This is a genomic window from Phyllobacterium sp. CCNWLW109 (genome assembly GCF_037203905.1).
Classification (GTDB): Bacteria; Pseudomonadota; Alphaproteobacteria; order Rhizobiales; family Rhizobiaceae; genus Phyllobacterium; species Phyllobacterium ifriqiyense.
In genome coordinates, this window is sequence record NZ_JBBCBK010000002.1 from 687,607 (window position 1) to 798,845 (window position 111,239).

General features: G+C 53.1%; 120 protein-coding genes (1 of these 120 running past the window's edge). 61 read left to right on the forward strand and 59 right to left on the reverse strand.

Annotation, left to right across the window (positions count from 1 at the left end; genetic code table 11):
- Positions 1-430: 430 nt before the first annotated feature.
- From V9K92_RS08565 to V9K92_RS08575, 3 genes are all read left to right on the forward strand, one after another.
- Entirely contained in the window at positions 431-1,504 is a 1,074-nt protein-coding gene (locus tag V9K92_RS08565) for a porin (protein WP_337353781.1), read from the forward strand.
- A 156-nt stretch (positions 1,505-1,660) separates the two neighbouring features.
- A complete protein-coding gene (locus tag V9K92_RS08570) occupies positions 1,661-2,323 on the forward strand; it encodes a BON domain-containing protein (protein WP_115051865.1) in 663 nt (220 codons plus the stop codon).
- Positions 2,324-2,482: 159 nt separating this feature from the next.
- Positions 2,483-3,091 (forward strand): hypothetical protein, encoded by a 609-nt coding sequence (locus tag V9K92_RS08575; RefSeq protein WP_307283799.1) that lies wholly within the window; start codon positions 2,483-2,485, stop codon positions 3,089-3,091.
- Between the two features lie 153 nt (positions 3,092-3,244).
- On the opposite strand, the gene V9K92_RS08580 is transcribed toward V9K92_RS08575, so the two are convergent.
- Both V9K92_RS08580 and V9K92_RS08585 read right to left on the reverse strand, forming a co-directional pair.
- A complete protein-coding gene (locus V9K92_RS08580) occupies positions 3,245-4,135 on the reverse strand; it encodes an alpha/beta fold hydrolase (RefSeq protein WP_337353782.1) in 891 nt (296 codons plus the stop codon).
- A gap of 181 nt (positions 4,136-4,316) precedes the next feature.
- Complete coding sequence (locus tag V9K92_RS08585; RefSeq protein WP_336440972.1) at positions 4,317-6,410, reverse strand: lytic transglycosylase domain-containing protein; 2,094 nt, start codon at positions 6,408-6,410, stop codon at positions 4,317-4,319.
- A 553-nt stretch (positions 6,411-6,963) separates the two neighbouring features.
- Between V9K92_RS08585 and dapA the strand changes: the two genes are divergently transcribed.
- Together dapA and smpB are read left to right on the forward strand one after the other, a co-directional pair.
- A complete protein-coding gene (gene dapA, locus V9K92_RS08590) occupies positions 6,964-7,845 on the forward strand; it encodes a 4-hydroxy-tetrahydrodipicolinate synthase (RefSeq protein WP_115051861.1) in 882 nt (293 codons plus the stop codon).
- Positions 7,846-7,869: 24 nt separating this feature from the next.
- Positions 7,870-8,358, forward strand: coding sequence for an SsrA-binding protein SmpB (gene smpB / locus V9K92_RS08595; protein ID WP_115051860.1), 489 nt, complete (start codon positions 7,870-7,872; stop codon positions 8,356-8,358).
- Between the two features lie 12 nt (positions 8,359-8,370).
- Here the strand turns inward: smpB and V9K92_RS08600 are convergent, their stop codons facing one another.
- Both V9K92_RS08600 and V9K92_RS08605 read right to left on the reverse strand, forming a co-directional pair.
- Positions 8,371-9,024 carry a uracil-DNA glycosylase gene (locus tag V9K92_RS08600; RefSeq protein ID WP_337353944.1) on the reverse strand — a complete coding sequence of 218 codons (654 nt, stop codon included), beginning with the start codon at positions 9,022-9,024 and terminating at the stop codon, positions 8,371-8,373.
- Positions 9,025-9,090: 66 nt separating this feature from the next.
- A complete protein-coding gene (locus V9K92_RS08605; RefSeq protein ID WP_115051859.1) occupies positions 9,091-9,666 on the reverse strand; it encodes a LabA-like NYN domain-containing protein in 576 nt (191 codons plus the stop codon).
- A gap of 291 nt (positions 9,667-9,957) precedes the next feature.
- On the opposite strand from V9K92_RS08605, the gene rpoZ reads away from it, so the two are divergent.
- The 20 genes from rpoZ to panB all read left to right on the forward strand — a co-directional run bounded on the left by rpoZ (position 9,958) and on the right by panB (position 27,625).
- A complete protein-coding gene (gene rpoZ / locus V9K92_RS08610; protein WP_115051858.1) occupies positions 9,958-10,356 on the forward strand; it encodes a DNA-directed RNA polymerase subunit omega in 399 nt (132 codons plus the stop codon).
- Positions 10,357-10,514: 158 nt separating this feature from the next.
- Positions 10,515-12,719, forward strand: coding sequence for a RelA/SpoT family protein (locus V9K92_RS08615; protein ID WP_307283817.1), 2,205 nt, complete (start codon positions 10,515-10,517; stop codon positions 12,717-12,719).
- Positions 12,720-12,756: 37 nt separating this feature from the next.
- Positions 12,757-13,335 carry an orotate phosphoribosyltransferase gene (gene pyrE / locus V9K92_RS08620; protein ID WP_115051856.1) on the forward strand — a complete coding sequence of 193 codons (579 nt, stop codon included), beginning with the start codon at positions 12,757-12,759 and terminating at the stop codon, positions 13,333-13,335.
- Between the two features lie 61 nt (positions 13,336-13,396).
- Positions 13,397-13,954 (forward strand): DUF2062 domain-containing protein, encoded by a 558-nt coding sequence (locus V9K92_RS08625; RefSeq protein ID WP_307283822.1) that lies wholly within the window; start codon positions 13,397-13,399, stop codon positions 13,952-13,954.
- The gene (gene acpS / locus V9K92_RS08630) at positions 13,951-14,355 is read left to right on the forward strand and encodes a holo-ACP synthase (protein WP_115051854.1); all 405 of its coding nucleotides are present in this window, start codon (positions 13,951-13,953) and stop codon (positions 14,353-14,355) included. The genes V9K92_RS08625 and acpS overlap by 4 nt, the downstream gene beginning before the upstream one ends.
- 78 nt (positions 14,356-14,433) lie before the next feature.
- Complete coding sequence (lepB, locus tag V9K92_RS08635; protein WP_115051853.1) at positions 14,434-15,216, forward strand: signal peptidase I; 783 nt, start codon at positions 14,434-14,436, stop codon at positions 15,214-15,216.
- Between the two features lie 7 nt (positions 15,217-15,223).
- Positions 15,224-15,940, forward strand: a complete 717-nt coding sequence (gene rnc, locus V9K92_RS08640; RefSeq protein WP_337353783.1) for a ribonuclease III — start codon at positions 15,224-15,226, stop codon at positions 15,938-15,940.
- Positions 15,933-16,871, forward strand: a complete 939-nt coding sequence (gene era, locus V9K92_RS08645) for a GTPase Era (RefSeq protein WP_115051851.1) — start codon at positions 15,933-15,935, stop codon at positions 16,869-16,871. The genes rnc and era overlap by 8 nt, the downstream gene beginning before the upstream one ends.
- A gap of 18 nt (positions 16,872-16,889) precedes the next feature.
- Complete coding sequence (gene recO, locus V9K92_RS08650; RefSeq protein WP_115051850.1) at positions 16,890-17,672, forward strand: DNA repair protein RecO; 783 nt, start codon at positions 16,890-16,892, stop codon at positions 17,670-17,672.
- A 4-nt stretch (positions 17,673-17,676) separates the two neighbouring features.
- Positions 17,677-18,180 carry a PaaI family thioesterase gene (locus V9K92_RS08655; RefSeq protein ID WP_336440975.1) on the forward strand — a complete coding sequence of 168 codons (504 nt, stop codon included), beginning with the start codon at positions 17,677-17,679 and terminating at the stop codon, positions 18,178-18,180.
- 183 nt (positions 18,181-18,363) lie between these two features.
- Positions 18,364-19,767 carry a PTS galactitol transporter subunit IIC gene (locus tag V9K92_RS08660; RefSeq protein WP_115051848.1) on the forward strand — a complete coding sequence of 468 codons (1,404 nt, stop codon included), beginning with the start codon at positions 18,364-18,366 and terminating at the stop codon, positions 19,765-19,767.
- Between the two features lie 23 nt (positions 19,768-19,790).
- Complete coding sequence (locus V9K92_RS08665) at positions 19,791-20,252, forward strand: PTS sugar transporter subunit IIA (protein ID WP_307283839.1); 462 nt, start codon at positions 19,791-19,793, stop codon at positions 20,250-20,252.
- Positions 20,253-20,280: 28 nt separating this feature from the next.
- Positions 20,281-20,568 (forward strand): PTS sugar transporter subunit IIB, encoded by a 288-nt coding sequence (locus V9K92_RS08670; protein WP_115051846.1) that lies wholly within the window; start codon positions 20,281-20,283, stop codon positions 20,566-20,568.
- Positions 20,569-20,686: 118 nt separating this feature from the next.
- On the forward strand, positions 20,687-21,865 hold the full coding sequence (locus V9K92_RS08675) for a glycoside hydrolase family 5 protein (RefSeq protein WP_337353784.1): 1,179 nt from the start codon (positions 20,687-20,689) through the stop codon (positions 21,863-21,865).
- Between the two features lie 108 nt (positions 21,866-21,973).
- Positions 21,974-22,195: a hypothetical protein gene (locus tag V9K92_RS08680; RefSeq protein ID WP_162802417.1), complete on the forward strand. Its 222-nt coding sequence runs from the start codon at positions 21,974-21,976 to the stop codon at positions 22,193-22,195.
- A gap of 225 nt (positions 22,196-22,420) precedes the next feature.
- Positions 22,421-23,500, forward strand: coding sequence for a quinolinate synthase NadA (gene nadA / locus V9K92_RS08685; protein ID WP_337353785.1), 1,080 nt, complete (start codon positions 22,421-22,423; stop codon positions 23,498-23,500).
- Positions 23,501-23,517: 17 nt separating this feature from the next.
- Entirely contained in the window at positions 23,518-25,077 is a 1,560-nt protein-coding gene (locus V9K92_RS08690; RefSeq protein ID WP_337353786.1) for an L-aspartate oxidase, read from the forward strand.
- Positions 25,077-25,946, forward strand: a complete 870-nt coding sequence (gene nadC, locus V9K92_RS08695) for a carboxylating nicotinate-nucleotide diphosphorylase (RefSeq protein WP_115051843.1) — start codon at positions 25,077-25,079, stop codon at positions 25,944-25,946. The genes V9K92_RS08690 and nadC overlap by 1 nt, the downstream gene beginning before the upstream one ends.
- Positions 25,943-26,788, forward strand: a complete 846-nt coding sequence (gene panC, locus V9K92_RS08700; protein ID WP_115051842.1) for a pantoate--beta-alanine ligase — start codon at positions 25,943-25,945, stop codon at positions 26,786-26,788. Before nadC ends, panC begins: the two co-directional genes overlap by 4 nt.
- 21 nt (positions 26,789-26,809) lie before the next feature.
- The gene (panB, locus tag V9K92_RS08705) at positions 26,810-27,625 is read left to right on the forward strand and encodes a 3-methyl-2-oxobutanoate hydroxymethyltransferase (RefSeq protein ID WP_115051841.1); all 816 of its coding nucleotides are present in this window, start codon (positions 26,810-26,812) and stop codon (positions 27,623-27,625) included.
- 5 nt (positions 27,626-27,630) lie between these two features.
- Here the strand turns inward: panB and V9K92_RS08710 are convergent, their stop codons facing one another.
- The 5 genes from V9K92_RS08710 to purC form a co-directional block, all read right to left on the reverse strand.
- Positions 27,631-28,047, reverse strand: coding sequence for a hypothetical protein (locus V9K92_RS08710; RefSeq protein ID WP_115051840.1), 417 nt, complete (start codon positions 28,045-28,047; stop codon positions 27,631-27,633).
- Positions 28,048-28,119: 72 nt separating this feature from the next.
- Positions 28,120-28,779 (reverse strand): glutathione S-transferase family protein, encoded by a 660-nt coding sequence (locus V9K92_RS08715; protein WP_336440982.1) that lies wholly within the window; start codon positions 28,777-28,779, stop codon positions 28,120-28,122.
- Positions 28,780-28,857: 78 nt separating this feature from the next.
- Positions 28,858-29,526 carry a phosphoribosylformylglycinamidine synthase subunit PurQ gene (purQ, locus tag V9K92_RS08720; RefSeq protein WP_115051838.1) on the reverse strand — a complete coding sequence of 223 codons (669 nt, stop codon included), beginning with the start codon at positions 29,524-29,526 and terminating at the stop codon, positions 28,858-28,860.
- Positions 29,526-29,765, reverse strand: a complete 240-nt coding sequence (purS, locus tag V9K92_RS08725; protein ID WP_115051837.1) for a phosphoribosylformylglycinamidine synthase subunit PurS — start codon at positions 29,763-29,765, stop codon at positions 29,526-29,528. Before purS ends, purQ begins: the two co-directional genes overlap by 1 nt.
- 21 nt (positions 29,766-29,786) lie before the next feature.
- A complete protein-coding gene (gene purC / locus V9K92_RS08730) occupies positions 29,787-30,551 on the reverse strand; it encodes a phosphoribosylaminoimidazolesuccinocarboxamide synthase (protein ID WP_307283868.1) in 765 nt (254 codons plus the stop codon).
- A 292-nt stretch (positions 30,552-30,843) separates the two neighbouring features.
- Between purC and V9K92_RS08735 the strand changes: the two genes are divergently transcribed.
- The 3 genes from V9K92_RS08735 to V9K92_RS08745 all read left to right on the forward strand — a co-directional run bounded on the left by V9K92_RS08735 (position 30,844) and on the right by V9K92_RS08745 (position 32,545).
- Entirely contained in the window at positions 30,844-31,164 is a 321-nt protein-coding gene (locus V9K92_RS08735) for a DUF1476 domain-containing protein (protein WP_115051835.1), read from the forward strand.
- 158 nt (positions 31,165-31,322) lie between these two features.
- On the forward strand, positions 31,323-32,087 hold the full coding sequence (locus V9K92_RS08740) for an aldolase/citrate lyase family protein (RefSeq protein ID WP_115051834.1): 765 nt from the start codon (positions 31,323-31,325) through the stop codon (positions 32,085-32,087).
- Positions 32,088-32,095: 8 nt separating this feature from the next.
- The gene (locus V9K92_RS08745; RefSeq protein WP_337353787.1) at positions 32,096-32,545 is read left to right on the forward strand and encodes a thiol-disulfide oxidoreductase DCC family protein; all 450 of its coding nucleotides are present in this window, start codon (positions 32,096-32,098) and stop codon (positions 32,543-32,545) included.
- A gap of 23 nt (positions 32,546-32,568) precedes the next feature.
- Here V9K92_RS08745 and V9K92_RS08750 read toward each other — a convergent pair whose 3' ends face one another.
- Positions 32,569-33,117: an alpha/beta hydrolase gene (locus V9K92_RS08750; protein WP_115051832.1), complete on the reverse strand. Its 549-nt coding sequence runs from the start codon at positions 33,115-33,117 to the stop codon at positions 32,569-32,571.
- Positions 33,118-33,303: 186 nt separating this feature from the next.
- Between V9K92_RS08750 and V9K92_RS08755 the strand changes: the two genes are divergently transcribed.
- The gene (locus V9K92_RS08755) at positions 33,304-34,188 is read left to right on the forward strand and encodes a VOC family protein (protein ID WP_435530185.1); all 885 of its coding nucleotides are present in this window, start codon (positions 33,304-33,306) and stop codon (positions 34,186-34,188) included.
- Here the strand turns inward: V9K92_RS08755 and V9K92_RS08760 are convergent.
- The 5 genes from V9K92_RS08760 to ygfZ are packed head-to-tail and all read right to left on the reverse strand — an operon-like array spanning position 34,185 to position 37,682.
- A complete protein-coding gene (locus V9K92_RS08760; RefSeq protein ID WP_337353789.1) occupies positions 34,185-34,691 on the reverse strand; it encodes a cupin domain-containing protein in 507 nt (168 codons plus the stop codon). The genes V9K92_RS08755 and V9K92_RS08760 overlap by 4 nt on opposite strands.
- 9 nt (positions 34,692-34,700) lie before the next feature.
- Positions 34,701-35,660: an NUDIX hydrolase gene (locus tag V9K92_RS08765; protein ID WP_336440987.1), complete on the reverse strand. Its 960-nt coding sequence runs from the start codon at positions 35,658-35,660 to the stop codon at positions 34,701-34,703.
- Entirely contained in the window at positions 35,657-36,178 is a 522-nt protein-coding gene (locus V9K92_RS08770) for a tyrosine phosphatase family protein (protein WP_337353790.1), read from the reverse strand. Before V9K92_RS08770 ends, V9K92_RS08765 begins: the two co-directional genes overlap by 4 nt.
- Positions 36,179-36,181: 3 nt before the next feature.
- A complete protein-coding gene (locus V9K92_RS08775; protein ID WP_115051827.1) occupies positions 36,182-36,820 on the reverse strand; it encodes an HD family hydrolase in 639 nt (212 codons plus the stop codon).
- 13 nt (positions 36,821-36,833) lie between these two features.
- On the reverse strand, positions 36,834-37,682 hold the full coding sequence (ygfZ, locus tag V9K92_RS08780) for a CAF17-like 4Fe-4S cluster assembly/insertion protein YgfZ (RefSeq protein WP_337353791.1): 849 nt from the start codon (positions 37,680-37,682) through the stop codon (positions 36,834-36,836).
- 74 nt (positions 37,683-37,756) lie between these two features.
- On the opposite strand from ygfZ, the gene V9K92_RS08785 reads away from it, so the two are divergent.
- Positions 37,757-39,091, forward strand: a complete 1,335-nt coding sequence (locus V9K92_RS08785) for a dihydroorotase (RefSeq protein WP_337353792.1) — start codon at positions 37,757-37,759, stop codon at positions 39,089-39,091.
- Here the strand turns inward: V9K92_RS08785 and V9K92_RS08790 are convergent.
- From V9K92_RS08790 to V9K92_RS08820, 7 genes are all read right to left on the reverse strand, one after another.
- A complete protein-coding gene (locus V9K92_RS08790; RefSeq protein WP_337353793.1) occupies positions 39,079-39,867 on the reverse strand; it encodes a PhzF family phenazine biosynthesis protein in 789 nt (262 codons plus the stop codon). The two genes, V9K92_RS08785 and V9K92_RS08790, sit on opposite strands and share 13 nt — an antisense overlap.
- Before the next feature lie 30 nt (positions 39,868-39,897).
- Positions 39,898-40,788 (reverse strand): sigma-70 family RNA polymerase sigma factor, encoded by an 891-nt coding sequence (locus V9K92_RS08795; protein WP_337353794.1) that lies wholly within the window; start codon positions 40,786-40,788, stop codon positions 39,898-39,900.
- Entirely contained in the window at positions 40,775-41,230 is a 456-nt protein-coding gene (locus V9K92_RS08800; RefSeq protein ID WP_337353945.1) for a carboxymuconolactone decarboxylase family protein, read from the reverse strand. The genes V9K92_RS08795 and V9K92_RS08800 overlap by 14 nt, the downstream gene beginning before the upstream one ends.
- A 90-nt stretch (positions 41,231-41,320) precedes the next feature.
- Positions 41,321-42,115 (reverse strand): hypothetical protein, encoded by a 795-nt coding sequence (locus V9K92_RS08805; protein WP_307283906.1) that lies wholly within the window; start codon positions 42,113-42,115, stop codon positions 41,321-41,323.
- A 20-nt stretch (positions 42,116-42,135) separates the two neighbouring features.
- Positions 42,136-42,393 carry a hypothetical protein gene (locus tag V9K92_RS08810; RefSeq protein ID WP_115051821.1) on the reverse strand — a complete coding sequence of 86 codons (258 nt, stop codon included), beginning with the start codon at positions 42,391-42,393 and terminating at the stop codon, positions 42,136-42,138.
- 102 nt (positions 42,394-42,495) lie between these two features.
- Positions 42,496-42,831 (reverse strand): TIGR02301 family protein, encoded by a 336-nt coding sequence (locus tag V9K92_RS08815; RefSeq protein WP_337353946.1) that lies wholly within the window; start codon positions 42,829-42,831, stop codon positions 42,496-42,498.
- Positions 42,832-42,943: 112 nt separating this feature from the next.
- The gene (locus V9K92_RS08820) at positions 42,944-43,375 is read right to left on the reverse strand and encodes an NUDIX hydrolase (RefSeq protein WP_337353947.1); all 432 of its coding nucleotides are present in this window, start codon (positions 43,373-43,375) and stop codon (positions 42,944-42,946) included.
- Between the two features lie 98 nt (positions 43,376-43,473).
- On the opposite strand from V9K92_RS08820, the gene V9K92_RS08825 reads away from it, so the two are divergent.
- Positions 43,474-44,238 (forward strand): SOS response-associated peptidase, encoded by a 765-nt coding sequence (locus tag V9K92_RS08825; RefSeq protein WP_337353795.1) that lies wholly within the window; start codon positions 43,474-43,476, stop codon positions 44,236-44,238.
- Between the two features lie 29 nt (positions 44,239-44,267).
- Positions 44,268-44,882 (forward strand): LysE/ArgO family amino acid transporter, encoded by a 615-nt coding sequence (locus V9K92_RS08830; RefSeq protein ID WP_115051819.1) that lies wholly within the window; start codon positions 44,268-44,270, stop codon positions 44,880-44,882.
- Here V9K92_RS08830 and V9K92_RS08835 read toward each other — a convergent pair.
- A complete protein-coding gene (locus V9K92_RS08835) occupies positions 44,859-45,026 on the reverse strand; it encodes a hypothetical protein (protein ID WP_162802416.1) in 168 nt (55 codons plus the stop codon). The genes V9K92_RS08830 and V9K92_RS08835 overlap by 24 nt on opposite strands.
- A gap of 381 nt (positions 45,027-45,407) precedes the next feature.
- Between V9K92_RS08835 and cysS the strand changes: the two genes are divergently transcribed.
- The 4 genes from cysS (at position 45,408) to rarD (ending at position 50,014) form a co-directional block, all read left to right on the forward strand.
- Positions 45,408-46,862 (forward strand): cysteine--tRNA ligase, encoded by a 1,455-nt coding sequence (gene cysS / locus V9K92_RS08840; protein WP_337353796.1) that lies wholly within the window; start codon positions 45,408-45,410, stop codon positions 46,860-46,862.
- Positions 46,859-47,353 carry a GFA family protein gene (locus V9K92_RS08845; protein ID WP_115051817.1) on the forward strand — a complete coding sequence of 165 codons (495 nt, stop codon included), beginning with the start codon at positions 46,859-46,861 and terminating at the stop codon, positions 47,351-47,353. Before cysS ends, V9K92_RS08845 begins: the two co-directional genes overlap by 4 nt.
- The gene (gene cimA, locus V9K92_RS08850) at positions 47,326-48,963 is read left to right on the forward strand and encodes a citramalate synthase (RefSeq protein ID WP_337353797.1); all 1,638 of its coding nucleotides are present in this window, start codon (positions 47,326-47,328) and stop codon (positions 48,961-48,963) included. The genes V9K92_RS08845 and cimA overlap by 28 nt, the downstream gene beginning before the upstream one ends.
- Positions 48,964-49,063: 100 nt before the next feature.
- Entirely contained in the window at positions 49,064-50,014 is a 951-nt protein-coding gene (gene rarD, locus V9K92_RS08855) for an EamA family transporter RarD (protein WP_337353798.1), read from the forward strand.
- On the opposite strand, the gene V9K92_RS08860 is transcribed toward rarD, so the two are convergent.
- Complete coding sequence (locus V9K92_RS08860) at positions 50,011-50,901, reverse strand: CorA family divalent cation transporter (protein ID WP_337353799.1); 891 nt, start codon at positions 50,899-50,901, stop codon at positions 50,011-50,013. The two genes, rarD and V9K92_RS08860, sit on opposite strands and share 4 nt — an antisense overlap.
- Before the next feature lie 120 nt (positions 50,902-51,021).
- On the reverse strand, positions 51,022-51,627 hold the full coding sequence (locus V9K92_RS08865) for a TIGR00730 family Rossman fold protein (protein ID WP_115051813.1): 606 nt from the start codon (positions 51,625-51,627) through the stop codon (positions 51,022-51,024).
- A 162-nt stretch (positions 51,628-51,789) separates the two neighbouring features.
- Here V9K92_RS08865 and V9K92_RS08870 point away from each other — a divergent pair, with 162 nt between their 5' ends.
- From V9K92_RS08870 to pssA, 5 genes are all read left to right on the forward strand, one after another.
- A complete protein-coding gene (locus V9K92_RS08870; protein ID WP_337353800.1) occupies positions 51,790-53,022 on the forward strand; it encodes a LysM peptidoglycan-binding domain-containing protein in 1,233 nt (410 codons plus the stop codon).
- A gap of 89 nt (positions 53,023-53,111) precedes the next feature.
- On the forward strand, positions 53,112-53,471 hold the full coding sequence (locus tag V9K92_RS08875) for an ArsR/SmtB family transcription factor (RefSeq protein WP_115051811.1): 360 nt from the start codon (positions 53,112-53,114) through the stop codon (positions 53,469-53,471).
- 71 nt (positions 53,472-53,542) lie between these two features.
- The gene (locus V9K92_RS08880; RefSeq protein WP_370878861.1) at positions 53,543-55,360 is read left to right on the forward strand and encodes an ABCB family ABC transporter ATP-binding protein/permease; all 1,818 of its coding nucleotides are present in this window, start codon (positions 53,543-53,545) and stop codon (positions 55,358-55,360) included.
- A 125-nt stretch (positions 55,361-55,485) separates the two neighbouring features.
- Positions 55,486-56,184, forward strand: a complete 699-nt coding sequence (locus V9K92_RS08885; RefSeq protein WP_336440999.1) for a phosphatidylserine decarboxylase — start codon at positions 55,486-55,488, stop codon at positions 56,182-56,184.
- Between the two features lie 3 nt (positions 56,185-56,187).
- Positions 56,188-57,036, forward strand: a complete 849-nt coding sequence (gene pssA / locus V9K92_RS08890) for a CDP-diacylglycerol--serine O-phosphatidyltransferase (RefSeq protein WP_115051808.1) — start codon at positions 56,188-56,190, stop codon at positions 57,034-57,036.
- Between the two features lie 18 nt (positions 57,037-57,054).
- On the opposite strand, the gene V9K92_RS08895 is transcribed toward pssA, so the two are convergent.
- Both V9K92_RS08895 and V9K92_RS08900 read right to left on the reverse strand, forming a co-directional pair.
- Positions 57,055-58,101, reverse strand: coding sequence for an alpha/beta hydrolase family protein (locus V9K92_RS08895; RefSeq protein WP_337353801.1), 1,047 nt, complete (start codon positions 58,099-58,101; stop codon positions 57,055-57,057).
- Positions 58,102-58,144: 43 nt separating this feature from the next.
- Positions 58,145-58,852: a hypothetical protein gene (locus V9K92_RS08900; protein WP_336441001.1), complete on the reverse strand. Its 708-nt coding sequence runs from the start codon at positions 58,850-58,852 to the stop codon at positions 58,145-58,147.
- Positions 58,853-58,969: 117 nt separating this feature from the next.
- On the opposite strand from V9K92_RS08900, the gene V9K92_RS08905 reads away from it, so the two are divergent.
- Positions 58,970-60,055, forward strand: coding sequence for a helix-turn-helix domain-containing protein (locus V9K92_RS08905; protein ID WP_337353802.1), 1,086 nt, complete (start codon positions 58,970-58,972; stop codon positions 60,053-60,055).
- Here V9K92_RS08905 and V9K92_RS08910 read toward each other — a convergent pair.
- The 12 genes from V9K92_RS08910 to V9K92_RS08965 form a co-directional block, all read right to left on the reverse strand.
- The gene (locus V9K92_RS08910; protein WP_115051805.1) at positions 60,052-60,804 is read right to left on the reverse strand and encodes an SDR family NAD(P)-dependent oxidoreductase; all 753 of its coding nucleotides are present in this window, start codon (positions 60,802-60,804) and stop codon (positions 60,052-60,054) included. The genes V9K92_RS08905 and V9K92_RS08910 overlap by 4 nt on opposite strands.
- 9 nt (positions 60,805-60,813) lie before the next feature.
- Positions 60,814-62,307, reverse strand: a complete 1,494-nt coding sequence (gene purF / locus V9K92_RS08915) for an amidophosphoribosyltransferase (RefSeq protein ID WP_115051804.1) — start codon at positions 62,305-62,307, stop codon at positions 60,814-60,816.
- 132 nt (positions 62,308-62,439) lie between these two features.
- Positions 62,440-63,039: a CvpA family protein gene (locus V9K92_RS08920; RefSeq protein WP_115051803.1), complete on the reverse strand. Its 600-nt coding sequence runs from the start codon at positions 63,037-63,039 to the stop codon at positions 62,440-62,442.
- A 35-nt stretch (positions 63,040-63,074) separates the two neighbouring features.
- On the reverse strand, positions 63,075-64,475 hold the full coding sequence (gene radA / locus V9K92_RS08925; protein WP_307283959.1) for a DNA repair protein RadA: 1,401 nt from the start codon (positions 64,473-64,475) through the stop codon (positions 63,075-63,077).
- Positions 64,475-65,632: an alanine racemase gene (alr, locus tag V9K92_RS08930; protein WP_337353803.1), complete on the reverse strand. Its 1,158-nt coding sequence runs from the start codon at positions 65,630-65,632 to the stop codon at positions 64,475-64,477. The genes radA and alr overlap by 1 nt, the downstream gene beginning before the upstream one ends.
- A gap of 14 nt (positions 65,633-65,646) precedes the next feature.
- Entirely contained in the window at positions 65,647-67,140 is a 1,494-nt protein-coding gene (locus V9K92_RS08935) for a replicative DNA helicase (protein WP_115051800.1), read from the reverse strand.
- Positions 67,141-67,431: 291 nt separating this feature from the next.
- Positions 67,432-68,712 carry a cyclopropane-fatty-acyl-phospholipid synthase family protein gene (locus V9K92_RS08940; protein ID WP_337353804.1) on the reverse strand — a complete coding sequence of 427 codons (1,281 nt, stop codon included), beginning with the start codon at positions 68,710-68,712 and terminating at the stop codon, positions 67,432-67,434.
- A 191-nt stretch (positions 68,713-68,903) separates the two neighbouring features.
- Complete coding sequence (rplI, locus tag V9K92_RS08945) at positions 68,904-69,473, reverse strand: 50S ribosomal protein L9 (RefSeq protein ID WP_115051798.1); 570 nt, start codon at positions 69,471-69,473, stop codon at positions 68,904-68,906.
- Between the two features lie 28 nt (positions 69,474-69,501).
- On the reverse strand, positions 69,502-70,473 hold the full coding sequence (locus V9K92_RS08950; RefSeq protein WP_337353805.1) for a DUF2232 domain-containing protein: 972 nt from the start codon (positions 70,471-70,473) through the stop codon (positions 69,502-69,504).
- Between the two features lie 153 nt (positions 70,474-70,626).
- A complete protein-coding gene (gene rpsR, locus V9K92_RS08955) occupies positions 70,627-70,875 on the reverse strand; it encodes a 30S ribosomal protein S18 (protein ID WP_008128538.1) in 249 nt (82 codons plus the stop codon).
- Positions 70,875-71,300, reverse strand: coding sequence for a 30S ribosomal protein S6 (gene rpsF / locus V9K92_RS08960; RefSeq protein WP_106664746.1), 426 nt, complete (start codon positions 71,298-71,300; stop codon positions 70,875-70,877). Before rpsF ends, rpsR begins: the two co-directional genes overlap by 1 nt.
- Positions 71,301-71,579: 279 nt before the next feature.
- On the reverse strand, positions 71,580-72,320 hold the full coding sequence (locus V9K92_RS08965; protein WP_337353806.1) for a glycosyl transferase family 90: 741 nt from the start codon (positions 72,318-72,320) through the stop codon (positions 71,580-71,582).
- 516 nt (positions 72,321-72,836) lie between these two features.
- On the opposite strand from V9K92_RS08965, the gene fabD reads away from it, so the two are divergent.
- The 7 genes from fabD to gmk all read left to right on the forward strand — a co-directional run bounded on the left by fabD (position 72,837) and on the right by gmk (position 79,383).
- Complete coding sequence (gene fabD / locus V9K92_RS08970; RefSeq protein WP_115052187.1) at positions 72,837-73,781, forward strand: ACP S-malonyltransferase; 945 nt, start codon at positions 72,837-72,839, stop codon at positions 73,779-73,781.
- A 26-nt stretch (positions 73,782-73,807) separates the two neighbouring features.
- Complete coding sequence (fabG, locus tag V9K92_RS08975; protein ID WP_115051795.1) at positions 73,808-74,545, forward strand: 3-oxoacyl-[acyl-carrier-protein] reductase; 738 nt, start codon at positions 73,808-73,810, stop codon at positions 74,543-74,545.
- A gap of 278 nt (positions 74,546-74,823) precedes the next feature.
- Positions 74,824-75,060: an acyl carrier protein gene (locus V9K92_RS08980; RefSeq protein ID WP_008128530.1), complete on the forward strand. Its 237-nt coding sequence runs from the start codon at positions 74,824-74,826 to the stop codon at positions 75,058-75,060.
- A gap of 108 nt (positions 75,061-75,168) precedes the next feature.
- On the forward strand, positions 75,169-76,431 hold the full coding sequence (gene fabF / locus V9K92_RS08985) for a beta-ketoacyl-ACP synthase II (protein ID WP_307284011.1): 1,263 nt from the start codon (positions 75,169-75,171) through the stop codon (positions 76,429-76,431).
- A gap of 143 nt (positions 76,432-76,574) precedes the next feature.
- On the forward strand, positions 76,575-77,810 hold the full coding sequence (mltG, locus tag V9K92_RS08990; RefSeq protein WP_370878862.1) for an endolytic transglycosylase MltG: 1,236 nt from the start codon (positions 76,575-76,577) through the stop codon (positions 77,808-77,810).
- Between the two features lie 32 nt (positions 77,811-77,842).
- On the forward strand, positions 77,843-78,733 hold the full coding sequence (locus V9K92_RS08995; protein WP_336441919.1) for a YicC/YloC family endoribonuclease: 891 nt from the start codon (positions 77,843-77,845) through the stop codon (positions 78,731-78,733).
- 32 nt (positions 78,734-78,765) lie between these two features.
- Positions 78,766-79,383, forward strand: coding sequence for a guanylate kinase (gene gmk / locus V9K92_RS09000; RefSeq protein WP_307286473.1), 618 nt, complete (start codon positions 78,766-78,768; stop codon positions 79,381-79,383).
- Here gmk and rsmA read toward each other — a convergent pair.
- The 6 genes from rsmA to lptF form a co-directional block, all read right to left on the reverse strand.
- Complete coding sequence (rsmA, locus tag V9K92_RS09005; RefSeq protein WP_115051791.1) at positions 79,380-80,201, reverse strand: 16S rRNA (adenine(1518)-N(6)/adenine(1519)-N(6))-dimethyltransferase RsmA; 822 nt, start codon at positions 80,199-80,201, stop codon at positions 79,380-79,382. The genes gmk and rsmA overlap by 4 nt on opposite strands.
- A complete protein-coding gene (gene pdxA, locus V9K92_RS09010; protein WP_337353807.1) occupies positions 80,198-81,214 on the reverse strand; it encodes a 4-hydroxythreonine-4-phosphate dehydrogenase PdxA in 1,017 nt (338 codons plus the stop codon). Before pdxA ends, rsmA begins: the two co-directional genes overlap by 4 nt.
- A 75-nt stretch (positions 81,215-81,289) precedes the next feature.
- Positions 81,290-82,219, reverse strand: a complete 930-nt coding sequence (locus V9K92_RS09015; protein WP_337353808.1) for a peptidylprolyl isomerase — start codon at positions 82,217-82,219, stop codon at positions 81,290-81,292.
- 135 nt (positions 82,220-82,354) lie between these two features.
- A complete protein-coding gene (locus tag V9K92_RS09020; protein WP_337353809.1) occupies positions 82,355-84,721 on the reverse strand; it encodes an LPS-assembly protein LptD in 2,367 nt (788 codons plus the stop codon).
- Between the two features lies 1 nt (position 84,722).
- On the reverse strand, positions 84,723-85,811 hold the full coding sequence (gene lptG / locus V9K92_RS09025; protein WP_337353810.1) for an LPS export ABC transporter permease LptG: 1,089 nt from the start codon (positions 85,809-85,811) through the stop codon (positions 84,723-84,725).
- A complete protein-coding gene (lptF, locus tag V9K92_RS09030; RefSeq protein ID WP_115051786.1) occupies positions 85,808-87,013 on the reverse strand; it encodes an LPS export ABC transporter permease LptF in 1,206 nt (401 codons plus the stop codon). The genes lptG and lptF overlap by 4 nt, the downstream gene beginning before the upstream one ends.
- 270 nt (positions 87,014-87,283) lie before the next feature.
- Here lptF and V9K92_RS09035 point away from each other — a divergent pair, with 270 nt between their 5' ends.
- The 5 genes from V9K92_RS09035 (at position 87,284) to V9K92_RS09055 (ending at position 91,145) form a co-directional block, all read left to right on the forward strand.
- Positions 87,284-88,774 (forward strand): leucyl aminopeptidase, encoded by a 1,491-nt coding sequence (locus V9K92_RS09035; protein ID WP_336441915.1) that lies wholly within the window; start codon positions 87,284-87,286, stop codon positions 88,772-88,774.
- A 2-nt stretch (positions 88,775-88,776) separates the two neighbouring features.
- Entirely contained in the window at positions 88,777-89,403 is a 627-nt protein-coding gene (locus V9K92_RS09040; protein WP_337353948.1) for a glutathione S-transferase family protein, read from the forward strand.
- 13 nt (positions 89,404-89,416) lie between these two features.
- Complete coding sequence (locus V9K92_RS09045; protein WP_115051783.1) at positions 89,417-89,866, forward strand: DNA polymerase III subunit chi; 450 nt, start codon at positions 89,417-89,419, stop codon at positions 89,864-89,866.
- A 137-nt stretch (positions 89,867-90,003) separates the two neighbouring features.
- Positions 90,004-90,597 carry a hypothetical protein gene (locus tag V9K92_RS09050; protein ID WP_337353811.1) on the forward strand — a complete coding sequence of 198 codons (594 nt, stop codon included), beginning with the start codon at positions 90,004-90,006 and terminating at the stop codon, positions 90,595-90,597.
- Entirely contained in the window at positions 90,594-91,145 is a 552-nt protein-coding gene (locus V9K92_RS09055) for a GNAT family N-acetyltransferase (RefSeq protein WP_337353812.1), read from the forward strand. The genes V9K92_RS09050 and V9K92_RS09055 overlap by 4 nt, the downstream gene beginning before the upstream one ends.
- Here the strand turns inward: V9K92_RS09055 and V9K92_RS09060 are convergent.
- Positions 91,124-91,759, reverse strand: a complete 636-nt coding sequence (locus V9K92_RS09060) for a helix-turn-helix transcriptional regulator (RefSeq protein WP_337353813.1) — start codon at positions 91,757-91,759, stop codon at positions 91,124-91,126. The two genes, V9K92_RS09055 and V9K92_RS09060, sit on opposite strands and share 22 nt — an antisense overlap.
- 117 nt (positions 91,760-91,876) lie before the next feature.
- Between V9K92_RS09060 and V9K92_RS09065 the strand changes: the two genes are divergently transcribed.
- Positions 91,877-93,307: an MFS transporter gene (locus V9K92_RS09065; RefSeq protein ID WP_337353814.1), complete on the forward strand. Its 1,431-nt coding sequence runs from the start codon at positions 91,877-91,879 to the stop codon at positions 93,305-93,307.
- A gap of 100 nt (positions 93,308-93,407) precedes the next feature.
- Here the strand turns inward: V9K92_RS09065 and V9K92_RS09070 are convergent, their stop codons facing one another.
- Positions 93,408-95,303 carry an ABC-F family ATP-binding cassette domain-containing protein gene (locus tag V9K92_RS09070; protein WP_115051778.1) on the reverse strand — a complete coding sequence of 632 codons (1,896 nt, stop codon included), beginning with the start codon at positions 95,301-95,303 and terminating at the stop codon, positions 93,408-93,410.
- Positions 95,304-95,556: 253 nt separating this feature from the next.
- Positions 95,557-96,069 carry a DinB family protein gene (locus tag V9K92_RS09075; protein WP_337353815.1) on the reverse strand — a complete coding sequence of 171 codons (513 nt, stop codon included), beginning with the start codon at positions 96,067-96,069 and terminating at the stop codon, positions 95,557-95,559.
- Between the two features lie 65 nt (positions 96,070-96,134).
- On the opposite strand from V9K92_RS09075, the gene V9K92_RS09080 reads away from it, so the two are divergent.
- Positions 96,135-96,827, forward strand: a complete 693-nt coding sequence (locus V9K92_RS09080; protein WP_337353816.1) for a glutathione S-transferase family protein — start codon at positions 96,135-96,137, stop codon at positions 96,825-96,827.
- Positions 96,828-96,944: 117 nt separating this feature from the next.
- Positions 96,945-97,367: a nucleoside-diphosphate kinase gene (ndk, locus tag V9K92_RS09085; RefSeq protein WP_115051775.1), complete on the forward strand. Its 423-nt coding sequence runs from the start codon at positions 96,945-96,947 to the stop codon at positions 97,365-97,367.
- 131 nt (positions 97,368-97,498) lie between these two features.
- Here ndk and V9K92_RS09090 read toward each other — a convergent pair whose 3' ends face one another.
- From V9K92_RS09090 to V9K92_RS09110, 5 genes are all read right to left on the reverse strand, one after another.
- Positions 97,499-97,969: a molybdenum cofactor biosynthesis protein MoaE gene (locus V9K92_RS09090; protein WP_337353817.1), complete on the reverse strand. Its 471-nt coding sequence runs from the start codon at positions 97,967-97,969 to the stop codon at positions 97,499-97,501.
- Position 97,970: 1 nt separating this feature from the next.
- Positions 97,971-98,225 carry a molybdopterin converting factor subunit 1 gene (gene moaD / locus V9K92_RS09095; RefSeq protein WP_115051773.1) on the reverse strand — a complete coding sequence of 85 codons (255 nt, stop codon included), beginning with the start codon at positions 98,223-98,225 and terminating at the stop codon, positions 97,971-97,973.
- Positions 98,226-98,228: 3 nt separating this feature from the next.
- Positions 98,229-98,813 carry a CDP-diacylglycerol--glycerol-3-phosphate 3-phosphatidyltransferase gene (gene pgsA, locus V9K92_RS09100; protein WP_115051772.1) on the reverse strand — a complete coding sequence of 195 codons (585 nt, stop codon included), beginning with the start codon at positions 98,811-98,813 and terminating at the stop codon, positions 98,229-98,231.
- Between the two features lie 126 nt (positions 98,814-98,939).
- Complete coding sequence (gene uvrC / locus V9K92_RS09105; protein ID WP_337353818.1) at positions 98,940-101,018, reverse strand: excinuclease ABC subunit UvrC; 2,079 nt, start codon at positions 101,016-101,018, stop codon at positions 98,940-98,942.
- Complete coding sequence (locus V9K92_RS09110; protein ID WP_115051770.1) at positions 101,015-101,797, reverse strand: SDR family oxidoreductase; 783 nt, start codon at positions 101,795-101,797, stop codon at positions 101,015-101,017. The genes uvrC and V9K92_RS09110 overlap by 4 nt, the downstream gene beginning before the upstream one ends.
- Before the next feature lie 474 nt (positions 101,798-102,271).
- On the opposite strand from V9K92_RS09110, the gene V9K92_RS09115 reads away from it, so the two are divergent.
- Complete coding sequence (locus V9K92_RS09115; RefSeq protein WP_115051769.1) at positions 102,272-102,916, forward strand: outer membrane beta-barrel protein; 645 nt, start codon at positions 102,272-102,274, stop codon at positions 102,914-102,916.
- A gap of 73 nt (positions 102,917-102,989) precedes the next feature.
- Here V9K92_RS09115 and V9K92_RS09120 read toward each other — a convergent pair whose 3' ends face one another.
- The 4 genes from V9K92_RS09120 to V9K92_RS09135 form a co-directional block, all read right to left on the reverse strand.
- On the reverse strand, positions 102,990-103,586 hold the full coding sequence (locus V9K92_RS09120; protein ID WP_307284076.1) for a glutathione S-transferase: 597 nt from the start codon (positions 103,584-103,586) through the stop codon (positions 102,990-102,992).
- 157 nt (positions 103,587-103,743) lie between these two features.
- Complete coding sequence (locus V9K92_RS09125) at positions 103,744-104,490, reverse strand: ribonuclease T2 family protein (RefSeq protein ID WP_337353819.1); 747 nt, start codon at positions 104,488-104,490, stop codon at positions 103,744-103,746.
- 13 nt (positions 104,491-104,503) lie between these two features.
- Positions 104,504-104,950, reverse strand: coding sequence for a hypothetical protein (locus V9K92_RS09130; RefSeq protein ID WP_307286481.1), 447 nt, complete (start codon positions 104,948-104,950; stop codon positions 104,504-104,506).
- Positions 104,951-105,008: 58 nt separating this feature from the next.
- A complete protein-coding gene (locus V9K92_RS09135; RefSeq protein WP_337353820.1) occupies positions 105,009-105,869 on the reverse strand; it encodes a 23S rRNA (adenine(2030)-N(6))-methyltransferase RlmJ in 861 nt (286 codons plus the stop codon).
- A 143-nt stretch (positions 105,870-106,012) separates the two neighbouring features.
- On the opposite strand from V9K92_RS09135, the gene V9K92_RS09140 reads away from it, so the two are divergent.
- Together V9K92_RS09140 and V9K92_RS09145 are read left to right on the forward strand one after the other, a co-directional pair.
- A complete protein-coding gene (locus V9K92_RS09140; RefSeq protein WP_337353821.1) occupies positions 106,013-106,855 on the forward strand; it encodes an EamA family transporter in 843 nt (280 codons plus the stop codon).
- A gap of 93 nt (positions 106,856-106,948) precedes the next feature.
- Complete coding sequence (locus V9K92_RS09145) at positions 106,949-109,057, forward strand: molybdopterin oxidoreductase family protein (RefSeq protein WP_337353822.1); 2,109 nt, start codon at positions 106,949-106,951, stop codon at positions 109,055-109,057.
- A 25-nt stretch (positions 109,058-109,082) separates the two neighbouring features.
- Here the strand turns inward: V9K92_RS09145 and purN are convergent, their stop codons facing one another.
- The gene (gene purN / locus V9K92_RS09150) at positions 109,083-109,694 is read right to left on the reverse strand and encodes a phosphoribosylglycinamide formyltransferase (protein WP_337353823.1); all 612 of its coding nucleotides are present in this window, start codon (positions 109,692-109,694) and stop codon (positions 109,083-109,085) included.
- A gap of 11 nt (positions 109,695-109,705) precedes the next feature.
- Entirely contained in the window at positions 109,706-110,782 is a 1,077-nt protein-coding gene (gene purM / locus V9K92_RS09155; protein ID WP_336441903.1) for a phosphoribosylformylglycinamidine cyclo-ligase, read from the reverse strand.
- Between the two features lie 152 nt (positions 110,783-110,934).
- Here purM and V9K92_RS09160 point away from each other — a divergent pair, with 152 nt between their 5' ends.
- Positions 110,935-111,239: the 5' end (the start) of an AI-2E family transporter gene (locus tag V9K92_RS09160; protein ID WP_440806483.1), read on the forward strand. The gene runs 901 nt beyond the window's last position; 305 of the gene's 1,206 nt are visible here — the first part of the coding sequence; it begins with the start codon at positions 110,935-110,937; the stop codon falls past the right edge of the window.

Genomic DNA, 111,239 nt, shown 5'->3' on the forward strand with positions numbered 1-111,239 from the left:
AGACGCCTCAAAGAATGATTCGCAGCCCTCAAGTGGCGACCGGCGGATTTGCCGGTTAAAGGCTTGATTCGATTCAGTGACTCGCCTTGCACGGCCCAGTAATGGCTGATTCCGTGTTCAAATGCCGTTCCAATATCGGCAGGAACATGCGGAATTTATTAAAATTCGGGTTACCTATATTAATGAGTGGTAAAGATATTGAAGATGGAACGGCGATTTCGTGGCTTTTGTGCAACAGCCCCCGGTCATAGAGCCTGCACAAGGCCCGCCGATGGACATTCGTGGTTGAAACGCGAGCGCTGGCGAGTATGGTCTGTCGAGAGGAAGGGCGTTACAGCATTTCTTCTTGCACTTAGGGGATGGGGACAGGTTGTCCTTCAGCCAAATTGGAATGCCCAGACCCATTTTTAACTTTGACTGGAGGTCAGAAATGAACATTAAGAGCCTACTTCTCGGCTCCGCTGCAGCCCTCGTTGCAGTATCAGGCGCACGCGCTGCAGACGCAGTTGTTGTCGCTGAACCAGAGCCTGTCGAATATGTTCGCGTTTGCGACACATACGGCGCTGGCTTCTTCTACATCCCAGGCACCGAAACCTGCTTGAAGATCAGCGGTTACGTTCGTTACGACGCAGTTGCTGGCGACGATCCATACAACGGCGTTGAGCTGGACACATGGGCAAAGCAGGCACGTGCTACTGTCCGTTTCGACGCTCGTAGCGAAACTGAACTCGGCACATTGCGTTCGTTCATCGAAACACGTTTCGATCACAAGGCATACGGCGGCCGTGACAACGAAGACATCGGTTCTTACTACAGCAACGGTGGCTACATTTCACACGCTTACATCGAACTCGGTGGTTTCCGCGTTGGTGTTTCCGACTCGCAGTATGATACATGGACCGGTTCAGCTGGTAACGTAATCTCCGATGACGTTATTGCTTATGCTGGCGGCCGTACAAACCAGATCAGCTACACCTTTGCTGGTGGCAATGGTTTCTCTGCAATGGTCGGTTTGGAACAGGGTGACTCTTCTCACCTGATCGAAGACTACATGCCACACGTTGTTGCTGGTGTGAAGTTTGAGCAGGCTTGGGGCGGTATCTCCGCTGTTGCAGCTTACGACTCAGTTGTTGAAGAATTCGCTGGTAAGGTTCGTTTGGACGTTAAGTTCACAGACACAGTATCCGCTTTCGTAATGGGTGGTTACCAGTCTAACGAAGACGATCTGGATGTAGTTTCCGAAGGCGGTAACTACTACGGTTCGTGGAACGGCGACTACGCAATCTGGGGCGGTCTGTCTGCTAAGGTTTCCGAGAAGGCAACTGTCAATGCACAGGTTGCTTACGAAGAAGCTGGCACATTCGCTGCTGCTTTGAACGTGAACTACGAAATCGTACCAGGCTTCGTAATCACTCCAGAAGTAAACTACGCTTCGTTTGACGAAAGCCGTGGTTCAGGCGACGACGCTTTCACAGGTATCGTACGTTTCCAGCGTAACTTCTAATCCTTCACTGGATTGGTTGATTGAAACCCGGCAGCGCAAGCTGTCGGGTTTTTCTTTGTTTGCAGGTCCTGATTCTCTGGGCTCTGCATGTTGATATCGCTGTCCACATCAGGCAGAACATTGGTTCAATGTGCTGGATAAAGGACAAGGTTTGAAATGCGCGCCCTGAAGAACTGGTTTTGGCCAGGTATTATTACCGTCGCGCTTCTGACTGTTCTGGCTGGATGGTTTCTTGCAGGCCCGATTGACGCCCGCATAACAGAAGCTGCCAACACAGCACTTTCAGCGCAAAATGACTGGGCCAGTGCCGAAGTGGATGGCCGCGATCTTATCTTGAAAGGTGTGGCACCATCGGAGGAAGCTCTGGCCGACGCCATAAAGATCACCAATGAGATTCCCGGTGTCCGAATTGTCGATAATCAGACGACCCTTTTGTCTCTGGCCGAGCCTTTTTCCTTTGTCATCACCAAATCGGATGATGGAATTCTGCTTTCGGGCAATGTTCCTTATGGAGATACAAGGGCAAAAATCCTCAGCGCAGCAGAACTTGCCATGCCCGGTATTGAGATTCTTGATGAGATGGCCGTGGCGCGGGGCGCTCCGCCAGCGTTCTTTGAACTTGTGCAATTTGCCTTGGGACAGGCTGCACAATTGATCAATGGTGAAGTGGAAATCTCGGGAAAAACCTATACGATCAGAGGCACTCCGGCCAGTTCTGCCGATTATGCTGCTATAAATGATGCGTTGAAAAAACCGCTTCCGGGGGATGCGGCTTTAAATGAGATCAAATTGGTCCCACCCGTCGGTCAAGGTGGCTGACAACTGAATCCGGGGCGAGGGGGTTTTGTAAATGTGGTACATGATTTCGCAGCTCTGGTTCTTCCTGCTTGTCGCTGTTCTCGTGGGATTCTATGTCGGCTGGTCCACTCATGAGGGTGAAATAAGTTGAGCAGGCTTGAGGGCAGGAGATAGTCGGCGATGATGAGTTTTATCCTTCAATCATTATTCCTTATCGCCGCAGCTTTTGTTGTTGGCGCGGTTTTAGGTAATGTTTTCAGGAGGTTGTCGCCGCGAAAACCCTCAGTCGCCGAAAGCTCCACCCGCGCTGCCGATGCGCGGCTTGCATCTCAATCCACTCTGGTGGCGGTCAATGATGATGTAAAAAAATCAGCTATTGAGGCTGCCTCGATGATACCTCCGGCAGAGCCGGTTCCCCCGAGACCGGTCAAGACAGCGCAAAAATCGCCGCGGAAGGCAGAGCCCAAGGTTATAACGCGCCACCCCAATCAGAATGATGATCATCGCCCGACTCTTCTTAAGAGCGCGCGTCGTGGCAAACCTGACAAACTGAGTGAGATTGACGGAATTGGTGCCAGCATCGAAGCCAAACTTTTCGCCCTTGGTATTTTCCATTATGACCAGATCGCCGCATGGACTGTCGAACAAGCTAATTGGGTCAGTACGGAAATCGGCTTTGCGGGTAGGGCACTGCGTGAAAATTGGGTCAAACAGGCGGCTGCTTTGGTGAAAAAGACGCCTGAAAAAGCGGCAAAAAAAACCTTGCGTGGTTCGACAAGCTCACCATGAGGATGTTTCGCTGATTGCAGAATGGTACTGCCGAGAGCCAACCTTTCTCATGGTGAGCCCTCCTGAGCTAGTTGAAGGGCGAACCACGCACAGCGCGAATGCCACTTCGTAACAAGAAACTGTAAACATGCACAATACATGATGCTGTTTGGTTCAATCAGCACGCAGATCCACACCGGCCAAAAACGCAGCAATCAATTGAGGCAGTTGCCCCGTTTCCAGAAATGGCGCATGGCCCTGTCCGCCAACATTGATGAACTGCAAAGCCGGGTGACGGCGCATCATATCATCAACGGTTTCCTGTGCCAGAAGTGTCGTGTTCTCCCCCCGGATTACCAGCAATGGCAAGTCTTTCATGAGTTCAAACTGCGCCCAGAGATCGGGAAGTTTGACGCTGAAGTCAATTCCTTCCAGTGTTTTCAATAGGTTGGGATCATAGTCCGAACGGATTTTTCCATTGTCGTCGCGATAGATGGCTCGGGCGAAACGGTCCCAGTCGGCGTCGCCAAGCGCGGGAAAAGCCTTGCCATGAACTGCTTTTTGCAGCGCTGTTGCATGCTGCCAATCGGCGGGATTCTTGGATTTGGATAGGTAATCGCTGATCTGCCGCAGGCCATCAGACACAATTTCAGGTCCGATATCGTTGAAAATGACACCCTTCAAGACTTGCGGCGCCACAGCAGCAAGCACGTGAATGATGAAGCCTCCACGCGATGTACCAAGAAAAATCGCTTGATCTATATTGAGCGCTTTCAGTCCGGCAAGAATATCGCCGGCTTCAACGCGGATATTGTAGTTTTGCCACTCATGGTCGTAGGCTGATTGCCCGCGACCGCGATAATCGAAAGTCACGACCTTGCGCGGTGTCGCCGGGTGATTGGCAAGTATCAACGCCAATTCGTGAAAATCGCGGCTGTTGCGCGTCAGACCGGGTAAACAAATGAGCGGGAGATTTTCGGTTTCGGAGGCCGGTTGATAGACCCGGCCATAAAGCGTCAACTTGTCAGGTGCGTCGTAAAAGACCTCGGTGAAAGTTTCGCTCACGATAATCGCCCCATTTAAAGCCCCTCCCTGAGTAGCAGCCTGCTAAAGCTGTAAGAAGATCTAAAAGCTGATGCCGGTTATCTCTCCCTTGCGGGAGAGAAAGCGATTTCAAGATCTTAGCTTTTGCTAAGTGCTAGAAATCGCAAGAGAGGGGGTTTGCAATCTTCAAGCTCAACAAAACTCAGCCGCGACGACCCGCTGTCAGGTCGCTTTCGATCTGCGCCTTGCCAGTAAGCCGCGCCTTATAGACCTGATAGTTTTCCATTACCCGCTGCACGTAGTTACGGGTTTCGGTATAGGGGATCCGCTCAATCCAATCGACAACCTCGTCCACCGATTTGCCACGGGGATCGCCATATTTGGCTTTCCATTCATTGGCGCGGGTGGGACCTGCATTGTAACCGGCAAAGGTAAGCACATACGAGCCATCAAACTTGGCAATTTGCTCGCCAAGAAATTTTGCTCCCAGCGTCGCATTATAAGCGGCATCCGTGGTCAGGCGGGCTTGCGAATAGCTCATCCCGGCGCGGGTTGCCACGCCCTTTGCTGTTCCGGGCAACAGCTGCAATAGCCCGCGTGCCCCGGCGCTCGATACGGCGCCTGGATTGAATTCGCTTTCCTGTCGCGCAATGGCATAGGCCAATGCGGTGCCCGAACCGGAGATATTGGCATTGCCGGGGATCGCTCCGATGGGGTGCGAAAGCGCACCAACATCAATCCCGCGTTGCGCAGCGGCCTTGCCTACACGCAAGGCGACAAAATGGTTGTTCTTGCGTTCGGCCATCACGGCGAGAAGCGCCAGCTCGCCCGGACTGTCGATTTCCTGTGCAAGGCTGGTGTAAAGCAATGCAGCCCTGCTGTCATAACCGGTTTGCTCCAGCCGTTGTATGGCGCGCACGGCTTCGCGCTCTGCAAAGCGATTGCGGTCGGCATCGGTCGGCTTGGGGTAGGGCAGTTGCAGGCCATTTTGTCCAAGCTTGGCGGCAGCCAGCTGTCCATAGAATGTCGTGCCATAGCGGGAGGCGCGTGCGTAATAATCGCGTGCGCTGCCTGCGCTTCCTTCTTCGGCTGCACGGCCGAGCCAATAATAGGCGCGCGAAGCAGACATTGGTCGCGAGGAGATCTCGGCAATCCGTGCGAAATGGCGCTGTGCTGTTTTAGGATCGCGCAGCGCGCGCAGCGCATACCATCCCGCATGAAATTCAGCGTCGGCAGCAGCTGTTGGCGTTTCAGCGCTATGCATGGCGGCTACGCGATAGGCGCGCTTGGCATCACCAATATCCAGCAACTCACGCGAGAGGACGCGGCGCTCGGTCCACCATGCATCGGGATCAACCAGCGAGGCTGCGTCGCGCGGCGCTGTGTTGATCACGTCTGCCGCTTCCTTATATTTCTCGGCGCGCCGCAAATATTGCGCTTTGGCGAAAATATAGGCCGCATTAGATTTCCACGAGTCATCGACCGCTGCCAGTTTTTTTGCGGCATCGGGAGACTTTTGCAACACAGCAGCAAAGCCCTGATAGAGCGAGGAAGCATTGGCAAGCTTGGCAACACGTCCGGCCGATTTGACCTTGCCCTCATAAAGCATGGTCAGCATGCGTGTCAGATGATCCGTGCGCGATATGACCTGCGAGAACTCTTTTAAGATCATCGCTTCCTGATTGTCATCCAGCTTCTTGTCGCGCCAGAATGGCCCAAGCACGGCTTGAGCCGCACGGGCATTGCCGTTGGCGACATGGGCGCGTGCAAGAATAATCACGCCTTCGACAGTTTGAGGCGCGGTATTGCCGAAAGCCTTGATGACAACGGATGGAGCCGGATTTTCCTTATAAAGTGCGCGCTCGGAATTATTGCGGAAGGTTGCCATGCCCGGCCAGCCCGGGAGCTCGGCAGCAGCATTGGCAATTTCGGAAGAGGGCAGACCCGGTGCATTTGACAGCCCGATGGCCCATGTCAAAATGTGGCGGTCCAGAGCCTGCGCAGGCAATCCATTGCGTATGCCGACAGCGCGCTGCACATCGCCTGAAGCGATGGCATCAAGTCCGCTTTTCAGGCTCCCTGCTATAGCCGATGGCTTTGAAGGTTGAGCTATTCCAGACGTTGTGACCGGATCTGGATGCGTCATCGCCTGCATGGCGGGATTGGCACGGGTTTGACTGGGCGCAAAGGGGCGCAAGGTCGGGGTTGGAACAGCATTTTGAGCATAAGCCGTCGTTACCGCCAGAGTGCAGGCGGAGCCGAAAAGAACGAGACGCAAAACAGAAGTTCTCAGCATACAGACTACCGGTTATTTAAAGGTTGGATCCATGGCCCCTGATCCAGAGACCTGTAAATCAGATAATAATGGCGGACGTATGAAGGGGATATTAACGAAAGGTTATCTGCAAAGCTTGCATTTGAACAGGCGTAGAGAATGGCCCGCCTGGCATGTGCTGCCTGATGAAAGACGCGCGTTCATTCACACAAGAGTGAACGGAATTAAAACAAAAAAGCGTCAGCTTACATATGAGCGATCATTTAATTGAACGCTCGTTCTATTAATTTGATCCGTTTTTGAGTGTGAAACAGGCCAAAAGCCCCTACAAATCCGTGTTTTGACAGGGCTTGAACTGTTTTTCAAAAATAACTGCGCAAAAATAACAAAAAACTCTGGAAAAAACCCCGAATTGTCCCGAAAAATATCAATCCACGCGTGCAAAATAGTTGCGCGAGGTTGATCATTTACATAACGCAAATGAACTTGTGCCATAAGGCTCGTCCGACTATGGTGCGCCACCTTCTTTCCGGTAGCGGAAAGGGGACAATGTTTATTATTCTGGAGTTTCCCCATGCTGAAAGGCTCAATCACCGCACTCGTCACGCCATTTCTCGATGATGGTGCGTTTGACGAAAAAGCCTTTCGCAGCTTCGTTTCCTGGCAGATAGACGAGGGCACGAATGGTCTGGTTCCAGTCGGAACCACAGGTGAATCTCCCACGCTTTCCCATGCCGAACATAAGCGTGTTGTCGAGGTCTGCATTGAGGAGGCCGCTGGAAAAGTTCCTGTTATTGCGGGCGCTGGGTCAAACAATACCCGTGAAGCCATTGAATTGGCTCAGTTTTCGGAAAAGGCCGGTGCTGACGCAATTCTGGTTGTTACCCCATATTACAACAAGCCCAGTCAGCGCGGCCTCTATGCTCACTACAAGGCAATCGCCGAATCCGTATCGTTGCCGATCATCATCTATAATATTCCGGGCCGTTCCATTATCGACATGACGCCAGAAACCATGGGTCAGTTGACCAATGATTTCAAGAATATAGCCGGGGTCAAGGATGCCACTGGCAAGATTGAGCGTGTTTCTGAGCAGCGTATTACCTGCGGCAAGGATTTCATCCAGCTATCGGGTGAAGATGCGACGGCTTTGGGCTTCAATGCTCATGGTGGCGTCGGCTGCATCTCTGTAACTTCTAATGTTGCGCCGCGCCTTTGCGCTGAATTTCAGGCGGCGACGCTTAGCGGTGACTACGCCAAGGCTTTGGAAATACAGGATAAATTGATGCCTTTGCACAAGGCTCTCTTTATTGAGCCTAACCCAAGCGGTCCCAAATATGCTCTGTCCAAGCTTGGAAAGATGCAAAATGCTCTTCGTTCGCCAATGGTTCAGATTGAGGCTGCAACTGCTGCCCGTCTCGATCAGGCCATGCGGCATGCAGGGCTGGTTAATTAAGGTACGGAATCCCATATAAATTGCATGAATAAGCCAAAATCCGCCTCAAAACCCATCACGGTTCGCAAAATAATTGCTGAAAACCGTAAAGCGCGCTTCAATTTCGAGATTCTCGACACGCTGGAGGCTGGCATTGTTCTGGCTGGCACGGAGGTTAAATCCCTTCGCAACAACCAGTCCAACATCGCCGAAAGCTATGCTAGCTTTGAGAATGGGGAATTCTGGCTCATCAACTCCTACATTCCAGAATATCTGCAGGCGAACCGCTTCAATCATCAACCACGACGCCATCGTAAGCTATTGATTAGCAAGCGTGAAATGTCGCGGCTCGGCCAATCTGTGGATCGCGAAGGGATGACAATCGTTCCCCTAAAGCTCTATTTCAATGATCAGGGTAGAGCGAAATTGGAGCTTGCCGTCGCCCGCGGCAAAAAGCTGCATGACAAGCGTGAGACGGAGAAACAACGCGACTGGAATCGTGAAAAGTCCCGGCTCCTGCGTGATCGTGGCTAGGTTTGTTCTGAATTACTCAGGAATATCATCAAGATAGCGTCTGACATCGGCAAAGACGCTCTTGAACATTTCGGTTGTTAGCCGCCCCGTATTGGTATTGTAGCGCGAGCAATGGTAGCTCGAAAAAATACGAACATTCTCGATGTCGTTTTGACCGCCATGGCTGAAAGGAAACTTGGCCACGGGCCGCCCAAATGCACGGATCGTGGATTGGTGCGCAATGGTGCCAAGTGTAACAATCGCTCTTAGATTGGTGAATTGTTCTATGGTTGGCGTCAAAAACCTGCGGCAATTGCTGATTTCGCCGCCAACAGGCTTGTTTTCCGGCGGCACACATCGAACGGCATTGGTGATGGAGGCATTGACAAGTTCGAGCCCATCATCGGGACGCGCTGCAAAAGTCCCACGGGAGAAGCCAAATTCGGACAATGTGCCATACAGTAAATCGCCGGCATAATCGCCGGTAAATGGCCGTCCTGTGCGGTTGGCGCCGCGCACCCCGGGCGCCAGACCAACAATCAGAAGCTTTACGGAATCAATCCCGCCGACGGGTAAGAATGTCGGCACAGGCGCATTGTGCCAGCTCGGTTCCTTTATGCGCCACTCGGCGATAAAGTCATGTAAACGCTGGCAAATCGGGCAATCGGGGGAGGGTTCAACACTCATAACCGCTAAAAAGCATAATGCCGCACGGATTTCCATGCGGCATTTTCATGACTGTGTTGATAAGGCTTAATACTCGACTTGCTCTTCTTCAACGCGCTGACGTGGCGCACGCTCAGAAGCTTCGCGGCCAATCTCATTGCGCAAGGAAGTCAGGTCGATGAAGTGATCCGCTTGACGGCGCAATTCATCAGAGATCATCGGCGGCTGTGTGGAAAGTGTTGAAACAACGCTTACCTTGCGGCCTTTACGCTGTAGCGCTTCAACAAGAGAGCGGAAATCACCGTCGCCGGAGAAGATAACAAAGTGATCTACCGTATCAGTAAGCTGCATAGCATCGACAGCAAGTTCGATGTCCATATTACCCTTGATCTTACGGCGGCCAGCAGAGTCAGTAAATTCTTTAGCAGGCTTTGTTACAACCTTGTATCCGTTGTAGTCCAGCCAGTCTATCAATGGGCGAATTGAAGAGTATTCTTGATCTTCAACCAACGCGGTGTAATAATAAGCCCGAAGTAAGTATCCGCGCTTTTGAAAAGCTGTGAGCAACTTGCGGTAATCAATATCAAATCCCAGTACCTTGGAGGCTGCGTAGAGATTTGCACCGTCAATGAACAAGACGATCTTTTCTCTGGGGTCAAACATAATAAGGTTCCATTTCGAAAATCTGAGCGTCAATTTCAAATGAGCTTGTTTTGTAAAGTAGCCCGATCTGATCTTATACGAAAGTCTAATATATTAAGTACGTCGAGTTCGCAGAAAAGCCAATACCCCTGCTTGCAATTTTGTACACATAACTAGACAGAAGTGCTCAAACTCCGTTTAGTATCAAATTCTCACAATTAATCTTCGATGCGCTTTTGCTTGTTTTTTAGCGGCAACCGCGTTATGTCGGCATTAATCCGCTAATTCGTTTAAAAATGAAAGGGGCAGTCCATGGCCCGTGTCACTGTTGAAGATTGCGTTGACAAGGTAGAGAACCGCTTTGAACTGGTTCTGCTTGCCAGCCATCGCGCCCGCCTGATTTCGCAAGGCGCTGCGATCACTATTGATCGCGACAACGATAAAAATCCGGTTGTTGCTCTGCGCGAAATCGCAGATGAGACACTTTCTCCAGGCGACCTCAAGGAAGATCTTATTCATTCCTTGCAGAAGCATGTTGAAGTTGACGAGCCGGAAGCTGCTGCATCTGCACCGGTTGCCGCCATTGAAGGTCAGGTTGCCGAGACTGCATCTGCTGACGAAGACAATGTTTCATTCGACTCAATGTCGGAAGAAGAATTGCTGGCAGGCATCGAGGGCCTCGTAGCCCCGGAAAAAAGCGACGATTACTAATCAAATATCGCGCAAAAGCGCGATAATCAGCCAGTTTCGGCTTTTGATGCGTCGCAGCTTCTGCGGCGCATTATTTTTGCGTCTTGGTAATGTAATTACCATATAGGTTGCATACTGTTCGGTATGTATTTGAATTCCCGTGTGTGAGGTGCCCGTCCATGATGCGTCAGTATGAGCTTGTCGAGCGTGTCCAGCGTTACAAGCCTGACGTCAACGAGGCGCTGCTTAATAAAGCCTATGTCTATGCCATGCAGAAACATGGGCACCAGAAACGCGCGTCGGGAGATCCCTATTTTTCTCATCCACTCGAAGTCGCCGCTATCCTCACGGACATGCATCTGGACGAGGCGACCATCGCGATTGCACTTCTTCACGACACTATTGAAGACACTTCGGCGACCCGCCAAGAGATTGATACATTATTCGGACCGGATATCGGGAAGCTCGTTGAGGGGCTGACAAAGCTTAAAAAGCTTGATCTTGTTTCCAAAAAAGCTGTTCAGGCGGAGAATCTGCGCAAGCTTTTGCTCGCCATCTCAGACGATGTACGCGTTCTTCTGGTCAAGCTTGCCGACCGTTTACACAATATGCGCACACTCCACCATGTGCCTGAAGACAAGCGTCTGCGTATTTCTGAAGAGACAATGGATATTTATGCGCCGCTGGCCGGTCGCATGGGTATGCAAGATATGCGCGAGGAACTCGAGCAATTAGCGTTCCGCTACATCAACCCTGAAGCCTTCAATGCGGTCACCAACCGCCTTGCCGAGCTGATGGAGAAAAACCGCGCAACGCTGCAGCAGATCGAGTCGGATCTCTCCAGCCTGTTCGAGAAAAACGGTATTAAATCGAGCGTTAAAAGCCGTCAGAAAAAGGCTTGGTCAGTTTTCCGCAAGATGGAAAGCAAGGGGCTTTCGTTCGAGCAATTGTCCGATATTTTCGGATTTCGCGTAGTCGTAGATACCGTGGCCGATTGCTATAATGCGTTGGGCATTATTCATACGACCTGGTCAATGGTTCCGGGACGTTTCAAAGACTATATCTCAACGCCAAAACAGAACGATTATCGTTCGATACATACAACCATTGTTGGCCCGTCGCGTCAGCGCGTTGAATTGCAGATTCGCACCCGCGAGATGAATGATATCGCCGAGTACGGTGTTGCAGCGCACTCGATCTATAAGGATCGTGGTAGCGCGCAAAATCCGCACGTCATCTCTACTGAAACCAATGCCTATGCGTGGCTGCGGCAAACTATCGAAGCTCTGGCGGAAGGTGATAATCCGGAAGAGTTTCTTGAACACACCAAACTTGAATTGTTTCAGGATCAGGTATTCTGCTTTACCCCGAAGGGCCGCTTGATTGCCCTGCCTCGGGGGGCAACTCCAATTGATTTTGCCTACGCCGTTCACACGAATATCGGGGATAGCTGTGTTGGCGCGAAGGTCAATGGGCGTATCATGCCGCTCATGACCGTGCTGCACAATGGCGATGAAGTCGACATCATCCGTTCCAAGTCACAAACTCCGCCCGCCGCATGGGAAGGTATTGTTGTAACCGGCAAGGCCAGGGCCGCCATCCGTCGCGCTACCCGACTTGCGGTACGCAAACAATATTCCGGATTGGGCATGCAGATTTTGGAGCGCGCCTTCGAACGGGCAGGGAAGGTCTATTCACGCGATGAATTGAAGAAGGGCTTGCCACGTCTGGCTCGCAAGGAAATCGACGATGTGCTGGCGGCAGTAGGTCGCGGCGAATTGCCTTCTTCTGACGTGATGAAGGCGGTCTATCCGGAATATCAGGATGCGAAGGTAAAGCCGAGCGCAATCGAGCGTGAAGAGGGCTGGGTCAACTTCCGCAATACTTCCGGCATGATCTTCAAAATGCCGGAAGGCGCCGAACCGGGCGGGCCGCAAGCACTGCCGATCCGGGGCGCAAGCCATGATATGCCAGTGCATTTCTCGCCTGAGGGCGCGGTGCCCGGTGACCGTATTGTGGGCATTCTCCAGCCGGGTTCCGGCATGACGATCTATCCGATCCAGTCTTCGGCCCTCATGGCCTATGACGACCAGCCAGAGCGCTGGATCGATGTGCGCTGGGATGTGGATGAGAGCCGCCGCGACCGCTTTCCGGCACGCATCAATATTTCGGCGATCAATGCGCCGGGTTCATTGGCGGAAATCGCGCAGATTATCGCCGAAAATGAAACCAATATTCACAATCTTTCGATGGTTCGTACAGCACCGGATTTTACCCAGATGATCGTTGATCTGGAAGTCTGGAATTTGAAACACCTCAATCGAATATTGTCGAAGCTGAAAGAGAGCAATTGCGTCAGTGATGCCCAACGCGTCAACGGATAAGCAATTCCATCGAAGCCCAACAATTAGCGGGGAAAGCATGAACACGAATGAAGTTTTGGACGTTTTTCGCGAAGCCGGTGCGGTTTTGGAAGGTCATTTTATCCTGACGTCGGGACTACGCAGTCCTGTCTTTCTGCAAAAGGCGCGTGTGTTCATGCACGCGGATAAGACTGAACGCGTATGTCGCGGGCTTGCTGAAAAGATTAAAACCGCAGATCTCGGTCACATTGATTACGTCGTTGGCCCCGCGATAGGAGGTATTATTCCTGCCTATGAAACGTCGCGGCATCTTGGCGTTCCCGCAATTTGGGTTGAGCGTGAGAACGGAACGTTCAAGCTTCGCCGCTTTGAAATTGCCAAGGGTGCCCGTGTTGTTATCGTCGAGGATATCGTAACGACAGGCCTTTCCATTCGCGAAACCGTAGCCTGCCTGCAGGAATTGGGCGCCGACGTGGTGGCTGCTGCCTGTATTATCGACAGGTCTGCCGGAAAGAGCGATGTCGGCGTACCGCTGATTGCGCTGGCGGAGTACGAAGTTCCGGCTTATCCTGCTGACAAGCTTCCACCGGAACTTGCCGCAATTCCGCCCGTTAAACCGGGTAGCCGCAATATTTGATCGAACAACTATCCAACGTGGATCCTGAGGATTCTTGTCGGATAAAAGGAACCAAACCAAAATGCTCTTCAGGCAGCGCAATGTTCCCGGCTTTCGCGAACGGCTTCGTCTCGCTTTATGGCCGCGCCGTTCGATCGGCAGGTCTTTGCGCTATTTTGGCAAGCGAGTACTGCGATTGCGTGCCACGCCGCATTCCATCGCGATAGGTTTCGCCTGCGGGATATTTGCCGCGTTCATTCCTATTCTCGGTGTTCATATTGCCATAGCCCTTGCGATCGCTTGGTTGATAGGGGGAAATATTGCTGCGGCCGTTATTGGAACCACTCTAGGCAACCCTTTGATTTTGCCTTTCATCTGGGCTGCAACGCTCGAAGTTGGCCGTTTCGTGATGACCGGTAGCCTGAGTGGCGATCCATTGCCGCCGCATCTTGGCGGCATGTTGCGCCATCTGGATTTTGGCGTTTTGTGGCATCCACTCATTGAACCGATGTTGATTGGAGCAGTGCCGCTTGGATTGGCAGCGGCAGCGCTCGCCTATTTTCCCATCCGTTGGGCGGTTGCGAGTTTTCAAAGCAGGCGTCCGGTTGCTCAACTGCAAAAGATTACTGAAACCACATGATTGTTGGCGTCGGAAGCGATTTGATCGATATCAGGCGAATAGAAAAAACTCTTGAGCGCCATGGCAAACGCTTCATCGATCGGGTGTATACGCCTGTTGAACAAGCGAAATCCGAGCGGCGTCAACAAAGGGCTGCATCTTACGCAAAACGTTTTGCCGCCAAGGAAGCCTGCGCCAAGGCTCTCGGCACCGGCCTGGCGCAGGGCGTGTTCTGGCGCGACATGGGCGTCGTTAATCTTCCTAGCGGTGCGCCGACCATGAAACTGACCAATGGTGCAGCGGATCGTCTGGCGAAGCTTATTCCGCCTGGGTTTTCTGCGCGCATTCATGTGACGATCACTGACGATTTCCCCCTGGCACAAGCATTCGTGATTATTGAGGCGTTGAAAATCGAAGAATAGCCGCATTCAAAGGGCAATGGGCAGCATTGCCCCCCGAGCCCTCAGCGGTTAAGAGGGGGCACATTTTGTTTTGGAGATATGAGAAGCGTGAGCGATAAAGCTGTTGTGAAAAATTCCGGTGGTCTTGGCGAGACGGTCAGCGTCATCGTGCAGGCGCTTCTGCTTGCGCTGGTAATCCGGACATTGCTGTTCCAGCCATTCAATATCCCCTCCGGCTCGATGCGCCCGACCTTGTTGGAAGGCGATTATCTCTTCGTTTCGAAATTCTCCTATGGTTATTCGAAATATTCGATCCCATTTGCGCCTGATTTGTTTTCCGGTCGCATATGGAGCGGTGATCCCAAGCGCGGCGACATTGCCGTGTTCCGCAAACCAAATGATACCTCGCTCGATTTCATCAAGCGCGTTATCGGTCTGCCGGGCGACAAGATTCAGATGCGCAGCGGCGTGCTCTACATCAATGATGTTGCCGTACCTCGCGAAAAGGTAGGCCAGATCGACAATCCGGATATCACCGAGGCGCAGGGTCCGGTGGACGTTTACCGCGAAGTTCTGCCCAATGGCATAACCTACGACACGCTCGACCTGACGCCCAATGGTGTTGGTGACGATACGCGCGAATTTGTTGTACCTGCCGGACACTATTTCATGATGGGTGACAATCGCGATAATTCCAGCGATAGCCGTTTTGATGTGGGTTATGTTCCGCTTGAAAACTTCATCGGACGTGCGAACATCATCTTCTTCTCAATCGCCGGCAAGGCAAGCCCGCTGGAACTGTGGCGCTGGCCGTCTGAACTGAGGTTCGACCGCTTGTTGCACAGCGTCAATGCGGCACCAAATTCCGTGCAGAACAATTGATCCGACGATGAGCCTTTCGACTGACGCTGTTCATAAGCTGGAAGAAAAAACGAAACATGTATTTCGTGATCTCGGACGCCTTGAGCGCGCACTAACGCACTCCAGTGCGCGGTCATCGGCAGGCTCGGACTATGAACGGCTTGAATTCCTTGGCGACCGGGTGCTCGGTCTGGTGATTGCGGACTTATTGTTCCGCGCTTACCCGACAGCTGCGGAAGGCGAATTGTCTTTGCGGCTGAATTCACTGGTGAACGCTGATACCTGCGCCGCTGTTGCCGATGAAATTGGCCTGCATGAATTCATCAAGACAGGTTCTGATGTAAAAGGGCTGGCGGATAAACGGCTCAAAAGTCTGCGTGCAGACGTCGTTGAATCGCTGATTGCAACAATTTATCTGGACGGCGGCCTCGAAGCGGCGCAACCTTTCATCGAACGATATTGGGATGCGCGCTCGAAGGGAAGCAATTCCGCTCAGCGCGATCCTAAAACTGAATTGCAGGAATGGGCACATCAGCAAGATGGTGCTCAACCTTTGTACAGCGTTGTTGAACGAACCGGACCTGACCACGATCCGCAATTTACGATTCAGGTGGTTGTAAAAGGCTTTGAACCGGCGGTGGGCAAAGGCCGTTCCAAGCGCTTGGCGGAGCAAGAAGCTGCCATCGCATTGCTTTATCGCGAAGGCGTTCGTCAGAAGACGCAGGAAGAAACAAGAAATGACTGAACAAAATCAAACGCCTGCGAATGAAGCCGAACAGGCTGTTCCGACACGCTCGGGCTTCATTGCCCTGATAGGCGCCCCAAATGCCGGCAAGTCGACGCTGGTCAATCAGCTTGTTGGCAGTAAGGTTTCAATCGTTACGCACAAGGTGCAGACGACGCGGGCGCTGGTTCGCGGCATTGTTATTCACGATCAGACGCAGATGGTGCTGGTCGACACGCCCGGTATTTTCAAACCGAAGCGCCGCTTGGATCGCGCCATGGTGACGACCGCATGGGGCGGTGCAAAGGACGCCGATCTCATTCTGGTTCTTATTGATGTTGAACAGGGCATTGATGACGAGGCCGAAATTCTCCTCGATAGTCTGCGGGATAAAAAGCGCAAGGTGATCTTGGTCCTCAATAAGGTCGACCGTATTGAAGCGCCAATGCTGCTTGAACTCGCCAAGAAAGCCAATGAAAAGGTCAAATTCGATCAGACTTTCATGATTTCCGCGCTGAAGGGCTATGGCTGTAAGGATCTGCTGAAATATCTGGCGGAAAACCTTCCTGAAGGTCCGTGGTATTATCCGGAAGATCAGATCTCGGATATGCCCATGCGCATGCTTGCTGCTGAAATCACCCGCGAAAAGCTTTATCTGCGCCTCCATAATGAACTGCCATATTCTTCAACAGTTGAGACCGAAAGCTGGGAAGAAAAGAAGGATGGTTCAGTTCGCATTCAGCAGGTCATTTACGTCGAGCGCGATAGCCAGAAGAAGATCGTTCTTGGCCATGAAGGCCAGGCGATAAAATCAATTGGTCAGGCAGCACGCAAGGAATTGATGGAAATCCTGGAGCAGAAGGTTCATCTGTTCCTTTTCGTCAAGGTTCGTGACAATTGGGGCAATGATCCCGAGCGTTACCGTGAAATGGGACTTGAATTTCCGCAATAATAGCGCCAAGTCTCGGCTATGGAATGGCGAGACGAAGGCATTATCCTCGGAACGAGGCGGCACGGGGAAACCAGCGCTATCCTTGAACTGATGACCCGTGATCATGGCCGCCATCTCGGCCTCGTGCGCGGTGGGCGATCACGCCGTATGCAGCCCTTGTTGCAGGCCGGAAACCGCGTTGATGTCATCTGGCGGGCCCGTATGGATGAACATCTTGGCATGATGCAGGTTGAGCCTGTCAGCTTTTCAGCTGCACGCCTGATTGAACAGCCCGTCGCGCTTTATGGGTTGCAACTTGCTGCCTCGCATTTGCGCCTTTTGCCGGAACGTGATCCCCACCAGAACCTTTTCGAAATTCTCGCTGTCATTCTTGAACATTGCGAAGACACCATGATCGCTGGCGAATTGCTTTTGCGTTTCGAAGTGCTGATGCTGGAGGAGCTCGGCTTTGGCCTTGATCTGAAAAGTTGCGCCGCGACGGGTGTTGCCAGCGATCTGACTTACGTGTCACCCAAGTCGGGTAGGGCAGTATCCCGGGATGCGGGTGCGCCATGGGCGGACAAGCTGCTGGTCATGCCGCCTTTCATGGTCAACTCGAGCGTTCGGGCCATGTCGATGGCAGAGATCAGCGACGCATTTCGTTTGACCAGTTTTTTCTTCATGCGGCATGTGTGGGAGCCGCGCGCGCAAAAGCCGCCTGAAGCCCGCGACGGCTTTCTGAATGCTATCGCCAGATCATTGAAAAACAGCGAAGGACATGTCGTGTCCGCCGAAGAAAGGCCGGTTCCTCATGGGGAGTGATATTATGGACGCTATCGAGTTTCCGGCCGGAGTGGGAAAGCTTCCGCTTGGCGACTTGGCCATACGCAGCGGACTGGAGATATTGCAGGCAATGTTGCGCGGTGAATATCCAGCGCCGTACATTGCCAAGACACTATCTTTCACGCTTCACGAAGTAGCGCAGGATCGTGTGGTGTTCAAAGGACTGCCTTCTATCGAGCACCTTAATCCGATGGGCGGCGTCCATGGTGGTTGGATCGCAACATTGATGGATTCTGCCCTGGCTTGCTGCGTCATGACTACGCTGAAGCCGGGCGAGGCCTATACGACCGCAGAATTCAAGGTGAATCTGGTCCGCCCATTGAGTGCCAACATGGGGATGGTTTTCTGCGAAGGACGGCTTATTCACCGCGGACGGACGCTAGCTACATCCGAAGCATTCTTGAGAGATCAGAACGGGAAATTGCTGGCGCACGGCACCGAGACATGTTCAATTTTTCCTCTCGAAAACCTTGTTCGGACAAGTTAGCCGTTTGATTTCAATAAAATTTGTTGAAAATCGGCAACTTTTTCTTAGCAAATGACGCGTGGCAGACATGTGCCCGGATGAAGTCATTGACTTGATAATGCAGCTGTGCTGAACATTAATGCATTATAGAATGCAAAAGTTCTATTGGGGAGCGGTCGAGGAGGATCGCGGGGGAGGAAATAAATGGACAGTTTCTTGAGCGGCCTCAAGGCTGCGGTCGACGCAATGGGGCCAACAGTCCTGTTGCCTATTGTGATATTTATTATCGCTTTGATATTGGGCGCCAAGCCTGGCAGAGCTTTTCGCGCTGCGGTCACCATCGGTGTGGCTTTCATCGGTATCAATCTCGTATTGGGGCTTATGCTCACATCCATTGGCGACGTAGCAAAGGCTATCGTGACCAATACCGGTATTCAGCGGGATATCGTTGATGTGGGCTGGCCATCGGCTGCGGCCATCGCCTTTGGATCGTCGGTGGGACTTTGGGTGATTCCGATTGCAATTGCCGTCAACATCATCCTGCTTTTGACCCGCATGACGCGAACATTGAACGTCGATGTGTGGAATTTCTGGCATTTTGCCTTTATCGGCTCACTTGCTGTCGCGGCCACGAATAGCCTTGTTTATGGGTTGATCGTAGCTGCGCTCATGGTTGCGCTTTGCCTGTTATTTGCTGATTGGTCGGCAAAGGCCGTGCAAAAATTCTATGGCATTCCAGGCATTTCCGTGCCGCATCTCGCATCTGCGCAGATATTGCCAATCGCTATTGTGCTCAACTGGATCATGGATCGCATTCCGGGGATCAACAAGATTGAACTCAATACTGAAACATTCGAAAAGCGTTTTGGCGTCTTCGGTGAGCCGGTCATTCTCGGCCTGATCATTGGTTTGGTGCTCGGTATCATCGCGTACTACAATGCCGGTGATTTTGGCGTCGTTCTCACAAAGGTCTTGCAGACAGGAATGACTTTGGCAGCGGTGATGCTGCTCTTGCCCCGTATGGTCAAAATCCTGATGGAGGGCTTGCTCCCTGTATCAGATGCAGCGCAGGAGTTTGTTCGTAAGCGGACGGGCGATCGCGAATTGCTTGTTGGCCTCGATTCGGCAATTTTGATCGGACATCCGGCGGCAATTTCATCGTCGCTGATCCTTGTGCCGATCGCGATCATCCTTTCCGTTATTTTGCCCGGTAACCGCGTGATTCTGTTTGCTGATCTGGCGGTCATTCCCTTTATCGTTGCGATGACAGCCCCGCTGTTGAAGGGGAATGTCTTCCGCATGGTCATTGTTGGCACGTTCACGCTGGCAGTCGGCTTCTATGTTGCCAATGCGCTGGCGCCGCTCTTTACAGCAGCGGCACAGTCGTCTGGTTTCCAAATGCCCGCAAACGCTGTTCAGATCACAAGCGTGGTCGATGGGTTCCTTTGGATACCCTATGTCGTCATGGCGCTGATCAACAATCTGGGTGCAATCGGCCTTGCGGTTCTGGCCCTGATTATCGCCGGTGCATTCTGGGCTTACCGCCGCAACACAGCTGCCTGGGAACGGGCCGCTGGAGCGGAAGACGATATCCCGGACACCAACTGAACTGCATTGAGTGGAGTAACCAAATGGCGCAAGCCTTGATGAACTATCTTGACCCCGGGGCAATTATACTCGGGGTCAGGGCCGAAACCGACCGTGAGGTTATCAGCCTTCTGGCCGAGCGACTTCATGCCCTGGGATATGTCAAACCGAGCTTTGCAGATGCCGTGCTGGCCAGGGAATCCCAGTTGCCGACCGGGCTCCCGCTTGGCGGCGTGAACAATGTCGCCGTTCCGCACACAGATCCAGAACATGTTTTGAAGCCTGGTTTGGCATTTGCGACACTGATCCAACCTGTGGCATTCGCCAATATGGAAGATCCGGATGAGAGGCTGCCCGTCAGGCTGGTCTTTCTCATGGCTCTTAATGATAAGGACAAGCAGGTGGAAATGCTGCAGGAAATCGCCGGTGCAATTCAATCGCCCGAGACCATTGAAGCTTTGATCCAATCGAAATCCGTGGAAGACGTTTCGCGCTTACTCGGCTAAGTTGCAGGCGTGAATCAGGGGGGCATAAATGACTAAACCAAAGACTGTACTATTTGCTTGCGGCACCGGCATTGCCACGTCGACCGTTGTTGCTCATGCGGTTGAAGACGCATTGAAAAAGCGCGGCATAAGCATCGCAACGCGGCAATGCAAAACCACCGAAGTTGCCAGTCATGTCGCAGATGTCGATCTTGTCGTATCGACAGCGCAATTGCCAAAAGACTTGGGTAAGCCAGCCATTACAACACTGGCGTTCCTCACGGGCATTGGCAAGGACGACGTCCTCGACAAAATTGAAGCCATTCTCAAAGCTTGATTCTAACGCAATCGGAGTAGCCGCCCATTAATCCGGGCGGTGGTTTTGCGAGTATTCGGCAAAATAAAGCCTCACTCTTCGCGCAATCGACGCTTTTGATTATGGAGGCGGTGTTTGTATGCGTATTCTGGCGGCAATTTTGCTTTTTCTAAGCTTGGCGGGCAATTCGAGAGCTGCCGATCTCATTGGCTTCTGGGATCATCCCCAGCATGGCGGCAATAGCTTTAATCGTCTTCCTCCGGACCAAGCCTATTTCGATGCTTTGCGAAAGTATGGGGCGACCTGGGTTCGGCTGTCTTATGACAAGTGGAAACCCGCCCAGCGCGACGTTCTCATTGGAAATGCTGATCATTACGAGGGGATACCACCAGAAGATTTGGCAAATCTGAAACAAACATTATCTCGCGCTCATAAGGCCGGGCTGAAGGTTGTCATTGCGCCACTGTCTTTGCCTTGGATGCGATGGGCGCAGAATAATGATGGAAAGTTTGATGACCGTCTCTGGCAGGACAAAGCGAAGTGGCAGGATGCCGCGCGTTTTTGGCGGGAACTCGCTACGGCGCTGAAAGACGAGCCATCCATAGCGGCCTATAATCTGATCAACGAACCTGCTCCGGAAAAGATGGGCGGTGTGGGTGAGCATGCTCCTGCAAATGTGATGCAAGCTTGGTACGATCAACAAAAGGGTAGTGCTCGCGATTTGCCAGCCTTCTATGAGTTCCTGATAAAAGAAATCAGAAAGGTCGATCCTGCTACGCCTATAATGGTGGATGCGGGTTGGTATGGCGCCGCGGATGCTTTCGGCTACTGGCCGTCTGCACTTGCCGACACGAGGGTGCTCTACAGCTTTCACATGTATGAACCTTATGAAGCAACCAGCGCACCCAATATGAAGCGGGAGAAACCCTATTCTTATCCGGGGACGGTTCCGTTTGGTGGCGAGAAAGTTGAATGGAACGCACAAAAAGTATCGCAATATCTCGCACTGCCGGTAGATTGGGCAAAGGCGCGAGGGGTACCGCTCAATCGGTTGGTTGCTGGAGAGTTTGGCTGTATGCGACGCCTTGCGGGCTGCAAATCCTATTTGGATGATGTTCTCACTGCTTTGGAAGCAAACAAGCTGCACTGGGCATTTTATAGCTTTCGAGAGGATAGCTGGGACGGCATGGATTACGAGCTGGGATCCGGAAAAGTAAACTGGAAATACTGGGATGCCATCGAAGCAAACAAGCCTGATCCATTAAAACGACAACCAACGGCCGAATTCGAACCCATTCGCAAACGATTGCAACCCTGATGCGTAATAATGATCCCAAGCAGTTGAACAGAAGTGATTAGGTTCTAAATTGGGATGATGTATCAATCCCGAACGTTCTGCACATTATAAGTATCCGAGGAAAATGAAATGAAATTAGCTCTGTCAGCATTGGTTCTGGGAGCCATCACCCTCACAGGTTGTGCCAATTCGGGTAGTGTAAGTCCGCTCGTATGGTGCGATAGACCGACTGACATGAACCCAACTGTGTTCACCAATTGCACGCAGCGTGTGGGTGGCGATAGCCCATATAAGCGTGAGCGGGAAAGCCGACGCTATTACAATAATCGTTACTATAAAACATCCAGTTAGAACGTTCGATTGCGCGGCGTATGAGACGATATTCTGATACGCCGCAGGTTTTTCGACTAAAGTTCAAAAATCATGCACTTGAAGCCGACAAAATAATCCACTATCTAGAACGCAGCGGCCTTGCCGTTTTTCTTTTGATCATAAATATGCTCATATTGAGTATAAATGATCGGTGGCGGTGCCGAGAGGCTTACGCCGGATTGGATGTCCAGGAGGAATATGGATATGACCAACACTATCCGCACCAAAGCTGCAGCAAGCAGTTCCGTGAGCCAGTCCGCAGCGGACCGCTTTGGTATCCTCGAAATGCCGGACCTTACTTACACGCCTGAGGTTGCTGCCGAGACTGAGCATCTTTATGCCCGTGTGGCGCATCACATTCCCCGCATCGAATGGCCGGTCTATGCGCCCTACGTGGCTGCAATCAATCGGCTGAAGAAGCAGCGCAATGCAGTAATCCTTGCCCATAATTACCAAACGCCGGAAATTTTCCATTGCGTAGCGGATATTGTTGGCGACTCGCTGCAACTTGCCAAGGAAGCCACGAAGGTCGACGCCGAAATCATTATCCAATGCGGCGTCCACTTTATGGCCGAGACATCGAAACTGCTCAATCCTTCCAAGACAGTCTTGATCCCCGACATGAAGGCGGGTTGTTCGCTGGCGGAGTCGATCACGGGTGCCGATGTGCGGCTATTGCGTGAAACTTACCCAGGCGTTCCGATTGTTACCTATGTGAACACCTCGGCTGAGGTGAAAGCGGAAAGCGACATTTGCTGCACCTCGGCAAATGCAGTGCAGGTTGTCGAAAGCTTCGGCGTGGACCGCGTTCTTTGCATTCCCGATGAATTTCTGGCGCAAAACGTAGCAGCGCAAACTGATGTAAAGATTCTCACCTGGAAAGGGCATTGCGAAGTGCATGAGCGCTTCACAGCGGACGAACTTCTTGCCTATCGCGCTGCTGATCCGGAAATCCAGATCATAGCTCACCCTGAATGCCCTCCATCAGTTGTTGCGATTGCGGATTATACCGGTTCGACGAAAGGTATGATCGAATACGTCAAGGATAATCGTCCAGCCAAAGTGCTGCTCGTTACGGAATGCTCAATGGCGTCCAACATCGAGTCGGAAGTGCCGGAGGTGAAGTTCATCAAGCCATGCAATCTATGCCCGCACATGAAGCGCATCACCCTGCCCAATATCCTTGAAAGCCTTGTCTATATGCGTGACGAAATTCATGTCGATCCGCTGATAGGCGCGCGTGCGCGGCTTGCTGTCGAACGCATGGTCAATCTGAACAACTGACGCCGGAGGCGACACCCATGTCAACTCAATCCGATCCCGTCATCATCATTGGCGGCGGACTAGCGGGCTTGTTTTGCGCGTTGAAGCTGGCACCCCGGCCAGTCACGATTCTTGCGGCGGCGCCGATTGGGCGGGGGGCATCTTCTGCCTGGGCACAGGCAGGTATCGCCGCTGCCGTATCGGAAGGAGACACCAAGGATAAGCACGTCGCTGATACAGTTGCGGCAGGTGATGGCATCGTTGATGAGGTCATCGCCTCGCTGATGGCCAGCGAAGCCGCCTCGCGCGTTCATGATTTGCTCGGATATGGTGTGCCGTTCGATCGCGATCTGGAAGGGAAGCTTCAGGTTTCCCGCGAGGCCGCTCATTCCGAAAGCCGGATCGTTCGGGTTCGCGGCGACATGGCAGGGCGCGCTATTATGCAGGCTCTGGTCAAGACCGTTGAAAACACGCCTTCGATCCGCGTGATGGAAGGCTATGTCGTGGAAGATCTCATGGTCAGCCACGGTTCAGTTTCAGGGGTCATAGCGCGCACAGAGGCCGGTCGGGGTGCACAGGTTAAGCTGCAATCGCGAACAGTGGTCATTGCCACGGGCGGGATCGGGCACCTTTATGCTGTGACAACCAATCCGTCAGAAGCACGGGGTGAGGGCATTGGTATGGCTGCCCGCGCCGGTGCAATGATGGCCGATATGGAGTTCGTTCAGTTCCACCCGACTGCCTTGGATGTGAACAAAGACCCGGCGCCTTTGGCTACTGAAGCCTTGCGCGGTCACGGCGCCACGCTGATCAATCGTAATGGCGAGCGCTTCATGCTTAAAATTGATCCAGATGCCGAACTTGCGCCGCGCGACGTTGTCGCGCGGGGAATATACGCCGAAGTCATGAGTGGGCGAGGCGCTTGGCTGGATTGCACCAAGGCCGTTGGTGCTTCGTTTGCTGAGGAGTTTCCCACCGTCTACAAATATTGCCGCGACGCCGGTATCGATCCGGTAACGGAGCCCATACCCGTTGTTCCCGCAGCCCATTACTTCATGGGCGGAATTTTGACCGATGCGGATGGGCAAACATCCATTGATGGTCTGTGGGCCTGTGGCGAGTGCACGTCCACGGGTGCGCATGGTGCCAATAGGCTTGCCTCCAATTCGCTGCTTGAAGCTGTAGTCTTTTCTGCACGCATTGCCGCCAAGATTGGTGCAGTCAATGATGGGAAGTCGCAGGATTGGTCTAAGGGGTCAGTTGATCGCGACGATCTGACTGCCGAAAATGATACGGAAGCGATGACGACCCTGCGCAAGGCAATGAGCGAGAGTTTTGGGGTGGTCCGCGACAGAGACGGCATGCTGGCAGGATTGAGGATCATCGTAGAACTGGAGCGCTCCAATCGGGATGCCGCTTTCCGCAACGTGCTCGCGACGGCCAAGCTCGTCGCCGTAAGCGCCCTCAGGCGCCACGAGAGCCGCGGCGGGCATTTCCGTACCGATTTCCCCGAGAAACGTCCTGAATGGCAGCATAGGACGTTTCTGACGCTTGCTGATGCCGAATTGACGGTAAATGAATTGATGGAGTTCGCCTGATGGTCTCGCAGCTCGCCTATCCACCATCGCTGCCACAATTGCTGGTGGACGAAGCCGTGCGTTCTGCTTTGCTCGAAGATTTGGGCAGGGCGGGCGATATCACCACCAATGCTACCTTGCCGGAAGATGCGACTGCGCGAGCAGTTCTGTCGAGCCGTGAGGCAGGAACCATTTGCGGCATGGGCTTTGCCCGCACGGCCTTTGCGCTGATTGATCCTTCGTTGAATTTTATAATTCTCACAAAGGACGGTACGCGTGTAAAGCCCGGTGAGGACATTGCGCGGATAGAGGGAAATGCGCGATCCATTCTTTCCGCCGAGCGTGTCGCGTTGAATTTTCTTATGCATCTTAGCGGTATTGCCAGCTATACGGCCAAATTTGCCGATCTCATTGCTCACACGAATGCAAAGGTTTGCGACACGCGAAAGACCATTCCGGGCATGCGTGCCTTTGCTAAATATGCGGTGAAATGTGGCGGCGGATCAAATCATCGTTTTGGTCTCGACGATGCCGTTTTGATAAAGGATAATCATATTGCTGTCGCTGGTAGCGTAGCCAAGGCAATTCTCGCGGCGAGGGCCTATGCGGGACATTTGGTAAAAATTGAGGTGGAGGTAGACGGCATCGATCAATTCGAGGAAGCGCTCAGCGTGAATGCCGATGTGATTCTTCTTGATAATATGCGGCCGGAACTGCTTGAAAAGGCGGTGAAAATTAACGCAGGGCGTGCCAAGCTGGAAGCTTCCGGCAATATTGCCTTCGACACGATCAAAGCTGTTGCGGAAACCGGTGTTGATTACATATCGACATCAAAAATCACTATGGCAGCGCCAACGCTGGATATTGGACTGGATATTGTACTGACATGAAAGTCATTGCTACAACCGCGGAGCTTCGGGCTGCGCTGAAGTCTGAACGCCAGCAGGGAAAATCCGTTGGGTTGGTCCCGACAATGGGATATCTGCATGTCGGTCACATGGCACTGGTTCATGAGGCCAAGCGAGCTTGTGACATTACGGTTGTGTCCATTTTCGTCAATCCCACCCAGTTCGGCCCGAACGAAGATCTCGCTGCCTATCCACGCGACATGAAGGGCGATCTCGCCAAGCTTGAAGCGGAAGGTGTGGATTATGTTTTCACCCCGGAAGTTGCTGAAATTTATCGGCCGGGCGCACACACGATTGTTGATAATCCGCTGCTCTCCCGAATCCTGATCGGGAAAATCCGCCCGGGACATTTCCGTGGCGTAACGACAGTCGTCACGAAGCTGTTCAACATCGTGCAGCCGGATCACGCCTTCTTCGGTGAAAAAGACTATCAGCAGCTGACCATTATACGCCGCATGGTGGCTGATCTGGATATGCCGATTGAAATTACAGGTGTTGCAACGGTGCGTGAACATGACGGACTGGCCTGCTCGTCCCGCAATGCAATGCTGAGACCGGAAGATCGCAAGGCCTCGGTTGTCTTGGCAAAGTCGCTTGCAAAAGCAGAAGAGATGGTGGCGCAGGGCCAGCGCTCAGTGCCGGCAATACGCAATGCCGTTCGCGCGGTACTTGAGACGGAAAAGCGCGGGATCGTTGAATCAGTCGATATTCGCGATGCCGAAACACTGGATCCTGTGTCAGGCAAGTTTAAGCAGCCCGTCGTTGTGCTTTTAACCGTTCGCTTTGGCAAAGTGCGGTTAATCGATCAGCAGGTTATCGGCTGAAATCGGGTTGGGGGGATTATCATGAGCCAGCAAGTCATCACACGCCGCATAACTGCGCCGGAAATCAAGAGCCGTAAGGGTGCGACACCCATCGTTGCCTTGACCTCATATCACGCTACAACTGCTCGCATTGCCGATGAACATGCAGATATCCTTCTCGTCGGCGACAGCCTTGGCATGGTTTTATATGCAATGGATTCGACGCTCGGCGTGACGCTCGACATGATGATCATGCATGGCAAGGCCGTAATGCGCGGCTCGAAAAAGGCAATGGTTGTTGTCGATATGCCGTTCGGTTCCTATGAGGAAAGCCCTGAAGGTGCTTTTCGTAGCGCATCACGCGTCATGCAGGAAACCGGGTGTGGTGCGGTGAAGCTTGAGGGTGGCGTGCAAATGGCTGGGACCATCCGCTTCCTCACCCAGCGCGGCATTCCGGTCATGGCGCATATCGGTCTGACACCGCAGTCAATCAACACTCTTGGCGGGTTCAAAACTCAAGGTCGCGATACCGCGCTTTGGCCGCTTATCAAGGCAGACGCACAGGCCGTATCTGAAGCCGGAGCATTTTCGGTCGTTATTGAAGGCGTTGTTGAGCCGCTTGCTGCCGAAATCTCCCGCGAGATTGCAATTCCTACGATTGGAATTGGCGGCTCGCGCGAATGCGATGGCCAAATCCTGGTATTGGAAGACATGCTTGGCTATAACCCGAAGCCACCGCGTTTCGTGAAAGTCTATGGCGCGGTGGGTGATGCAATTGACCAAGCGGTCAAGGCCTATGCGGACGACGTTCGCTCACGCCAGTTCCCGGGCGATGAAAACGTCTATCCGCTGAAATAGCGCGGCTAGCCTTTGGCGCTGCAATCCGATTGTCCATCGGCCCAGCGGCGAACATCCGATGCGATACGATTGCCAAGCGAATTGCTCATCAGCGGACCAAATGCTTCCACTTTGGCAGGATTTCCTTCTGCATGAACCACCAGCAGAGGGCGTCCGCCAGGATTGTTGCCGGGTACAACCAGAATGCGCGGGCGGCCAGAAAACGAGTTAAGCTCGGGAGCAAGACGATAAGGCTTGAAGCTTGAATCGCCGGATTTAAACCAGCAGCTGTTTGCGGCAAGCGCAACGCGTTCCATTGTTGGAAGCGCTGCCTTGCTGGAGGAGAATGCCAAGCCGCCTGGACCGGGCTTGCTGGTGGACTGGCATCCGGCGAGTGCTGCAAGGGTGACAACTACGGCAACGCCGAATCCCGGTATCTTCATATTCATTCTCCAGTACCCGGTCATGTACCGGCTGCCGCTCACGGGCGGGATATGGGTCTAATTCTCGTGGATTCAGGCAGGCTCAAGTTCTTTCAGGAAAACTTTGAGGCCATCCGACATCTCGTACCAGACCAGTGATAGGTCCGAATCCTGAAGAATCAGTTGCTGATAGGCATCGAACTTTGGAAAATCGCTGAGAAGATCTTCCCGGCCCGATACTTTCCGGAAATTGTTGAAGACAAACCGGGTCGGGGTCAGCCAGGCATCTGCCAATGTCATTTCATTGCCGAGTGCATAAGGACCATCGCTCAAGAACTTCTCAAGTTCGGTTAAACCGATTTCCATCTGTTTGAACAGCTTGGCTATACGGGCATCGTCTTTGGACTTCCGGTGGAACAACTCGAACAATTCCATGACTGGCGCCAGAACTTCGAGTTCCGCGATGCGTGTCGTCATGCGCACGATGGCGCGATCGCGCGAATCGGCAGGTAGCAATGATGGTTCGGGAAAATGCTCTTCCAGATATTCTGCAATGACGGAGGCCTCAACAATTGTAAGCCCCGAACCGGTTATCAAAACCGGAATACGATTAAAGGGCGAGATTGCCCGGAATTCTTCCGGGATTGGAAAACCCGGGGGCGGGGCGACAACCTTGATTGGAGCCTTCTTGTAGTAGGCGATGCAGCGTACGATGGAGGAATAGGGGGATAGCGGCCGCGAATAAAGTTTCATGTCTGGTTCCTCCGTTTGAAACGCTGTTTCAACGCACTCCCCGCTGAAACAGCATTCACCAAACGTATAGGATTCTACTCAGGCGGCAACCCCGAGAATACCAGCAAACAACGCACGGCCATCGGTTCCCCCATGGGCGGCCTCAATCAGATTTTCCGGATGAGGCATCAGGCCCAGAACATTGCCTTGTTTGTTGATAATGCCGGCAATGTTATTGATGGAGCCATTTGGATTGGTGCCTTCGGCATAGCGGAAAACCACCTGGCCTTCGCCTTCGACGCGGGCAAGCGTTTCTGCATCGGCAAAATAATTGCCGTCATGATGCGCCACCGGACTGCTGATGATCTGACCATGCGAATAGCCGCGGGTAAATGGCGTATTGGCATTGGTGATTTCGAGCTTCACCTGACGGCAAACGAACTTCAGCGAAGCGTTACGCATCAAGGCTCCCGGCAGAAGGCCTGCTTCCAGGAGAATCTGGAAACCGTTGCAGACGCCCATTACCATGACGCCTTTGTTGGCCTTTTCACGAATAGCCTGCATGACAGGCATGCGCGCTGCAATTGCCCCGCAACGCAGATAATCGCCATAGGAGAAACCGCCTGGGATAACGATCAGATCGACATCTGGCACTTCGGTATCTGTCTGCCAGACCGTCTGAGGCTCAACGCCGGAGATTTTTGTCAGCGCCGCAATCATATCGCGGTCACGATTGAGGCCGGGAAGGAGAACGACTGCTGATTTCATTAAAGAAGCTCCACCGAATAATCTTCGATCACAGTATTGGCCAGCAGCTGTTCGCACATTGCCTTGAGTTTTGTCTCAGCACCCGCCTTGTCGCTGCCATCGAGTTCGACGTCAAATACCTTGCCCTGACGCACGGAACCGATGCCGTCAAAGCCCAGACTGCCCAACGCGCCAACAATTGCCTTGCCCTGTGGATCAAGAACGCCATTCTTCAAGGTTACAGTGACACGTGCCTTCATTACCTGTTTCTCCGTCGAGTGCTATTTAACCAGAACCGGCCCGCTCGGGCGCGTCTGATCGTTTTCATTCATGATGCCCAGACGGCGCGCCACTTCCTGATAGGCTTCGATAAGTCCGCCCATGTCGCGGCGGAACCGATCCTTATCCATCTTTTCGGCGGTCTGGCTGTCCCAGAGCCTTGCGGAATCCGGCGTAAATTCATCGGCGAGAACTATGCGCATCATTTCGCCTTCATATAGCCTGCCACATTCGATTTTGAAATCGACAAGCTGAATTCCCACACCAAGAAACAATCCGCTCAAAAAGTCATTGATGCGAATGGCCAGTGCCATGATGTCATCAATTTCCTGCGGTGCTGCCCAACCGAACGCCGTAATGTGCTCTTCGGAAACCATCGGATCGTCGAGTTCATCATTTTTATAATAGAACTCGATAATCGAGCGCGGCAGGACGGTGCCCTCTTCGATGCCCAGACGCTTGGCGAGCGATCCGGCGGCGATATTGCGCACAACGACCTGCAGCGGAATAATCTCGACTTCCTTGATCAACTGCTCGCGCATGTTAAGGCGGCGGATGAAGTGCGTCGGTATCCCCATACGGTTCAATTGCGTGAAGATATATTCCGAAATGCGGTTGTTGAGGACACCTTTGCCGTCAATCACTTCGCTTTTCTTCGGATGGAGCACTGTTGTATCATCTTTGAAGTGCTGCACCAGAGTGCCTGGTTCTGGTCCTTCATAAAGGATTTTGGCTTTGCCTTCGTAGACACGGCGGCGACGGTTCATTTAAAATCTCTGGTATTGGAGTTATCGGTCGGCCTTGGTCCAAGCCGTCATGTTGGCGCGCTAACTATCGCAAAAGCAAGCATTTCACAATGATGCATTGTAGAGCTCCCCTGTTTTATGGGTTATAAAGCGCTGCTAAGACGCTATAGGCAATGAAGTTGAATTGAGACTTTCGATTTTTTGCGAAGTGTTTATAGGAGACTTGGACACGATCTATATGTGGTTCTGCCTGAAAAACGCCGCAAGACCAGATATATAGGGATTACCCAACCATTTGCGGGAGCAATAAAAGATGAGCATGGAAGATCGCAAAAACGCAGCTGAAAATAAATACGCGCATGATGCCGAAGTAAAATTCCGCGCAGAAGCACGGCGTAACAAGCTGCTTGGCCTTTGGGCTGCGGAAAAGCTGGGCAAGACCGGCGAGGAAGCCGAAGCCTATGCCAAGGAAGTCATCGTTGCAGATTTTCATGAAGCTGGTGACGAAGATGTGTTCCGCAAGATCCGGGCAGATTTTGATGCCGCAGGCGTCGACAAGTCCGATCATCGTATCCGCCGGACGATGGAAGAACTGATGATCGAGGCTATTCGCCAGATCGAAAGCGCTTCGTAAGCCGAGCCGATACTGATTATTTATACAAGCCGCCCTACGGGGCGGTTTTTTATTGCAGCGATAATTGCGACAATCCGCGAAGGATTTTTGTTTTCTTTGACCTTGACCGGCATTGTTCTGCGTTTGCAATATGAATGGTCACAGGGAAGGTAAGAATCATGTCATTAGCGTCGCGTCTCAGAGCCGGAGAAACAATCTATTCCGGCTGGTCCAGCATGACCGATACCCTGGTGATGGAAGCCCTTTGCCGCACAAGGCTTTCCGCTGTCCTGCTCGATATGCAGCATGGCGCACATGACACCGCCAGCGTTGTTGCATTGACCGGCGTGTTGCGCAGTGCCGGAAAGCACACCGCAGTTCGCGTGCCGGTTGGCCGCTTTGACATGGCAAGCAGGGCTTTGGATATAGGCGCTGAAGCTGTTATTGCGCCCATGATCAACACAGTGGCTGATGCAAAGCTTTTTGCCGCAGCGATGAAATATCCGCCATTGGGCGAACGTTCCTGGGGCCAATTGCGCGGTCGCCCAGGTGGCTATGTCTCGGGCGGTTCCGGCGGATACCTCGAACAGACCAACACGGACACGTTGGCCTTTGCCATGATCGAAACCCGCGCAGCATATGAAGCCTTGGACGATATTCTCGCTGTCGACGGAATCGACGGTATTTTCGTTGGCCCCTCGGATTTTTCAATTGCGTGGAGCAATGGCACGGAAGTCAATGCTGGTTCCGAAGCGATCATTGAGCCTTTGACCGAAATCGCAAGGCGCTCCAAAGCCGCTGGTAAACTTGCCGGAATCTATGCCGGCAATGCAGCATTGGCGAAACGTTTTTCCGGTCTGGGATTTACCTATTTGCCGCTTGCTGTGGACACAACCTATCTAACTGATGGGGTGCAAAGCCTATTGAACGAGATAGAAGTGTAAACCAAGCCATGCGCAAGGCCTTCAGCTATCGCGCAGATCCCTCGGTACCTGACTTCCCTGACGATCGCCCCATCCTGATCTTCGATGGAAACTGCGTCCTATGCTCCGGCTTCGTCAATTTCCTTTTGCGTGCCGACAAGAAGCGGCGTTTCCGGTTCCTGTCGGCGCAATCTTCGCTTGGCAGTGCTCTTTTTCGGCACTATGGGCTCGTTTCTCAGGACTATGAGTCAAACATTTTGCTCGAGAAGGGGATGATCCGGATCAAGTCGGATGGATCGCTGCGAGCAATAGAGATCTTGGGATTTCCCTGGTCGATGGCTTGTGCTGCCCGAATTGCCCCGCGTTTGTTTCGCGATTGGCTTTACGATTATATTGCCCGAAATCGCCTCAACTGGTTCGGCATTCGCAATAGCTGCTACGCGCCCGACCCATCCGACGCTGATCGATTTTTAGGATGATCGGCAATAGGTCGTTTCATTGATCAAAGCTTGGAGAGGAATTGCGCAAAGACCATCGTTCCTTCCGGCCAAGGCCCATGACCGGACTCCGAATTGAGATGACCGGACTCTCCAGCATCCACAATCACTGATCCCCAAGCCGCCGCCAGATCGTCGGCAACTTCATAGCTGCAATAATGATCATTCCGGCTTGCAACCACCATCGACGGAAATGTGAAGGGCTCGCGAGGGTAGGGGCCGAAGGTCATGAGATGCTTCGGACGGATTTTCGGATTGGAAACATCTGGAGGCGTAACCAGAAATGCGCCTTTGACCTTATCGCCGACATGAGGAAGAGCATGGATAAATGTAGGCACGCCGAGAGAATGAGCGACCACCACGACGGGGCGTGTTGCCTCATTTATTGCCTTGGCAACTGCTGCAACCCAATCTTCACGAACCGGCTTTGACCATTCGGCCTGCTCGACCCGGCGCGCTGTGGAAAGCTTGCTTTCCCAACGGCTTTGCCAATGATCAGGACCGGAATTTGTGTAGCCGGGAATGATAAGAATATCGGTATCTTTAACTTTCATGTGCCGTATTTAGGAAAGTTGCGCCTATTTCGCAATATCGAACACAACGGGATCCCTCTCGATCCGGTAAACAATGCTCGCTTCATAGTTCATTATTTGCGAACAGCCTGTTCGCCGCCACGGCTCTTGTGCAGTAGGTGGTGAAAGCCGATTTTCATCACAACGAAACGAACAATGCGAAGTACGATGCAATTTACACGCCGGGAACTGGTTGGTGGAACTTTAGCCCTTGTCGGAACGGTGGCCAGTACGCGCGCGGAGGCAAAAATGACGGACGTATCTTTTGCTGCAACAGCCCCGACTTATGTGTCGAAGATTGGCATCAAAGCCAAGGATGCTGATCTGCTTTCAAGCTATTACCAGGATGTGGTGGGCTTGCGCGAAATCTCACGCAAGGGACAATCGATCATACTGGGTGCCGGCGAAACGCCGCTGCTTGAAATAGAACAGGCCACCGTCCGTGCCGATGATCCGCAAAGCGCCGGACTTTATCACACAGCTTTTCTGCTGCCGGAGCGGGCTGATCTGGCGCGATGGGCGAGGCGCGCGATTGATCAGCGCACACCTATTGTCGGTGCATCGGACCATCTGGTCAGCGAGGCGATCTACCTGACCGATCCTGAAGGTAACGGCATTGAAATCTACGCTGACCGCCCGCATGAAAAATGGACATGGAATGGCTCTGCTGTGACAATGGCAACGGAACCGCTGGATGTCGGCAATCTCCTGACCGAAGCCACAGCCCAGCCTTGGACAGCTGCTCCAGATGGAACCATGGTCGGCCATCTCCACTTGCGGGTCGGCAACGCCAAGGAAGCTGAAGCATGGTGGCATAAGGAGCTTGGTCTTCAAACCGTTGCTGCCTATGGTGCCGGTGCTGTGTTCATGTCCACAGGCGGCTATCATCACCACGTGGCTGCAAATGCCTGGCAGAGCCGGGGAGCCGGACGACGTGACAATGATCGATCCGGCTTGGCCTGGGCTGAGTTCAGCTCGGCGGATGCAAAGGAAGAGCGTGAGATCATTGACCCTTGGGGCAATGTTATCCGTATTGTTCCGGCCAAAGCCTAACCCGGCTTATCCGTATCGACACCCTCCCAGTATTCAACCTGGGAGGATCGCACATAGCCTTCGCCCATAAGGCGGACGCCGACACGTTGATTTTCCGGATAGAACAACACCTCATTAGGGTTTTTCTCTCCGATCATCAGGAAACGGCAGGGTGCATCGCTGTGATTGTAAAATGAATGCCCAGCTTTTTGACCGGCGGGAAAGCAGACATAGTGCCCTGCCTTCATGACATATGCCTTATCGCCAAGCTTCAAAGTCATTTCACCTTCGAGAACGAAGGCATGCTCTTCCTCAAGCATGTGATAGTGGTTGAGGCTCGATTCCATTCCCGGTGAAAGTTCTTCAAGCTGAACCCCGACATGGATTGAGCCGCCAAATCCTGATAAATACCGATAGGTGCTGCCGAAGCGTGTGCCTTGCGACCACTCTTCAACCGGAACGTCCTCCGAGGAAAATGGCTCGAAAATGCCGTCGGCGTTCATGGATGTAGGCTTGTCATTCATTTGCAGCTCCTATGACCGGTTACCAACCCTGAGGCCCGCTACACTTCGCTCCTCAAGAACGTTATGCCGGAACTGGTAAAGTGCGGCGGGACGCCCCCGTGCTTGTATCTGCTCAGCACCGGTCGGCTCCACCAATTCGGTAGTTTCGACAAGCCGCCGAAAGTTCTGTTTGTGTAAATGACGTCCGGAAATAGCTTCAACGGTCTCTTGCAGTGCCGTCAAGGTGAAGGCGGGCGGCATCAGTTCAAAGACGACCGGACGATATTTCAGCTTCGCACGCAGTCTGGAGATCGCCGTTGCCAAGATGCGGCGGTGATCAAAGCTCATGGCGAGGCCGGGCAGGCAGCGTGCAGGAGTTCTGTCAGCCCGCCCGTCGCGTATCGCTTCCTCGATAAGTCCCGCCTCATATAAAAGCTCATAGCGCTCAAGCACGCGTTCTTCATCCCAAGCTATATTCTCATCACCAAAGGCCATGCGAAAACGGCTTAGCCGAGATGGCAATGCGTTTGCCTCCGCCCATTCCTGCAAGGCAGGGCGAATTTCTTCGTCGATCATGGCGGGCTTGCCGCCGCGCCAGTCTTCCCACGGTAAAAAGGAATACCAGTTTCGCCAGCGTGCGCCTGATTTGCGAAGTTGCTCGCTGCTATTTTCGGAAATGCGGGTAAGTGCAAGATATCCGACAGAAACAACGTGCAATCCGCGATCTTCGACCGTTTTGTGCCTGCCCCGATCGCCGAAAGTATAAAGCTGCTCGACATATCCGAGTTGGAGCGGCGTTTGCTCGGCCACCCATTCGCGCAAGCCGGTTTCAAAAGTGCGATGTTCAAGTGGGTTGAATGGACCGAAGGGCAATTCATCTCTTTCCGGTTGGCCACTGGAAGAGGTCGTCAAGATAAGAGGATCATTATTGGCGACAGCAGCGATTGCTGCACTCAGATTGATTTCAACTGCATTGAGCGCGGTCGTCATGTGTCTACCGTTAGCGGAAGAATGAAGGGGGTGCCCTCAAAGGCGTCTTCGCCGCGGCCAATGGCCTTTATCGCGTCCACCATGCGTCCTCTGCGATCCAGCAGATCGTCAGCAAGCGCAACCAGCAAAGCATTCGGCGTTGCAGATGGAGCATTGCGGCGGAGTGTTTGCGCCAATTTGGTTTCGTCCAAATCCGGATTGAGTGCGAGTGCAGTAATGTAAGCTCCAGCAGTAGAACGCGAGATCCCGGCATAGCAATGAATGAGCAAGGGGGCTTCTCGATCCCAGCGCCGCCCAAACTCGATAAACTGACTGATATGATCGACAGAGGGATGAATCATTCCATCAGATGGCTCTGTGATGTCATTGAAACCAATGAATAAATGGCGTGTTTCCTCAATCTCTACCGGTCGGTTGAATTGCGAGCCGACATTCATGAGAGTGAGCATATCCCTAACACCAAAACGTGACGCTGTTTCAGCGATACGCGAGACGGGTGATACAATGAGATGCGGCATAGTCTATCCTTTGATGCGCTGTTGATCTAACGCAGCAAAGCGCAATAAAAACGCGTTCTGGGCATTTTGTGTGGGAAGTGGTGTCAAGTCCAGACCTTGCGGGTCAATACCACGCGGGCGTCCGAAAAACTGGACTGCTTCATCGGGCAAAAAACCCGCGAGCAGTGTCGCTTCGTGATATGCGGCCACGGCATCGGCGCGTTTTATTTGCCTGCGAAGCTCCTGACTGATGATCGGAGTGAGCGAAAACCTCAAATGTATGGCGTGCTGCAATCGCAACTCAACGGCCTTGTAATCGCCTCCGACCACGGCTTTGAACGGCGAAATCATATCGCCAATGACATATTCCGGGGCGTCATGCAAAAGTGCGATCAGTCTTTGCTCGGTTGTTATCTGTGGGAAGAGGCGGCCAAATATTTCCTCCACCAATAGCGAGTGCTGAGCGACGGAGTAAGCATGTTCGCCTGTCGTTTGGCCGTTCCAGCGGGCTACCCGTGAGAGGCCCTGTGCTATGTCTTCAATCTCGATATCCAGTGGCGATGGATCAAGCAAATCTAGGCGTCGGCCCGACAACATGCGCTGCCAAGCCCGCATTTCCGGCTCGATTGAATCGTCCTGTCTGGGCGCGGCCCTTTCTGACATTATAATTCCCTGGTTACGCTTCCTGCGCAGTCACGGGAAATGTAAACCGGTGTTCGGGTGGAATGGCAAGGTCGATAGCAATATCTCCTGCCAAAATGGGAGTTCCACTATCGATCGCATCTTTAACGCGGTCGATACGGACAAGGGCTAGCCCGCTTCGTCCGGCAGCGCTTCCCAAAGTACCAAGCTCACGTCCATTTGCCGTTATGGATGTTCCTGTTGGGGGCAGGTCCACCGGGCTGTCGACAATAAGGATTCGCCGTCGTGCAGTTCCGCGATGCTGCATCCGGGAAACGACCTCCTGGCCGATGAAGCAGCCCTTCTTGAACGAAACACCATTGATCTGATCGAAATTGATGTCATGCGGAAAGGCATCACCCAGCGCATAGTCCATAGGTGCTTCGGCCACACCATGAGCAATCCGCAGACGCGTCCACGCGTCGACATCGCCATTGATAGCGGTATCGCCATAGTGGCGGCAAACGTTGAGGTCGCCAGGAAAGCGCTCATCCCGAACCGTAGAATCAGATTCTGAGACGCTTGACTCACTTCCCCATGAAACGGCCACAAGCGATTCAGAATCAATGGAAATCTGTACTTTGGCGCGCAGCTTATAGAGGCTCAGACGCTTGGCAAAATCATCGATCACAGACTGCAAAATGTCGAGACGCAAGCCATCGGCCGATCGTGAAATCAGAAACTCGAACATGATCTTGCCTTGAGGGCTCAGAAGGGCCCCAGGTCTGAGTTTGCCTCTTTGCAGATTATCGAGATCTGTGGTGATCAGGTTTTGCAGGAAGCTCTCTGCTTCTTCGCCTGTAACGTTGAGGATCGCTCTTCCGTTTAAAAGTGCCGATGGCATTGCATTATCCTTGCCTTATCTGTTCCTGTTACGTAATCCGCTCGGGACGGGTTCGCAAGGTGAAGGAGATGCAAATGGCTCAAACATTCGACACGATTTATCGAAGCGGCATGGTTGTCAATCAGGATGGCGTCGGTTTGCGCGATATCGGTATCATCAATGGGCGAATTGCGGCCATCGGCAATCTGGGCACCGCATCGGCGGGCGAAATCATCGATGCGACTGGCCTGCATATTCTTCCCGGCGTCGTCGACAGCCAGGTGCATTTTCGTGAGCCCGGCCTCGAACACAAGGAAGACCTGGAAAGTGGATCCCGTTCGGCCGTTCTTGGCGGTGTCACGGCGGTTTTCGAAATGCCCAATACCAAGCCGTTGACGACTTCAGCCGAAACCCTCGAAGACAAGGTCCGTCGCGGCAAGCATCGCATGCATTGCGATTTCGCCTTTTGGGTTGGCGGTACGCGTGACAATGCGCATGATGTTCCTGAACTGGAGCGTCTGCCAGGTGCCGCAGGCATCAAGGTTTTCATGGGTTCCTCTACCGGTGATCTTCTTGTTGAAGACGATGAGGGTGTTCGTTCAATCCTCAGAAATACCCGCCGCCGCGCTGCATTCCATTCCGAGGACGAGTTCCGGCTGCGTGAGCGCGAAAGCTTCCGCGTCCCGAATGATCCGTCCTCGCATCCGGTCTGGCGCGATGAGATTGCAGCTCTTCAATGCACCGAGCGTCTGGTACGGATTGCCCGTGAAACCGGTGCCCGTATCCATGTTTTGCATATCTCCACCGCTGAGGAAATTGAATTCCTTGCTCAACACAAGGATGTGGCGAGCTGTGAAGCAACGCCGCATCATCTGACGCTTGATGCCAGCCAATATGCAACGCTTGGAACCTTGCTTCAGATGAATCCGCCAGTGCGCGACGCCCGTCATCGCGATGGTGTCTGGAGAGGTATAGGGCAGGGAATCGTTGACGTGCTTGGCTCAGATCATGCGCCCCACACATTGGAAGAAAAGTCCAAACCCTATCCTGCGTCACCATCCGGCATGACCGGCGTGCAGACACTTGTTCCAATCATGCTGGATCATGTAAATGCCGGACGCCTTTCCATTGAACGCTTTGTCGATCTTAGCTCGCATGGTCCAAATCGCCTGTTCGGTATGGCTCGCAAGGGTCGCATCTCCGTAGGCTATGATGCGGATTTGACAATTGTCGACATGAAGCGCCGCAAGACTATTACCAATGAGCAGGTGGGTTCAAAGGCTGGCTGGACTCCTTATGACGGCAAGATCGTCACAGGCTGGCCTGTAGGCACTATTGTGCGCGGCATTAAAGTCATGTGGGAGGGGGAGATCGTCACTCCCTCACAAGGCGAGCCGGTCCTATTTGGTGAGGCACTTCAAGGCAGATAAATCTCTGCCTTCATGAACGTCACCGCTGCACCGCTGATCAGTACACGATCATCAGCAAGCTCGCAGAGCAAGTGTCCGCCACGCTTTGAGCGTTGAAACGCGGACAAATGATTTTTGCCAAGCTTCGCGGCCCAATACGGCACAAGCGTTGAATGTATTGATCCGGTTACCGGATCTTCCGGAATGCCGGCATGGGGTGCAAAATAGCGCGATACGAAATCATGCTCTTCACCTTTGCCGGTAATCACCAGTCCGAACGGGTCAAGTCCTGTAATTTTCGGCAGGTCGGGAACAAAATCAAGCACCGCCTGCTCATTTTCAAGCTCAATGAAGACATTCTCGAAATTCTGAAATGCCGTGATATTTTCCCGTGCGGTAATATCTTTTAGCGCGGGGAGGAGATTGGTCACTGGCTCTGGCGGAAAGCTTGGAAAATCGAGCTGATAGACTGATTGCTTTTTGTTGACGCGCAGGGCTCCGACCCTTGTCTCAAAAACCAATTCGCCTTTTATGCCCAGCTCATGCAGCAGCACATGGGATGAGGCAAGGGTGGCATGACCACAGAAATTCACTTCGTGAACTGGCGTAAACCAGCGTAAATCCCAGCCAGTTGCGTTGCGTTTGACAAAGGCAGTTTCTGCAAGATTATTCTCGGCGGCAATGTTCTGCATGGTTTCAACCGGCAGCCATTCGTCAAGAACAAGCACTGCTGCCGGATTGCCGCGAAAAAGCTCGGTGGTGAATGCATCCACCTGGTACATTGTCAGCGTCTTCATTGGGCACCTGTGAATTCAAAAAGAGTGGCCTCAAGCTGTACCCTTTGCCGGGAATTTCGCAAACTGCAAATGTCCAAGTTTTTCCGGGTTGCGCATGACATAGATGGCCTTGATCTTCCCGTTCTCGATTTCCAGAGCGGTTGTTTGTGGCAGGTCATCAGACTCCATCGTAGCAAAGCCATGCAAGCCATCAATCAGGCCTTCAAATAGCAGAGTTGGAAGCTCGAAATCTGCACGGCGTGAAACGCCCTCGAAAAAGCGCATTATGTTCTCAGCTGTGTAAATTGGCTTGACCACCGAAAGCCTAACTCCACCGCCATCAGCATACATAACGACGTCATCTGCCAGAAGGGTTTGAAGTGTCTGTGTGTCGCCAGTGCGTGACGCATTAAAAAACGCGGCGGCAATTCTACTGCCTTGTTCATCCGAAACTGGAAACCGCGGCTTGGCCTTTTGTATATGATTGCGCGCCCGGTTTGCGAGCTGCCTGCAAGTCGCAGCATCCCGATTGATAGTCTGGGCAATCTGCTTGAAATCCTGGCCGAACACGTCATGCAGCAAAAAAGCGGCACGTTCGAGGGGCGACAGCCGTTCTAGTGCCATCATAAGGGTTAGCGTAATGTCACCTTCGGTCTCTTCTTCGAGCGGATTGAATATCGGTTCCGGCAGCCAATCTCCTACATATCTTTCCCTGCGCACACGCGCCGATTTCAGATGATCAAGGCAAAGGCGCGTAATTATGCTGACAAGAAAAGCTTCTTCACTGCGAACACTCGACTTGTTGGTCTTGTGCCAGCGAATGAAGCTCTCTTGAACAATATCCTCTGCCTCTGCGACTGACCCGAGCATGCGATATGCAATCCGGGTCAGCCGAGGCCTCAGGCGGTTGAACGCTTCTAGCGTGTCGTCAGGCTGCGACACTGGCTTTTGCTACCGGATGTATGGAGCGGAACCCGATGGCAATACGGTTCCAACCGTTGATGGTGACAATGAGCATCGTCAATTTCACAATTTCCTCCTCAGTGAAGTGCAGCTTCAGGGCTTCATAATCACTATCGGGCGCATGGGTTTGCGAGACCAGAGTCAACGCCTCTGTCCAGGCCAAGGCAGCCCTCTCACGATCGCTATATAATGGAGATTCTCTCCAGCCGTTCAGCAAATAAATGCGTTGCTCGGTTTCGCCATGCTTACGCGCATCCTTGGAATGCATATCGAGGCAATAGGCGCAGCCATTGATCTGGGATGCACGCATCTTGACGAGTTCTTGCAGGCTTTTTTCAAGGCCGTTACCTTCAACGCCTTCACTCATGACAAGCATCGGCTGGAGAGCGTCAAAACTTATAGGATTTAATCTGGCTTTCATCATCTATCTCCTGTGTGGCATTCAGTTGCCTGAATACGAGACGAGACAGCATTGCCGGATGTGACATCCAATGAAAATAAATCTGAAAAATCAGTCGCCGGTCACGAAAAAGCGCCAGCGGCCTTTCGGAGTGATACCCAGACGATAAAATACATACGTGCCGAACTGCTTCATTTCATCATAGTCGCCAGCAGTAACGATTTGAAAGAGCTCAACTTTTTGTTTTGCATCCAGCTTATCCAACGGATAGGCAAAGAAATAGGGCCAAACGTATAATTCGTCTGCTGTGCCTGCATCGATGTGCACGAAGCCGGATTCCAGCACATCAACCAAAATTGCAAGTATTTCCTGCCCATCCGGATCGCCTGCCTGACTTTTCAGATAGGCCAGCGGGTCGCCGTCGACTTCGGCCAGCGAAAGCATGGTTACATCGTCACCAGACCCGATAAGTGGCCGCAGCGCTTCAATATTGCCCGATTTCGCAGCCTCGAGAATAAGCTGATGCATCTTTTGTACGGGGAAGGGTAGCTTGGTGAGATCGTACTGGACCTCTGGTGTTTCCGCTCCATCCTTCGCATTGGGCATTGCTGGATTGGTAGCCTTGGCACCCTCGGCGCCATCTTCCGCCGTAGGCTCGGTGGGCGCTGCACCTGGCGTATCTGATGATGCGGGCGGGGGTGTCTGTGTTTCGCCAGTTGGCTGGCTCGCGTCAGGCTTTGCAGGCTCTGCCGCCTTGGGCAGTTCTTCCTTTTTGATTTCGCTCAATGCAAGTTGCACCGGCGCACCTGAATTTGCAGACCATGCGGGTAGGCTCAATGCGCATACCGCTGTCGCCAGCATGATGGTTCTGGCGAAAGGATAAGCGGAAAGATGCTTTTCAAGCATGAATGTCACCCGGAATTTAACTACTGCAGAATGCGATTCGTCGAAAACTCGCCAGCAGAGATACGTTCGCGCAAGGCTTCGAGCAAGGCCAACGCTGACACTTCCCCGTTATCGCGGATAAGTTCGATCAGCGCCGTGGCAAATGCTGCTTCAGCCATGATCTCCGGTTCGATGCCTTCAAGCGTGCCATCAGCCCAGACTTCATTCTGATATTCGATCGCTACGAGTTTTTTCTCTTCAGCAACCAATTTATCAATATCTGTCGAGGTCATGTTCATGATGTACCATCCTTGGCCGAAGCCAATTCTTAAAGTGCCACTAAACAATACCATAGGTTTTGCTTAAAATGCGGTTCATTGGCTTCAACAGTTAAAGCCCGGTTAATTTCCATATCCCGATACGATTTCGGAAGAAAGCTTTGTTCCTTCCTGTTCATAGCGGTCAATCGCCGCAATCGCCTGGCTTGTACAGGCCGAATAGGTCTCGTTGAAGGTCCTGTATCCCCGGTTAAAACTGGCAATCAAACGCGCCTTTCGCACTGGATCTGGATTTTCGGCCAGAAGCAGTGCATCCATTCTGTCGCGCCATTGGCTGCTGTTCTCGCCGCATATATTGCGCAAAGAGTGGATCGAGCCCAGCACTTCCGCCAGTCTTATCAATTTGGTTTCATAAAGAGGATCGACTGCATAGGCTGGAACAGCGCACGAAATTCCCATCAATGCCAATATGATAAACGCTGTTCGACGCACAAAATTGCCTTGAGCTGAATTCCCCAAACCCTTGTGTCCTGAAAGCAAGGCATCTTCAAGGCAGTTTGGTGGGATACCCTCAGCTTTCGAAGTCTCGTGCAAGTTCCTGCGCAACGTCAAGCACACTTTCCGTAACGTCAAATTCGGCCATTTCTTCATACCGCAACCAATGAACTGCTGCCGCGTCATCGGCAGCAATTGCTTCCCCAAGAACATCATGGGCTCGAAAAACAGCAAGGCGGAATGGTCTGGGGGAGGGAAATTCAGGCGTGGAGTAATCGAATGTCACTGTCGTAAGATAGGTGACCATCGCCGCAGCGAGGCCGGTTTCCTCGTTCAATTCTCTAATTGCCGCCTCCTGCGGCGTCTCACCATCCTCTCGTCTTCCGCCGGGAAAGGCGAGCCAGCCCTTGGAAGGATCGCGCCCACGCTCAACCAGGAGAAATGCACCGTCGCGGATGCATACAACCGATACGCCATCGACAGTTGGGGAAAGTGGAATTTGGTCCATATCCAAGCGGTAAGCCTTGCAAGTCCGTTTGACAAGATGGCGGTAGTTGAGCAAGTGGTGCATTGACGAAGGTCGCGGCAGCGTGGAAGCAGGTTAATATGTGCGGACGTTTTTCACTCCTTGGGACACCTGAAGAAATAGCGGCCTATCTTGCGCTCATGGAGCTTGAAGATTTTCCGCCACGTTTCAATATTGCCCCTACGCAGCCAATCCTCATGGTGATGAGCGGCGAAACTCCGCCCCCCGGCAGCAATCGTTCGGATCGCAAAGCGCTGCTTGTCCGTTGGGGTTTTATTCCGGGCTGGGTGAAAAATACTGCCGATTACCCATTGATGATCAATGCGAGGTCGGAAACTGCAATCGAGAAGGCCTCTTTCAAGACCGCTATGCGCCATCGCCGGGCTCTCATTCCGGCATCAGGTTTTTATGAGTGGCGTCGCAGCGGGGACAAACAATCCCAAGCTTACTGGATCAGACCGCGCAATGGCGGCATCATTGCCTTTGCCGGACTTTATGAGCCTTGGGCTAATGCCGAAGGCTCGGAAATGGACACTGGAGCCATACTTACGACGCGTGCCAATGACGATATTCGTCACATTCACGATCGTATGCCTGTGATCATCGAGCAAAAGGATTTTGCTCGCTGGCTCGATTGCAAGACACAGGAGCCGCGCCATGTTTCAGATTTGTTAAAGCCGGCGCAAGCGGACTTTTTTGAAGCCATTCCTGTATCTGACAAGGTCAATAAAGTTGCCAATACCGGGCCGGATATTCAGGAAAGGGTGCTTGAAAATTTGAGCGAGCCCAAAAAATCCGCTCGCAACAAACCCGAAGAACCTGATACGCAGATGAAGCTTTTTTAATTCGCCCAGGTTTATCAGGATATCTTCGAATGCTTTCAGCCGCACTTTCCGGTTTTCTTCTTGGCGGATCGCTGATCATTGCCATCGGCGCTCAAAATGCCTTCATACTGCGTCAGGGATTGTTGCGCGAGCATGTGTTTATTCTCAGCCTGATCTGTGCATTGTCCGATGCGTTGCTCATTGCCGCAGGTGTTGCGGGTCTTGGCACGTTGATCGCCCAGTCGCCCAAACTCATTTCATTTGTAACGCTTGGAGGCGCTCTGTTCCTGTTCTGGTATGCCTCGGTAGCATTCCGGCGTGCATTGCACCCAGAGGCAATGCAGGCTGCACGGTTTGGCAGTAGCTCGCTGAAGGCTGCTATTGGCACCGTACTGGCGCTAACATTCCTCAATCCGCACGTCTATCTGGATACAGTTGTCTTGCTTGGGGGCCTCTCGGCCCGCTTCGAAGGGGCTAACCGCGCGGCTTATGGCGCTGGCGCGGCGATTGCATCCTTCGTCTGGTTTTTCGGCCTCGGCTATGGTGCGAGGCTGCTGCAACCGGTGTTCGCCCGTCCGGCTGCCTGGCGCGTGCTCGATGTTATCATCGGCCTTGTCATGGCGGGGATCGCGCTTAGTCTTTTAGTCCGTTTCCTGAACAATTGAAGCGAGCTTCAAAGGCGGACGCTGACGGACAGTGTTGAGTACTGCGGCTTGAATGGCTGCCGGGCCGATGGCGCGGTATTGCAGGGCAAGGTGGTCGGCAAAGATACTCTCTCGCGGCTTTGCAGTCTGTTGTGTCGGTATCATGGGTCTGGTCCTTTTGGGCGGGGCCTATTCCCCTTTCGCACAAGAGATAGGAATCCCGTTCAAATTGGCCGGAAAAAAGGCACTTTCCGGGAGGATTTTAGGCTTTCCGGTTAATTTGCATTAACCAATGTGATCCCGACAAATTTGCCACACCAGCTTCCAATTGCCGGTGCTTGACGATTGGCTTGCGCTCAATCATAAAGACATCATGAAAACGTTGTCAGTTACGATTATTATCACCTGTCGGACCATTATCAGCTAGCTCCTGCTGGCCCGGTCGTTTTCATCTCAAATTTCCAGTACCAAAGATGCAAATATGCCGGTCAAGCGACCCGTCTGTTGATATTCTGTACATCCTTGAACCTGAAATTGAGATGACCCATGCCGCATGACATTAGCCTCTACAATACGCTGACACGCTCGAAGGAGAAGTTCGAGCCAATCGACGCTAAAAATGTGCGCATGTATGTCTGCGGCCCGACAGTCTATGACTACGCCCATATCGGCAATGCCAGACCTGTCATTGTCTTTGATGTGCTGTTTCGGCTTTTGCGTCACACCTACGGCGAAAATCATGTCACTTACGTTCGCAATATCACGGATATCGACGATAAGATTAACGCGCGTGCCGCCCGGGATTTTCCGAATCTGCCACTGAACGAAGCTATTCGAAAGGTGACGGAAGCTACGAACGCTCAGTTTCAGGCCGATGTGACAGCGCTTGGCAATCTGGAGCCATCGGCGCAGCCGCGGGCGACCGAGTATATTGCCGAAATGGTGGCGATGATCGACCGGCTGGTAGAGCGCGGCGTTGCCTATGTTGCTGACGGACATGTGCTGTTCTCACCCTCTGCGATGAATGCGGCGAGGGGCCCGCGCTATGGGCTTTTGGCACGGCGCTCCGCAGATGACATGCTCGCAGGCGCACGCGTCGACGTTGCGTCGTATAAGCGCGACGAGATGGACTTTGTTTTGTGGAAGCCTTCCAGGGAAGGTGAGCCCGGTTGGCCGTCACCGGCGGGGATTGATGGTCTCGGTCGTCCCGGCTGGCATATAGAGTGCTCTGCCATGGCTATGGCCAAGCTGCTTGAGCCCTTCGGCGGTGGGTTGCGCTGCGATGATCCGATGAAGAATATCTTTGATATTCACGGAGGTGGCATTGATCTCGTTTTCCCTCACCATGAAAACGAAATCGCCCAGTCATGCTGCGCATTCGGCACGGATCGGATGGCCAATATCTGGATGCATAATGGTTTCCTCCAGGTTGAGGGCCAGAAGATGGCGAAAAGCGTCGGAAATTTTTTCACCATCAACGAATTGCTGGAGACGACGACATTTGGCGATCGCAAATGGCCGGGTGATGTTTTGAGATTGGCTATGCTCATGACCAATTATCGCGAGCCGATTGATTTCACCATCAATCGGCTAGAAGAAGCTGAGAATATCCTCGCCAAAGCGCGGGAATATGCAGGCTCTGCCGCTGTCGGATGGGTGCCCGATGAGGCTTTGGAGATATTGTCTGATGATCTTGCAATACCGGGCCTCATCAACTGGCTGGCTACAGTCCGCAAATCCCGGTCACTGGATCCCGCAGCTTACAAGGCAATATTTGCATTACTCGGCATTGATTTGAGTAGTGATGCCGACGAAGTGTCGTCTGAATTCGCCGCAGAGATTGAAGCTAAGGTAATGCAACGGCTAGAACTGCTCGGTGCACGCGATTTTGCTGAAGCAGACGCTATCCGTTATGAATTGCTGGAAAAGGGCATTCAGCTCAAAGATGGCAAGGATGCGGTCACGGGTGAACGTGTGACAAGCTGGGAGGTGAAGCGGTGAGTTTGGATAACAAGCCAGTCTACACCGGAGGCTGTCAATGCGGGGCCGTACGGTTTCGCGCTACTGGCGCGTTGGGGAGCCCATCGATCTGTCATTGCCGCATGTGCCAGAAAGCATTCGGCAATTTCTTTGCGCCGCTGGTTTCGGTAACGGATACCGATCTGACATGGACGCGAGGCGAACCAAAACGGTTTCAGTCGTCCAACCACGTCAAGCGGGGATTCTGCGCCGACTGCGGAACACCGCTGACCTATGAAGCGCCCGATGGTATAGCTCTTGCCATCGGTGCCTTTGATGAGCCGGAAGAACTAGCGCCGACTGTTCAATGGGGACTCGAAGGCAAATTGCCTTATGTCGATGATCTCTCGTCTTTGCCCGGATATACGTCCGAAGGTGATCCGGAATCCATCGATTTCCTGAAAACCATGATTTCGTATCAGCATCCGGATTTCGATACAGACAGATGGCCCGCGGAAGAGACGCACAAGTGAGCAAAGAACGCATCTACCTTTTCGACACCACCTTGCGCGATGGCCAGCAGACACCTGGCATTGATTTCTCGGTGGAAGACAAGAAAGTAATCGCGGCTATGCTGGACGAGTTTGGCTTCGACTATGTTGAAGGCGGCTATCCCGGAGCGAATCCGACCGACACAGCATTCTTTGCCGAAAAACGCACAAACCATGCAAAGTTTGCCGCATTCGGCATGACAAAACGCGCCGGCGTTTCTGTTTCAAATGATCCTGGTGTCACAGCGCTGATTGGCTCTTCGGCTGATACGGTTTGTTTCGTTGGCAAGAGTTGGGATTATCACGTTCGCGTTGCGCTCGGCTGCACGAACGAAGAAAATCTCGAGTCCATCGACGCGTCAGTGAAAGCCGCTGTCAGCGCGGGCAAGGAAGCCATTGTCGACTGCGAACATTTCTTTGATGGTTACAAGGCAAATCCTGGCTGTGCGTTGGCTTGTGCCAAGACCGCCTATGATGCTGGTGCTCGCTGGGTGGTTCTTTGCGATACCAATGGCGGTACGCAACCTGCTGAAGTGACGGCGATCGTCAAGGCGGTCACGAAAATCATTCCGGGTGACCATCTGGGCATTCACGCGCATAATGATACGGAACAAGCTGTCGCAAACTCGCTCGCTGCCATTGATGCTGGCGTCCGCCACGTGCAGGGCACGCTTAACGGTATCGGAGAGCGCTGCGGCAATGCCAATCTAATCACCATCATCCCGACATTGATGCTCAAGCCCGCATGGGCGGATCGCTTCGAGACCGGTATCAGCCTCGAAAAGCTGAAGGGGCTGTCGCGCTTGTCGCGCAGTTTCGACGAACTGCTTAACCGTGCGCCAAACGCGCAGGGCGCTTTCGTAGGCTCTTCCGCCTTCGCCACAAAGGCGGGTATTCACGCTTCTGCCCTGATCAAGGAGCCAGCGACCTACGAACATGTTCCGCCGGAAACGGTGGGGAATCGCCGCAAGGTCATGGTTTCCGACCAAGGCGGCAAGTCCAATTTCATCAACGAACTGGAGCGGCGCGGCATTTCTGTCAGCAAAACCGATCCGCGTCTTGATACGCTGATTTCGCTCGTCAAAGAACACGAAGCTGAAGGTTATGCCTATGAGGGTGCCGATGCCAGCTTCGAGCTATTGGCCCGGCGCACGCTTGGCACAGTGCCGGAGTTTTTCAAAGTGGATTCCTTCCGCTGTATGGTCGAGCGCCGCTTCGATGCCAATGGAAATATAAAAACTGTCTCCGAAGCTGTGGTTCGCATGGAAGTCGACGGCGAAATGCGTATGTCGGTGGCCGAAGGGCACGGGCCGGTCAACGCTCTCGATCTTGCCTTGCGCAAGGACATGGGCAGCTATCAGCATGAGATCAACGATCTCGTATTGGCGGACTTCAAGGTCCGTATTCTCAATGGTGGTACGGAAGCGATTACCCGGGTTTTGATAGAATCGACAGATTCGACCAATGTCAGATGGTGGACAGTCGGGGTTTCCGACAACATCATAGATGCGTCTTTTCAGGCATTAATGGACTCTGTGGTCTATAAATTGATGAAAAATCGCGATCTTGCAGGAAAAATTGCCGCGGAATAGATTGATTTGACTAGAAAGAGCCAAAACATCAAATGGCTTGATGTTACGATCATTCGAATTCAATGGACGCAGTGCAGGCTGAAGTCTAGGACTTCGCTCCATGAGCGAACAAGCAAAAATGAATGATGCAATGCAATCCGTGCCTTTGCCGGGAATGTCCGATGGCAAGAAAGGCTTTCTTTTTGCTCTCTCAGCATATCTTCTTTGGGGCGTCCTTCCGTTTTATCTGAAGACCGTCGCTCATATTCCTGCGCTGGAAGTGGTCGCACATCGTATTGTCTGGTCTGTGCCAATTGCCGGTATCCTGCTCTGGTGGCTTGGCCTGTTTGGCGATCTCAAGGTCGCTTTGACAACTCCGCGCATGCTGGCGATGGCTACACTAACCGCCAGTCTGATCACTGTTAACTGGGGCACTTATGTCTGGGCCATCGGCTCTGGCCATGCGATCGATACGGCCTTGGGTTACTATATAAATCCGCTGGTCAATGTCGTTCTGGGTGCAGTGTTTCTCGGCGAACGTCTATCCAAGCCCCAAATGGTGGCCGTTGCGCTGGCAGCTTGCGCCGTGCTGCTCCTCACCATTTATTCAGGTGGCTTGCCGTGGATATCGCTGGTCCTCGCATTCAGCTTCGGATTCTATGGGTTCTTCCGCAAAACTCTACCTATTGGCCCGACGCAGGGATTCATGCTGGAAGTTTTGATCTTGTCGATCCCATCGCTTGCTCTGATCGGCTGGACCATCATTCAGGGCACCAGCCATTTCATGCAGGGCAATATGCATGATATCGCCCTGTTGCTTTTCGCCGGCCCGGCAACCGCCGTTCCACTTATCCTTTATGCCTTTGGTGCGAAACTGCTCCGATACACCACGATTGGCCTGATGCAATATATTGCGCCGACCATTGTGTTTCTGAGTGCAATCTTTGTATTTGGCGAACCATTTTCACACATCCAGTTCATCGCTTTTGCTTTGATCTGGTCGGCTTTGGCCATCTATACGTGGTCCATGTTGCACGAAGCGCGCAAAGCTCGCCCGGCTACGGCGGCCTAGCGCCGCGAACCGCCAATCTTGCGAACAAACAGATAAACCATCACTGAAATAAACAGCGCTACAAAAGCCACGATCCAGAAACCGTGCGGACTTTCCAGAAATGGCAATCCACCGGTATTCATGCCGAACAAGCCGCTGATCACTGTTGTGGGCAACAGGACGGCGGTCATGATCGACAAAATATAGAGAAACTGGTTGGACTGGTCGGATAGCTTTGCCATCAGTTCGTCCTGCAAAAGCCGCGCCCGCTGTTGCAATTGCTCTCCCTCTGCATGCAACGTTTCGGCTCTGCGAGACAGACCTTCGATCAGATCATCGAGGTTCTCGGGAAATGCACGCCGGTCAGCATGGTCGATATGGCGAAAAATGCCGGTGGCCGCGGTTAAATGGCGATGAAACAGCACAATCTGGCGCCTTACGGGTACAAGCCGCTCCCGTTCGCCCTGCCAATTATCGCCGACGATATGATCTTCGATTGAGTCGAGCGTCTCGGCAAGTTTTGCTATTTCAGCTTTCAACAATTCAAGAAAACGCCGAAATATGACGTGGAACAGATCCAGCGGAGTTTCAAGTCTGATCTTGTCCCGCAATATGAACTGCCGGACATCATCGACCGATTGCAGAGGGTATCTGCGCCCGCTAATGAATAGTTTCTCGTTTAAAGCGAAGCGGAAATAACCCAGTTTGCGTGCATCGCCATAATGCTCGTGCTGCAGGTCGGGAAGTTCGCCGAAAAGCCAGCCGTCTTCATAGCTTATCTGATATTGGTCGCCCGCAGCGAGCAAGGTTTCCTTGACCGCTTCCGGCAGGTCATCGTCGTTTTCCAAGTTACGTTTGGCGCGTACATCTACCAGCGCGTAACTTTTCCATGACCAGCTACTATCCACAGCAGATTTCGTAATCAGGCAGCCGCCGGTATCAAAATCATGGACTATGACAAAATCGTCGGTTCGAGGCGATAAATGTTTGGGATCGAGCGTGTCGATGATGCTGACCCTTTCATTCCGTCAGAGGCGTTCGATGATCGCTTCATTGCCTTCCCGATCCCCCCTCGACGCAGCGCTGAGGATTGCGGGTACAATATCTTCGGGCCTGTCTACCACAATTGGATTGACCAAATGTGACGTGTGTACGAACCCCTCGGCTTTCATGTGATCAAGTAGAGCCAGCATCGGATTCCAGAATCCATTGATGTTCGCAAAAACCATCGGCTTTTTGTGACGGCCAAGCTGCGCCCAGGTCATGATCTCGACAATTTCTTCGACAGTTCCAATACCACCGGGGAGGGTGACAAAAGCATCGGAACGCTCGAACATCTTGTGTTTGCGCTGGTGCATGTCCTCAGTGACGATCAACTCTGACAGCTGCTGCAGTGAATGCTCGGTGGCTTCCTTGTTCATAAGGAATTTCGGAATAATGCCTGTCACTTTGCCGCCTGCCGACATGACGCCATCGGCGACTGCACCCATAATACCTTTTGTGCCGCCGCCATAGATCAACTCAAGGCCATGCTCGGCTATAGAGTTTCCAAGCAGCTTGCCGCTCTGTTTGTAAATTGGATCACGGCCCGGCGAGGAACCGCAGTAAACACAAATGGATCGAATCTTGCTCATATATTCTTGGTGCCTTTTGCTTTGCTGACAGTCAAGCGCGACAAATCGGGACACCCTACCGCTTTGGCTGAATTAAAAGTATAGTAGGCCGGATTTGCGTCGTTTCTTGTAGAGGAGCATAAAAGGCGCTAGAGCAAAAAAGAACAAGAGGGTAGAAAAACAATGCTCAGCACACGAATTGCATTATTGGGGGTCAGCGCCGTTGTTGCCGCGGGGTTGGTTGCGCTTTATCTGGCAGATATTTCGGGTCAGACAGACGCTGATAAACCAGCCGCAATTGCTAATATTGACACTTCGGTGAAGCCTGCGGCACCAACAGAGCCAGCGGCCGAACCGGCTGCTTCGGTGCCTTCCACGGGCACTGCCCTGACACAGCAAGCAGCAATGCCGCAACCGGAACTGACAACAGTTCCACCAAGCTCTGGCGCACCCACTTTTGATGTATTGCGTGTCGAGCCGACCGGGTCGATTGTCATTGCGGGCAAGGCGTCGGCCAATGCCACTGTTGATCTGCTCTCACGCTCTAAAGTCATTGGCACTACAAAATCCAATGAAAGTGGCGACTTTGTTATTGTTCTCGAAGATCCGTTGAAGCCCGGCGATTATCAGCTTGTGCTGCGTTCAACCGGAGCCAGCGGGACAGCCATGACTTCGATTGAAACCGCAATCGTATCAATTCCTGAATCCAAAACCGGACAGGTGTTGGCTCTTGTCGAGCAATCGGGCCAGCCAAGCCGCATGATCACGACACCAGCGGCCACGCCCGCGCCCGATGCCGCACAGGCAGTGGTCACTGCTGCCCCGAAGGGCGACAAGCCCGTTGTTCAGCCAGCCGTTAAAGCCCGTATTGCTGTGGAAGCTGTCGAGATCGAAGGCAACAAGCTCTTCATCGCTGGCACTGCCGAAGCAGGCTTGACCGTGAAGGTTTACGCAAACAGCGATTTGCTGGGATCAACAATGACAACGCCGGAAGGGCGTTTTCTTGTTCAGACCGTAAAGGAGCTGGCAGTTGGCGACTATATCGTTCGCGCCGATATGCTTGCGGCTGACGGTGTTACCGTTCTTGCCAGATCCGCCGTACCTTTCAAACGTGAGGCAGGCGAGCGAGTATCGGCCGTCGCAGCTGCGCCGAAAGCCGATGAGCCTGTACAGGCCGAGAGCGCGACAGCGCAAGCTGCAACAGGTGATGCTGCCGCACCACTGCAAAGTGTTGAGGGCTCGGTCATTATTCGCCGGGGTGATAATCTGTGGCGGATTTCGCGCCGGACCTATGGCGAGGGAATGCGTTACACCACCATCTATCTTGCCAATAAAGAGCAGATACGCAATCCAAACCGGATTTTTCCTGGACAAGTGTTCGCCTTGCCTGAAACGGATAAACCCGCCGTCCAATAGAAAATATCTGCTGTATTCTGGCGGTTTTACGCAAAAGATTTGCGGGTAGGATTGCGTTTGCGATATATATCGTTTATCGACGATATACGATGACTTGCCAAAAATCTTTTGAAGACATTGAGAACGCCCGTATCCTGGCCGCGCTTGCCCATCCGGCTCGTCTGCGCATTGTCCGTCAGCTGTCATGTCTGGATGCATCGTGCTGCAAGGATATTGTCGCTGGTCTCGACCTTGCTCAATCGACGGTTTCGCAGCATCTCAAGATTTTGGTTGAAGCTGGATTGGTTCGTTATCGCCAGTCCGGTCAAAGCTCGCATTACAGCATTGACCCGGCAGCGTTCGCTCACGTTGCAATGCTTGTAAACAAAATGGCAGAGCTCTGCTGTCCACCACAAAAAATCATTCCACCGCAGCCGCAAGTCTGGCGCGAAAACATGCTTGAGGATTAGACGTGCCCGAAAAGACCGTATCATCCGAGTCTGGAAAAACTTTCCAGACAATCCGCAACCTTTGGCCCTATATGTGGCCGGTTGAACGTCCAGATCTGCGCATGCGGGTCGTATGGGCTACGGTCTACCTCATCATTTCCAAAATTGTATTGATCCTGGTTCCTTACTTTTTCAAGTGGGCAACCGATGCGTTGAACGGCAAACTGGAAGTTTCCGAACTTTTGCCAGTCTTGCTCATCGGCCCTCTGATGCTGGTCGCTGCCTATAATCTGGCGCGTATTGTTCAAGCTGGGCTTAACCAGTTGCGCGATGCGCTCTTTGCCAGTGTCGGTCAATATGCCGTGCGCAAACTCGCTTATAAGACGTTTGTTCATATGCACGAACTATCCCTGCGTTTCCACGTCGAGCGCCGCACCGGTGGTCTGTCGCGTATCATCGAGCGTGGAACAAAGGGCATTGAAACCATTGTCCGTTTTACAATCCTCAATACAGCCCCGACGATCATCGAATTCCTGATGACCGCAGTGATATTTGCGTTCACCTATGGCCTGTCTTACGTGGCGGTCGTCGTAGCTACTGTTTGGCTTTATACTTGGTTCACAGTGCGCGCCAGTGACTGGCGGATCAATATTCGCCGCGACATGAACGAATCCGACACCGATGCCAATTCCAAGGCGATCGACTCGCTGTTGAACTTCGAGACCGTTAAATATTTTGGCAATGAAACCATGGAAGCAACCCGCTTTGATGGGGCAATGGCGCGATACGAAGTTTCCGCGACGCGCATCTGGACTTCGCTCGGTTGGTTGAACTTCGGTCAGGCGGTGATTTTCGGTATCGGCATGGCGGTCATGATGATCATGTCGGGCAGGGAGGTCATGGCAGGCACCCAGACAATAGGCGATTTTGTTTTCATCAATGCCATGTTGATGCAGCTTTCCATCCCGTTGAATTTTATTGGTTTTATATATCGGGAAATTCGTCAGGGATTGACTGATATTGAACAGATGTTTGATCTGCTTGATGTCGAGCAGGAAGTGAAAGACAAGCCTAATGCAAAGGCCTTGCAGATTGATCGTGGCACGGTCCGCTTTGACAATGTGCAATTTGCCTATGATCCAAAGCGCCCGATCTTGAAGGGTGTCAGCTTTGAGGTGCCAGCGGGCAAGACGGTGGCTATCGTCGGTCCATCGGGCGCGGGCAAATCAACGCTGTCGCGCCTGCTATTCCGCTTCTACGATATACAAAGTGGTTCGATCAGCATTGATGGGCAGGATATCCGCGATGTGACGCAGGAAAGCTTGCGCTCAGCCATTGGTATGGTGCCGCAGGATACTGTGCTTTTTAATGACTCTATTGCCTACAACATCCGCTATGGCCGAGTTAGCGCTACCGACGAGGAAATGCGTAATGCCGCCGAGCTTGCGCAGATCGGGCCATTTATCAACACTTTGCCTGAGGGCTATCAAGCCATGGTCGGTGAACGCGGGCTAAAGCTCTCCGGCGGCGAAAAGCAGCGTGTTGCCATTGCTCGGACGATCCTCAAGGCGCCCCCCATCCTCATACTTGACGAGGCGACGTCTGCTCTGGATAGCGCCACCGAGCATGAAATTCAGTCGGCACTTGATTTGGTCAGTCGTGACCGGACGACCCTTGTTATCGCCCACCGGCTATCGACCATTATCGGCGCAGATGAAATCATTGTTTTGAAGGATGGCGTGATTGCTGAACGTGGTACACATACCAAGCTGCTGAAAATTAAAGGCCTTTATGCGTCAATGTGGAATCGCCAACGCGAGGCAACCGAGGCCGAAGAGCGGTTGCGCCGCGTACAGGCCGAGGACGATCTTGGAGTGGTTGTCCGTGGAAAGCCTGCAATGCCCGCGTGAATGGTTTGCCCCGGCGGCCAATCTCCGATAAGAACGCGAAAACTCGTTGAAAAATAGCCGTCATGTAACGACATAGCCTACGGCGTTTCGCGACATATGATGCTGGCATAATCAGGGATAGATGAATGAGCCTTGTTGATACGATCCGTAATACTTTTGTGCCCATCCATAAGGAAGGCTATCCCTTCATTGCGGGTTTCGCCGTTGCCACACTCATTCTTGGTTATCTTTGGGGCCCATTGTTCTGGATCGGCCTGATACTAACCGCTTGGTGCATTTATTTCTATCGTGATCCCCAGCGCGTAACTCCCACCGATGACAAGCTGGTTATAAGCCCGGCGGATGGACTCGTTTCGGCTGTTGGGCCTGCAGTGCCACCGCGCGAGCTTGGATTGGGCGATACGGAAATGACCAGAATTTCCGTCTTCATGAATGTTTTTTCCTGCCATATCAACCGCGCTCCGGTTCGCGGTCGAATTTCCACTATCGTCCATAAACCCGGCAAGTTCCTCAATGCCGAACTCGACAAAGCCAGTGCGGAAAATGAGCGCAATGGTCTGGTTATCGAAAGCCCCAATGGCGAGGTTGCTGTTGTGCAGGTTGCCGGTCTGGTTGCCCGCCGTATTGTGTGCTGGGTCGATGAAAGCAACTCAATCTCAATCGGCGAGCGCTTTGGCCTGATCCGCTTTGGCTCTCGCGTCGATGTCTATCTGCCGCAGGGATTTGTGCCGCGTGTTGCAGTCGGCCAAACGGCCGTTGGCGGCGAAACGGTTGTTGCTGAATTTGGTGGCGCGCCAAGCGCACCTCTGGTCCGGATAAGCTAATCAATGCCGTTGGAGCAAGAAACAGACCCGTTGTTTGACGAGAAACATCAAAATGCCGAACCGAAAGGCACGCGCATTCCCCTGCGTTACCTCATGCCCAACGTCATCACAGTTCTGGCCATCTGCGCGGGGCTGACCGGTATCCGGCTGGCATTTGAAAACAGATTCGAGCTGGCCGTTTCAATGGTTCTGCTGGCTGCGTTCCTTGACGGCATAGACGGACGCATCGCCCGCATGATGAAGGGTTCATCCAAGTTCGGCGCTCAGATGGACTCGCTTGCTGATATCGTCAATTTCGGCGTTGCACCGGCTTTGGTCCTTTATGCCTATATGCTTGATCAGGCGCGATCCTTCGGCTGGATTGCGGCGCTGCTTTATTGCATTGCCTGTTGTTTGCGGCTCGCCCGCTTTAACGTCATGCTTGACGTCGTCGGCAAACCGCTATGGCAGAATAACTTCTTTACGGGCGTTCCTGCTCCTGCAGGTGCCATGCTGGTCATGTTGCCGGTTTATCTGGGCTTCCTCGGTCTTGTTCCCACGCGTACATTCGCCTTTATAGCAGCAGCCTATACGGTGGGTGTGGCGGTGCTGATGATCAGCCGCTTACCGGTCTATAGCGGAAAGGCAGCAGGCACCAAGCTTCGTTCAGACTGGGTCATGCCGACCTTCCTGTTTATCGTGGTCTATGTGGCATTCCTGATGAGTTACACATGGGAAACGCTGACATTGACGACAATCGCCTTCTTCCTGACCTTGCCGTTCAGCTACAGGGCATGGAAACGTTTTGAAGCGGCGGATGCTGCCAGTACCAGCACAGATGCCGAAAAGGATGGTTCCGAAATCCAATCCTGATGTCGGAGCCACTCACCTCTACTGCTCAGTGTTAAAAGTCCGTTTGAAGGCGGCAGCAACCATGTTGATTAACTGCGAGTGAATTTCGCCGCGCGGTCGTCCTTCGACATTGTCACAAAGTGCTTCGGTGATACCTTTAGCTTTCAAAGCTTCGGACGCACCGGCTTTGCATTCCGCAAACATACTGAAATGATTAGCGCCATCAATCGTCGAGTAACGTGCATGAGGGATGAGCTTTGCCGTTTGTGACACATCTACCGTTGGTGGAACCTCTCCGCTACGTCCCAGGTTTATCAAATCGACCGGAATTGTGATGCTGGCAATGCTTTCGGTGGTTAGCGTCCCCACCATTGCGGGATCAACTGCGACTGCTGATCGAATTCGATTGTCTCGGTAGTTTTGGCCTGCGGGCTGCAGATTCATCGTGTGAAGGTCGACGCCGCTTTGTTTGATCCATTCACACAAAGAGTTGTTGCTCGAGCCGTTGTCGCAATAAGATGCCAGCCGTTGCTGGTTCACCTTGGCTCCGGCTACTGCAAGGGCCGTATATCCGCCCATGGAGAGACCAAGCGCCCCGACTTTCTCCCAGTCAATTTTATTCTGAAACGCTGTACTTATTTTGAGGACATCCAACGTAGACGTAAAATCCGCGGGCCGTAGCCAAAGCTTCATTGCCTCACCCGCCGATCTATTTCCACTCTGGTTGCCGGGATGATTTGGTGCGGCAACAATGTAACCATGTTTCGCCAACGAAGCGGCAATCCAGCTTGTGGCTCCTGCATTCCCTGCAATACCTGTGCCGTGGGAAAGCAGAATGAGTGGAAATTTGCCCTTCAGTATTGGCGCATCCCGCATGCTGGTGGTGCCGCTAAAAAACGGGGTATTGCCAAGCAGCGCTTCCTCGCCGCCAATCTGTGCCGGGTACCAGATTGTAACATGAAGATTGATGCCTCGTTCTTTTGACGGGGACAAGAATTCACGTACCCCGACATTCATGTCGTCAGCATGAGCGATTTGCAGTGTTGTAACGAGAGCGAGCCCGGTGAGAAACGCAAATTTCTTCATAGTGAAACTCCTTGTTTTGGATATATGAAAATGATTTCGGGCCTCAGCGAATTGTCGCGCGGACATAATCGCTCTTGATATCGATGGAGGGTTTTGCACCGGGGGTGTTCATAAGTTTGCTATCGATAAAAGATGCTTTGGCATCAACCGCATAGCTGATCGGCGTGTCCTTCAAAAAACTGAACGCGGCATCAAGCGCGCGGGACTCCAGACGGATAGTCTCGTTATTGCTGCTTCGCTCAAAGCGAACGTCGCTGCGCACTGCATCGCCGTTGATGTCGAGCCTGGAGGCATAACCATCCAGCGAAAAATCGGCTGCATTTGCATTGATGCGAATGCTGCGATACTCACCGGAAAAACGCGCAAGCAAAGCGTGTTGCTCAATGCTGATATCAGCGCCCTTGGGCAGATTGACGATAATCCCAACTTCACAATCAGAAAGGCTGAGAAGAGGAGATTCTGTAACGTCGATTGTTAATGTCTGATCTTTGATTTCAGTGGTCGTTTTCGTTTCGCAGCGGTTCGAGAACCAATTCGAATACCAACTTGCAAGCCAGCTTGTCCTGGTCCCTGTGATAGTCGCCGCATAGGGAACCGTGTCTAGAGTGGTGAAATCCAAACGGCTGCTCTCGCCGGTTATCGTCACCTGCTTGATCCTCGTCATATCCAGCTGAGCTGCGGTCTCGGCCTTTGCGGCGACAGGCGTAAGAGTGGTAAAGAGCAGAATAAGCGAAGCAAAAAATCCTGGCATGTTGATCTCCTTGAAATGCGGCGCTTGGATTAGCGCCAGCATCAGGGAGCGGCATTGTTCAGATATTTTCGACCTTGATCACAATTCAGGTCGTCCGCGATCACGATTGAGGACATATTGAGCCTCAAACTCATTCGGATAATGTTGAAAATGCTTTTTGTGCCTTTACCTTTCGTCGTTGCGCTTCTGCTCTTTATCCTGCTCGTCCAAATGATCCGGCGGCAGGAAGAGGGAGCGTCAAATACGTTCTTCTTCGCATGGCTGATTGTTGCTGCCGTGCAAGCGGTGGTTATAGGCGTGCGCTGGGGTTATGACTTCCTTGAGATATTGCCGCTTCAGGCAATACTTGCGGCCGCAGCTCCCACATTGGCATGGCTCAGTTTTGATAGTTTGCGAACTGAACGACCACCGTCTGAGCGGCCTTTTCTATTGCTCCATCTCCTTCCGACGTTGGCGGTCGCCGGTTTTGTCGCCTTTTGGCCCGACCCCATCTCACTGACGATCATTCTCATTTTTCTCGGGTACGGGTTTGCACTTGCCCGGCTCGCTTCGGCTGGCCCCAATATCTTGGGCGCATCGCGGCTGGATGGCGTTATCACGTCTTATCGGGCCTTGCAGCTTACCGCGATTTCCACTGTCGGCTCTGCGGTGATCGACCTGCTGGTAACTTTCGATTTCGCGGAAACGGGCGGACTTCATTCGGGCCGTATTGTCGCTATCGCCAATATTATCGGCCTTCTTGTTCTTGGAACTGCGGCTACTGTGGCTGGTGCCAGCCAACCTTTGGCGGATGAAAGCAGCGATGAGCCTGCATTGTCCAGCCAGCCTACCTCTGACGATGCTGCAGTGGCCTTGGCGTTGGATGAGTTTATGCAGTCGCGTCAGCCATATCGCGATGTGGATCTCAATTTGAACAGACTGGGCCGAAAAATGGGGCTCTCAGTCAGGCAGATATCCAATGCGGTCAACCGCGCTAAAGGGATGAGCGTTTCACAATATGTGAATGATTACCGGGTGAGGGACGCTTGCAACCTTCTCACGCAGACCGATGAGCCAATCACGCGCATCATGTTCGACGCTGGTTTTCAGACCAAATCAAACTTTAACCGCGAGTTTCTGCGTGTCACCGGCATGAGTCCGAAAGCATGGCGCACGCGTAACAATAAGGTGGACGAGAGAAACGTCATTCGTCTCGCCGTTTAACTGGGGTTGTTATAGCTCAGCAGTTTGCCTGACTGCACTTTGTACAGCTTTCCGGTTTCATCAATAGCGGGGTCACAGAGCAGGGCGATCTTCGCAGCCACTTCTGCCGGTGTTGGCAATGTCTCCGGATCTTCCCCCGGCACAGCCTGAGCACGCATTGCAGTACGCGTTGCACCGGGATCGACCGAATGCACCCTCAACTTTGTCTGTTTGGTCTCTTCCGCCCAGCTGCGCGCGAAAACTTCCACGGCAGCTTTCGAAGCGGCATAGGGAGCCCAGTAGGCGCGGGCAGAGTGGGCAACACTCGACGAAAGCAGCAATGCACGGCCAGCGTCGGAAAGCTTCAGCAAAGGGTCTGTGGTCCGAATAAGGCGCCAAACGCTGGAAACATTGACAGTCATCAGCTTGTCGAAGACCTTTGCCTCGACATGGCCGATAGGCGAAATGGTACCGAGCACACCAGCATTGGCGATCATTATATCAAGCTTGCCCCAACGCTCGTGAATTGAGCCGCCGAGGCGATCAATGGCTGGCAGATCGGTCAGGTCGAGTGGAACCAGCGTTGCCGAGCCACCAGCCTTTGTAATTTCGTCGTCCAGTTCTTCAAGGCCGCCCACCGTGCGCGCAACAGCGATAACATGCGCGCCGCGTCCAGCGAGTTCTTTTGCAAGGTGATAGCCAATGCCGCGCGAAGCGCCGGTGACAAGCGCAAGCTTGCCATCCAGCCGAAAACTGCCGTCAGAAATCATGAAGTGAACTCAACCGTTATTTGCCAGAAGTGAGAACTGACGGACATTGTCCGGGCCGTCCTTGTCGAGAAGGCGCGTCGGGTAGTCGCCAGTGAAATAGTGATCGGTAAAGAGTGGCGAACGCGGGTCTCGCGGAGCTCCGCTTACGGCCTTGTAGAGCCCGTCTATCGACAGAAACGCCAATGAATCCGCGCCGATATACGCACACATCGCATCAAGATCAGCATATTGGTTTGCCAGCAGCTTATCTGCATCGGGCGTATCAATGCCGTAGAAATCCGGGTGGAAAATCATCGGGCTGGCAACGCGGATATGCACTTCGCTTGCGCCAGCATCGCGGATCATTTGCACGATCTTGACGGATGTCGTTCCGCGCACAATGGAATCGTCCACCAGAACAACGCGCTTGCCTTCGATGACTGCGCGATTGGCTGAGTGTTTCAATTTGACGCCGAACGCACGAATGGATTGCGTCGGCTCGATAAAGGTTCTGCCGACATAATGGTTGCGGATGATACCAAGCTCGAAGGGGATGCCGCTCGCCTGCGCAAAACCTATCGCAGCCGGTGTACCGCCATCGGGAACGGGCACGACAACATCAGCCTCAAGCGGTGCTTCCTTGGCGAGGTTGATACCCATATTCTTGCGGGCGGTATAAACATTGCGGCCACCAACAACTGAGTCAGGACGGGCAAAATATACATATTCGAACAGGCAAAGCCGCTCAGGTTTCGGGTTCTGCGGCTTGAACGTCTCAATGCTGATGGAACCATCAGCTTGAATCTCGCAAACCACGACTTCACCATTTTCGATATCACGAACGAATTTGGCACCAATAATGTCCAGCGCGCAACTCTCGGAAGCAAAAATCGGCTTGCCATTGAGGTCGCCCATCACAAGCGGACGAATGCCGATCGGGTCACGTGCAGCGATCAACTTTGTGCGGGTGAGGGCGAGCATCGCATAGCCGCCTTCCATCTGGCGGATCGCGTCAATGAAGCGATCGCTCGATGATGTGCTGCGCGAGCGGGCAATGAGATGTAGCACAACTTCCGTATCGGAATTGGACTGGCAGATAGCACCATCGGCAATAAGCTTGCGGCGCATGGTAAGGCCATTGGTGAAATTGCCGTTATGGGCAATGGCAATGCCACCGATTTCCAGCTCGGCGAAAAGCGGCTGCACATTGCGGAGAGCAGCGTCACCTGTTGTGGAGTAGCGGACATGGCCTATAGCGCGGTCACCGGGCAGCTGAGCCAATGTAGCCGGGTTGGTATAATGGTCCCCAACAAGGCCCATACGGCGCTCTGAGCAGAATTGGTTGCCATCGTATGAGACTATACCTGCAGCTTCCTGGCCGCGATGCTGCAATGCATGCAGTCCCAACGCTGTCAGTGTGGCCGCATCAGGATGGCCCAAAATGCCAAACACACCGCACTCTTCATGCAGTGTGTCATCGTCAAGGGACATCAATTGGTTATCGTCACGAGAAATGTCGGTCATTGCCGCCAGCCCTTTCGCCCCAAGTTCATTGGGATCGAGTCAATTGTGCCTAGTTGTATTATGCCACACTATATGGGGTATTACCAAGGAAACCCCAAGAGCGGTATTGACGCAGTTCATGTTATTGTCCGGTTACTCTGGTGTTGTGCCTTCCGGAGGAATGTCTTCCTTCGGTTCAACCGTTGTCGTTCCGTCTGGCGCAGTATCCGTTGCCGCAGGCGTACCGGGCTTCAAACGCTTCAGAATGGTTGATTCCGGGTCTTCCGGCAAAAGCGCAACCAGTTTTGCACCTAGCTCGTCGATCATCGGCTTTGATTTGGCCTGTGCCACCCATGCCGGCTGATTTTCGGTAACGAGCCAGTTGAAAAACAACATCGCAACCACGACGAGCAGAACACCGCGTGCTGCTCCGAATAGAAAGCCGAGTGTGCGATCCAGCGCGCCGATGCGGCTATCGATGATAAAATCGGCGATCTTCATCGTAATAATGGAAACAACGATGAGCGTGATGATGAAAACCAGACCGGCAGCCGCAATCTGCGCAATTGTGTCATTGCTGATGTAAGGGGCTAAAAAGGGAACCACTGGCTTGTAAAAAACATAGGCGGCAACGGCAGCGGCTGCCCATGATACGACAGACAATACTTCGCGCGAGAAGCCACGAACCATGGCCAGGACCGCCGAGACAAGGGTTATGCCCAATAGTATTCCGTCAAGCAACGTTATCGGCATTTTATTTGGTCCTCATATCAAAACCAACCATTTGATCAGTCTTCGCGTTGTCTCTTGCCCGGTCCGGATGCTGCTATGCGGGCCACAAGGTCCGGCAGTGATGCGGTCTCGGTCAGACGAGCATTGCCGTTCTTTGCGACATCGTTGCTTCCCTTGGGAAGAACAGCCTGCTTGAACCCAAGCTTGTCTGCTTCTTTCAGTCTTTGCACTGCATGCGCCACAGGGCGAACAGCACCAGATAGACTGACTTCGCCGAAATAGACGCAATCGGCGGGAAGGGCAATACCAGCAATTGAGGAAACCAGTGCAGATGCAACAGCAATATCAGCGGCGGGCTCGGTTATCCGGTATCCACCAGCCACATTCAGATACACATCATGCTGTCCAAACCGAACGCCGCAATGGGCTTCAAGCACGGCGAGAATCATCGAAAGGCGGTTTCCATCCCAACCAACAACGGCGCGGCGCGGCGTGCCGAGCGTTGAGGGAGCGACCAAGGCCTGAATTTCAACGAGGATAGGCCGCGTTCCCTCCATACCGGCAAAAACAGCGGCGCCCGGCGCTTTATCGTTCCTTTCGCCAAGAAACAGCTCGGAGGGATTGGCGACCTGACGCAAGCCCTTATCCGACATTTCAAACACGCCGATTTCATCAGTCGGCCCAAACCGGTTTTTGACGGTGCGAAGAATACGGTAATGGTGGCCACCTTCACCTTCAAAATAAAGCACGGCATCGACCATATGCTCGATGACACGCGGTCCTGCAATTTGGCCCTCTTTGGTCACATGTCCGACGAGAACAACGGCTGCACCTGTTTGCTTGGCATAGCGAATCATGGCCTGTGCTCCGGCGCGAACCTGGGTCACTGTGCCGGGTGCAGAATCAGCGGCATCTGTCCAAAGCGTCTGGATCGAATCGATAATGATCAGATCCGGGCGTTTCGCCTCGGAGATGGTCGCAAGTATATCTTCAACATTGGTTTCTGCCGCCAGCAGCACATCTGTATCGGCGGCGTCCAGCCGCTGCGCACGCAGACGTATCTGTGCTACTGCTTCTTCGCCTGATACGTATATAACGCGGTGTCCCTGACGCGATAAGGCAGCGGCGGCCTGTGTCAGCAAGGTCGATTTGCCGATACCCGGATCGCCGCCGATCAGAATGGCCGATCCGCGTACGAAGCCGCCGCCCGTCACACGATCAAGCTCGCCAATTCCCGACTGGATGCGTGGGGCGTCTTCGATTTCACCCGATAAGGTGGTCAGCGCAACGGCACGGCCCTTGCGGCTAGAAAGCTTACCGGGTCCGCTGCCTATGCCGCCAGATGTGCCTTCTTCGACAAGTGTATTCCATTCGCCGCATGCATCGCACTTGCCGGCCCAGCGTGTGTGAACGGCACCGCAATTCTGGCAGATGAATTGAATTCTAGCCTTGGCCATTAAATCTCATTTCCGCTGTAAAGGTAGCGGCGGTGATAGCGGTTTCCAAGGCTGGTAAGCAACTCATATCCGATTGTGCCTGCAGCGCGTGCAGCATCATCAAGCGAAATATTGCTGCCAAACAGTTCGATATAGTCACCGGCCTTGGCCTCGCCTTCGTCCAGTTCGGAAATATCGAACGAGGTTAGATCCATTGTCACGCGCCCGATGATTGGAACTTTCTTGCCTGCAATGAAACCACAACCACCATTATTGAGCGTTTGCCGCAGGGGGACGCCGCTGCCCGACGCCGAGCGTAAATAGCCATCTGCGTAGCCAACAGAGCAGATCGCAATACGCGTATCACGGGTCAGTCTCGCTGTAGCGCCGTAGCCCGCCGTCTCGCCTTTAAGGCCTGTGCGAATCTGAACTATCCGTGCTTCTGACGTGACCACCGGCCGCATTGGGTTGGCAATGCCCGAAACAGGCTCGCCGCCATACATGGCGACGCCGGGACGGCTCAACTCATAGCCAGCGTTCAAACTATGAAAGATGCCGGGTGAATTGGCGATGCTTGATTCAATTCCAGAGAAATGTTCGCGAAGCTTTTGAAATGATTCAAATTGCCGTTGGCTAAGCTCATGTTTTTGTTCATCTGCCGTTGCCAGATGGGTAATCAGCAGGATCGGCTTGTCATCTTTGGATTCACCGGCAAAACGGATGGCTTCGTTAACGGTGAGGCCGAGGCGGTTCATCCCCGTATCGACATGCAGAGCATAGGGCAGTTTTTCGGTGCGACCGGCATTGAGTGCCTTCCAGCTTGCAAGTTCCTGCAACGACCCAAGCACTGGAGTGAGGTTGGATTGTTCGTAGACCGGAAAAGCCTCAGCGAAGAAGCCGTTAAGCACAAAAACTTGCGCATCAGGCGCGACAGCCTTTACACGCAATCCTTCCTCGGCCAGAGCCACAAAAAATGTACGGCATCCAGCTTTCCATAAAACCGGGACGACATGGATAATACCAAGGCCATAGGCGTCAGCCTTGACCACAGCCGCCGTACGGGCAGGCTTGGACCTCTCGACAAGCAGAAGCCAGTTTGCAACCAAGGCATCAAGATCAATGGTTAAACGTCCGCCAGCGAGCCGTGGATCAGCGCCCGTCGTAGCAACATGTTGCATTTTAGCAGTCATCCTTACTCGAAACGTTCAGGAAGATGCGAATCCTCGGCAAGATCGGTAAAGCGGGTAAACTCCGCCTGGAAAGCGAGCCGCACTGTTCCTGTCGGGCCATGACGCTGCTTGGCAACGATGACTTCTGCCTTGCCGATTGCTTCGTTCAACTCAGCCTGCCATTTGAAGTGCTCTTCGGTTCCGGGCTTCGGTTCTTTGTTCTTGATGTAATATTCGTCGCGATACACAAACAATACAACGTCGGCGTCCTGCTCTATCGAACCGGATTCGCGCAAGTCAGAAAGCTGCGGATGTTTGTCTTCGCGGCTTTCCACTTGGCGCGAGAGCTGGGAGAGAGCAATGATCGGTGTATTCAACTCCTTGCCGAGAGCTTTCAGGCCAGTGGTAATCTCGGTAATTTCCTGCACGCGGTTTTCCGATGCGCGCTTGGACGATCCCTGCATCAGCTGAATATAGTCGATCACAATCACGTCGAGGCCACGCTGGCGCTTCAAGCGGCGTGCACGAGCCGCCAATTGAGCAATGGATATACCACCCGTCTGATCGATATAGAGTGGCACACGCTGCATATGCTGCGAACAGGCAACGAGCTTTTCAAAATCAGCTTCACTGATTTCACCGCGGCGGATTTTTGAAGAGCTGATTTCCGATTGCTCGGAAATGATACGCGTTGCCAGCTGTTCAGACGACATTTCCAGCGAGAAAAAGCCGACAACGCCGCCATTCTTGGCTTTAAAACTGCCATCGGCCAATTGTTCAGGCTCGTAGGCTGCGGCGATGTTGAATGCGATATTGGTTGCAAGCGAGGTTTTGCCCATGCCAGGACGTCCTGCAAGAACGATCAAATCTGAAGGCTGCAATCCACCCATACGCGCATCGAGCGCACGGATACCCGTTGATACGCCGGAAAGATGTCCGTCGCGCATGAATGCAGCGTTGGCCATATCCACAGCATTCTTGACCGCATCGGTAAATGTCTGGAAGCCACCATCATAGCGCCCGGTTTCAGCCAGTTCGAACAGGCGTCGTTCCGCATCCTCGATCTGGCCTTGCGGCGCTACATCGACCGGCGCGTCATAGGCGATATTCACCATATCTTCGCCAATGGTGATCAGCGCCCGGCGTGTCGCCAGATCATAAATCGCGCGGCCATAGTCTTCGGCATTGATGACGGTCACAGCTTCCGCTGCAAGACGTGCCAGATATTGCATGACGGTCATGTCGCCGATCTTCGCGTCGGCGGGCATGAATGTTTTAAGCGTCACGGGATTGGCCATCTTGCCCATCCGAATCATGTCGGATGCGACTTCGAAGATTTTCCGGTGCAGAGGCTCATTGAAATGGGTGGGCTTCAAGAAGTCGGAAACACGATAGAACGCATCATTATTGACCAGAATTGCGCCAAGCAAAGCCTGTTCGGCCTCAATATTGTTGGGGGCCTCGCGATAGAGCGTGCCCTGCGCTTCGTTGATCTTGCGTACCGTAGCTTCAGCCATTTTGTATTTTCCTGTTCGCCACCACTATGGCCCAGCACAGATAATTATGGCGTGGCAGATTTGTCCTTATCACCACAATTCACACAACTGCGGATAAGAAAACCTCCTGCTTGACTCTCACGGCGGACTATAAGCCGAGTCGGGTGGAAAAGGCGATGCAGCACAACCGCTTCTCAGTCATCCTCGGGCTTGACCCGAGGACCACTGCTCGCCAATGAAGATTGAATCCTCGGGTCAAGCCCGAGGATGACGGAGAAGTATGCGTTAAAGTACCATCGCACTAAGGTCCAATCACCGCCCGGCAATCGATTCCTTTGCGTTCACTTGGCTATTAGCCGAGCTGCGTTCACACTCAAGGCGCTTTAGTCGCTTTTCTTCCTGTTCGATATAGTTGCGTGTGAACGGCACGGCTTCCTGTCGATGAGCCAATTGAATCTGGAACACCATCAGGTTCTGCCAGCGGAATGCTGATTCTGATGCCGCCAGATAAAACTCCCACATCCGGCAAAACCTTTCATCATAGATCGCTTTTGCCTTATCGCGATTTGCCATGAAACGTTCGCGCCAGATGCGCAATGTATCAGCATAGTGCAGACGCAGAATTTCGATATCAGTAATGACCAAGCCGGCTTTTTCGATATGTGGAATGACTTCCGAAAGGGCAGGGATATAACCTCCCGGGAAGATATATTTCTGAATGAAGGCATTGGTGTAGGACGGCCCGTCTGAACGCCCGATCGAATGCAACAGGAAGACGCCATCCTTCTTGAGCAGGCGCGCTGTATGCTGAAAATATTCGGAGAAATGACCAATGCCTACATGCTCGAACATGCCGACCGAAACAATCCGGTCGAAACTGTCATCGATTGTACGATAGTCCTGCAGGTTGAATTGAGCCTGTGATGACAGTCCTTCCTCAAAAGCACGCTTATTAGCAATGCCGTACTGTTCTTGCGAGAGGGTGACGCCTGTGACATTGGCCTCAAGGTGCCTTGCCAGATATAGTCCCATGCCACCCCAGCCGCAGCCGATATCGAGGGTCTTATGACCTTTTTCGATAAGCAGTTTTGCAGCTATGTGACGTTTTTTTGCAAGCTGAGCCTCTTCGAGGGTCGCATCTGGCCTTTCGAAGTAAGCGCAGGAATATTGCATGTCGGTATCGAGAAAGAGCCGATACAAATCCTCCGACAGATCGTAGTGACGTTGCACATTGCTTGATGCACGGGTCAGATTGTTCATCTGGTGTAAACGCCGGGTAGCGCGCCGTATGCCCTCAAGCGCAAGCATCCAGGGTTCCTTGGCTGCCGTAGCTCCCGTATTTTCGAAGATAAGTTTCAAAATATCGTAGATGTCGCCCTGCAGAACATCAATCTCGCTGTTCATATAGGCTTCTGCAAAGTGCAAGGATGGGTCGAACGCGATCCTGCGTTCTGCCGCGGCAGTATTGATGCGGAAGTGATATTCCTCGCCGGTCCCGTCGCCAAACATGCGGGTTTTTCCGCCGGAATCGGTTATTTTCAAAGTACCAGTGTGAATCATGCGCGTAAGGGCGGCGCGTAGAAGTGCATTCATGAACAATCTCCATCTTAGACGATAGAGCTCGGCCATAAGGCGACTCAAAGGGAGTCTTGGTCGGGCGTGGGTGGACTCAGTAAATTTAATTGATTTTTTCAATCTGAAAAGCAAAAAAGTACCCGGCATTGCTACCGGGTACTTTTACCAAATGAAAACAACTCTTTCGAGTGCTTTGTATCTTCTTTAAATCAGGCGTTTTCTTCGCCGTCTTCGTCTTCATCAAAGAATTCGTCCGAAAGCGGAGCTTCTTCAATGCCGTAAATTGCTTCGGCAGAAGTAAGGTCTTCGCCCTTAACCTGACGCTCAGCTTCATCAGCTGTACGAGCAATATTGATGGTTACTGTTGCTTCAACTTCAGGGTGCAGCGACAGAACAATCTTGTGCAGGCCGATTGTCTTGATCGGTGTGTTCAATTCAACCTGGTTGCGATTGATTGAGAAGCCTTCAGCTGTGATCAGGTCGGCAATGTCACGGGTCGAAACTGAACCGTATAGCTGGCCGGTCTCACCAGCGGAGCGAACGGCAATAAATGACTTGCCATCAAGCTTGTCAGCAATTGCCTGAGCTTCTGTCTTGCGCTCGAGGTTGCGGGCTTCAAGCTGTGCGCGCTGGCCTTCGAACTTCTTCTTGTTGGCTTCGTTTGCACGAAGAGCCTTGCCCTGTGGCAGAAGGAAGTTACGGGCAAAGCCGTCCTTGACCTTGACTGTATCGCCCATCTGGCCGAGGCGGCCAATGCGTTCTAGTAGAATGACGTCCATTTGAGTTTTTCCTTATAGTTTAGTGTCTTCAATTATCATTGCTGGGTGGGGTATTATTTCCTGCCTTCGAAACCGGTGCGCTGCGCGATGTGTCGAACAATCCGGCTACAAGAAAGAAGAAAAGTGTGAAAGTGAAAATGATGACGGCAAGGTAAGCCAGCCACAAAGCGACCGGCCGCCAAGTTGCACCGCGCGTCCTGGCATGCATGATTGCAAAGCCCGCCATCAGGAATCCGGCACCAAGTGCCCCGGCAATTGCTGTTGCCGCATATCCGATGCCGCCTGGCAGAAAACACGCGGCGCATGCAATCGCAAACACAAAAAGGCCAGGGCGCGGCATGCGTAATGCCCGTGGCCAATCATCTTTCGGGCGGCGAAGCTTGCCTGATGCTGCTGTCAACCGCAGGGCAATATAGAGATTGCCGACGATGAGGATGACCCATATTGCAGGCTGAATTGCGGGAAGCGCGCGCACAACAAATTCGGCCAGTCCCTGCGCAACTTCCGCATTGGGTGCGAGTTGGGGGTTGGTCGCTACAAGTTGCTGCCCCAAGGATTTGATCAAAGCCTGGGCAAACTCGTCGCCATAGCCAATCAACATGCCGATTGCGATGAATGCCGCCGCTACAATCAGCGTAAGCCGCAGGAGTGTATCTGCCAGCGGATACCAGACATATGCGTCGCTGGGACCGCCAACTTCGGAGGCAGGGCGCGCAAGTCCTGTAAAATAGGCTGCAGCGGCCGCCGGAAGCGCAATAATCAGAACGAGGACGAGTGCTGCCGTAGGGGCAGCCAGCACCGATACGATCACCGCCATGGATAGCGCTGCGATAAAGCCGGTGGCAGTGCCCCAGCCGAGAGCAGCGACAAAAATGGGGAGGGGGGAGAACAGCAGCAATGTCATGGCAAGGGTGGACTGCGCGATAACGCCAATCGAGAGCAGCGCGGCTGCAAGCCCTGCTAATACTCCAACGCCAAAATCTTTTGCTGTAGGTAACATTTCGCTCGCTGTCCTGCTTGCATAAGCAGTTAGAGGTGGTTTTTAAACCGATGCCTCAACTTGGGTTTTATTTTTCACCAACTCCGCGCCCATCGCGACTGGTGTACTAAACGGTAGAGTAAGGCGGCGATCAGATCGCCGCCTTAATCAATATTACTTCACGACGTATGGCAGAAGGCCAAGGAAACGTGCACGCTTGATCGCCTGAGCGAGTTCGCGCTGCTTCTTCTGGCTCACAGCTGTGATACGCGAAGGAACAATCTTGCCACGCTCGGAAATGTAGCGCGACAGAAGCTTTACGTCCTTGTAGTCGATCTTCGGCGCATTCGCACCCGAGAACGGGCAGGTCTTGCGGCGGCGATGGAACGGACGGCGGGTCGGGATCTGATTGATGTCAACCATTATTCTGCTCCTTCACCGGCTTCGTCACGTGGACGGCGTGGGCGACGCGGACGGTCGTCATCACGGCCACCGAACTTGTTGTCATCGCGATCACGGCGATCGTCACGGCGAGCGAGCATGGCCGACTGGCCTTCCTCGTGTTCGTCAACGCGGATCGTCATGAAACGCAGGACGTCTTCGTTGATGCGCTGCTGACGCTCGAGCTCTGCAACAGCCGCTGCAGGAGCAGTGATGTTGAGCAGCGAGTAATACGCCTTGCGGTTCTTGTTAATACGATATGTGAGAGCACGGAGCCCCCAGCTTTCGATACGCCCGACTGTGCCGCCATTGGTCTCGATGATGCCCTTGTATTGTTCTACAAGCGCATCGACCTGCTGCTGCGAAATGTCCTGTCGAGCAAGGAACACATGTTCATAAAGAGCCATTTGTCTTTGCCTTTCTTCGTTAGTATTGCCCGGATCAACGGATGAACCTCTGCGAATCTCTCAGGCCGGTGAACGGCGAAGAAAGGACGCGTATGGAGACGATCGAGAGAGGAGACACGGGAGGCTGAAGCTTTTCGCTCCGACGGATTGAAATCCGGCCCTCCGTTCAGCCCCCAGCTGACGCCGAGCAATGAACGGGCGCTCTATACGGGCAAAACGTGAAAGAAGCAACCCGTTCGCCAATTTTAATGGTTTGGCTTCAAGCCCGGCTTGGGAAAATTAGTCCCATAGGGTCGCGATCTTTGGAGTTGGCTCCAATGACCCACTCATTGCGAAATATTTGTAGAGCACAAGGAGTGATAACAATTTTTCTTGTGTCTGGTCATCGAATTGGCTGACATGAGCATTGGCATTTCGGATAATGGCAACTGCTTCGTCGGCATGCTTGTTATAATAGCAAATCTTATCTTCCAGATCCGCAAAATCAGGGCGCAATTGCACATAATGATGTCCTGGTATCAGGCACCCTTCCATAAACCAGGTTTCGTAGACAGGGTCTGGCATCATGCATAGTGATTGGGACGCCATTATCCATTGCAGGTTTGTCGCCACATCATGCCCTTCCACCGAAATTATGTAGCGGAATCGCCTTATCTGCTCCACCGCCGACATGAATGGCTTGCCCCAGGGGGAGGAGGCATCATGACTTGCCATTCCAACATCACACAGTGGATGGTCGAAATAACGTTTAACCAAGAAAGAGCGTTTTTCGTTATTGTTGCCACCTCGCCATACTGCTAATGGCTGTTTTTCGGCGAAGGTTACGGGAACATCCAATTTTTGAAAATGGCGAAGCTTGTTGAGCTTCAGTAAAACCGATTCTTTATTGTCTCCGTGGATCGGGCGGCTTTTCACAATGGACGGTACGGGAGGAACGGAAGTCACATCGCCGAAAACATGTGCTATTTCCAACTCAGCAGGGAAGTACCGGGCATGTTCCTTCAGGTCGTAATAGTACATGCTCTGGTTTCTCGGTAAATTGGAGATTTTGGAGCTTGCTTCAATGCGCGGTGATCGTTCTCCAATCTTGTTGTAGTAATTCAGGCGGGATCTGAGATGGTCCCGTTCGCATATCTGGAAATCTTCACATAGAACATTCAGCTGCCTGCGGAATAAATGCTGAGGCAACAGGTCTCTGATAATGTTTCTGGAGTAATATTCGATCTTCTTTATTGATCTGGTGATGGACATTGGCTTCAAAAAATTGGCAACCGAACCAACCGTCTACAGCCGAAAAAGCTTGCTGAATTCCGGAGTAGCATTGGGGCGTCTGAGGTTGAAATGGTTGGCTGAAAATGTATTGCGTTATAATATGTAAGGTGGGATTGAACCCTGCGATATTGGCAACATCGTGCATTGCAGTGGTGTGATATGCAAGTCAGTTTTTTCAAAGGCCCATGAGAGAGCTTGACTTCGCGCTTGCTGATAGGCACACCGCGCGGCACATTGAGCCCGGTTTCATTTGGAGGCATTTCTATGTCCATAGCATTCACCTTTCCCGGACAGGGGAGTCAGTCCGTCGGCATGGGCAAGGCGCTTGCCGACAATTTTGCACAAGCCAAGGCCGTCTTTGATGAGGTGGACGAGGCTTTGGGTGAAAAGCTGTCCTCCATCATATGGGAAGGGCCTGAAGAGACATTGACGCTTACTGCCAATGCGCAGCCGGCTTTGATGGCCGTATCCATTGCGGTGATCCGCGTGCTGGAATCCCAGGGCATCTCGCTTAAGGACAAGGTTTCCTTTGTAGCTGGCCACTCGCTAGGTGAATATTCTGCGCTTTGCGCGGCTGGTACGTTCTCCTTGGCCGATACCGCGCGGCTTTTGCGTATTCGCGGCAACGCCATGCAAAAAGCAGTTCCAGCGGGTCAGGGCGCTATGGCTGCCATTATCGGTCTTGAATATGCGGACGTCGAATCCGTGTGCGCCGAGGCCTCGGCGCAAGGATCGGTTCAGATCGCCAATGATAATGGCGGCGGACAACTGGTTATCTCGGGTGCAAAGGCTCCGGTCGAGGCGGCCGCTGCGCTGGCTTCTGCCAAGGGTGCAAAGCGTGCGATCATGCTGCCTGTTTCCGCTCCTTTTCATTCAGCTCTCATGGCGCCTGCTGCTGATGCGATGCAGGAAGCTCTTGCAGCCGTTGCCAAGAATGATCCCATCGTGCCGCTTATTGCCAATGTCAAAGCGGCGCCGGTTAGTTCCGCCGATGAAATTGCAGCCTTGCTAGTTGAGCAGGTGACCGGACGGGTTCGCTGGCGCGAAACTGTTGAATGGTTTGGTGCCAATGGGGTATCGACGCTCTATGAGATTGGCGCAGGCAAAGTGCTTACAGGGCTTGCGCGCCGTATCAATAAAGACATTTCCGGTGTAGCAGTTGGGACGCCGGAAGATATTGAAGCGGCTGTAGCCGCCCTGAATGCTTGATAAACACTGGAATAGAGGAACGCGCAATGTTTGACCTTACTGGCCGCAAGGCTCTCATTACGGGCGCAACAGGTGGTATCGGTGAAGCGATTGCCCGCGCGCTGCATGCCCAGGGTGCAATTGTCGGTTTGCACGGTACGCGCATCGAGAAGCTGGAAGCCTTGGCAGGCGAACTTGGCGATCGCGTCAAGATTTTCCCGGCAAATCTTTCCAATCGCGATGAAGTCAAGGCGCTGGGTGAGAAGGCTGAAGCGGATCTTGAAGGGGTGGAGATATTGGTCAACAATGCCGGTATCACCAAAGACGGTTTGTTTGTGCGCATGAGCGACGCCGACTGGGACAATGTTCTGGAGGTCAATTTGACCGCCGTGTTCCGTCTCACCCGCGAATTAACCCATCCCATGATGCGCCGGCGCTATGGCCGCATCATCAACATAACGTCAATCGTTGGCGTTACCGGAAATCCCGGCCAGACAAATTACGTGGCTTCGAAGGCCGGCCTTATCGGCTTCTCCAAGTCGCTTGCGCAGGAGATCGCCAGCCGCAACGTTACCGTGAATTGTGTAGCGCCCGGTTTCATCGAATCAGCCATGACCGACAAGCTCAATGACAAGCAGAAGGAAGGCATCATGTCCGCCATTCCTATGCGCCGTATGGGCACAGGCGAGGAAATCGCGTCGTCAGTGGTTTATCTTGCCAGCAGTGAGGCTGCCTACGTCACTGGCCAGACGATCCATGTAAACGGTGGCATGGCGATGATCTGATTAATCACTCACGCATCCTGCGATCGAGTGAAGTATAGGAAACAATCACATTTATGAGATTGAGGCCGTGAATAAAGCGTGATAAGTCGCGCACCAGTTGTGACATCAAATGGATTTGCCAAATCGATTAGATGCCCAAGAAATTCCGCAAGGAATAAGCCGCAGGGGTTGGTGTTTTAGCTGTTAAACAGCACTGAACCATCATCTTATTGCTTGATTAGAGTCATCCGTGCCGCTAACCAAGGCATAGGGAAAAACAAACAGGTTGAGGTTTCCACATGAGTGATACTGCAGAACGCGTCAAGAAAATCGTTATTGAACATCTGGGCGTTGATGCCGAGAAAGTCACCGATGGTGCGAGCTTCATCGACGATCTGGGCGCAGACAGCCTTGATACTGTCGAGCTCGTGATGGCTTTTGAAGAAGAATTCGGCGTTGAAATTCCGGATGATGCTGCTGAAACGATTTTGACTGTCGGCGATGCCGTCAAATTCATCGACAAAGCACAAGCCTAATTTTTGTTATGCCTGGCGGCGCATGAGTGAATGAAGTGGCGTAACGCCTTTCTCATTCATGCGTTCGAGGGATACAACCATGTCGCATATGATAATTAAGGATCGGCCATGAGGCGCGTTGTCATAACCGGCCTTGGGCTGGTTTCTCCTCTCGCATCGGGTGTTGAGCTCACTTGGTCAAGGCTTTTGGCCGGCCAGAGCGGTGCCCGGCGCGTTACAGAATTTGATGTTGAAGATCTGCCCTGCAAGATCGCATGCCGTATTCCGGTGGGCGACGGGTCCGATGGCACTTTCAATCCTGACGATTGGATGGAGCCGAAGGAACAGCGCAAGGTTGATCCATTTATTATTTACGCAATGGCAGCTGCCGATCAGGCGCTTGCTGATGCCAAATGGGCACCTGAAAGCGATGAAGACCAGATTCGCACTGGTGTGCTCATCGGTTCAGGTATCGGTGGTCTCGAAGGGATTGTCGAAGCAGGTTACACCCTGCGTGACAAAGGCCCGCGCCGCATTTCGCCCTTCTTTATTCCCGGACGATTGATCAATCTCGCTTCCGGTCAAGTTTCCATCAAACACAAGCTGCGTGGCCCAAACCATTCGGTCGTCACCGCTTGCTCTACCGGTGCGCATGCCATTGGCGATGCGGCCCGTTTGATTGCTTTTGGCGATGCAGATCTGATGGTCGCTGGTGGAACGGAATCTCCAGTCAGCCGTATTTCGCTTGCCGGTTTTGCGGCCTGCAAGGCGCTTTCCACGGAAAGAAATGACGATCCTACAGCTGCTTCCCGCCCGTATGACAGAGACCGCGATGGCTTTGTCATGGGTGAGGGCGCGGGTATCGTTGTTCTTGAAGAACTGGATCACGCATTGGCTCGCGGCGCCAAGATTTATGCCGAAGTCATAGGCTATGGCCTGTCGGGCGACGCCTACCATATCACCGCGCCTTCCGAGAGCGGTGAGGGTGCACAGCGCTCAATGGAAATGGCGCTCAAGCGTGCGGGCATTACCCCGTCGGATATCGATTACATCAATTCGCATGGCACTTCGACCATGGCTGATACCATTGAGCTTGGTGCGGTGGAGCGGGTTGTCGGCGATTCTGCGTCAAAAATTTCGATGTCGTCAACGAAATCGTCGATTGGGCATCTTCTCGGTGCTGCAGGTTCCACGGAAGCAATCTTCTGCGTATTGGCGATTCGCGACAACATCGCGCCACCGACGCTTAATCTTGACAATCCATCTGTTGAAACCAAAATCGATTTGGTTCCGCATAAAGCACGCGAACGGAAAATCGATATCGCCTTGTCCAATTCTTTCGGATTTGGCGGAACCAATGCTTCGCTTGTTCTGCGGCGTTATCAACAGTGATCGGACTTATGGCGAGGGCGCTCGGCGCTTTCGCCATATTACAGTCGATTTTACCGCATAGTGGCTGAATCAGCTTTGATTTGAGCTGTACTATGCGCCATCTGCAAAGTTGCCGTTCCTTCATCCACTGGGTGAACGGCAAAATAACCGCTAATTCGTCCCGAGGTGCTTGCGTGAGTTCAGATCAGCAGTCTGGAGAGACAAATAGTTCCGGTACGCCGGAGCGTAAGCCTATTGTCCCGCAGTCGGCATCTGAAGCTTTGCGTCCAGAACCAGGCACGCCTCCACCAGCGCCGAAACGCCGCTCACGCCGCGCCAGAAGCCAGATCGTCGTTTTTGCAAACTTCATGCTGTCATTGGTTGTGCTGGTTGTGCTCGCCGCGGCTGCTGTTGTTTATTTTGGCAAGGTCGAATTTAACGAACCCGGCCCAAATGATGTGACCACCAATTACGTGGTCAAGAGTGGCTCCGGTATTATTGAAATAGCCGACGGACTTGAGCGCCGTGGGATTATCTCTGACGCACGCATATTCAAATATGGCGTACAGGCCTATGGCCATCAGGGCAACATGAAGGCCGGCGAATACGAGATCAAGGCGCACGCATCCATGCGCGAGATCATGGACCTGCTGCGCAGCGGAAAATCTGTTCTGCACTCTCTCACCATACCGGAAGGTCTGACTGTCGAGCAGATATTCCAGCGTATCAGCGAGGATGACGTTCTGACCGGCAATCTACCAGCTATTATGCCAAAGGAAGGCTCGCTTTTTGCTAATACGATGCGGTTTTCCCGTGGCACTACCCGCGAAGAACTCGTGAAGAAAATGCAGGCGGACCAAAAGAAGCTGGTTGAAGATATTTGGGAGCGCCGCGATCCAAGCGTGCCGCTAAAAACCATTGAAGAGTTTGTCACGCTCGCTTCTATTGTCGAGAAAGAGACGGGCAAAGCTGACGAGCGCCCGCGTGTTGCCTCCGTATTCATCAACCGGCTGAACAAGCGCATGCGCCTGCAATCTGATCCGACGATCCTCTATGGTCTCTTTGGAGGAAAGGGCCGCCCTGCGGACCGCGCGATCCTGAAATCGGATATCGAAAAGCCCACGCCATATAATACATACACAATTAATGGTCTCCCGCCTGGTCCTATTGCCAATCCGGGTCGTGACGCTCTTGAGGCTGTTGCCCATCCTTCGCAGACGAAAGATCTATATTTCGTTGCCGATGGCACTGGAGGCCATGTCTTTGCCGCGACGCTGGAAGAGCATAATGAGAACGTAAAGCGGTGGCGCGAAGTCGAAAAGAACAGGCTTGATGAAGCCGCAAAAGCCGCGACGGGGGACGAGAATGCCGTGCCGGTTGAGGGCGGCGTCGCAAATTAACCGGAAAGAATGCCGGGCCAAGGGGGAAGCATATGTCATTGCAGAGTATGACGGGTTTTGCCCGTCACCTCCGGACCTTTCCCGGAGTGCAGATTTCGTGGGAAATCAAATCGGTCAATGGCAAAGGGCTCGATGTACGCTTTCGTCTGCCGCAAGGCTTTGAAGCGATTGATCAAAAAGCCCGGGCTCTTTTCGGACAGCATTTCAAGCGCGGCAATTTTCAGGCCGCATTGACTGTCGACAAAACGGAAGGCGCTTCTGCCAGGACTGTGGTTAACCGGCCATTGCTTGAGGAATTGGCATCAATTGCCGGGCGGTTGCGTGAAGAATTCAATCTCGCGCCCTCAACGCCGGAAGGGTTGATGGCGCTGCGCGGCGTGCTTGAAGTGCCGCAGGATATAGTCACACCGGAAGATCAGTCAAAGCTGGATGATTTAGCGCTAGCGGTTCTCGAAGAGACGCTTGTAAGGCTTGAGCAGGATCGCCGGGCAGAGGGAAGCGCGCTCGGCGAGATATTGTCGCGGCAAGTGTCTGCCGTTGAAGCGCTGGTTGAACGGGCAAAGCGCGATCCAAGCCGCTCGCTTGAAGCGATAAAGGGCAGGCTTTCCGCACAGGTCGCCCTTCTGCTTGATGCCGCACCAGCGCTCGATGAGGCAAGGTTGCATATGGAAGCGGCGTTCCTGGCAACAAAGGCGGACATTCAGGAAGAGCTTGATCGTCTTGAAATGCACGTGACATCAGCGCGGCTTCTTTTGGCGGATGGAAACGGCGCTGGGCGAAAGCTGGATTTTCTGACACAGGAATTTAACCGGGAAGCAAATACACTTTGCTCAAAGGCAAACGCCGCATCAATTACAACCATAGGTCTTGACCTTAAGGCCGTTGTAGATCAATTGCGCGAGCAGATACAGAATTTGGAGTAGATATGCTCAACGCTATCAAAAGACGCGGCCTCATGCTGGTGCTTTCATCGCCCTCCGGTGCCGGTAAATCGACGATCGCCCGCCTGCTGCTGAACGATAAAGAAAAGCTCGAATTGGCGCTGTCAGTCAGCGTTACAACACGAACACGCCGCCCAAGTGAGATCGAGGGTGTCCATTACCACTTTATTTCGGTGCGTGAGTTCGAACGATTGCGTGACAGCGACGAGTTGATCGAATGGGCAGAGGTTCACGGCAATTTTTACGGCACGCCTCGCGAGGCTGCCGAAAATGCGCTCGCCGATGGTCAGGACATGCTGTTCGATATTGACTGGCAGGGTGCTCTTCAACTTCAGGAAAAGATGAAGGGGGATGTTGTGAGCATTTTCATTTTACCGCCTTCCATGGCCGATCTGAAGCAACGTCTGCATCGCCGCGCCGAAGATACGGAAGAAGTGATCGAGATGCGCTTGCGAAATGCGCGCAATGAGATCGAGCGTTGGCGTTCTTATGACTACGTTATCGTCAATAAGGACCTCGACCGTGCCTATAATCAGGTCCAGTCTATCGTCACCGCGGAGCGTCTGCGCCGTGATCGCTCGCCCGGCCTGTTTGATTTCGTCAACGGACTACTGGAAGAAAAGCTGGACTAGAGCGAATTTGCAAGCGCCACAAACTCATCGATAGACAATGTTTCGGCGCGCCGGGTGGGATCAATTCCCGCCTTTGCCAGCAGAGCCTCGCCACCCAGCGATTTGACGCTTTGCCGTAGCATTTTGCGGCGCTGACCGAAGGCAGCCTGCGTAACCTTGCCTAAAACCGTAGCATCACAGGACAATGGTGCCTCCCGTGGCACCAGATGCACCACTGATGAGGTAACCTTTGGCGGCGGGGTGAAGGCCTGCGGCGGCACGTCAAAGGTTATTCTCGCCTCTGTACGCCACCCTGCAAGCACACCAAGTCGCCCATAGGAGTCCGATCCCGGTCGTGCGACGATGCGTTCGGCCACTTCGCGCTGAAACATCAGGGTCAGCGAAGAGTAGAATGGCGGCCAGGGCTCTGCCAATAGCCAGCCGACCAGCAGGGGTGTTCCAACATTATAGGGCAGGTTTGCGACGATCTTTATCTTGCTGTCGCCTGCCAGAGCCGCAAAGTCGGTTTCCATTGCATCGCCCGGGATGACGCGAAGACGGCCCGGGTAATGGTCGGCAATTTCCTGAAGAGCAGCCAGACAGCGCTCATCGCGTTCGATGGCGATGACATTGGCGCCTTGTGCCAAAAGCGCGCGCGTCAAACCACCGGGGCCGGGGCCAACTTCAATAACAGTCTGCCCTTCAAGATCCCCGGCTTGACGGGCGATCTTTGCGGTCAGGTTCAGATCGAACAGAAAGTTTTGGCCGAGTGATTTTCTCGCCATCAGTTCATGACGTTCGATGACTTCGCGTAAGGGGGGAAGGTCGTCGATGCTCATGCGATATTCTTTTCTTCTTTGTTCGATGCGAGTTCATCGGCAAGGCGGATTGCCGCGATCAGGCTGTCGGGCTTGGCCTGTCCGGTCCCCGCAATATTAAATGCAGTGCCGTGGTCGGGCGAGGTGCGTATGAAGGGCAAACCAAGCGTAACATTGACGCTGTCGTCAAATCCAAGCGTCTTTGCCGGTATCAGTGCCTGATCGTGATACATGCATATCGCAACATCATATGTTGCTCTGGCTGCCGGATGGAACATCGTATCGGCTGGCAGGGGCCCGCGTGCGTCAATACCTTCGGCACGAAGAATCTGGATAGCGGGCCCGACGATGATTTCATCTTCGGTACCCATGCTGCCGCCTTCGCCCGCATGCGGGTTAAGCCCGGCTATTGCAAGCCGAGGTTCGGCGATACCAAACTGGTTTTTAAGCGCTGCGGCGGTGATACGGCATATTGCAACGATGGTTGGGATATCCAGAACAACCGGAACCTGAGCAATGCCTATATGTATGGTCACGGGAACCGCTCTAAGCAGTGGCCCGGCAAGCATCATGACGGGCGTGACGTCATGTCCGAGATGTTGAGCGGCAAGATGTGCAAGAAATTCTGTGTGGCCCGGAAAACGAAATCCAGCATCGTAAAGCGGTTTCTTTGCAATGGGGCAGGTAACGACAGCGCGCGCTTCGCCTGACAGGCTTAATGCAACTGCGCGCTCGATAGCCTCCATCGTTCCCGGGGCATTCTCAGCCAGCGGTGTTCCCGGCTGGTCAATTTGTTCGTTTTCAAGAGGCACGACGGGGAGCGCATCAGCGAATAGGCCTTCGGCCTTCGCCGGCGTTGAAATAGCAATCGTGCAATTCTGCCCTGTAAGCTTTGCGCGCGCTTCAATCAGCGCCGGGTCGGCGAGCAGAAAAAACGGCGGCAGACCCAATTGCTTGCGCTTCAACCAACAGGCAATGGCAATTTCAGGACCGATGCCCGAAGGGTCGCCGCAGCTTACAGCGATGGCAGTCATGGGCACGCCCCGTCTTCTATGAGGTAGAGCAAGTCTTGTTTATTCGACGCGGCATCGTGCCGGAGGCGAGTATTGCTATTCGTTGGTGATTTTGGCTTTGGCGCGCAGTTCATCAAGGTATTTCTTATCAACGGCCTCTGCTGTCGCATCGCCTTTGCCGCTATTTTGTTCTTGCGCGAATACCATACGGGCTACGCGGTCATCAGAGACCTGGCGTGTTGCACAGACACCCAGATATTCAACGCCCTTATCGGTATCAAGCGTAGCGGTGGCGTGGCCAACTGATGTCGATTTTACCTGAGCTGCCCATTCAGGGGGAAGTTCCTGCTCGATAAACTTGCCAAGGTCACGGACGGTCACGTCAAGCGTACCTTTTGCAATATCGCGCGTGCCATCGCAGCCGTTGAACTTGGCGCGCATTGCATTGGCTTCGCCGCGACGCTTTGCAAGTCTGTCGCGCTTGTTTGCCGGTACAACGAAAATCACCTGTTGAAGCTGATATTCAGTAGAAACAGGTTTCTTGCCGCCATCTTTGAGCATGCGTTGAACTGCATCCTGCTCGGTAAACTTAGCGCCGCCCTGCGAACGATTGCGGGTCGCCAATGCGCGGCCCCAGCTCATCTGAATGCGGATATATTCCTTAAAGTGCTGGGCGGTAACGCCAGCCTTGTCCAGGACGCTATTAAGCTGAGCCAATGTCATCTTGTTATTGGTTGCGAAGCGGGCGAAAGCATCGTTGACTTCGCCATCGCCAACAAGAAGGTTGAGCCGTCGCAACTCCTGGCGCTTCAATGCTTCTTCGGTCAATTCCTCTTTGGCATCGCCCTTTTTACGCTGCAACTTCAGGAAGGCGGCGCGCCGTGAAATATCGTAATCGGTGATGGGAGCACCATTGACAACAACTTTGATTTCGCTTGCGGCTGCAGGTAGAATTGTTCCCGCCGTGAGACTCGAGCCGATTACGGCAAACAAAGCCGCTGCAATAATATGGTTCCTCGCCATCATTCCTAATTATCCAATCATTGTCCGCATGTAATAAGCGGGCTGTAGCCTTAGTGCTTTGGTGTAGTAGCGTAATTACTGTCGCTTTACTAAGGCAAAAGCGTGACTGACCGCAAGAGCGGTCGTCAAACGTGATGGTTAGATGCCGCCAATATCAACTGGCTCACCAACGCCCCAGAGCGTTCTGAACGAGATATTGAACCCGAATTTCGTCGTCTTGTCGCCCTCTGCGCCATTAACGGTCACAGGCTGCTCTTGCTGATAATACATGCTGTATGTGAAGCATTCATCATCATAGGCCAGCGCTGCGGTGCGCTTCACCAACGTCTCGGATACGAGATCATAAGTTCCTGATCCCAGAACGCGCCAGTTTGGCGTTATCTTGGCAGAGCCGCCCACCGTCACTTCATGACGGTCATCTTTGAAACCATAGGTTTTCTGGGCGTCAATGAACGCATATTTGACAAAGGCTGAGCCATACTTGCCATCCGCAGTGCTGGCAACTTCGGCGCGGCGAACCTCAAATGTGTCCTTGTCGAAGCGCCCGCCAGTTGTCACGTTGAACCGGCCATAATTGGCACCAATCATCGCAACATAGTCTGAACGGTCATCTTCAAGGCCAGACTCTGCGCCAACATTCACGAAGTCATTCGTATTGAACGAATTTTTCCCGGCGATATGGAATGACTGGCCAGCAATACCATTGAGCGACAGGCCATTACTGAATGTACCGGAATAGCGAACGCCGAGATTGACGCGCGTGCCACCTTCAACCCGGTCATAACCGGAAAATTTGTCACGCTCGAACAGGCTGGATGCGTCGAAAACAAAGCTCTGTGCGTCTTCGTTCGGCATCTCGCCCGCATAGGGCTCATTGTTGCGAACGAATAGCTGAGCAGTCGGCTCAAGCACATGCGTCGAGCTGGTCGTTGAGAACAGGATAGGCCATCTGGCCTCAAGACCTGCTGTCGCCATGCCGCGGAAGGCTTCAGAACGCACCACAGCGGCCGTGTCGGAGTCCACATACATTCCATCGCCGCGCAAAGCGAGGAGGGGTGTAATAACCAGGCCGTTAGGCGCGATGAATGTACGTTTCCATTCCGCTTCAGCGGTCAGACGCCCATCATTGCCTTTGATGCCGGAAATGTAACCTTCGCGGGTAACATCGTCGAATCCGGTACCACTTTGCCTATCACGATGCAGAGCTTGCAAATTAACATCGAAATTCAGTTCGCCGCCTGCAACTGATTGTGTGGGCGTGAAAGCGTAATCCAAACTTGGCATTACCCAAGGTTGCTTCGTTTCTTGGGCGCGGGAATTATCATTACCAATCGATTCCTGAACAAGGAAATTATAGAAGCGAAGATCGAAGAAGTTTCGATCATTGATGCCTGTCAGGTATACTTCATTGGTGATATTGTAATTGTCGTATTGATCAATGCCATATCGATAGGCGAACGCCTTGTCCGATTGGGCCATAACATTCCAGCCGACAGTCCATCGCGGATTGATACGCAAAGCCCCCTTCGTCGCGATCATGCCGCGGCCGTGATTATCGCGATCGACATTAAAGTCGTCTAGATTGTCACGATAGTCATTGTATTTAAACGCCTCCGGATCGCGCTGACTGATACCGGCGACCTTGATCGAATATTCGCCATTATTCAGGCGATGGCGCCATTCAGCTTCACCGAGGAAACCCTGCTTGCTGTAATAAGTACCGGTAAGCGTCAGATCATAATTGGGTGCAAGGGCCCAGAAATACGGCACGGAAACGCCTGATCCGAGGTTGGTTTCATGCTTGTAGCTTGGAATGAGAAAGCCACTTTTGCGCTTGACTGTCGGATCTGCAATTTCGAAGGCTGGCAGGAACGCCAATGGCATGCCGAACATTTCAAAACGGCCACGCTCGAAACGAATGGTCTTCTTCTTGCCGTTCCAAATGATCTTTTGCGCACGGACCTGCCAGAGTGGAGCTTTGTCCGGCTTTGTCCGGCAAGGCTCGCAGGCAGTATATATACCGTTGTTAAAGGTTGTAATTTCGCCGCCAATACGCTCGGCGCTTTCGGCTGCGAACCGCGTATTGTCAGCGGACTCAACGCGCAGGGCATTGACAAAGCCTTCGCGGAAATCGTCGGTGACATCGAGATTCTCGGCATAAATCCGATTGCCGTCTTTTTCGACAATCTCAACCTTGCCCATGGCTTTCAGGCGGCCGGTATTCTGGTCATACGTGACCTGACGCGCGACAAGCCGGTTTCCATCATAGTCAATCTGCACACCACCAACGGCGGAAATCGTCTTGGCATTGATGTCGTAGACAAGCTCGTCTGATTCCAGAAGAAGCTGTGCATTTGGATTAGTCTGGACAGTGCCCACAAGTGCATCATTTGTCTGGGCATAGGCTGGGAGCGAAATCCCGCCCGCTAGGCATAGCACTGCCGTCCCGCACAACAAACGTGCGAGCCACGACGGTAACACCGAGCGCGTTACATTCAATCCCACTCTAACCATCCTCCTTGTGCAACAGAAAGGAGACCCCAAAAAATGTTGCAATCAACACGGGTGTCCATGCGGCTATGAAAGGCGGGACGAATCCCGCATTGCCAAATGCCTTGACCACAACAGTGACGACATAAAGCACGAAGCCCGCCAGGACGCCACCCAGAATCATCGTTCCGGATTGTCCAAAGCGAACAAATTTCAACGAAACTGTCGCGGCGATCAAAGTCATCGCCATCAACAAAGCCGGTAAAGCCAGCAAAGACTGGAAATGCATGTCAAAACTGTTGGCTGAATAACCAAAAGAACGGGCTGCGGCAATTTTGTTACGCAGCTCAAAAAAAGGAATTGTTTCAGGCTTGGCGAGGCTTTCTTCAACGAATTCAGGGCGAAGATGCGTCGGAATACGTATTGAATCCAACGGAGCCGGGGTTTCGCCAAGCACAAATTTGGTCACATTGTTCAGTTCCCAATAGCCATCTTTCAAGTCAGCGGTTCGCGCATCAAGCCGTTCCCGAATGTCCTGATTCTTGTCCAGCCGAATGAAAGTCGCGTCAACCAATCGTAAACCACGATTGACGATAGATTTGGCACCGATGATGGTTTCGCCATCTTCAGTCTTTTGGCGGAGCCACGGAACGCGGTTCGTGCCAACATCATTGGCTTTGCCGGAACGCCAGGCGGAGGTGATTTGCTCGCTTCGCTCATAGCCGTGAGCGGCGAGGGGATTGACCAGTAATATGGCAATAAGACCAAAAAGCAGGGCACCTGCGCAGGCTGGCAACAGGAACTGCCACGCTGAAACCCCAACTGAACGAGCGACAACAAGTTCGTACTTGCGATTCAGGGAAATCAACGTTGCCATTGCCGAAAACAGGGCGATGAATGGAAAGACCTGCTGCATGATGAAAGGGATGCGCATCGCCGATATGCCGAATGCGGCAAGTGGCGAATAGTCGGGTAATGCCGATAATTTGCCCGACAGCTCCGTAAAATCGAGAATGAGTGCCAGCGCGAAACTGCCCAGCAAAAAATATGCCGTGATTGTCACGTAGCGCAAAAAGAAATAGCGACCCAGAGTCCAACCTATCATTTGCGGTTGCCTCCGCGTTTGCGACTGAACAGCTTCGTGCCTACGCCGGCAAAAGCTTCCTGCCGGGCTGCCAGGTTTGATTTCAGCCACTTCGTCCAACTATCAGGCAAACCGATTTGCCGGTTTGTGACCAAAGCATAGGTTGCAGCCAGACCCGCAAACAGTGGTATCGCGACCAGCAGTGGCAGCAGGTCTGCATTTTTATTGGTGTTTTGCCCCGTCGAATAGGCCATCCAGAATACGATGAGGCTGAGCGTAATGGCGGTAAACGAGGCCGAAATCCGGGCCTCGCGATGGGAGCGCGAATCGGCAGCCGCCGCCAGCGCAATCAACGCAAATACAAAGGCATAACTCCACTCAGTGAAACGCTTGTATAGTTCAGACGTGTAGCGCAGTGGGTTGCTCTTATATTGCTTGTCGTTCGGATCGGGATTCAACAGTTCATCCAGAGGGCGGTCTTTCGCAAAAATGGTCGGCTCTTTTTCATCTGCCGCCAAAAACGCTGCAAGATCAAGCGCATATGTATTGAACTTGATGATGGAAACATTCCCGGTCTGGACATCGCGACGATCGATTTCACCGTCTTTCATGACCAGCAGATTCTGGTTTCCCGTTTCGACGACCAGTCCTTCCTTGGCGTAATAAATGAGGTCTGTCGTTGGATCGCGAGAATCGGAAACAAATAGTCCCTTGATGGAGCCGTTGGAATCGCGTGCTTCGATCTGAATGTAAAGATTGTCCGCCAGTTCCTGAAAAGCGCCTTGCTGCACCACAAGATTAACGACGTCAGCATTCGCGTCGGCAATCATCTGGCGCATATTGAGCGTGGAATACGGCGCAATGAAATTTGCGATCACGAATGACGATATCGAAACGAAGGCGGCAAAAAGCAGAACGGGGCGGATCACCGCTGAGCGCGGCGCGCCCGCGGCATTGATAACGACAAGCTCTGAATCCTGGTTCATTGTCGAAAGCGTCTGCGTAACAGCAATCACCAGCGCAAATGGCATAACAAGCGGGAAGGCGGATGGAAGCAGGTTGGAACTGAATTTGAGAACGTAGAAAAAGCTTTGCCCACTGGTCGTCAGGAAATTGATGCGCCCCAGCACCTGGACAATCCACGTCACGCCGACTGCCGAAAGCAGCACAGCAAAAAACATGACGACGATCCGTCGCAAGATATATATCTCAATCAGGCGCATGTCATGTTTCGCAAGAAGAGTTCCGCCACCTTGTTTAACCACCGGACCGGAAAGACCGGCTGTTCAGTTTATCCCATGAAGCCCATGGAATTTTGGGACGAACCCGTTACGTGTTCTATATATCGACTTTAGTTCAATCTAGTCAGGCTTGGCTAAAAATAGGCGAAGAAAGCTGGTTAACAAGGTGTTAGTCCACATACTTCGTTGAGTCCCTTATTTCATCACGTTTGATAAATAAGAAAATCACGTTTTGTTCAATCTGGAGATATCATGTCCAAACGCCCATCCATCAGTTTTGCGAAGCACGCGCCAATCGAAGGCAAGACTGCCATTTTGCTGGCCAATGCTGAAGGTAAGATCTCTGCAGAGGCCGAATCTGTTATCGGTGCCGATGCGCTGTCGCGTATCATCAATGTTTCGGATTTTAAAGGTAAACTGGCTTCGGGTATTTCCACAATCGCTCCTGCGGATACTCAACTTGATCGGCTGGTGCTGATAGGAACGGGTGATCCAGACAAACTTAAGGCCGATGATTGGCTGAAAATGGGCGGTGCCGCTCTTGCGAAAGTGGCCGGTGTGAAAGACATATCGATTGTTCTGGCGCTTCCGGATACGCAAATTTCGGCCACAAGCGCCGCTGATTTTGCACTCGGCATATTGCTGCGCTCCTATAGTTTCAACAAATACAAAACGAAAAAGAACAGGGACGGCGAAAAGGATTATCGCTCAGCCCGCATAACCATTCACGTGGCAGATCCTCAAGCGGCAAAAAAAGCTTTTGCTCAAGCCGAAGCGGTCGCAGAAGGCGTTGTGCTGGCGCGTGATCTGGTGAACGAACCTGCCAATATGCTTGGACCCATCGAATTTGCTGAACGCATTGAGGAGCTGAAGAAGCTCGACGTGAAGGTCGAAATATTGTCCGAGAAAGATATGAAAAAGCTGGGCATGGGCTCGCTTCTCGGTGTTGCACAGGGTTCTACCCGCCCGGCGCGTCTGGCCGTGATGCATTGGAACGGAAGCAAGGGCAAGGACCAGCCGATCGCATTTATCGGCAAGGGGGTCACCTTTGATAGCGGCGGTCTCTCCATCAAAACCGCGGGTGGCATGGAGGAGATGAAGGGCGATATGGGCGGCGCTGCTGCTGTCACCGGTCTGATGCATGCTTTGGCCACGCGCAAGGCAAAAGTAAATGTCGTCGGCGTGATCGGCATCGTGGAAAACATGATCAACGGCGATGCACAACGTCCGGGCGATATCGTGACCTCTATGTCGGGGCAAACCATAGAAGTGCTCAATACCGATGCCGAGGGACGTCTTGTTCTGGCGGATGCGCTTTACTACTGCAATGATCGTTTCAAGCCAAAGCTCATGATAAATCTCGCCACGCTAACCGGCGCGATCATGATAGCGCTCGGTCTTCATCATGCGGGTCTATTCTCCAATAATGACGAGCTTGCGGGGCAACTTTTGGAGGCCGGACAGGCTACGGGAGAAAAACTCTGGCGCATGCCTCTTGGACCGGAATATGACAAGCTTCTCGATACCAAGAATGCCGACATGAAAAATATTGGCGGGCGCTATGGCGGCGCGATCATAGCTGCACAATTCCTGCAGCGCTTTGTCGGCGATACGCCTTGGGCGCATCTGGACATCGCTGCCACGGCGATAGGCGCTCCCACCAATGAATACAGCCAGTCCTGGGCTTCAGGATTCGGCGTGCGGCTTCTGGACAGATTTGTTCAGGATAATTTTGAGGGTTGACCGTGGAGATCAACCTCTATGGAACGTTTGAGAGCGTATATGTACGCATTGTCAGACTTGTCCTCCTCACTAAGGGAGCCAAATTTTCAATGGTGGAGGCTGACCCTTTCGAGGGAGGAAAGCTCCCGGCTCACTATGACCAGCTGCATCCATTCGGAAAAATCCCGGCGATAGAAATAGATGGTTTCGGTCTTTATGAGACCGATGCCATTGTGCATTATATCGACGCAGTTTTTGACGAGCCTGCATTGATACCGTCATCTGTAAAGGATGCAGCACGCATGCGGCAGCTCATGCGAATTGTTGATGCATATGCCTACCGGCCATTGGTCTGGGGGCTTTATGTTCCGATCTATTGGCGTGATGGACTTGCACCGACGGACGAGGCAATTACCCAATCCCGACAGGTGCTGGGTGTTATCGAGGGAATTCTTGACAAGTCACCTGCCTGCGGCTTCACAACGCCAACACTTGCCACATTCTATATGATGAGCACTCTTGCCGCTGCCGATACAGTGGAACCAGGGGCCGCGCTGATTGACGAGAGGCCACGCTTGCGGGAATGGTGGGATTCGATGCGTGTATCCGCCAGTATGGTCGAGACACGACCGGACTGCATGAAATTCTGACATACGGAATGAAATGACTGAAATTCTCTTCTACCACTTGACTGAATCGACCCTGGAAAATGCGTTGCCCGGGCTCGTTGAGCGCTCGCTTGACCGGAAGTGGAGAGTTGTCATCCAGACTGGCTCGCAGGAACGGCGCGACAGTCTGGATAATCATTTATGGACCTGGTCGGATTCGTCATTTCTTGCCCATGGCACGGATCAGGAGGCCAATCCTGAAGAACAGCCGGTTATCCTGACGACAACGGATGCCAATCCCAATGCGGCAACGGTCCGGTTTCTCGTTGACGGAGCCGTCCCAAGTGATGCCGAAAACTATGAGCGCCTTATTTTGATGTTTGATGGCCATGACCAGCAGCAGCTTGAGCAGGCTCGGGCACAATGGAAATTACTGAAAGATCAGGGCCATGCGTTGACCTATTGGCAGCAGAATGCCGAGGGGCGCTGGGAAAAGAAGGCTTAAAGCAATTTCAGGAAAAGTGGACACCGGTTTTCCGTCCGGAATTGCGTAAAACAAAGACAGGCAATTTCAGGAAAAGTGGACACCGGTTATCCGTCCGGAATTGCGTAAATTGGAATTGCTTTTGAGGGGAGGCGCCGATGCGTTTCGTTTTCCTGTTTCTGCTTGTTCTAGGTGTAGTTTTCGGCATTGGCGGACCTTGGGCAGCCTTGAATTTCTCTGGAGAGGAGATCGGAACCTGGCGTGTTTATGACCGGCCCGGCCCATACAAGCCTGTCACGGTTACCTTGAAAGCTGAAGATGCGCCCGTGCGCGCCTTTGTCGATATGCAAACACTTCGCAATTTTATCCCGACGGTAAGCCGCACCGCCTTAACCGCGGTTGTGACCCATAATGGCAAAGACGTTCTTGTTGAAACATTGAACTATACCGGCTCAAAAGCCACCAATAAAGGTTCGCCACAAGGGCAGCAGATCTATCGCGATGAAATTGGCGATATCAACCCTGCCGAAGATGGAGACTATCTCTTCACGATAGGGCCAGGCGATTTTGACGGGTTGGAAGTGGCTCATGTCGATTTGGTTTTGCGAAAAAACGCTTCAATTGTCGATTGGCGTATCATGCCCGCTGGCATTGCCTTGATCGTAATCAGCATAGCCGGGCTTTTATTTTTGCGTCGCCGCGGCAAGGCAACGCCAGTTTCGGTTCCGCCGCAGTCGAAATGGGGAAGATGATGGCCAGTCAGGCCACAAAATTTCCTGTTATGGTCACGCAAAGACTGCGCTTGCGTCAGTTTGAGCCGAAGGACGATAAGGGTCTTCATGCTTGCCTCGGCAATCAGGAGTTGGTGCAGTATTGGGATTTCGCGCCTTGTAGGAATATCCAGGAAACGCGGGGCTGGGTACGGGCTCTTGCGAAGGGAGCCCAGCCGGAAACAGCCATTGCTTGGGCCGTGGCCGATATCAAGACAGATGAATGTATCGGAATGGTCAATTATCACCATCGCGAAGCCTACAGCCGCAAGCTTGAGATTGGCTATATTCTTCGGGCCGAATATCACGGCCAAGGCCTGATGACGGAGGCTGTCCGAAAAATCATGAACCACTGCATTGATGAGCTGAAAACGCGGCGCATTGCGGCGATTATCCATCCGGATAATGCACCTTCAATCCGATTGGCGGCGAGACTGGGCTTTGCACTCGAAGGCGGACCCCTTCGCGATTATTGGCGGGTAGGGGATCGTTTCATCAGTCCGATGGTCTACAGCTTCATCGCAAGCTGATCGCTTTGTTGTGGCCTTGCTGCAATTGTATAAGCACAACGCCGCGCACCTTTGAGGATGTGCTCGAAACGTGTAACTTCAACATCAGGCCCAAGTGCTGCTTGAAACACTTCAAGCTCGGAGCGGCAGAGTTTTTGACAGGCCTTTGCAGCAACACAAATAGGGCAATGATTCTCGACAAGGACGAGTTTGCCTTCTGCGTTGCGGGTGCTGGTGGCCATATATCCTTCCGCTGAGCGAATGGCTGCAAGCTGTTCCACCTTGGCTTCAAGGGTTTCAATTGGTTCAAGTGCAAGCTGATATTGATTAAGCGTCGCCTGTTCGCGATGAGAAATCAGTTGATCCAGTCCGGACTCCCCGAAAACCGCAGAGATTGAAGCGATGAGATCTCTGGTTAACCCGGCATGGTTATCCGGAAACTGGGCGTTTCCTGCCTCAGTCAAATGCCAAAACCTCTTGGGTCTTCCCACGCTCTCACGGCTGTCTTCATAATCGACAAGGCCGGCTTCATGCAGTCGCCCCAGCATCTGGCGAACAGCCACCGCGGTAATATCCAGACGTTCCGCTAATGCCGCAGCTGTTTGAGCCCCGGTCACTTTCAAGGAATATAGCATGCGATTTGTCGTGCGATCCTGCATGGTGCCAATATAGGCATAAAAATTAAAAAAGCTATTGCTTGTTTTATAAAGCGGAATATAAAAACATAAAACTAATTAAATTGAGGAAATGCCATGAGTGACCATGCTCAACCCAGCGATGCCCGCTGGTCGGAACTGCTAACCGCCGACTATTCGGCAGCCACAACGACACTTTGTCTGGGCGTTGCCCTTTTCGCCTTTAACGGTTTTCTGGTGTCGACATCGCTTCCCACTGCCGTGGGCGAAATTGGCGGTATTGAGCTGATATCCTGGGCGTTTACCCTTTATCTGGTGTTTTCTATTGTCGGCGGCGCCAGCGGTGCCTTGCTGAAAGCCCGCTTCGGCTCTCGTACCGCGCTTGTCGGTTCGGCCCTGGTATTTTTGGCTGGTACATTGATTGCGGCCTTTGCCTCATCCATGACCGAAGTCCTGATAGGCCGGGCCCTTCAGGGCGTGGGCGAGGGCATTATTGCTGCCACCTGTTACGCGCTGATCCCGGAACTCTTTCCGTCCCGGCTTGTCGCCAAAGTGTTTGGTGCTGAAGCGGTCGTTTGGGCTATTGCGGCATTCGGTGGTCCGTTGGTGTCCGGCATGCTGACCGAGCATCTTTCGTGGCGCGCAGCCTTCCTCATCAATGTTCCCTTGGGGCTGATCTTCATCGCATTGACATTCCGCATCGTTCCGCGCTTTTCCGGCGAGATACAGCGATTAAGCGTACCATTTTTTCGCCTATCCGCCATCGGTGCCGGTATCATGCTCGTTGCGTTAGCCAGCATCATGCAGAGCGTGCCCATGGAAGTGCTTTTCGTGGCCGGTGCAGCCATAGTCCTTGCCTCGGTCATCCTAATTGATCGTCGCAGCGACACACCACTCTTTCCGTCAGATGCCTTTTCGCTCAATTCCACGGTTGGCATTGGCCTTTGGATTGTGCTGCTTATGCCGGTCGCGCAAGCTTCCACCTCGGTCTATCTGGTTATGACCCTACAAAACCTTTGGGGTTATGGTCCAACCAAAGCTGGTGCATTCAGCGCAACTTTTGCAATTGCATGGAGCCTTTTTGCCATTCTTGTCGCAAATATTCAGGATCCGCGCCGCCGTGCCTGGATGATCCGCCTTGGACCAACGCTGCTCGTCAGCGGTCTTGCGATCATCGTCTTTGGTTTCTCGCTGGACGAACCTCTGGTGGTCATGCTCGGGCAAATATTGATCGGCACGGGCTTTGGCATAAGCTGGGGCTTCCTCAGCCAAACGGTGATGGAAGCTGCCAAGAGCGGCGAGCGTGATCGAGCTTCTGCCTTGCTGCCAACCCTGCAATCTGCCGGCTATGCGATTGGGGCCGCCATAGCGGGGCTGGCTGCAAATGCTGTCGGCTATCCGCTCGCAACGACGCCAGATGCCTTACGGCATGCATCGATAATCATCTTCGCCGTATCGACGATTATCGGCCTCGGCGCACTGCTTGCCGGCTATGCTTTGCCGCTGCGCAAAAAGACAATGCTTGCAATCGATTTGCCCAAGCTTTGACAGACTTTCGGAGGGCTAGGGTCTTGGCCCTGAAACTCTGAAATATCCAGGAGAGGGGACGGTTTCGACCTGCACGTTCCCTCTCTTGCGATGTTCTTAATTATAAATCAGCCATGGCCTCTTCATATTCGCTGGAGAGCGCCAGCCATTCTTCCTCGGCACGCGCCAGTGAAGATTTGGCATAGCCAATCTCTTTGCCGATCTGCGTCGCCTTTGCAGGTTCGCGGGAATAGATGATCGGGTCCGCGAGTTGGACTTGCAGCGAGTCGATCTTCTTCTGGAAGCGCTGAACCTGTGCTTCGGCTTCCTGAATCTTTTTCTGCAACGGCTTTAATGCCTCGCGCTTTTGGGCAGCCAGCTTCCGCTGTTCTGCTTTGCTGAGCTTCTGGCCTTCTTCGACCACGATCTTGTTGCCCGAGCGCTCGGCCTTGGCATCAGCCAGAACCAGTGAGCGGTAAGCATCAAGATCGCCATCGTAAGGCGCAACTGCGCCATCGCGCACCAACCACAGCCGGTCCATTGTCGCTTCGATCAGGTGGCGATCATGGGCAATCAGGATGACAGCGCCGTCGAACTCGTTTAGCGCGTGCATCAAGGCTTCGCGGCTGTCTATATCAAGGTGGTTGGTCGGTTCGTCGAGGATCAGCAGATTTGGCCCTTCAAACGTCGCAAGTCCCATCAAAAGTCGGGCTTTTTCACCACCAGAGAGGTCTTTCGCCGCCGTATTCATCTTGACCGTAGCAAGACCCATGCGCGAGACGCGCGCGCGCACCTTCGCTTCTGGTGCATCCGGCATCAGCTTGCGGACATGCTCGATGGCATTGTCTTCCGGTACGAGATCGTCCAGCTGATGTTGGGCAAAGAAGGAAATTTTCAGGTTCGAAGCAACCGTGATCTTGCCTTTTTGCAAAGGTAGGCGGCCACTAATCAGCTTGGCAAGCGTGGACTTACCATTGCCATTCGACCCGAGCAGCGCAATGCGGTCATCCGCATCGATGCGCAGGTTCAAATGCTTGAGAATGGGTTTGCCCGGCGTATAGCCGACTTCACCGCTTTCAATCGCGATAATAGGAGAGGCCACGACCTTTTCCGGTTCCGGAAAATGGAATGGCATCACATGATCCTCAATGTGCGCGGAAATCGGTTTGAGCTTCTGCAAGGCTTTCAAGCGTGATTGCGCCTGCTTGGCCTTGGATGCCTTGGCGCGAAAACGCTCCACAAAGGCCTCCATGTGCTTGCGGTGGGCTTCCTGCTTGGTACGCGCCTTCTGCTGCAATTCCAGCGCTTCCGAACGCAGACGTTCGAACTGATCGTAATTGCCCTGCCAAAGTGTCAGCTTGGTCTGATCCAGATGGATGATGGAGTTGACGGCGGAGTTCAAAAGGTCGCGGTCATGGCTGATGAGGATGACGGTATGCGGATAACGGCGCACATAATCTTCCAGCCATAAGGTGCCTTCCAGATCGAGATAGTTGGTTGGCTCGTCGAGCAGCAGAAGATCCGGCTCAGCAAACAGCACCGCCGCCAGGGCAACGCGCATGCGCCAACCGCCGGAAAAAGACGATGCCGGTCGTTTTTGCGCTTCCGCATCAAAACCAAGGCCAGAAAGAATTGCTCCGGCGCGGGCTTCAGCCGAATGCGCGTCAATGTCGGCCAGTCGGATGTGAATATCGGCAATACGATGCGGATCGGTTGCAGTCTCCGCCTCGGCTAGCAGTTCCGTACGTTCCTTGTCGGCGGCAAGCACGATTTCTATCAGCGAGTCTTCGGTGCCCGGCGCTTCCTGCGCCACCTGACCGATGCGGATATTCTTCGGCAGGAAGAAATCGCCGGTCTCTGCATGGAGTTCGCCAGTGATGACCTTGAACAGCGTGGATTTACCCGCACCATTGCGGCCCACGAGTCCGGCTTTTGTGCCGGATGGCAGGTTGAGACTGGCGTGATCGATCAGCAAACGGCCGGCCATCCGCACGGATATATCGTCGAGAATAAGCATGGCCGCGCTTTTGCACGGGAAATCTCATTTCCGCAAGGTATTCGTGTTTAAAAGTCAGATTGCACGGCTGCTATGCGGGGTTCGCCCTTCGACAAGTTCAGGATGGCTCACCATGACGAAGGTTGATGCTCCGCAATAATATCACTGAAGCTGCAATTCTTGATGCCTGCAACCCACCACCTTCCTCATCCTGAGTTTGTCGAAGGGCGCTATTGCGTTCTTGCAAAGATTTTCAATAGTTTGAAGGAAGAGTTCAAGAATAAGGCCTACCTTCTTCAGTCCTTTGAAATTGAGCGAGATCAAACGAAGGCAAGGTCTTTCCAAGACTCGTCAAAATACCGTGAGCCTGACCGCGATGGTGAGTTTGGTGATTAAACAGATGCGCCAGAGCTGGTGCCAGCCGTTGGCTGATGGTGCGCATGTCACTCACGGTTGTATAGGTGAAACGAGAGGCGATTGCCTTGCTGTCCAAGCTCCGTACCCAGTTTAAAATGCGGGCATCTTCCTGCTCCCGCGCCGCTTTCAGCTCATTGAACCTGTCAAAGAGTATCGCATCGAGAGCCTTGGGAGCATCCCCTTCGCCGCTAAAGCGAAACATCCAGATGCGGTCAGTCACCAGCAGGTGGTTTAGCGTCCTGTGCAACGAGCCAAAAAAAGCGCCCATGTCACGGCGGTATTCCTCGTCCTCCAGCTCGGCCACTGCGATATAGAGCCGCTCGTTTACCCAGCGGTTATATGCCGCCAGCATTTGAAAATGCTGTTCCATCCGTTGACTTCTCCATTACAAGAGTCAGTATTGCTGACATATTATATCGAGCGAGGTAATTTGCCATGGGAATTGTTCTGCACGAGCTTGTCGGTACTGACAAGAGCCGCCCATTTAGTCCTCATTGCTGGAAGACAGTGATGTCACTCGCTCATAAAGGCCTGCCATTTGACAGGAATGCGGTCTCTTTTATTGATATTCCGAAACTTGAAAACGGCTATTCCGCCAAGGTCCCGGTGGTAAGGGATGGCGAGAAGCTCGTTGCTGATTCATTCGACATCGCGCTCTATTTGGAGGATCATTATCCGGACCGTCCTTCACTTTTCAAAGGCGAGGGCGGTCGCGCCATGGCTCGTTTTGTCGAGGGGTATTCGCAAATGATCCTGCATCCCTTCCTCAATCTGGTCGTGCTGATGCCGGTACACGATGTGCTGGACACACCAAACCAGGCTTATTTTCGCGAAAGCCGCGAACAGATTTTTGGCCGCAAGCTTGAAGATGTCGCCGCTGATCGCGATAGTAAGCGCGACGCATTTACCAAAAGCCTGGCTCCGATCCGCAAGATGCTGCTCTCGCAGCCATTCATTGGCGGTGAAACGCCGCTCTTTGGCGACTACATTGTTTTCGGCGCATTCCAATGGGCAAGGGTGTTGACGCCTTACAAGCTGTTTGATGAGGGAGATCCGGTTGTAGACTGGTTCGAGCGGTGTCTCGATCTGCATGGCGGCATAGCCCGTAAGGTATTGGCTGCGGCATAAGAGGGCAGTTCAGGAGGGGCATTCAAGCGCATCGGGTAAAAGGTCTCTTGGCAAACGCACTGCCTGCCGCTATAGACCCGCCATCCAATCTCCCCAAAATGACAAGGTTTCATTTCCATGGCAATTGAACGCACTTTCTCGATGATCAAGCCCGACGCGACACGCCGCAACCTCACTGGCGCCATCACCGCCAAGCTTGAGGAAGCCGGTCTTCGTGTTATCGCTTCCAAGCGCGTCTGGATGAGCCGCCGCGAAGCTGAAGGCTTCTACGCAGTGCACAAGGATCGCCCTTTCTTTGGCGAACTGGTAGAATTCATGTCTTCCGCTCCAACCATCGTTCAGGTTCTTGAAGGCGAAAACGCCATCCTGCGCAACCGCGAAGTCATGGGCGCCACCAATCCAGCCAATGCTGACGAAGGCACAATCCGCAAGACTTTCGCCCTTTCGATCGGTGAAAACTCGGTTCATGGTTCCGATGCACCTGAGACAGCTGCAGAAGAGATTGCTTACTGGTTTTCCGGTACAGAAATCGTCGGCTGATTCTTAAAAGCTGATGAATAAAAAAGCCGGGTTCGCCCGGCTTTTTTATTGGCCTTATGCCACGATTGACAGGATAACCAGCACCAACACTGCGATAAACCCAACAATCAGCGAACCTGTTGCGAGCCGGTTCACAGGCTGTGCCAACGTTTGAATGCGTCCTGATCCTTGGTCTTGGCTTCGACCCAGCCGCGTTCTTCGCCCGTATTCAAATGTTCTTTTTTCCAAAACGGGGCTGTGTTCTTCAGATAATCCATCAGGAATGAAGCGGCATTGAATGCCGCCTCGCGATGGATTGATGCCGCCATGACAAGAACAATGTTCTCTCCGGGTTTGATCAACCCGAAACGATGAATGATTGTGAGGCCGGTAAGTGTCCAGCGGTCCAGCACTTCGGCTGCAACGCGGGCCATTTCTGCTTCCGCCATGCCGGGATAATGTTCAATCTCAAGCGCCGCCAGCGTTCCAGCTTCGTCGCGGCAAAGACCGCTGAATGTTACCACAGCGCCTATATTCCGGTTCTGTCCGGAAATCTGGCTCATCTCAGCGGCGATATCGAAATCGTCACGCTGAACTATGATCCGTGGCTGCACCGCGTCCATATCATCCCCCGGTCATCGGCGGGAACAGAGCGATTTCGGTTGCTCCTTTTACAAAAGCGTCGTGTTCCACATGTTCCTGATTGATGGCAACGCGGATCACATTCTCATATTCGAGAGCCGCGGCATATTCTTCGCCGCGGGTTTTCAAATGAGCCAGTAAATCGCTGACTGTGACAATTGCCGGGTCAAGCTCAATCACTTCCTCGCCTTTTCCGATCCGCTCACGCACCCATGCGAAATAGACGAGTTTGGTCATTGATCAATCCACCACATGTTTCAGGCCAGCGCGGAAATAATCCCAGCCGGTATAGAGAGTTATCAGTGCGGCACTCCACAAGAGCACGATACCAAGAATTGTGATGATTGGCACGATCTTGTCGCCAGCCGGGCCCGCAAGGAGAAAAGCCACCGCGACCATCTGAATCGTGGTTTTCCATTTTGCCAGACGGCTCACAGGCACGCTGACTTTAAGCTCTGCCAGATATTCACGCAGGCCAGAGACCAGAATTTCGCGGCAAAGAATAATAATCGCGGCCCAGAGTGTCCAACCGGCGATAGTTTGATCTGCTGCCAAAAGAAGCAGGCAAGCGGAGACGAGCAACTTATCAGCGATAGGATCAAGCATGCGGCCTATTGTTGATGTTTGCTTCCAGATGCGCGCCAGATAGCCGTCAAAAAAATCGGTAACGCTGGCAATGATGAATATGGCAAGCGCGGCCCAACGGGCTGTATCGCTTGATTGCAGGCTTCCTTCAATGAAAAAGCACAGGACAACCAGCGGCACAGCAATAATACGGGCATAGGTCAGGATATTCGGTAGTGAGTAGGCGTTGTTCTTGGGCATATTTCCAACCATTCAAATCATTACCGATCAAAGGGACTTAAGCACCTTACGTCAAGCTCATCATGGCCAAGTCAGGCGCAATTATGTCTGATAGCAGAGCAAAGTTCGCTCCGACCAGTTTCCTTCCTATGTACGGAAATGATCGCGAATTGTAATAGCCATCGCTTCAGATATACCGTCGACCTTCATCAAATCTTCGACAGCAGCCCGGGAAACGGCCTTGGCAGTGCCAAATTGATGCAGCAGCGCGCGTTTGCGTGATGGTCCGATGCCTGCAATTTCGTCGAGCGGGTTCTTTATCATCTCTTTTTTTCGCTTCGCTCTGTGCGTGCCAATCGCGAATCGGTGGGCCTCGTCACGCAGCCGCTGGAGGAAATATAGTACCGGATCGCGCGGGGGCAGGGTAAAGGCTGGTTTGCCTTCCATGAAGAAGCGCTCGCGGCCTGCATCGCGGTCCACGCCCTTCGCCACACCAATGGCAGTGACCTTGTCGGTAAGACCCATTTCGTTGAGGATACCGCGCACCGCGCTCATCTGACCTTGCCCGCCGTCGATGAGAATAATATCGGGCCAAGCCGGGAAGGCATCTGAATCATCATCGAATTCATCGATTTCGACGTCTTGTGCCGGCATATCCTTGTTTTCGGGCGTGCCATGTTCTTTGACCAATCGGCTGAAGCGGCGCTCAATCACTTCACGCATCATGCCGAAATCATCGCCGGGCGTAATATCTGTCGAGCGGATATTGAATTTCCGGTACTGGTTTTTGACGAAACCCTCGGGTCCGGCAACAATCATGGCGCCTATCGCGTTGGTGCCCATAATGTGGGAGTTATCATAGACCTCGATGCGGCGCGGCGTCTTTTCCAGACCAAATGTCTCCGCTACACCTTTGAGCAAGCGCGATTGCGACGATGTTTCTGCCAATTGCCGCCCTAGAGCTTCTCGCGCATTGCTCAAGGCATGCTCGACCAGATCTTTCTTTTCGCCGCGTTGTGGAACAAGGATCGTGACCTTGCGTTCGGATTTGGCTGTCAGCGCAACTCCCAGTAATTCCTGATCCTCCACTACTTCGGAAAGCAGGATCATTGAAGGGCAGGGCTTGTCATCATAGAACTGCGACAGGAATGCCCCCAGAACTTCGGCACCAGACAAGGATGAATCCGCCTTGGGGTAATAAGCGCGATTACCCCAGTTTTGCCCGGTGCGGAAAAAGAACACTTGAATGCAGGTGACGCCGCCATCCTGGTAGATCGCAAAGACATCTGCTTCCTCGACACCTTGCGGATTGATGCCTGAATGGGATTGCACATGGGATAGGGCCGAAAGCCTGTCCCGATAGATTGCTGCCCGTTCGAAATCGAGATCGGCAGAGGCATCCCGCATCGCATTTGAAAGATGCGTCTTCACCGCCTGACTCTTGCCCGAAAGAAACGCCTTCGTCTCGGCAACGAGCTCATCATAATCGCGCTCGTCAATTTCGCCGGTACAAGGGCCAGAGCAACGCTTGATCTGGTAGAGCAGGCAGGGGCGCGTGCGGTTCTCATAAAATGAATCCGTGCAAGTGCGCAGCAGAAAGGCACGCTGTAGCGCGGTGATTGTTCTGCCCACTGCACCGGCAGAAGCGAATGGGCCGAAATAGTCTCCCTTGCTCGACCGCGCACCGCGATGCTTGAAAATGCCGGGGGCAATGCGCCGCTCTCCCGGTTTTGGCGCTGTCAGCAAAATATAGGGAAACGACTTGTCATCGCGCATCAGCACGTTAAAGCGCGGACGCAAGCGCTTGATAAGATTCGCTTCCAGCAGCAGGGCTTCCGTCTCGGTACGGGTAACCACGAACTCCATTTTCATGGTTTCGCGGATCATGCGCGCAATGCGATTATTGTGGCCCTGTCCACGTGCATAGTTTGAAACGCGTTTTTTCAGACTGTGTGCTTTGCCAACATAAAGCACGTCGCCTGCTTCATTGAACATGCGATAGACGCCAGGTTTGTTGGGCAGGCGTTTGACAAGTTCGGCAATGACATCGGCGCCACTATTGCCGTCGCTGACAATTGCTGAATCCCATTCGATAGCGCTAATCAGCGCTGCAACGTTCCGCACCGGTTCATTGGCCACTCTGGCCATTTCGTCAGTGTTTTCCGCCATGTCGAAATCGGGGTCGTCCCGTTCGAGGTTAGTCGCTTGTTTTGCTGGTTCGATCATTCTGCGATTCCCGTCGCATCGGCGGTTTTCCAGGCCAGATGCTGTCCGCCATCAAGGGCGATCATTTGCCCCGTAATGGAGCGTGTCTCCCAAAGATAACGAATTGTACGGCCAAATTCTGAAAGGTCCGGGCCTCGCTCCAAAAGGAGGCTGCTGACTTGTTGATTGAAATCATGCTGGTCCTGTCGGTCGCTCGGCATGGTCGGTCCAGGTCCAATCGCATTGACGCGAAGACGGGGAGCCAATGCCTGCGCAAGCGTTTGGGTAGCAGTCCACAGGGCGCTCTTCGACAAAGTATATGACAGGAATTTTGGGGTCAGTTTCCAGACGCGCTGGTCAATAATATTAACAATCAGCCCATCCTGTCCATCGGGCAGCAACGAGGCAACGGCGTCCGCAAGCAGCACCGGCGCCTTCACATGCACCGCAAAGTGGTTGTTCCAAACAACATCATCGGCGAGATTGCCAATTGCGTCTTCCTGAAAAACCGAAGCGTTGTTGACCAGAAGCTGTACTGGCCCAAGCTCGTGCTGCACCTGGGAAACAAGCCGCCTAGTTGCGTCGCTATCAGTTAGGTCAGCTTCAACAACGCAACCCTTGCCGCCTTTGCTCTCGATTGCGGCAAGTAGGGCCTCACCCTCAGCGCGCGAATGGTTGCTGTGAATTGCAACAGCAAACCCGTGACCGGCCAAATCTTCAACAATTGCCTTGCCGATGCGCTTGGCACCACCAGTTACAAGGGCAATCGGTCGATCAAGCGTCACAGTTTTCTCCTTCATGGGGTGATTCAACGCTAAATATAGGCATGAGCCCGATAAAGCGCGAGGGGCTAACGTCAGCAATGAACAGTTCTAGTCGAACTTTAACGCGGATTGGAAATCAAACACGGAAAACTCTGATAGAGACAGAAAATCATCATTATCGCCAAGTCCAATGTAAATCTTAAGCAAGTGTTAAGTATACTATATTGACCGGCAATATTGTATGACTTTGAATGAAATTTGATTCAAATAGTGTGCGATTTCTATTTTGTAAGCTTATTTATAAATGATTGAATTTGCAGGGAAATTCTAATTGTTGCTGAAAAACCACATCGCATTTCGGCCATTTTCCTGACAGTTTCTTTTCACAGTCCGGCACGAGTCCCGCCACATTGAAGAGCGAATGTCATTCTCGTCAAGCGGACGTAATTTTGGTTTCCCCCCCGACCAAAGGCCCGCTGCGTGTAAATAGAGTTTAAAAAGGAGATTGCGATGCGCACTCTTAAAACAATGATCCTCGCTTCGGCGGCTGTGCTTACGCTCTCCGCCCCGGTTCTCGCTGCTGATGCTATCGTCGAACAGGCGCCAGCTCCTGAGGCTGCACCGTTTGAACAGCCAGTTGGCGGCTGGGATGGTGCTTACGTCGGTGCTTATGGCGGCTATGGCTGGAACAAGAACAAGACATCCGAAGGCAAGCTTGATGCCGATGGCATGAAGGGCGGCGTTTACGGCGGTTACAACCTTCAGAATGGCCAGTTTGTTTACGGTGTTGAAGGCGACGTTGGTTACTCCGGTGCCAAGGAACGCAGTTTTGGTTATAGAGCCAAGCAGGGCGTAGAGGGTTCAGTACGTGCCCGCGCCGGTGTCGCTCTTGATCCGGTCCTGCTTTACGGTACAGGCGGTGTTGCCATGACTGAAGGCAAGCTTAGCGGTCCTGATGGCAGCGATTCCAAGACACATATCGGCTGGACAGCCGGTGTTGGTGCAGAAGCCAAAATCACCGAAAATATCGTTGGCCGTGCTGAATATCGTTACACCGATTTCGGCAAGAAGAACTACGATCTCGGTGGTATCGACGATGTATCGAACAAGATCACAACGAATGAAATTCGTCTGGGTGTTGGCTACAAGTTCTAATACCAGGGTGATTTAACGAAAAAAGCCGGACAGGAGACTGTCCGGCTTTTTTCGTTTCAGGCCTTCCGCAAAATTACTTCGGCAACAATGCCGCCAGTTCGGGATGCAATTCCTCGAATCGCTTTTGCCAGCGTGTCAGTTTAGAGCGCCCCTTTTCCCATTTTCCTTCGAACCGCAAGCTTGCATAGGCGAGGGCTGCCGCCAACGCGATATGGCCGCCATGCAGTTTCTTGCCAAGACGGGGAGGTGCCGCGTTCAAAACATCAAGCACACGCACTGCCTTGACCCATTGGCGATCCAGCCACGGCTCGTAGATTTTTTCTTCTGGGCGGAAACGGCGCTCATAAACATGCGCCAGCAAAACATCACAAAGTCCATCGGCGATAGACTCAAGCTGCTCTGCCTCAAGGCGTTTTTCCGCGTTGCGCGGAAAGAGCTTGTTGCCAGAAAGGCGATTGAGATATTGCGTAATGACGCGGCTATCGAAAATCGCCTTGCCATCGTCGAGGATCAGGGTTGGAATTTTACCAAGCGGATTGGCATTGACCAATTCCGGCGGCTGCGCATTGCTGTCAACGAGAACGGCTTCAAGCGGAATATCCGCATAATGCGCCGCCATACGCACCTTGGTACTATAGGGCGATGCGGGTGAATAAAGAACTTTAGTCACGATGAACTCCGATTTTGCGACTCGATGTGAAACGGTAAACTTCGTGTGGGATTATGAAAAGCGCGCATTGATAAAGTGAGTTGCAAGACGGCAAGCGTGTTTTCTTTTCAAAACATACCTTGTCGAAGGGCGAACCATGCAAGAACATTAGTGCAAGCTAAAACGCTCCCGGCATATCAACAGCGCGTCTACGGCACGAGGACCTATCGACCTGCGGGCAGGAACGGAAATTCAGATCCCTTGTCAGGCAGATGCGCACCTCCCGCAAATAATCACGATCGCAGGTCACTGCTATGCCATCTTTCTGCATACCCGGATTGGCGGCTGTGAAAGCCTGTTCAAGCACTAGCGGGTTAATCGGACTGCGCTGGCTTGGTTGGCGATATGCGGAGGGAATGGAAACCCGCTGCATTGCCTGACGCATCGTTGCAAAATAATCGCGTTGCGTCAGACCGCTGCAAGAGCCGTGCTTGCGCCACTGATAAGTGACGAGGCCTGTCGAAGGCATTATATCGGAGAGCTGCTTGGCTTGGGCAAAAGGTACATTGCGAGGTTGCGAGGTATCGCAATCCTGCGGAAACCCCTGTTCATATTGCGGCCAAAGTCCGTGAACCACAAAACCATAAGGTCTGCCGGAGGCGCATTGCTGCCCATTAGCGCGGTCGCCTTCTGCCGCGCAATAGCTTGGAGACCAGGAGAGCGCGAGAACATAAAAATCAAATCCGCTTCCCGTCGCCAATTTCTCGCCCGAAGGCTGTTCGGGCGGCTGGCTGGCTGGCACATTCTCCCTATCCTGCGTTGTAGGGCGAGGTGCCGGAACCTCCTGTTCTCGCAAATAGGTCAGAATACTGATGCCGATCAGCGCCGCAAACAGAAGATAGCGGGCAATCTTTCCAGCTGGCATCAGCTGAATTCAATCAGCGCAGTGTGCGGCAGCTTCCGCTATAAACATGCCAGCGATCAAAACCGGCAAGACAGAATTCGACATTGTCTCCAACACCGACAAACCCTTGACCGTGCTCCACGAGATACCAGACAGGCTGCTGGCTTCCGTCGGAAAGATGAGCCGTAGCGCGGCAATAATGCCGTTCAACCGCATCCATTTCAGGATCAGCACTGGGTTCGTGGCGTGTCTGCTGCACATCGGTAAAATTGTCGATACCAACCTGCGGCAGGTTTGGAACATGCCTTACCTGATAAGAAAATTTGTTGACGATGCGGTTAAGCACGCGGGCCTGTCCGCAGGTCTCGTCATAGCTTTGAGCCGGGCCTTCGACGTAATCTGCGGCCATGGCAGGGGCGGCAGATGACAGGGCAACACCAACGGCGAAGCTTGCAGCAATCAATGACGAGAAGCGTGACATGGATATATTCTCCGGGACATATTTTATGTGTGCAATTTCAACCAGGGATAGCGTCAGGTCAAGCGTCAACTTGCTCACCCCTTATCCAATCGACCCTGAACCCTGCATTCGGTTCATCACTGAGGATTTTTGACAACGCCGGAAGGATGGTTTGCAACTCGGCTTCCAGTGTAAAGGGCGGATTGACGATGATCATCCCCGTTCCATCGAGTCGCGGTTCTGCTGACTGCACTCGAATCATCAGCTCGGTTCGCAATATCTTGGGAATACCAGTATCCGCCAGCATGTCCGTAAAGCGTCGCAGCTGCTGGATATCTTTTACAGGATACCACAATGCAAATGTGCCGCCCGAAAAGCGCTTATGCGCCCGCGCCAGACCCTCAACCAGGCGGTCGAATTCGCCGCCAACCTCGAAGGGAGGGTCGATCAGCACCAATCCTCGCTTTTCCTTGGGCGGAAGATGGGCTCCAAGCGCCAGCCAGCCATCAAGCTCGGTGACACGGGTTTGAAAATCGCCTTCAAAAACCTCTGCCAGCAGTTTTGCATCCTGAGGGTGCAGCTCCAGTGCTGAAAGCCTGTCCTGTTTGCGCAGCAAATGCCGTACAATAAGCGGACTGCCGGGATAATGACGCATCTGGCCATCGACATTCTCGGCGCGGATAATATCAAGATAGGGCGCCAGTAATTCGGCTACCTGTGGATTGAGCTTGGCTCCCATAAGCCGCCCGACACCGTTTACCCATTCGCCGGTCTTGCCAGCTTCCGTGCCCTTCAAATCATATCGGCCAATGCCCGCATGGGTGTCCATCACACGAAACGCCTGTTCCTTGCGTTGCAGATAAAGGACAATCCGCGTCAGGATGATGTGTTTGACCACATCGGCGAAATTGCCGGCATGATAGGCGTGACGATAGTTCATGCGCCGCTTGTTTCATGATGTTCGCACTCTCGCAAGATGGTTGATGTTAAAGATCAGATTATCCAACTTGCTGCTGTATGCATTTCTGTCATAGAGCAGAAACGTGTGCTCCATCATGCGGCATACGGCAGGTAAATATATAAATGTCCGGAACCGTAGTCCTCGTTGTGCTTTTTGCAGCGCTCATGCATGCAAGCTGGAATGCTGTCGTCAAATCCGAGGGCGACAAATTTCTCAATACAGTCGTGGTTGTCACCTCGGCAGGATTGATAGCAGCTGTCTGCCTGCCGTTTTTGCCTGCCCCCGCACCGGAAAGCTGGCCATTTTTGGCGGCGTCAGGCGTTGCACAGGTTATTTATCTTGCGCTGGTTGCCGCTGCCTATCGCAGCGGTGATATGAGCCAGGCCTATCCTATCATGCGTGGCACCGCTCCCTTGATCGTTGCACTTGCCAGCGGACCTTTGGTTGGGGAAGTTCTTTCCTTGCAAAAATGGATAGGAATAGCCCTGATTTGCGCCGGTGTTCTTGCGCTCGCATTGGAGTCGCGCCGTCGCGTAGGGGCAAATCGCGCCACAACTATTCTCGCCTTGGTCAACGCAGTCGTCATTGCGTCCTATACGTTGATTGATGGCTTGGGCGTACGCCATTCCGGTGCGCCCGCCGCCTATACAATGTGGGTATTCGTGTTGAATGCTGTTCCACTTCTGGTTTGGACGCTTATCATGCGGCGCGGCGAGCTCTGGCCGCATTTTGTCAAACGTACCCGCCTGGCAACAATCGGCGGTGTCGGTACACTCGGTTCTTATGGCCTCGCTCTTTGGGCAATGACCATGGCCCCGGTTGCTGCGGTGGCGGCATTGCGGGAAACCTCGATTCTCTTCGCTGTCGCCATTTCCGCATTCATCCTGAAAGAACGTGTCGGCCCCAAGCGTCTCGCTGCAGTGGCGTTCATCGCTGCGGGTGCCGCCGTAATGCGGATTGCCTGATTTACACCAAATCCGCGCACCGTGATTGCAAGTTTGTCACCAAGACAAAAAGCTGCATTTCTGTCGTTGAATTTTTGCGCTATGCCTAGTGCTATGAACAAACCAGTCCTTCTTCGTACAGGGCATTCCGCATGCCCTCATGATTGCCCGTCAACCTGCGCTCTTGACATCGAGATACTCGATTCAGGCATGATTGGACGTGTGCGCGGTGCAAAGGACAACAGCTATACGGCTGGCGTGATCTGCGCCAAGGTTGCACGTTATGCCGAGCGCATTCATCATCCGGATCGCCTGTTGAAGCCGCTGGTTCGCAGCGGTGCAAAAGGTGAGGGCATCTGGAAAGAGGCAAGTTGGGAAGCAGCGCTTGATCTGATTGCGGAGCGCTTCCTCAAAGCTGAAACCGAATACGGCTCGGAAAGCATCTGGCCCTATATTTATGCTGGAACAATGGGGCTGGTTCAACGCGACAGTGTACACCGGCTTCGCCACGCCAAGAAATACACCAACACATTCGACAGTATTTGCACCAATCTCGCGACGACTGGATTTTATGCCGGAACGGGGAAGCTAGCCGGTGTCGATCCGCGCGAGATGGCGAAATCCGATTGCGTGGTTATATGGGGTACGAACGCTGCGGCAACGCAGGTCAATGTCATGACCCATGCCGTCCGTGCCCGCAAGGATCGCGGTGCGAAGATCGTTGCCATCGATATTTATGAAACTGCAACAGTTCGGCAGGCTGATCTTGGTCTTGTGCTGAAACCCGGCACAGATGGTGCCTTGGCATGCGCGGTCATGCACATTCTGTTCCGCGATGGCATGGCGGATTGGGACTATCTAAACGCTTATACAGATGATCCAAAAGGTCTGGAGCGGCATTTGCAAAGTCGCGGACCTGAATGGGCGGCAGCCATCACAGGGCTTGCAATCGCTGAAATTGAAGAATTCGCCAGACTTGTTGGAACGACCAAGAAGACCTTCTTCCGGCTAGGCTTTGGCTTCACCCGGCAACGCAATGGCTCGGTCAATATGCATGCCGCCTTGTCAATTCCAGCCGTCACTGGCGCGTGGAAATATGAAGGCGGCGGCGCATTTTATTCGAATGGCGGCATTTACAGCATGGACAAGCGGGAGATTGAAGGCCGCGCCTTTGCCGACCCTTCCATCCGCCATATTGATCAAAGCCGTATTGGCGCTGCGCTGACCGGCGATCCGAGCGCGCTTTATGGTGGTCCGCCCGTCATGGCGATGCTTGTCCAAAATACCAATCCGGCCAATGTCGCCCCGGAGCAGCGTCTGGTACGTCAAGGCATGATGCGCGATGATTTTTTCATGGCTGTGCATGAGCAATTCATGACCGACACCGCCAAGCTGGCAGATGTCGTGTTGCCAGCAACGATGTTCATGGAGCATGACGATATTTATCGCGGCGGCGGCCAGCAGCACATTGTGCTTGGCCCAAAGCTGATTGACGGACCCGGTGAAGCGCGCCCAAATCTGTTTGTTATCAATGAATTGGCTAATCGTCTTGGCGTTGGCGATCTCCCCGGCTTTGGCCTCGACGAAAAGACGTTGATCGATAATATGATGCATTCCAGCAATCTGCCGGGCTTTGATATGCTCAAGAAATTGCGCTGGCTCGATGTGCAGCCGGACTTTGAAACGGCGCATTATCAGAATGGCTTCAGCTGGCCCGATGGGAAATTCCGCTTCAAGCCTGACTGGACGGGAACGCTATCGCCAAACAGGCCACCCCAATCCATGGGACCGCAGGGGCCTTACCAAACCCTGCCGCAATGGCCCGATTATTTCCAATCCATTGAGCTGGCCGACGAGAAACATCCGTTCCGTCTGGCGACGTCGCCCGCGCATAATTTTCTCAACTCGACTTTTGCCGAAACGCCGACATCCCTTCAAAAGGAACGCAGGCCTGAATTATTGATCCATCCGGAAGATGCGGAAATGCTCGGCATTCATGAGGGCGACCGTGTGGAAATTGGTAATGATCGCGGTGAGGTTATTCTTCACGCGCGTGTTCAACCTTTGACAAAACGCGGCGTGGTGATTTCAGAAGGAATCTTCGCCAATTCGTCCTTTGAGCGCGGCGAAGGGATCAATGTGCTCACTGGCGCCGATGCACCAGCACCCTATGGCGGCGCGGCGTTTCACGACAACAAAGTTTGGGTGAAGGCGGCGACATAAGGCCCTGCTACAGAGCTTTGGTCTTCTAATCGCTAAAAACCGTCCGCCCATCTTTCATCACGGCCTTGCCTTGTGCAACCAGCGCCAACGCGCGGGTATAGGTCTCGTGCTCTACGGAAAGCACACGCTTAGCAAGCATATCCGGTGTATCGCCGGTTTTCACAGGCACTGCGGTCTGGGCAATGATTGGGCCGTCATCCATACCGGCAGTGACGAAATGCACCGTACAACCATGCACGCGCACGCCTGCTTCAAGCGCCTGCTCATGCGTATGCAGGCCCTTGAAGAGTGGCAGCAAAGAAGGGTGAATGTTGAGCATCTTCCCTTCCCATTGCGCGACAAATTCGGGTGAGATAATCCGCATATAGCCTGCCAGACAGACAATATCCGCTTTGGCTTCGACAAGCGCTGCGCAGACAGCTGCTTCATGCTCGCTCTTGGACGCATAGTCACGGTGAGGAATGGCAATTGCAGGGATGCCTTCTGCCCGGGCTGTTTCCAGGCCGCCAGCATCCGCCTTGTTGGCGATGACCGCAACGATTTCCGCCGGATAGTCGGCACGTTTGGCTGCCTCCACAAGCGCGCTCATATTAGAGCCACGCCCGGAAATCAGCACTGCAACGCGTTTCTTGGTCACAGCGCCCTGGATCACAACGCCAATGCGCCCTGATAAACAACGCCGCTATCAGTGCGTGCAATCATTGTGCCTAGCCGTACTGTCTTTTCGCCTTGTGCGTTCAATGCGGCCAATACAGTATCGGCATGTTCCGGCGAAACCACGACTATCATGCCGATGCCGCAATTGAATGTGCGCAGCATCTCATCGCGTTCCACGCCGCCGGTCTTTGCCAGCCATGAAAATACCGCAGGCACGTTAATCGCAGAAAGATCGATGCTCGCCGTCAGATTCTTCGGCAGCACGCGTGGGATATTATCTGGAAAACCGCCACCGGTAATATGCGCCAGTGCCTTGATCGCATTGGTCTCGCGGATCGCTGCAAGCAGCGCTTTCACGTAGATGCGCGTTGGCGTCAGCAGTGCCTGCCCCAGCGTCTTGCCGGTTTCGAATGGTGCATCTGCATCCCAACCAAGACCGGAAAGCTCAACAATGCGCCGCACCAGGGAAAAGCCGTTGGAGTGAACGCCGGAAGAGGCGAGGCCGAGTATAATATCGCCTTCTTCTATATCGCCGGTCGGCAAAAGCTGGTTGCGCTCGGCCGCGCCAACAGCAAAGCCTGCAAGATCATAGTCGCCATCGCGGTACATGCCCGGCATTTCCGCCGTTTCACCGCCAATCAACGCGCATCCGGCTTGCAGGCAACCTTCGGCAATACCACCGACAATCGCTGCACCCTGATCGGGGTCGAGCTTGCCCGTGGCAAAATAGTCGAGGAAGAAAAGCGGTTCGGCTCCCTGTACGACCAGATCGTTGACGCACATTGCGACGAGATCTATCCCCACAGTGTCATGAACACCCGCATCAATGGCGATCTTGAGCTTCGTGCCCACGCCATCATTGGCTGCAACCAGTACAGGGTCCTTGAAACCCGCGGCCTTTAGATCGAAAAGACCGCCAAAGCCGCCGATTTCGCCATCTGCGCCCGGGCGGCGTGTTGAACGCACCAGCGGCTTGATTTTTTCGACAAGCAAATTGCCTGCATCGATGTCGACACCGGCCTGCGCATAGGTAAGGCCATTCTTGCCGGGCTGTTCTTCGGTGCTCATGGTCAACTCCAGATTATTGCCCGCGAAATGACACGACTCTGACCAAGCTGCAAGGTCTGAGTGCCGCAAGGGGCTATAAAACGCCACTTATTGACAGTTAGAGCCTTGACCGCACCTCTACTGACTGCCTATCTCCAGACTGAACAACGAGAATGGCGGTTATGAGCAAGACTCCGGGCAAGGCTGTAACGACAAAAAAACCTCCCGTTCCCGTGGAGATTCCCGACAAGGATATCCATGTCGAGGTGCAGCTAAATTCACTTACCAGCAGTTTCCGTCGTCAGGCCGTTTTCTGGACTGCTGCGATGGTCGTGTTTGCGCTGTTCCTGTTTGTATTTTCCTCAATCCTGTTGCCGTTCGTTGCTGGCATGGTGTTGGCTTACTTTCTTGATCCCGTCGCTGACAGGTTACAGCGCCTCGGTCTGTCGCGTCTGCTTGCAACCGTTGTTATCCTTGT

What these genes read in the sequence shown, in the direction of transcription:
- V9K92_RS08920 (WP_115051803.1), bottom strand. Translation starts at nt 63,039, where the DNA reads ATGCCGATAACGTTGCTTGACGGAATACTATTGGGCATAACCCTTGTC.
- V9K92_RS09145 (WP_337353822.1), top strand. Translation starts at nt 106,949, where the DNA reads ATGAACAAACCAGTCCTTCTTCGTACAGGGCATTCCGCATGCCCTCAT.
- rarD (WP_337353798.1), top strand. Translation starts at nt 49,064, where the DNA reads ATGAGCGAACAAGCAAAAATGAATGATGCAATGCAATCCGTGCCTTTG.
- nadA (WP_337353785.1), top strand. Translation starts at nt 22,421, where the DNA reads ATGACCAACACTATCCGCACCAAAGCTGCAGCAAGCAGTTCCGTGAGC.
- V9K92_RS08810 (WP_115051821.1), bottom strand. Translation starts at nt 42,393, where the DNA reads ATGAACATGACCTCGACAGATATTGATAAATTGGTTGCTGAAGAGAAA.
- moaD (WP_115051773.1), bottom strand. Translation starts at nt 98,225, where the DNA reads ATGACCAAACTCGTCTATTTCGCATGGGTGCGTGAGCGGATCGGAAAA.
- V9K92_RS09045 (WP_115051783.1), top strand. Translation starts at nt 89,417, where the DNA reads ATGACTGAAATTCTCTTCTACCACTTGACTGAATCGACCCTGGAAAAT.
- V9K92_RS08825 (WP_337353795.1), top strand. Translation starts at nt 43,474, where the DNA reads ATGTGCGGACGTTTTTCACTCCTTGGGACACCTGAAGAAATAGCGGCC.
- V9K92_RS08665 (WP_307283839.1), top strand. Translation starts at nt 19,791, where the DNA reads ATGGCGCAAGCCTTGATGAACTATCTTGACCCCGGGGCAATTATACTC.
- V9K92_RS08765 (WP_336440987.1), bottom strand. Translation starts at nt 35,660, where the DNA reads ATGACGACCGCGCTCAATGCAGTTGAAATCAATCTGAGTGCAGCAATC.
- V9K92_RS08815 (WP_337353946.1), bottom strand. Translation starts at nt 42,831, where the DNA reads ATGGGAATTTCGTGCGCTGTTCCAGCCTATGCAGTCGATCCTCTTTAT.
- V9K92_RS08895 (WP_337353801.1), bottom strand. Translation starts at nt 58,101, where the DNA reads ATGAAGAAATTTGCGTTTCTCACCGGGCTCGCTCTCGTTACAACACTG.
- purF (WP_115051804.1), bottom strand. Translation starts at nt 62,307, where the DNA reads ATGACCGACATTTCTCGTGACGATAACCAATTGATGTCCCTTGACGAT.
- V9K92_RS08940 (WP_337353804.1), bottom strand. Translation starts at nt 68,712, where the DNA reads ATGAATGCACTTCTACGCGCCGCCCTTACGCGCATGATTCACACTGGT.
- recO (WP_115051850.1), top strand. Translation starts at nt 16,890, where the DNA reads ATGGAATGGCGAGACGAAGGCATTATCCTCGGAACGAGGCGGCACGGG.
- V9K92_RS08935 (WP_115051800.1), bottom strand. Translation starts at nt 67,140, where the DNA reads ATGGCTGAAGCTACGGTACGCAAGATCAACGAAGCGCAGGGCACGCTC.
- V9K92_RS08900 (WP_336441001.1), bottom strand. Translation starts at nt 58,852, where the DNA reads ATGCCAGGATTTTTTGCTTCGCTTATTCTGCTCTTTACCACTCTTACG.
- V9K92_RS09015 (WP_337353808.1), bottom strand. Translation starts at nt 82,219, where the DNA reads ATGATGGCGAGGAACCATATTATTGCAGCGGCTTTGTTTGCCGTAATC.
- V9K92_RS08655 (WP_336440975.1), top strand. Translation starts at nt 17,677, where the DNA reads ATGGACGCTATCGAGTTTCCGGCCGGAGTGGGAAAGCTTCCGCTTGGC.
- lepB (WP_115051853.1), top strand. Translation starts at nt 14,434, where the DNA reads ATGAGAAGCGTGAGCGATAAAGCTGTTGTGAAAAATTCCGGTGGTCTT.
- V9K92_RS08980 (WP_008128530.1), top strand. Translation starts at nt 74,824, where the DNA reads ATGAGTGATACTGCAGAACGCGTCAAGAAAATCGTTATTGAACATCTG.
- V9K92_RS09140 (WP_337353821.1), top strand. Translation starts at nt 106,013, where the DNA reads ATGTCCGGAACCGTAGTCCTCGTTGTGCTTTTTGCAGCGCTCATGCAT.
- V9K92_RS08995 (WP_336441919.1), top strand. Translation starts at nt 77,843, where the DNA reads ATGTCATTGCAGAGTATGACGGGTTTTGCCCGTCACCTCCGGACCTTT.
- cysS (WP_337353796.1), top strand. Translation starts at nt 45,408, where the DNA reads ATGCCGCATGACATTAGCCTCTACAATACGCTGACACGCTCGAAGGAG.
- rnc (WP_337353783.1), top strand. Translation starts at nt 15,224, where the DNA reads ATGAGCCTTTCGACTGACGCTGTTCATAAGCTGGAAGAAAAAACGAAA.
- era (WP_115051851.1), top strand. Translation starts at nt 15,933, where the DNA reads ATGACTGAACAAAATCAAACGCCTGCGAATGAAGCCGAACAGGCTGTT.
- V9K92_RS09035 (WP_336441915.1), top strand. Translation starts at nt 87,284, where the DNA reads ATGTCCAAACGCCCATCCATCAGTTTTGCGAAGCACGCGCCAATCGAA.
- V9K92_RS09125 (WP_337353819.1), bottom strand. Translation starts at nt 104,490, where the DNA reads ATGCCAGCTGGAAAGATTGCCCGCTATCTTCTGTTTGCGGCGCTGATC.
- V9K92_RS08715 (WP_336440982.1), bottom strand. Translation starts at nt 28,779, where the DNA reads ATGAAACTTTATTCGCGGCCGCTATCCCCCTATTCCTCCATCGTACGC.
- V9K92_RS08835 (WP_162802416.1), bottom strand. Translation starts at nt 45,026, where the DNA reads ATGATACCGACACAACAGACTGCAAAGCCGCGAGAGAGTATCTTTGCC.
- smpB (WP_115051860.1), top strand. Translation starts at nt 7,870, where the DNA reads ATGAATAAGCCAAAATCCGCCTCAAAACCCATCACGGTTCGCAAAATA.
- purM (WP_336441903.1), bottom strand. Translation starts at nt 110,782, where the DNA reads ATGAGCACCGAAGAACAGCCCGGCAAGAATGGCCTTACCTATGCGCAG.
- V9K92_RS08790 (WP_337353793.1), bottom strand. Translation starts at nt 39,867, where the DNA reads ATGAAGACGCTGACAATGTACCAGGTGGATGCATTCACCACCGAGCTT.
- V9K92_RS09090 (WP_337353817.1), bottom strand. Translation starts at nt 97,969, where the DNA reads ATGGACGCGGTGCAGCCACGGATCATAGTTCAGCGTGACGATTTCGAT.
- pssA (WP_115051808.1), top strand. Translation starts at nt 56,188, where the DNA reads ATGCCGTTGGAGCAAGAAACAGACCCGTTGTTTGACGAGAAACATCAA.
- V9K92_RS08670 (WP_115051846.1), top strand. Translation starts at nt 20,281, where the DNA reads ATGACTAAACCAAAGACTGTACTATTTGCTTGCGGCACCGGCATTGCC.
- purQ (WP_115051838.1), bottom strand. Translation starts at nt 29,526, where the DNA reads ATGAAATCAGCAGTCGTTCTCCTTCCCGGCCTCAATCGTGACCGCGAT.
- dapA (WP_115051861.1), top strand. Translation starts at nt 6,964, where the DNA reads ATGCTGAAAGGCTCAATCACCGCACTCGTCACGCCATTTCTCGATGAT.
- V9K92_RS09115 (WP_115051769.1), top strand. Translation starts at nt 102,272, where the DNA reads ATGCGCACTCTTAAAACAATGATCCTCGCTTCGGCGGCTGTGCTTACG.
- purC (WP_307283868.1), bottom strand. Translation starts at nt 30,551, where the DNA reads ATGAACCGTCGCCGCCGTGTCTACGAAGGCAAAGCCAAAATCCTTTAT.
- gmk (WP_307286473.1), top strand. Translation starts at nt 78,766, where the DNA reads ATGCTGGTGCTTTCATCGCCCTCCGGTGCCGGTAAATCGACGATCGCC.
- V9K92_RS08785 (WP_337353792.1), top strand. Translation starts at nt 37,757, where the DNA reads ATGGCTCAAACATTCGACACGATTTATCGAAGCGGCATGGTTGTCAAT.
- V9K92_RS08775 (WP_115051827.1), bottom strand. Translation starts at nt 36,820, where the DNA reads ATGTCAGAAAGGGCCGCGCCCAGACAGGACGATTCAATCGAGCCGGAA.
- V9K92_RS08880 (WP_370878861.1), top strand. Translation starts at nt 53,543, where the DNA reads ATGTGGCCGGTTGAACGTCCAGATCTGCGCATGCGGGTCGTATGGGCT.
- V9K92_RS08585 (WP_336440972.1), bottom strand. Translation starts at nt 6,410, where the DNA reads ATGCTGAGAACTTCTGTTTTGCGTCTCGTTCTTTTCGGCTCCGCCTGC.
- rplI (WP_115051798.1), bottom strand. Translation starts at nt 69,473, where the DNA reads ATGGACGTCATTCTACTAGAACGCATTGGCCGCCTCGGCCAGATGGGC.
- V9K92_RS08745 (WP_337353787.1), top strand. Translation starts at nt 32,096, where the DNA reads ATGCGCAAGGCCTTCAGCTATCGCGCAGATCCCTCGGTACCTGACTTC.
- V9K92_RS09075 (WP_337353815.1), bottom strand. Translation starts at nt 96,069, where the DNA reads ATGGAACAGCATTTTCAAATGCTGGCGGCATATAACCGCTGGGTAAAC.
- cimA (WP_337353797.1), top strand. Translation starts at nt 47,326, where the DNA reads ATGGCCCGCGGAAGAGACGCACAAGTGAGCAAAGAACGCATCTACCTT.
- V9K92_RS08875 (WP_115051811.1), top strand. Translation starts at nt 53,112, where the DNA reads ATGACTTGCCAAAAATCTTTTGAAGACATTGAGAACGCCCGTATCCTG.
- V9K92_RS08820 (WP_337353947.1), bottom strand. Translation starts at nt 43,375, where the DNA reads ATGGACCAAATTCCACTTTCCCCAACTGTCGATGGCGTATCGGTTGTA.
- V9K92_RS09130 (WP_307286481.1), bottom strand. Translation starts at nt 104,950, where the DNA reads ATGTCACGCTTCTCGTCATTGATTGCTGCAAGCTTCGCCGTTGGTGTT.
- acpS (WP_115051854.1), top strand. Translation starts at nt 13,951, where the DNA reads ATGATTGTTGGCGTCGGAAGCGATTTGATCGATATCAGGCGAATAGAA.
- fabF (WP_307284011.1), top strand. Translation starts at nt 75,169, where the DNA reads ATGAGGCGCGTTGTCATAACCGGCCTTGGGCTGGTTTCTCCTCTCGCA.
- rpsR (WP_008128538.1), bottom strand. Translation starts at nt 70,875, where the DNA reads ATGGTTGACATCAATCAGATCCCGACCCGCCGTCCGTTCCATCGCCGC.
- fabG (WP_115051795.1), top strand. Translation starts at nt 73,808, where the DNA reads ATGTTTGACCTTACTGGCCGCAAGGCTCTCATTACGGGCGCAACAGGT.
- V9K92_RS08770 (WP_337353790.1), bottom strand. Translation starts at nt 36,178, where the DNA reads ATGCCGCATCTCATTGTATCACCCGTCTCGCGTATCGCTGAAACAGCG.
- V9K92_RS08710 (WP_115051840.1), bottom strand. Translation starts at nt 28,047, where the DNA reads ATGAAGATACCGGGATTCGGCGTTGCCGTAGTTGTCACCCTTGCAGCA.
- pyrE (WP_115051856.1), top strand. Translation starts at nt 12,757, where the DNA reads ATGAACACGAATGAAGTTTTGGACGTTTTTCGCGAAGCCGGTGCGGTT.
- ndk (WP_115051775.1), top strand. Translation starts at nt 96,945, where the DNA reads ATGGCAATTGAACGCACTTTCTCGATGATCAAGCCCGACGCGACACGC.
- ygfZ (WP_337353791.1), bottom strand. Translation starts at nt 37,682, where the DNA reads ATGCCATCGGCACTTTTAAACGGAAGAGCGATCCTCAACGTTACAGGC.
- V9K92_RS08800 (WP_337353945.1), bottom strand. Translation starts at nt 41,230, where the DNA reads ATGAAAGCCAGATTAAATCCTATAAGTTTTGACGCTCTCCAGCCGATG.
- V9K92_RS08755 (WP_435530185.1), top strand. Translation starts at nt 33,304, where the DNA reads ATGCAATTTACACGCCGGGAACTGGTTGGTGGAACTTTAGCCCTTGTC.
- V9K92_RS09065 (WP_337353814.1), top strand. Translation starts at nt 91,877, where the DNA reads ATGAGTGACCATGCTCAACCCAGCGATGCCCGCTGGTCGGAACTGCTA.
- V9K92_RS08870 (WP_337353800.1), top strand. Translation starts at nt 51,790, where the DNA reads ATGCTCAGCACACGAATTGCATTATTGGGGGTCAGCGCCGTTGTTGCC.
- rpsF (WP_106664746.1), bottom strand. Translation starts at nt 71,300, where the DNA reads ATGGCTCTTTATGAACATGTGTTCCTTGCTCGACAGGACATTTCGCAG.
- V9K92_RS08605 (WP_115051859.1), bottom strand. Translation starts at nt 9,666, where the DNA reads ATGTTTGACCCCAGAGAAAAGATCGTCTTGTTCATTGACGGTGCAAAT.
- panB (WP_115051841.1), top strand. Translation starts at nt 26,810, where the DNA reads ATGAGCCAGCAAGTCATCACACGCCGCATAACTGCGCCGGAAATCAAG.
- V9K92_RS09060 (WP_337353813.1), bottom strand. Translation starts at nt 91,759, where the DNA reads ATGCTATATTCCTTGAAAGTGACCGGGGCTCAAACAGCTGCGGCATTA.
- V9K92_RS09050 (WP_337353811.1), top strand. Translation starts at nt 90,004, where the DNA reads ATGCGTTTCGTTTTCCTGTTTCTGCTTGTTCTAGGTGTAGTTTTCGGC.
- V9K92_RS09080 (WP_337353816.1), top strand. Translation starts at nt 96,135, where the DNA reads ATGGGAATTGTTCTGCACGAGCTTGTCGGTACTGACAAGAGCCGCCCA.
- pdxA (WP_337353807.1), bottom strand. Translation starts at nt 81,214, where the DNA reads ATGACTGCCATCGCTGTAAGCTGCGGCGACCCTTCGGGCATCGGTCCT.
- V9K92_RS08865 (WP_115051813.1), bottom strand. Translation starts at nt 51,627, where the DNA reads ATGAGCAAGATTCGATCCATTTGTGTTTACTGCGGTTCCTCGCCGGGC.
- V9K92_RS08735 (WP_115051835.1), top strand. Translation starts at nt 30,844, where the DNA reads ATGAGCATGGAAGATCGCAAAAACGCAGCTGAAAATAAATACGCGCAT.
- purS (WP_115051837.1), bottom strand. Translation starts at nt 29,765, where the DNA reads ATGAAGGCACGTGTCACTGTAACCTTGAAGAATGGCGTTCTTGATCCA.
- V9K92_RS08570 (WP_115051865.1), top strand. Translation starts at nt 1,661, where the DNA reads ATGCGCGCCCTGAAGAACTGGTTTTGGCCAGGTATTATTACCGTCGCG.
- rpoZ (WP_115051858.1), top strand. Translation starts at nt 9,958, where the DNA reads ATGGCCCGTGTCACTGTTGAAGATTGCGTTGACAAGGTAGAGAACCGC.
- V9K92_RS09070 (WP_115051778.1), bottom strand. Translation starts at nt 95,303, where the DNA reads ATGCTTATTCTCGACGATATATCCGTGCGGATGGCCGGCCGTTTGCTG.
- V9K92_RS08675 (WP_337353784.1), top strand. Translation starts at nt 20,687, where the DNA reads ATGCGTATTCTGGCGGCAATTTTGCTTTTTCTAAGCTTGGCGGGCAAT.
- V9K92_RS08805 (WP_307283906.1), bottom strand. Translation starts at nt 42,115, where the DNA reads ATGCTTGAAAAGCATCTTTCCGCTTATCCTTTCGCCAGAACCATCATG.
- rsmA (WP_115051791.1), bottom strand. Translation starts at nt 80,201, where the DNA reads ATGAGCATCGACGACCTTCCCCCCTTACGCGAAGTCATCGAACGTCAT.
- lptF (WP_115051786.1), bottom strand. Translation starts at nt 87,013, where the DNA reads ATGCGCCTGATTGAGATATATATCTTGCGACGGATCGTCGTCATGTTT.
- V9K92_RS08950 (WP_337353805.1), bottom strand. Translation starts at nt 70,473, where the DNA reads ATGTTACCTACAGCAAAAGATTTTGGCGTTGGAGTATTAGCAGGGCTT.
- V9K92_RS08615 (WP_307283817.1), top strand. Translation starts at nt 10,515, where the DNA reads ATGATGCGTCAGTATGAGCTTGTCGAGCGTGTCCAGCGTTACAAGCCT.
- nadC (WP_115051843.1), top strand. Translation starts at nt 25,077, where the DNA reads ATGGTCTCGCAGCTCGCCTATCCACCATCGCTGCCACAATTGCTGGTG.
- alr (WP_337353803.1), bottom strand. Translation starts at nt 65,632, where the DNA reads ATGCAACATGTTGCTACGACGGGCGCTGATCCACGGCTCGCTGGCGGA.
- V9K92_RS08965 (WP_337353806.1), bottom strand. Translation starts at nt 72,320, where the DNA reads ATGTACTATTACGACCTGAAGGAACATGCCCGGTACTTCCCTGCTGAG.
- V9K92_RS08600 (WP_337353944.1), bottom strand. Translation starts at nt 9,024, where the DNA reads ATGAGTGTTGAACCCTCCCCCGATTGCCCGATTTGCCAGCGTTTACAT.
- V9K92_RS08760 (WP_337353789.1), bottom strand. Translation starts at nt 34,691, where the DNA reads ATGAATGACAAGCCTACATCCATGAACGCCGACGGCATTTTCGAGCCA.
- V9K92_RS08910 (WP_115051805.1), bottom strand. Translation starts at nt 60,804, where the DNA reads ATGATTTCTGACGGCAGTTTTCGGCTGGATGGCAAGCTTGCGCTTGTC.
- V9K92_RS09055 (WP_337353812.1), top strand. Translation starts at nt 90,594, where the DNA reads ATGATGGCCAGTCAGGCCACAAAATTTCCTGTTATGGTCACGCAAAGA.
- V9K92_RS08625 (WP_307283822.1), top strand. Translation starts at nt 13,397, where the DNA reads ATGCTCTTCAGGCAGCGCAATGTTCCCGGCTTTCGCGAACGGCTTCGT.
- lptG (WP_337353810.1), bottom strand. Translation starts at nt 85,811, where the DNA reads ATGATAGGTTGGACTCTGGGTCGCTATTTCTTTTTGCGCTACGTGACA.
- V9K92_RS08660 (WP_115051848.1), top strand. Translation starts at nt 18,364, where the DNA reads ATGGACAGTTTCTTGAGCGGCCTCAAGGCTGCGGTCGACGCAATGGGG.
- V9K92_RS08740 (WP_115051834.1), top strand. Translation starts at nt 31,323, where the DNA reads ATGTCATTAGCGTCGCGTCTCAGAGCCGGAGAAACAATCTATTCCGGC.
- V9K92_RS09110 (WP_115051770.1), bottom strand. Translation starts at nt 101,797, where the DNA reads ATGAAGGAGAAAACTGTGACGCTTGATCGACCGATTGCCCTTGTAACT.
- V9K92_RS08830 (WP_115051819.1), top strand. Translation starts at nt 44,268, where the DNA reads ATGCTTTCAGCCGCACTTTCCGGTTTTCTTCTTGGCGGATCGCTGATC.
- panC (WP_115051842.1), top strand. Translation starts at nt 25,943, where the DNA reads ATGAAAGTCATTGCTACAACCGCGGAGCTTCGGGCTGCGCTGAAGTCT.
- fabD (WP_115052187.1), top strand. Translation starts at nt 72,837, where the DNA reads ATGTCCATAGCATTCACCTTTCCCGGACAGGGGAGTCAGTCCGTCGGC.
- radA (WP_307283959.1), bottom strand. Translation starts at nt 64,475, where the DNA reads ATGGCCAAGGCTAGAATTCAATTCATCTGCCAGAATTGCGGTGCCGTT.
- V9K92_RS08680 (WP_162802417.1), top strand. Translation starts at nt 21,974, where the DNA reads ATGAAATTAGCTCTGTCAGCATTGGTTCTGGGAGCCATCACCCTCACA.
- V9K92_RS09135 (WP_337353820.1), bottom strand. Translation starts at nt 105,869, where the DNA reads ATGAACTATCGTCACGCCTATCATGCCGGCAATTTCGCCGATGTGGTC.
- pgsA (WP_115051772.1), bottom strand. Translation starts at nt 98,813, where the DNA reads ATGCCCAAGAACAACGCCTACTCACTACCGAATATCCTGACCTATGCC.
- V9K92_RS08750 (WP_115051832.1), bottom strand. Translation starts at nt 33,117, where the DNA reads ATGAAAGTTAAAGATACCGATATTCTTATCATTCCCGGCTACACAAAT.
- V9K92_RS08575 (WP_307283799.1), top strand. Translation starts at nt 2,483, where the DNA reads ATGATGAGTTTTATCCTTCAATCATTATTCCTTATCGCCGCAGCTTTT.
- V9K92_RS08885 (WP_336440999.1), top strand. Translation starts at nt 55,486, where the DNA reads ATGAGCCTTGTTGATACGATCCGTAATACTTTTGTGCCCATCCATAAG.
- V9K92_RS08565 (WP_337353781.1), top strand. Translation starts at nt 431, where the DNA reads ATGAACATTAAGAGCCTACTTCTCGGCTCCGCTGCAGCCCTCGTTGCA.
- V9K92_RS08690 (WP_337353786.1), top strand. Translation starts at nt 23,518, where the DNA reads ATGTCAACTCAATCCGATCCCGTCATCATCATTGGCGGCGGACTAGCG.
- uvrC (WP_337353818.1), bottom strand. Translation starts at nt 101,018, where the DNA reads ATGATCGAACCAGCAAAACAAGCGACTAACCTCGAACGGGACGACCCC.